Origin of the sequence: Pseudonocardia ailaonensis (assembly GCF_039531635.1) — a bacterium.
GTDB lineage: Bacteria > Actinomycetota > Actinomycetes > Mycobacteriales > Pseudonocardiaceae > Pseudonocardia > Pseudonocardia ailaonensis.
This window is the reverse complement of sequence record NZ_BAAAQK010000005.1, coordinates 966,289-1,071,574: the sequence shown is the minus strand read 5'-3', so window position 1 is coordinate 1,071,574 and position 105,286 is coordinate 966,289. Positions and strand designations below refer to the sequence as shown.

Genomic DNA, 105,286 nt, shown 5'->3' with positions numbered 1-105,286 from the left:
AGGAGACCCTCTACGAGCACCCGGCCGTCGCCGAGGCCGCCGTCGTGGGGATCAAGCACGCGGAGCTGGGCGAGGAGATCGGCGCCGCCGTGGCCCTCAAGCCCGGCGCGTCCGCGACCGAGGACGAGCTGCGCGAGTTCGTCCGGGAGCGGATCGCCGCCTACAAGTACCCCCGCCACGTCTGGCTCGTGGAGTCCCTCCCGAAGGGCCCCACCGGCAAGATCCTCCGCCGCGAGGTCCACCCGCCCGAGTCCTGAGCCCCCGTGAGCGGCGATGGTCGCCAGGGCGACCATCGCCACTCACGACCGGGTCAGCTCGGCGACCGTCGCCTCCGGGGCGGTGATCATCAGGTCGTGGCCCGTCGCGAGCTCGCGGACCTCCCAGCCCATGCGGTCGACGATCGGGAGGGACGCGGCGAGGGCACCGTAGACCGGGTCCGTGCAGTGGACGTAGGTCGTCGGGAGGCCGTTGCCCAGCGGGTTCCGCAGGACGAGCGGCTCGCGGTAGCTGCGCAGCGGCTGGCCGGTCACGCGGCGGTCCACCCAGGCGACGTCGTCCGCATCCGTGACGCCGAAGGCCCGAGCGGGCGGGGCCGGGAACGCCAGGCCGTGGCCGCTCTGATCGGCGAGCCGGCGCGCGTCGGCCTCCCGCCGGGCCACCGCCTCGGGCGGGATCAGGTCGAAGCCGCTCGTACCCGGCTCGACCACCAGGCCGTCGAGGATCACCAGGCGGCGGATCCGCTCGGGCACGCGATCGGCAGCACCGAGGACCGGCAGGGCGCCGAAGCTGTGCCCGACGAGCACGACGTCGGTGAGCTCCTCGCACTCCAGGACCGCCACGACGTCGGCGATCATGGTGGCGAGGCCGGTCTCCGGGGTGAGCAGGTGCGCGCGCTCCCCCAGCCCGGTCAGGGTCGGCGTGAACACCCGGTGCCCCGCGGCGCGCAGCGGCTCCGCGACCTTGCGCCAGCACCAGCCGCCGTGACAGGCGCCGTGGACCAGCACGAACGTCTCGCTCATGCCGCCACCCTGCCAGTTTCCGCAGCTCAGCGCCGGTGGCGCCCCGTAGGGACGGCACCGGTCACAGGGGGAGATAGGTGCGGAGGACCGTGTGGAGGTGCTCGGCGCCGACGATCTCGCCCGGGTCGGGGAAGTCCGTGGGGGTGAGCAGGAAGCCGCGGGACTGGGGGCCGCCGAGGCCGCCGTGGGAGCCGACGTGGGGCTCGAACGGGGATGCGTCGTCCGTCGTGGGCTCGTAACGACTGTTGATCATGATGTCGGGGCAGTGCGCGAAGGTGTCGACGCGGCGGACCAGGTCGGGGGCGTGGACGCCGTAGTCCGGGAGCGGGTCGTCGCCGATCACCGTGCCCGTCGCGAGCCGGTGCACGCCGTCGCGGCCGAGCACGACCGGGCCGAACTCCTTGCTGCGCACCAGGACGAAGCCCACCCCGGGATGGTCCACCAGCGACGGGAGGAGATCGGGGTACTCGCGCTCGATCGTCTCCAGCTCGACGCGGCCGGGGTGCTCGGTGAACGACACCATCGCCACGTGCCCCGAGGCGCAGACGACGACGCCGGGCGCGGCGCGGGCGACCTCGGTCGGCTTGCCGGACTCCTCGCGGTGCCGCAGGACCGAGGCCCCGGCCTTCTCCACGCGGGCGCGCAGCCGGGTGGCCACGAACCCGCCGCCGGACGACGCCTCGGCGAGCGCGGCCCCGACCTGCCAGCCCTCGGCGGTGCGGCGGGCGTCCTTCTTGGTGTGCCCCCGCCCTGTGTCCGGGCCGCCGCACAGCCTGCCGACGTACTGCTCGACCGACTCGCCGAAGCGCTCGGCGAAGGCCTGGCCCTGCGTCTGGCCGTGGTCGGACAGGCACACGATCCGGTACGGGCGCGGCGCGAGCTGCGCGACCCGGTGCAGCCGGCCGATCTGCTGGTCGATTGAGCGGAGGACGGCGAGGGCGTCGAAGCGCTCGATGCCCGAGTGGTGGGCGACCTCGTCGTAGCCGAGGAAGTCCGCGTAGGCGACCGCGCGGCCGGCGAGCATGTCCTCGATCAGCGCCGAGACCACGACGTCCCGGGCGATCACCGTGGTGCCCGAGCGCGCGAGCGGGTAGAGGCCGCCGCGGTGGGTGCGCGGGCGGACGTCGGCGCGGCGCTGGTTGGTCGCCTCGATCACCTCGCGCAGGGCGTCGACCAGGGCGCCCGCGACGGTGCGGATGAGGTTGACCGGATTGGCGAAGTAGGCCCAGTAGCCGCCGCCGATGTGGTCGCGGCGGCGGGCCGAGCGGCGGCCGCCGAGCACGGTGACGGCGCTCATCGTGAGGCTGTAGTGCGGGGCGTCGCCGGTGAAGAGGTTGCCGCGGCTCGCGCCGTCCGTGGCGAGCAGGCCGTTGCCGTCGGAGTGGCGGCGCTCGATCTCGGCCGCGTCGGCCGGGTGCGCGCACGCCATGACGTGGTCGCGGTCCTTCTCGTACCAGCGGAAACCGAGGATGTCGTCGTTGCTGCCGTGCAGGATGCCGCATACGCTGGCACCGGTCTGGCTGCTCCAGTCCGTGGTCCAGTGCTGCAGCTGGTGGGAGCCCTCGGCGAGCCAGCGGGCCAGGGTGGGCATCGTGCCGTCGCGGACCGCGCGGCGAACGGTGTCGAAGCCCAGACCGTCGATCTGCAGGAACAGGACACCCGGGGTGGCGGTCTCGGTGCCGCCGCCGCGGCGGCTGCGGCGGGCGGCGCGACGGTAGAAGATCTCGTCCTCGTCGAGGCCGGTGAGGGCGGCGACCACGGCGTTGACCACGGTCATGGCGACGACCAGCACGAACGCCGTGCGGATGTTCGTCAGCTCGACGCCGGGGATGACGTAGAAGACCGCCAGCACCGCGGCGGCGAGCAGCACAAAGCTGCCGAGACCGAGGGTGAACAGCGCGATCGGCAGGGCGACCCGCAGCACCAGGGGCCACACGAAGGCCGTGAGCAGGCCCAGCAGCAGGGCGCAGACGGTCGGCTGCCACCAGCCGTTCATCGCGAAGCCGGTGAGCCAGACGTCGAGCAGGCGCAGGGCGAGGGTGGTGAGGCCCCAGATCAGGACCACCCGCGCGACGACCCGCCCGCCGCGGAGCAGGGGGCCGCGCTCGACCGGTGCCGCGCGGTAGTCGCGGACGATCGGGGCGGGGCGGGACACGGGGAGCTCCATTCGTGCGGTGCTGGGTGGATCTTCCCGGACGGGAACCGGGGCCGGTCAGGGGGTCGGGCGGTGGGGGTCGGGAGACGCCTCCCGGGCCGTCGACGGCGGCGCGGGATCGGGTGCGCGTTCCGCTGCGGAGGTGGACGCGCGGCCGGGCGCGGCGGGGGTGCGGTCGGTCGCGGGCGGGGCCGGCGCGGCGGGGGCGCCCTCCGGTCCGTCGGTCGTGTGCTCCTGCGCATGCCGGGCCCTGCGGGTGCGCACCGCCCTGCCGATCAGGGCCGAGACCGCGCCGACGACGAGGACCAACGCCGCGGCCACGAGCGTCGCGATCAGGGGATTGTCGAACAGGCCGCCGGACAGGATCCCGAGCAGCGAGTAGGCGACCGCCCACAGCAGACACGCCACCAGGGCGCTCGGGAGCAGGCGTCGCCAGGGATAGCCGAGGGTCCCGGCCGCGACCAGCGCGGGGATCCGGCCGGCGGGGACGAGCCGGCCGATCACCACGAGCTGCCAGCCGTGCCGGGCGAACCGCTCGCGCGCCTTGGCCAGCTGCTCGGGGGTCTGGCCGCGGGAGACGAACCGGACCGCGGCCTCCCCGCCCACCCGCGCGACTGCGTAGGTGATCAGGTCACCGGCGTAGGCGGCGAGGGTCGACGCGAGGATCACGAGCGGGAGGGACAGGTGCGGGGTGGTCATCGCGACGGCCGCGGCGGCGCCGACCACGGCACCGGTCGGCACGACGGGGATCACCGACCCCAGCAGCACCCCGCCGACGAGCAGCGGGTAACCGATGGCCTGGGGGTCGGTCCAGTCCAGGGCCAGCACGCTCACGCCGCCATCATGCCCTGACCCGCCACGACCCGGACGAGCGAACGGCCCCTTCGCTCACTAGGTATGAGCGAGCGCGCCGTTCGCTCGCCCAGGTGGCGCTGCTCGCTCACCCAGGGGGCGCTGCTCGCTCACCCGGCCGGCGGGGGCTTCGGGTGAGCGAACGGGCTGTTCGCTCACTAGGTATGAGCGAGAGCGCCGTTCGCTCATCCGGTGGAGGGGCGCGGGGGCTACAGGGTGAAATCCTCGCCGGGGCGGGGGATCTCGATCGTCGTGGGGCTGCCGCTTGCTGCGGCGGCGAAGAGGTGCGGGGGGTCCTGGAGGAGGTGGCGCATCCTGGCGCCGTGGCCTGCCGGGGCCTTCGTGAGGCCCGCGACGGCGAGGGTGCCCCAGTGGACCGGGACCGCAAGGCGGGGGCGCAGGATCTCGACGGCCGCGGCGGCGCGTTCGGGATCGAGGTGGCCGGGGCCGAGCGAGGGGCCCCAGCCCCACACCGGCAGCAGCGCGAGGTCGAGGTCGCCGAGGGAGCCCATGCCGTCGAACAGGTCGGTGTCGCCGCTGGCGTAGATCCGCAGGCCGTCCGCCTCCAGGATGTGACCCAGGGCCGGGGCCTGCGGGCCGTGGGTGGAGCGCGGGCCCCAGCGGTGGCCGGAGTGCTCGGCGAACGTCGCGGTGACCGTGAGGCCGCCGTCGGTCAGGGACTCCCCGACGTCGATCTCCTCGACCCGGCGGATCCCCTTGCGCCGCACCCACTCCCCCGCGCCGCGCGGCACCACGACCCGGGTGTCCGGGCGCAGCAGCCGCAGCGACGGGAAGTGCAGGTGGTCGCCGTGCAGGTGCGAGATGAGGACGAGATCGGCGTCCGCCCAGTCCTCCGGCCGCAGCGGGGGCACGGCGCGGCGCAGCAGCGAGACCCGCGGCGTGAGCACCGGGTCGGTGAGCACCACCCGTCCGCCCAGTTCGAGCCGGACCGTGGAGTGGCCCAGGAATCGGCCGTGGAACCGCACGTCAGAAGCGTACGGGCTGGCCGGTCGACTCGAGGACGGCCTGCCACAGGTCACCGTTCGGGTCGACCTGGTTGCGCTTGCTCACCGCGAGCGGCATCGGGATGTGGACGAACCGGCGCCGCACCCGTCCGACCACCATGGCCGTGCGCCCCGACATGGCCGCGTGCACCGCGGCCTGCGAGAGCCGCACCGTGTAGACGGAGTCGTAGGGGTTCGCGGGCACGGAGCGGATCGCGTAGCTGGGGTCGATGTAGCGGACCGAGGTCTCGATGTCGCGCTCGGCGAAGTCGTCCTCGATCTTGGTGCGCAGGAAGCGGCCGATGTCGCCGAGCCGCCGGTTTCCCGACGCGTCCGTGCGCAGCTCGGCCTCCATGAGCTCCTGACCCGCGCCTTCCGCGACCACGACGACCGCGTGCCCGCGTTGTTCGACCCGCGCGCGCAGGTGGGCCAGCAGGCCGTCGAGGGCGAAGGGGACCTCGGGGATCAGCACCACGTCCGCGTCCGAGCGGGCCAGCGCGGCGTAGCAGGCGATGAAGCCGGAGTGCCGGCCCATGAGCTTGACCAGGCCGACGCCGTTCGCGGTCGACTTGGCCTCCACCGTCACGGCCCGGATGGACTCGGCGGCGCGGGAGAACGCCGTCTGGAAGCCGAAGCTCTGGTCGATGTAGGGGATGTCGTTGTCGATCGTCTTGGGGACGCCGACGACCGCGATCTTGAGGCCCCGTTCCGCGACCACCCGCTCGATGCCCATGGCGCCGCGCATCGACCCGTCACCGCCGATCACGAACAGCACGTTGAGGTGCATCCGCTCCAGGCAGTCCACGATCTCCTCGGGATCCTGGTGCCCGCGGCTCGTGCCGAGGACGGTGCCGCCCTCGGTGGCGATGTCGCGCACGTAGGCCGGGGTGAGCTCGACCTCGTCGTAGCCGTAGCGGGAGATGAACCCCTGGTAGCCGTTGCGGAAGCCGACGATCCGGCGCACGCCGTAGTGGTAGGTCAGGGTGCGCACGAGCCCGGCGATGACGTCGTTGAGGCCGGGGCAGAGCCCGCCGCAGGTGACGATGCCCACCCGGGTCTTCGACGGGTCGAAGTAGATCTTGCGACGGGGCCCGCAGGGCTCCAGCCCCGGCAGGTCCTCCAGGGCGACCCCGCGGGCACGGATGCCGGCGACCGTGTCGTCGAGCAGCACGCGGTCGTTCTCGTCGACGTAGTGCTCGGTGGTGGCGCGGGCGTCGAGCAGGTGCCCCATCGGGGAGTCGATCCTGCTGGTCCCGAGCGTGCGGATGGCCAGGTCGGCCTGCGTGACCGCACCGGGACGCGGCAGGTTGACCACGTTGTCGTAGTCGGCGGCCTGCGGCTCGCTCACGGCTCTCCTCGCTGGGTCCGGCTTCGGGATCGGTTCAGACCATACCGAGAACGCGGTCGACGCGGATCTCGATCACGACGCGCTCCGGGTTCTCCCGGGGGACCTGGTAGCGCTGCGTGTAGCGCTCCTCGGCGTCGCGCACGGAGCCCGGATCGTCGCGGACCACGGCGGAGCCCTCCAGCGACGACCAGTACCGGCCCTCGACCTGGGAGACGACGGCGCGACCGGTCGCGGCGGCGTTGCGGGCCTTCTGCGACCCGCCGCGGCAGATCACCCGCGCGACGCCCTCCTCGACGTCGACCGTCACCCCGACGGGCACGACGTGCGGGGTCCCGTCCGTGCGCAACGTCACCAGGGTGCCGAGGCGGCGGTCGGTCCAGAAGGCGCGGAACTCGTCCGAGACGACGTCGGGGCCGAGGTGGGTGCGGCGGGGGCGACGGTTCACCCGCAGATCATGCCCCGCGGGCGCCCTGCAGGACCGCACCGGCGTTGGCGATCACCACGAGCGCGATCGCGGCCGCCGCCACCGGGGTGACGGGCTGCCCGAGCACGACAGCCCCGGCGAGCGCCGCGACGGCCGGGGACAGGCTCATGACGACGGCGAACGTGCTCGCCGGGATCCGCCGCAGGGCGAGCAGCTCCAGCGAGTACGGGACCAGCGAGGACAGCAGCGCCACCGCCGCGCCCAGGCCCAGCGAGACCGGATCGAGGAGGGTGGCGCCGGCCGTCGCGATCCCGAGGGGGAGCGCCGCCAGGGCCGAGATCCCCATGGCCAGCGCGAGGCCGTCGAGGCCGTCGAAGGCGGCGCCGGTGCGGTGCGCGAGCACGATGTAGCAGGCCCAGAACCCGCCCGCGAGCAGCGCGAACGCCGCGCCGGCGGGGGTCAGGCCGGTGAAGCCGTCGCGACCGAGGAGCGCGACACCGCAGACCGCGAGGCCCGCCCAGACCAGCCCGAGGCGGGTCCGGCCGGTGATCACCGAGAGGGTCAGCGGGCCGAGGACCTCGAGGGTCACCGCGGAACCGAGCGGGATGCGGTCGATGGCCTCGTAGAAGCAGACGTTCATGGCGGCGAGGGCGAGACCGAAGCCGAGGACGGTGATCCGGTCGGCCCGGGTGCGGCCCCGGAGCCGGGGCCGGAACACGGCCAGCAGCAGGATCGCGGCGATCGCGAGCCGGAGCGTGACCGCACCGCCCGGGCCGATCCGGCCGAACAGCAGCGCGGCGACCGCGGCCCCGAACTGGACGGAGAACTGCCCGGTGACGACGAGCCCGAGGGCGCCCCGCTGTCGGGCCGGGGCCGGGTGCAGGGCGGTGCTCACCCGCTCGACGCTAGGTCGGTGCCCGTCGCTGCGGAAATGCCGATCCAGCGGCCGTTATGCTCTGTGGGCATGACCGATCTGCGGCACGTCCGGGCGTTCCTCGCGATCGCCGAGGCGGGCACGGTCACCGCTGCGGCCGCCCGCCTGCGGATCGGTCAGCCCGCGCTCTCGCGGACGCTGCGCCGGCTCGAGGAGCACCTCGGGGTGCGGCTGGTCGACCGCTCCACCCACCACCTGGAGCTGACACCGGCGGGGCGGGCCTACCGGGAGCGGGCCGTGCGGGTCGTGGCCGAGGTCGACGGGCTGCTCGATCCCGGCGCCCTGTGGACCACCGCTCCCCTGCGGCTCGGACACGCCTGGTCCGCGCTCGGCACGCACACCCCGGAGCTGCTGCGCCGCTGGCGCGCGGCGCACCCGGACACCCCGCTGGAGCTGACACAGGTCGACGGGCCGGGTGCGGGCCTGCCCGCCGGGGTGGTCGACGCCGCGGTGATCCGGGGCCGGGTGCGGGTGCCGGGGGTGACCACCGTGGCGCTGGCGCCCGAGGCGCGGCTGGCGGCGGTCCCGGCGGGGAGCGCGCTCGCGGCGCGGTCCTCGCTGACCCTCGCCGACCTCGTCGGGGAGACGGTCGCGATCAACGCCCACACGGGCACCACCACCCCGGACCTCTGGCCGGCCGGTGGGCGCCCGGCGATGACCTGGGTGGGCTCGACGGCGGACTGGCTGGTCCTGATCGCGGCCGGCGGGGCGGTGGGGGTGACGGCCTCGGCGACCGCCTCGGTCCACGCCTTCCCGGGGGTCGCCTACGTGCCGCTGGACGGGGTCGCGCCGCTGCCGGTGTGGCTGGCGTTCGGGGAACCGCCCTCACATCCCGCTGTTCCGGCGCTGGTCGAGCTGGTGCGGGAGATCGCCGGAGCCTGATCCTCGTGAGTGGCAATAGCTGCCGAAGCGACTATCGCCACTCACAGGGTCTTGATGACGGTGCCGGCGCCGCCGTCGACCCGGACGCGGTCGCCGGTGCGGAGGCGGGTCGTGGCGTCGCCGCAGCCCACGACGGCGGGGATGCCGAGCTCCCGGGCGACGATCGCGGCGTGGGACAGCGGGGCACCGACGTCCGTGACCACGGCCGCGACCTGGGGGAACAGGGGCGTCCAGCCCACGTTGGTCACGGTCGTCACCAGGATCTCGCCGCGCTGCAGGGAGGCTCCCTCGGCCACGGAGGCGAGGACGCGGACCGTGCCCTCGACGACGCCCGCGGCGCCGGGGAAGCCGGTGATCGCGCCCTCCGGAGGGGGTGCCGCGGGGGCTCCCTCCACGAACAGGTCGGCGCGGCGGGCCGGGTCCGCGGCCCAGGCAAAGGGGGCGAACGCGCCGCGGATGACGGCGGGATAGGGCGGGAGGGCGTCGTAGGCCGCGAAGGTGCGGCGGCGGGAGGCGACCAGGTCCGCCGACGGCGGCGCACCGCCCAGCGCGGTCAGGAGCTCCTCGAGATCCAGGTACACCACGTCGTCGCCCAGGCCGGTCACCGAACCGGCCCGCAGCGCCCAGGTGCGCAGGACGCCGAAGACCCGGACCACCTCGGAGCGGGTGCGTTCGCGGTTCGTGGCGGCGACCGCCCAGCGGTCCAGGGCCGTGCGGACCCGGCGGACCTTCCCGGGGTGCTCCCGGGCGAGCCGCGCCCAGGCGGCGCGGCGGTCGGCGAGCCGGCGGTCGAGCAGCTCGGCGGCGCCGGTGCCGGTGGCGCGCATCCGGGCCAGCTCGGCGTCGACCCAGCCGGGGATCTCGGCGGGCCGCGGCTGCGCGATCTCGAACTCGCGCGGGGAGCGGTGCCCCCATCGGCGCAGGTAGTCGGCGGCGTCGAGCTCGCCGCGCTCCACGCGGGCCAGCCCGACGACCGGGCCCAGGCTCTCCAGGTCGGTGCCGGCGGTGAGGGCGGCGGCGTCGGCGCCGAGCAGCTTCTCGGCCAGCCGGTGGCCCCCGAGGAGTGCCCGCGGATCGCTGCGCGCCCCGGACTGCAGCATGTCGCTCGCCCGGTCCAGCAGGGGACCGAGCTCGGAGGACCAGCATCGTCGCAGGTCCGCGGCGTCCATGCGGCCGATCCGCTCCTGCAGCTCCGCGCAGTTCGCCGCGTTCCCGGAGAGATAGGCCGCCATCCGCGGCGTGTCGCGGCGGACCGTGCGCACCAGGTTCCGGACGGTCGGCAGGAGAGCCCGCCAGGCGGCCCGCCGGTCGATCTCGGCGCGGGGCACCGTGACGCCCGTCGGCAGCCGCCCGAAGGCCGTGCCCATGAGCTTCACCGCGGGGCCCTGGGGCAGGCCGACCAGGCCCGCGATCGCCGTCGCCATGGAGAGGTCCATGTAGGCGCGGCCGCCGATCCGGCCATAGGCCTCGAAGCCGGGCATGGCCGAGGTCGCCATCGCGTGCCGCGTGAAGATCTGCAGGAACGACCAGGTCAGCGGGGTGATCGTGCCCGGGACGGCCTCGCCGAGGTTCCCGTTGGTCCAGAGGTGGTCGCGGCCCCGCGAGTCGTTCCACGGGTCGTCCCGGACGGTGGTGACGGGCCGGGCCTGCAGCAGCGCGAACCGGCCGCCGGCGAGCGCCCACTCGATGTCGGTCGGGCCCCCGTACAGGGCGGCCACGCGACGGCCGAGGGCCACCAGCTCCGCGACCTGCGCGTCGTCGAGCACCGGGGCGCGGCGCTTGTCCTCGGGAACCGGCACCTCGCGGGTCCCGCCGGCCGCGCGGACCGTCATGACCTGCTTGTCCGCGGTCCGCCGCTCGCGCACCGCGCCCGTCACCGGATCGGCGACGATCGAGTCCGGCGTGACCAGCCCGCCGACGACGGCCTCGCCGAGCCCCCAGGCGGCGTCGACGAGCACCCGGTCCTCGCCGGTCACCGGGTCCGCGGTGAACAGCACCCCCGCCGCGTCGGCGTCGACCAGCTCCTGGACGACCACGCCCATCTCCGCGTGGGTGATCCCGGCGCGTTCGCGGTAGGCCACCGCCCGCTCGTTGTCCAGCGACGCCCAGCAGCGCCGGACCGCGTCGAGGACCGCGTCGGCGTCGCGCACGTCGAGCACGGTGTCCTGTTGGCCGGCGAACGAGAGCCCCGGCAGGTCCTCCGCGGTGGCCGACGACCGCACCGCGACGGCGGGCGAACCCAGCTCGGCGTAGGCGGCGCGGATCTCGTCGGCGAGGGCGGCCGGGAAGGGATCGGCTCCGAGGCGGTAGGCCGCCGTCGTCACGTGGAAACCGGGGGGTACCGGGAGACCGGCCCGGGCGGCGCGCGCGAGCGACGCTCCCTTGCCACCCACGGTGGCGAGATCGGCACCCGGATCGGCCAGCGGCAGGACGAGGCTCGGCACCGCCGGACCGTACTCCCGGACGGAGACGGAGCGTGCGGAGTCGACCATCGGACCCCCGACTGAGCGTGCGGAGCCGACCATCGGACCCCCGACGGAGCGTGCGGAGCCGACCATCGGACCCCGGACTGAGCCTGCCGGGTCGACCACCGGAACCGGGACGGAGCCTGCGTGATCGACCGGCAGGAACCGGTGCGGAGTGAGATGGTTGGCAATCACAAACATTTTCTTGCCCGGTCGGGTGACGGCATGGTCACCTGGGATGAGCCCCTTCCCGGACGGAGAGCATCCCGCGTGAGCGCGCCCGCCATCGAGTCGTCCACCCCCACCCGATCGGCCGGCGCGCGTCCCACCGTCGCGATCGGGGTCCTGGCGAGCTGCGGCATCGTCGTGTCGCTCATCCAGACGATGGCGGTCCCGCTGCTGCCGCGGTTCCCGAAGATCCTGTCCGTCGCGCCGTCGACGGCGGCCTGGCTGATCACGGCCACGCTGGTGGCGGGGGCGGTGTCCGCGCCGGTGCTCGGGCGGCTCGGGGACATGTACGGCAAGCGGCGGATGCTGCTGGTCTCGCTCGCGCTGATCGTGGTCGGGTCGGTCCTCGGGGCCCTCGCGCCGAACTTCGCGCTCCTGCTGGTCGCGCGGATGTTGCAGGGCGTCTCGTTCGGGGTGGTCGCGCTCGGGATGAGCCTGATGCGGGACGTGCTGCCGCCGGAGAAGGTGGGCGGCGGCGTCGGGCTGATGAGCGCCTCGCTGGGCATCGGTGGCGCGATCGGGCTGCCGCTGACCGGGCTCGTCGCGGACGTGTTCGACTGGCGCTGGCTCTTCGCCGGGGTCGCGGTCGTGGGGGCCGTGCTGATCGTCCTGCTGCGCAGGCTGGTGCCGGAGTCGGCGTCGCGCCCCGGTGGGCGGTTCGACATGGTCGGTGCGATCGGGGTCACCGTGGTGCTGGTGTGCCTGCTGCTGGCGATCTCCAAGGGCACGGACTGGGGCTGGGGCAGCCCGACCGTGCTGGGGCTGTTCGCGGCCGCCGCCGTGGTCGCGCTGCTGTGGGGCCGCCACCAGCTGCGGCTGCGCCAGGAGGGCCGCGCGCCCATGGTCGATCTCCGGCTCGCGGCACGGCCGCCGGTCCTGATGACGAACCTGGCGACGGTGTGCATCGGTTTCTCGATGTTCGCGACGTTCCTGCTCAGCGTGCAGATCCTGCAGGCGCCCGTGGAGAGCGGGTACGGGTCGGGGATGTCGCTGCTGGCGGCGGGGGTCGTGCTGCTGCCCATCGGCGCGGCCATGCTGGTGTTCTCGTCGGCGTCGGCGCTGATCTCGCGCGTCCGCGGGCCGCGGACCACGCTCGTGCTCGGCACCCTCGTGCTCGCCGGCGGCAACATCGGCTGCGGGTTCGCGGGCGGGTCCGTCGCGATGCTCGTGACCATGGCGGCCGTGGCGTCCATCGGCGCCACGCTGGCCTACTCGGCGCTGCCGCTGCTGATCATGCGGGCGGTGCCCGAGACCGAGACGGCCGCGGCGAACAGCCTGAACACGCTCATGCGCCAGCTCGGCACGTCGACGCTCAGCGCGGTCGTGGCCGCGGTGAGCAGCGCGCTCGTCCTCGACCTGGGCGGCGACCGGATCCCCTCCGCCGCCGCGTTCACCGTGGTGTTCGTCGCGGCCGGGATCGCCGGTCTGGTCGGCGGCCTGATCGGGGTCCTGACCCCGTCGCCGGAGGATCTCCCGGAGCTGCGCGCCGCCGCGGCGGCCGCGGCCTGACGAGCGGGGTTGCTGGCGACAACTCAGCAACGCGGCTACCCTGGCCCGCATGGAATGGACCGAGTGGGACAGCCGGACGTGCTCCGTGGCCCGCACCGCGGCGCTGATCGGCGACGCGTGGACCGTCCTGATCCTGCGTGACCTGCTCAACGGGGTCCGCCGGTTCGACGAGCTGGCCACCCATCTCGGTATCGCCCGCAACGTGCTGACCCGCCGGCTCGCCGCGCTGGTCGACGCGGGGCTGATCGAGAAGGTGCCCTACCGCGAACCCGGCCGCCGCGAGCGCCACGAGTACCGGCTCACCCCCGCGGGGGTGGACCTGCGGATCGTGCTGAACGCGCTGCGGGACTGGGGCGACCAGCACCTCGCGGACGAGGACGGGCAGCCGATGCGCGTGGAGCACGCGGACTGCGGCGCCGAGGTGCACGTCGTGATGCGCTGCGAGGCCGGTCACGACATCGACCGGCACACCCGGCTACGGAGCGTCCCCGGCCCGGGTGCCCGGCTGCTGCCGACCGCCTGAGAAGCCCCCCGGGTCGTCCGCGGGGCGGCGCAGGTCCGCGCGGATCGGGTGGTCCACGGGCACCTCGACGACGCCGATCCGCACGCCGTCCGGGTCCCGGACCCACATCTCGTCGAGGCCCCAGGGCTCGCGGCGCGGCTCGCGCTCGACCGTCGCGCCGCGCGCGAGGAGATGAGCGTGCGCGGCGGCGATGTCGCGCACCTGCATCCAGAGCGCGACGCCGGGGCGGCCGGCCTCCGGGTCGGGTCCGTGCGCGGAGACCTCGAGGTAGCCGCCGCCGAGGAAGAACACGGTGCCGCCGGGGAACTCCCGGTACACCGCGAGGCCCAGCACGTCGCGGTAGAACGCCGTCGTCGCGTCCGGGTCGGACGGGCGGAGCAGCACCCGGCCGGCGAGGATCTCCATGCGCCGAGCCTAGCCCGGCGATATCGCCCGGACCGGAACCGGACTCCCCACGGCCGGGACCGTGTGACGTCGGAGGTCACGTTCCGCGCACGCCGCGGGCCGGATACGGTCGATGCACCGCCCGTCACCACCCGTGCACCGGTTGCGCACGCTCCGGATCCGCCCACGTGCCCGCACCCGGACCAGGAGGCCGCCGCATGACGCCGTCCCACAATCGCCCGATGGTCACATCCCCCTCGGCGGTTCGCGCGGAGGGTGGGGCATAGCAGGATGGCACCCGTGAGCTTCCACCGGATCGCGATCGTCAACCGGGGCGAGCCCGCCATGCGGCTCATCCACGCCGTGCGGGAACGCAACGCCGAGGGCGGGTCCGCGCCGCTGCGGACCATCGCCCTGCACACCGCCGTCGACCGCCACGCGATGTACGTGCGCGAGGCGGACGAGGCCGTGCTGATCGGCCCGGACGATCCCGACTACATGGGCCCCTCCCCCTACCTGGACCACGCGGAGCTCGAGCGGGCGCTGACCGTCGCCCGCGCCGACGCCGTGTGGCCCGGCTGGGGCTTCGTCTCGGAGAAGGCCGAGTTCGCCGAGCTGTGCCGGCGCCTGGACATCACGTTCATCGGCCCGTCGCCCGAGGTCATGCGCGACCTCGGGGACAAGATCGCGGCCAAGAGGCTCGCCGAGCGCGTCGGGGTGCCGCTGGCCGCCTGGTCCGGCGGCCCGGTCGCGGACGTCGCCGAGGCCGTCGCCAAGTCCGAGGCCACCGGCTTCCCGCTGATGGTCAAGGCCACGGCGGGCGGCGGCGGGCGCGGCATCCGGTACGTCGCCACCCCCGCCGACCTGCCCGAGGCCTTCGAGCGCGCGTCGTCGGAGGCGGCCCGGACCGCGGGTGACGCGACCGTGTTCCTGGAGCGCGCGATCCGCGGCGGCCGACATGTCGAGGTCCAGGTCGTGGCGGACGCGACCGGCGACGTCTGGACGCTCGGTGTGCGCGACTGCTCGGTGCAGCGCCGCAACCAGAAGGTCATCGAGGAGTCCTCGTCCACCGCGCTCGACGCGGAGCAGGAGGCGCTGCTGCGCTCGTCGGCGGCCGAGCTGGCCCGCGCCGCCGGGTACGTCAACGCCGGCACCGTCGAGTTCCTGTACGAGCCCAAGGAGCGGCTGCTGTCGTTCCTCGAGGTCAACACCCGCCTGCAGGTGGAGCACCCGGTCACCGAGGCGTGCACCGGCGTGGACATCGTCAAGCTGCAGCTGCACATCGCCGCCGGCGGCACGCTGGCCGAGATCGCCCCCGAGCCGCCCGCCGCGCGCGGCCACGCCATCGAGGCCCGGCTCACCGCCGAGGACCCGGAGCGCGAGTTCGCGCCCGCGCCCGGCCACATCGAGCACCTCGCGCTGCCCTCCGGCCCGGGCATCCGGGTGGACACCGGCGTCGCGACCGGGGACGTCATCCCGCCGCAGTTCGACTCCATGATCGCCAAGGTGATCGCCTGGGGCCGGGACCGCGACGAGGCCCGCGGACGGCTGCTGCGCGCACTGCGCCAGACCGCCGCGGTGATCGACGGCGGCACCACGAACAAGGCCTTCCTACTCGACCTGCTGCAGCGCCCCGAGCTGATCTCCGGGGACACCGACACCACCTGGCTCGACGGGCTGATGGCGCAGGGCTACACCCCGCCGCGCCGGCTCGACGTCGCGCTGCTGGCCACCGCCGTCGAGGCGCACGACGGGCACGTCGCCCGCCAGCGCGCCCGCCTGTTCGCCGCCGCCGAGCGCGGCCGGCCGGAGGTGTCGGCGGAGACCTGGCACCAGACGGACGTCCGCGCGGTCGGCGAGAGCTACCGGCTGCGCGTGGCCCGGACCAGGGCGAACCGGTACCGCGTGGTGCTGGAGGTGCCCGGTGGTACCCCGCAGGCCGTGGACGTGGACGTCGAGCGGTCGGGCCGCTTCGAGCGCCGGCTCACCGTCGGCGGCACCACCTACGCCGTGCTCTCCGCGCCGCAGGACTCGGACTACCTCGTCGAGGTCGACGGCGCGGTGCACCGGATCTCCGGCGGCGAGGCCGGCATGGTCCGCGCCCCGGCCCCGGCCATGGTCGTCTCGGTCCCGGTGACCGCCGGCCAGCAGGTCGCCGAGGGCGCGGTCGTCGCCATCGTGGAGTCCATGAAGCTGGAGACGGCGCTGCGCGCACCGTTCGCCGGCACCGTGGCCGAGGTGCTGGTCGCGTCGAACACGCAGGTCGAGGGCGGCACGAAGCTCGTCCGGCTGGAACCGGCGGGCGACGACGCGGGTGAGAGCACCGGCGGGCACCGGGTGGACCTCTCCGCGCTCACCACCGCCGCCCCGGCGCAGGACCCCGGCGCGGACGTCCTCACGGCCCTGCGCTGGCAGGTCCTCGGTTTCGACGCCGACGAGGCCGAGTCCGCGCCGCTGCTCGCCCGCCTCGACGAGGCCCGCGCCCGGCACGAGGGCGCGGACCCGGCGGACCTGGCCGGCGAGATCGCCGTGCTGCGGATCTTCACCGACCTCTCCGCCCTGTCGCGCAACCGCCGCGAGAGCAACTCCGCGGAGCGCAACCCGCAGGAGTTCCTCCACGCCTACCTGCGCTCCCGGGACGCCGAGGCCGAGGGTCTGCCGGAGTCCTTCCGGGCGAAGCTGCGCCGCGCGCTGGCCCACTACGGTGTCGCGGACATCGACGCGGACCCGAACCTGGACACCGCGCTCTACTGGATGTTCCTGGCCCACCGCCGCGCCACCGCGCACGAGCGCGTGGTGCTCGCCCTGCTCGGGCGCCGCCTCGCGGACCCGGGCTCGCTGGCCGAGCTCCCCGGCGCGCTGCGCGAGGAGTACCTGCGCACCCTCGACGAGCTGGTCCCGGCCACGCAGCTGCGGCATCCCGTCGTCGGCGAGCTGGCCCGCCAGGTCCGCTACCGGTGCTTCGACGCCCCGGCCGTCGAGGCCGAGCGGGAGCGCGTGCGCCGCGAGGTCCGCGGGCAGCTCGACGCCCTGCCCGGCGCGGGCGACCGCGCCGCCCGCATCGACGAGCTCGTCGCCTCCTCGGAGCCGATCCTCGGGGTGTTCGGCGCGCAGCACAACGCGGCGCTGCTGGAGGTCATGACCCGGCGCTACTACCGGGTGCGCACGCTCGAGGACCTGCAGGTCAGGGAGACCATCGGGCTGCCGGTGCTCACGGCCTCGTACTCGCACGCGGGCCGGGACCGGACCGTCGTCGCCACGGTGATCGACAACAACGACCCGCGCCGGGCGCTGGCGGCGGCGAACCAGGTCCGCCGGCTCGTCGACGAGCTGCCCGAGGGGCGGACCGCCCTGGTCGACCTCTACGTCACCTCCACCCACACGGACGACGGCGGCGACCCGGACGCCCGCGCCGAGCGCGTCCGCGCCGCCATCGGCTCCGTGCCGCCGCGCGTCGACCGGATCGCGGTCGCCGTGCGGCCCAACCGGGCCGCGGACCCGGACGTGCTGGCCGATCCCGGCCCCGTCTGGTTCACGTTCCGCCCGGAGCCGGACGGCACGCTCGTCGAGGACCGGACGCTGCGCGGGCTGCACCCGCTGGTCGGCGAGCGGCTCGGGCTCTGGCGGCTCGGGGACTTCGACCTGCGCCGGCTGCCGTCGGAGACGGACGTCCACCTGTTCCACGTCACCGGCAAGCACGTCACCGAGGACCAGCGGCTCATCGCCCTGGCGGACGTCCGGCGGCTCACCGTGCTGCGCGACGAGCAGACCGGCCGGATCCGCTCGGTGCCGGAGCTGGAGCGGGCGATCGACGCCTGCCTGGACAGCCTGCGCCGGGCGCGGCGGGCCGATCCCGCGCTGGCCAGGCTCGGCTGGAACCGGATCCTGCTGCACGTCTGGCCGGTCGCGGACATCCCCGTCGAGGAGCTCGACGCCGTCGTCCGGCCCCTGGCCGCGCGCACCGGGTCGCTGGGCCTGGAGCAGGTGCAGGTGCAGTTCCGCACGGACGACGGGGCCGAGCAGCGGGAGTTCCTCCTGCGGCTGTCGCGCCCGCCGGGTGCCGGGCTCACCGTCAAGCTCGACGAGCCGCCCACGGCGCCCATGCGCGAGCTCGACGCCTACGCCCAGAACGTCATCAAGGCGCAGCGGCGCGGGGCGGTGTACCCGTACGAGATCGTGCCGCTGCTGGGCGAGTTCACCGAGTACGACCTGGTGGCGGAGACGGAGCTTGCGGAGTCGACCATCGGCACGGGCTCCGTCGAGCCGGCCCGGCCGGTGGACCGGCCGCGCGGGCAGAACACCGCCAACATCGTGCTGGGCACCGTCACCACGAGGACGGCGAAGCAGCCCGAGGGCATGACCCGCGTGGTCCTGCTCGGCGACCCGACCCGCGGGCTCGGCGCACTGGCCGAGGCGGAGTGTGCGCGGGTGTGCGCCGCGGTGCGGCTCGCCCGCGAGCTGGACGTGCCGATCGAGTGGTTCGCCGTGTCGTCCGGAGCCAAGATCGCCATGGACTCGGGCACCGAGAACATGGACTGGATCTCCCGGGCGCTGCGCGAGATCGTCACGTTCACGCAGGACGGGGGCGAGATCAACGTCGTCGTCACCGGCATCAACGTGGGCGCCCAGCCGTACTGGAACGCCGAGGCGACCATGCTCATGCACACCAAGGGCGTGCTGATCATGACGCCGGACAGTGCCATGGTGCTGACCGGCAAGCAGAGCCTCGACTACTCGGGCGGCGTCTCGGCCGAGGACAACTTCGGCATCGGCGGCTACGACCGGATCATGGGTCCGAACGGGCAGGCGCAGTACTGGGCGCCGGACCTGCGCGGGGCCGTCGACGTGCTGTTCCGGCACTACGAGCACACCTACCGCGTGGCGGGCGAGCGCTTCCCGCGGCCGGCGCCGACGACGGACCCGGTGCAGCGCGACATCACCGTCGCGCCGCACGTGGGCGGGGACTTCACGACGCTCGGCGAGATCTTCTCCCCGGAGACGAACCCGGGCCGCAAGAAGCCGTTCGACATCCGCTCGCTCATGCGCGGTGTCGCGGACGCCGACCACGAGCCCCTCGAGCGCTGGGTCGACATGCACGACGCGGACTCCGTCGTCGTGTTCGACGCCCACCTCGGCGGCCAGCCGATCTCCTTGATCGGCATCGAGTCCAAGCCGCTCGCGCGCCGCGGCATGATCCCGGTCGACGGGCCGGAGCAGTTCACCGCGGGCACGCTGTTCCCCAAGTCGTCGAAGAAGACGGCGCGGGCGATCAACGCGGCCTCCGGGAACCGGCCGCTGGTGGTGCTGGCGAACCTGTCGGGCTTCGACGGCTCCCCGGAGTCGCTGCGCAGCCTGCAGCTGGAGTACGGCGCCGAGATCGGCCGGGCCATCGTCAACTTCGACGGCCCGATCGTGTTCTGCGTGGTCAGCCGCTACCACGGCGGGGCGTTCGTGGTGTTCTCCGCGACGCTCAACGACCACATGGAGGTCGCCGCCGTCGAGGGCTCGTACGCCTCGGTGCTCGGTGGCGCCCCCGCCGCCGCGGTGGTGTTCGCCGGCGAGGTCCGGCGGCGCACCAACGCGGACTCCCGGGTCACGGCACTGGAGGCCCGGATCGCGGAGGGGGGCCCGGACGTGGCCCCGCTGCGGGCCGAGCTCCCGAAGCTCCGCGCGGACGTCCGCTCCGAGGTCCTGGGCGCGGTCGCCGAGGAGTTCGACTCCACGCACTCCATCCAGCGCGCCCAGGCCGTCGGGTCCGTGCACCGGATCGTCGATCCGCACCAGCTCCGCCCCTACCTCGCCGACGCCGTGCAGCGGGGGATGGCGAAGTTCTAGAGCCCCTGTGAGTGGCGATGGTCGCTCTGGCGACTATCGCCACTCACGAGGTCCTACCTGCGGCAGAGGGCCTTGGCGGCCAGGATCCGCCCGACGGCCTGGTCGTTGGCGGCCGCGTCGAGCTTTCCGCTGGTCAGGGCTTGCTGGAGGGTGTCGAGGATCGGGCCGACGGGCTCGACGTTGGAGGAGAGCGCGATGTCCGCCCCGGCCTGCAGGGCGGTCAGGCCGGCCTGCGGGAGCGCGAGGGTGGCGCTGATCGCCTTCATCGCGCCCAGGTCGTCCGTCATCACCACGCCGTCGAAGCCGTACTCGCCGCGCAGCAGCTGGTAGGTGGCCGGGGTGAGCGAGCTGGGCAGGGTCGTGGTGAGGCCGGGGACGTCGAGGTGCCCGACCATCACGCCGACGCGATCGTGGTCGAGCGTCGCGAGCAGGTCCGTGTAGGGCTTGAGGTCGGCGGCCTTCAGCTGCGCCAGCGGCGGCACCGAGACGCGGCCGAGGTGCGAGTCGCCGCTCGAGTGCCCGTGCCCCGGGAAGTGCTTGAGCACGCCGTACACACCGGCATCCCGCAGCCCCTGCTCGAACGCGCCCGCATAGGTGGTGACGACCGCGGGGTCGTTCGAGTAGGAACGGTCGCCGATGACGTCGTTCGTCGGCTGGTCCGACACGTCGACGTCCGGGGCGAGGTCCCAGGTCACCCCGCGCGCGAGCAGCTGCTTCCCGCGCTGCTCGGCGAGCCGGCGCACCTGCTCGGGCGTCTTCTTCGCCTGCTGGCGGGCGCTCGGCATGCTGCCGTCGAGCTGGTCGATGCGCTGGACCCGGCCGCCCTCCTCGTCCACCGCGACGGCGACGGGCAGGTTCCCGGCCTTCTGCACGGCGTCGAGGGCGTCGTTCTGGAGAATCGCGGTGGGGTTGCCGCCGACGAAGATCCCGCCGACGTGCGAGTCCCTGACGATCGTCGCGGCGCCGGCCGGGTCCGCCGGGTTCACGCCGACCATCAGCCGCTGCGCGAGCCGGTCCCGAGGAGTGAGGGTCTGGACCATCGCGGCGCAGGTGGGCCGCGGGTCGGCCGGCGTGGTCTCGGTGGGCGCGGCCGGTTCCGGGGCGGGGGCCTGGGGGCCGGGGGCCTGGGGGGCGGCGGAGAGCGCGACCCCGGACCCCGCCCCCGCGAGCACGGACACCCCCGCGACCAGGGCCCCGACCACGAGCCCGGCGCTCAGGACCGACACCGCGCGGCGCCGCCGGCGCGGCGCCCGCGGACGCCCGGGGGTCTCGGGCGGGGTGTCTCCGGGAGGGAAGCTCTCGATCCGCATCGCCACCCAGTGTCCCCGCCCGCCCACCGAGCGCCGCCACCCCCTCCGAGGAGCCCCCGAAATTCCCGCGAGTCGGCACTTCTCGGAGGCCGAATGTGACGGCCACGACGTCGTCAGCGTGCGACTCAGGCTCCCGAAAGTGCCGACTCGCGGGGTTCTAGGTCAGTGGGGGGACGCACTCGCTCTCCAGGGGCGGGCCGGGCGGGGTGCCGTCGCCGAAGGGGCGGCCGCCGAGGGCCTCCCGGCCGTGCGGGGTGAGCCAGCCGGAGGTGAGCGGCCCGCGAGGCACGATGCCCGTCGGGTTGATGGTCCGGTGCACCCCGTAGTAGTGCTGCTTGATCTGCGCGAAGTCGATCGTGTCGCCGAAGCCGGGGGTCTGGAAGAGGTCCCGGGCGTAGGCCCACAGCACCGGCATCTCGGTGAGCTTCTGCCGGTTGGCCTTGAAGTGCCCGTGGTACGCGGCGTCGAAGCGGACGAGCGTGACCCACAGCCGGACGTCGGCCTCGGTGATCGTGTCCCCCACCAGGTACCGACGGTCCGCGAGCCGCTCGGACAACGCGTCGAGCCGGGCGAACAAGGCCTCGTGGGCCCGGTCGTAGGCGGCCTGCGAGCCGGCGAAGCCGCACTTGTACACGCCGTTGTTGACGTCGTGGAACACCTGCTCCGAGAGGGCCTCGATCTCGTCCCGGTGCGCCTCGGGGAACAGGTCCGGCGCGCCCTCGCGGTGGTGGGCGGTCCACTGCGTGGCGAGGTCGAACTCCAGCTCCTTGTAGGCGTTGGTCACGACCTTGCCGCTCGCCACCTCCACCACGGCCGGCACCGTGACGCCCTTGTCGTAGCCCGGGATCGCCTTCTCGTAGGCGTCGCGCAGCCACTCGATGCCGAGCACCGGATCCCGGTCGCCGGGGTCGTTGTGGAAGCGCCAGCTGCGCTCGTCGTGCAGCGGGCCGGCGATGCCCATCGACAGCACCGGCTCGAGCCCCAGCAGCCGCCGCACGATCACGGTCCGGTTCGCCCACGGGCACGCCCGCGCCACGACGAGCCGGTAGCGCCCTGCCTCGACGGGCCACGGAGACGACCCGTCCGCCGTGATCCGCTCCTGCACACCCAGCGGGGCACGCACGAATTCCTGCGCCATGGTCGAACCCTACGGCCGGCGTGGTCGAATTGCCGGATGATCGACCCGACCGCCGCTCTCGGCGCCCTGATCCGCCCCGGCACGCGCGTCGCCCTGGCGGACGGCTGCGGCTCGCCGCTCGCCCTGCTCGGGCCGCTCGGCCGGGCGGCCGCGGGCAAGGACGTCAGGCTCGTCACCGGCTGGTCGCCGGCGGCCGCGCCGGACCTCGATCCGACGGCCTTCGCCGAGATCCGGACGGTCGGGGGCGGGCCGGGCATGCGGCCCTTGCTCGACGCGGGGCTCGCCCGGTCCGTGCCGTGCCGGCTGTCGGCGATCCCCGCCCTGCTCGCCGGGCCGCTGCGCCCCGACCTGCTGCTGTCGACGCTGGTCCGCGGCCCGGACGGGCTCCACTTCGGCGCCGAGGTCTCCTACCAGCGTGGGCTCGTCGAGGCCGGGGTGCCGATCGCGGCCGTGATCTCCTCGGCCACGCCGCTCGCCGAGACCGGGCCGCCGATCCCGCCGGAGCTCGTCACCGTCGTCGCGGAGACGGACGAGCCGCCCGTCGAGATCCCGATCGCCGCCCCCACCGAGGCGGACGAGGCGATCGCCCGGCACGTCGCCGCGCTCGTCCCCGAGGGGGCGCGGGTGCAGGTCGGGCCCGGGCGGCTCGCGCAGGCCATGGTCGGGGCGCTCGAGGTCCCCGTCCGGTTCGACTCGGGGCTGCTGCCGGAGCCGGTGGTGGACCTCGACCGCAAGGGCCTGTTGATCGACGATCCGGTGGCCTCGTACCTGTGCGGCACGGCGCGGCTCTACGAGTGGGCGCACGGGCGGCGGATCCTGCGTCCGATCGAGGTCACCCACGACATCGGCCGGCTCTCCGCCGCGGGCGCCCCACCCCTGGTGGCGCTGAACGCCGCTCTGGAGATCGACGTCGAGGGGCAGGTCAACGTCGAGGGGATCGGCCGCTCGCACGCGGGCCTGATCGGCGGGCATCCCGACTTCTGCGCCGCGGGTGTGCGGGGCGCGGGGCTGTCGGTGATCGCGATGCCCAGCACCGTGAAGGGCCGTCCGACGCTCGTCGAGCGGCTCTCCCGCCCGGTCACCACGGCCTCGCACGACGTCGACGTCGTGGTGACGGAACGGGGTGTCGCGGACCTCCGCGGGCTCGACCGCGCCGAGCGGCGGGCGGCATTGCGAGAGCTGTGGGGCGGCGAGATCACCCCGGCCCGGACGGACTGAGCCGCGACTCGCGCAGAGCCACCCGACTCGCCCAGAGCCACCCGACTCGCGCAGAGCCACACCCCGACCCGCGCCGCGTCAGATCCCGACTCGCGGGGGAAGGGCGTCGCCAGCGTGTGTTTCGGCCTACCGAAAGTGCCGACTCGCGGGTTTCAGGTCAGGAAGGTTCTCAGCGCCGAGAGGGTGGCCGGGAGGTTCTCCTCGACCAGGAAGTGGCCCGCGTCGGGGATCTCGTGGCCCTCGGCCAGGCCGTCGGCGGCCTTCCGGCGCCAGACCGCGAGGGCGTCCTCGCCCTGCAGGTCGGCGTTGCGGGCGACGAGGCCGCGGGCGCCCCACAGCACCAGGGTGCGGGCGGTGATCAGCTCCCCCGCGGCGTCGTGCTCCAGGTCGACCGAGGCGGCGGCGCGGTAGTCCTCGAGCATCGCGTGCCGCGCCTGCGGGTCGGCGAAGGCGCGTTCGTACTCGGCGAGGGCCTCGGGCGGGTGCGAGTCCAGGCCGGTGCCCCACGAGCCGAGCAGGCTGTGCAGGTAGGCGATCGGGTCCGCGTCGAGCAGCCTCTCGGGCATCGGCGCGGGCTGGATGTAGAAGAACCAGTGGTAGTAGGCGGTGGCGACGACCCGGTCGACGTGCGCGTACACGTACTCCGTCGGCAGGATGTCGAGCAGCGCCAGCCGCTCCACACGGGACGGATGGTCGAGCGCGAGGCGGTGCGTGACCCGCGCGCCGCGGTCGTGCCCGACCACAGCGAAGCGGTCGAAGCCCAGCTCGGCCATCACCTCGGCCTGGTCCGCCGCCATCGCGCGGAACGAGTAGCCCGCGTGGTCGTCGCCGGCCGGGGGCCGGTCGGACCCGCCGTAGCCCCGCAGGTCCGTGGCGACGACGGTGTGGCTAGCGGCCAGCTCCCGCGCGACCGGCGCCCACATCACGTGGCTCTGCGGGAACCCGTGGAGCAGGAGCAGCGGTGGCCCCTCCCCACCCCGCGTCCCGTGGATCCGCACCCCGCTCGACGTCCGCAGATCGAACGTCCTGAACTCCTCGCCGAACATGCTCGGCACGGTAGCCCTGCGGCTTGTGGAACACCCACGCCTTCAGCACGAGGAAGCGCATCAGCCCGCCGAGGACGCTGGCCGCGGTCACCGCGGCCGTCTCCTCCAGCGGGGTCGCCCCGGTGACGATCTCGTGCAGCAGGAGCAGCACGCCCGTCGAGTACCCGGCGTAGAACACGACCGTGCCCAGGTCCTGCACCCAGACCCGCCAGCGCTGCGGGGCCTGCGCCCCGTCGAACACGAACCGGCGGTTGATCTCGGTGCTCAGCGCGGTGCTGACGAGCAGCGCGACCAGGTTGGCCGGCACGGTGTCGAGCACGAGGCGCAGGGTCAGGTAGAGCACGGCGTTCGCGGCGGTGCCGAGCCCGCCGACGAGGGTGAAGCGCACGAGCTGCGTGGCCACCGGGTGCCGCTCGCGGATCCGGCGGCGCGTCTCGACGAGGCGGGCGACGGTGTCGGAGAACATGCCGGCGAAGGGGAACAGCCCCCCGATCTCGGCCCTGCTCGCCATCGCGTCTTCCCGTCTCCCGTGTGCTGTTCCGTTATCGCACCCGCGGCTGTCCCCGCGCTCGCCCTCAGCTGTGTGAACGCTGTGAGCGGCGCTGATCCATCCCGACCGTGACCTGGCCGACATGCGGATACCCGTCACCGGCCGGGGGTACGCGCGTTGACGGTATGAGATGGATCTCCACCCGGGTGGGTGGCGGGCAGGGCACGCGATCGGGGAGCAGCGGGTATGCGGCGCACGTTTCTGGCACTCGGGGTGATCACGCTGGCCGCGGCCGGCGCGATCGTGGCGGCGACGGGTGCCTCGGCGGCCCCGGCCGGGCAGCCCGGTGTGGCGCACGGCTACTACGTGGCCCTCAACGGCACCGCGGACGACGGCTCCTGGTCACCCCAGTCGGATGCGATCGTCAACCCGGAGATGGGCCGCTGCTACGACCTCGGCTCGGTGGTCACCGGCCCGGCGGCCTGGACGGAGTCGGTGAACCGGACGGACCAGACCGCGGTGCTCTCGCAGCGCACCTGCGCCGAGCGCACCGGCGGGCCGGCCGCCACGCACCAGTCCGCGCCCGCGGACCACGCGGACTCGGTGACCTTCGCCTTCCGCTCGGTGACCTTCACCCACCTGCCCTAGACCTGCAGGAACACCGTCTCGCGGTCGCCCTGCAGGTGGATGTCGAGGCGGTACTCCTCCGGCCCCGTCTTCTCGGCGACCAGGGTGTCGCGCCGCACCGCGGGGAGCGAGGCGAGCAGCGGGTCCGTCGCGTTCTCGGGGCGGCCGGCGAAGTAGATCCGGGTGACGACGCGGTCCAGCAGCCCCCGCGCGAAGACCGAGACGTCGAGGTGCGGGGCCTCGCCGCCCGGGAGCGCCCCGGGCAGCAGCGTGCGGATCTCCCAGCGCCCCTCGGGGTCCGTGCAGCACCGGCCGAAGCCGAGGAAGCCCGGGACGGTCGGGGCCACGGCGCCGCGCGGGTCGTCGGGATGGTCGAACCGGCCGTCCGGATCGGCCTGCCAGGTCTCGACCAGCCCGTCCGGCACGGGATCGCCCGCGCCGTCGTAGAGGTAGCCGGACACCGTGATCGTGCCCGGGGTGCCGGGCGGCACGACGTCCGCACCCTTCGGCCACTCCAGGCCAAGGGTGAGGAACGGGCCGACGGTCTGCGACGGGGTCACCTCAGGCATGTGCGTCCTCGAAGGGTGTCTGTCCGCTGCCGCGCAGCACGATGTCCCAGCGGAAGGCCAGGGCCCGGTCCGGCTGCGTCGCGTCCATGTCGAACGCGGAGACCATCCGCGTCCGCGCTCCCTCGGGAACCGAGCGGTAGATCGGGTCGTAGGCGAACAGCGGATCGTCCGGGAAGTACATCTGCGTCACGAGCCGCTGGGTGAAGGCCCGCCCGAACAGCGAGAAGTGGATGTGCGCGGGGCGCCAGGCGTTGTGGTGGTTGCCCCACGGGTAGGCCCCCGGCTTGATCGTGGTGAACGAGTACTCGCCGAGGGAGCTCGTGACCACGCGGCCGCCGCCGGAGAAGTTCGGGTCCAGCGGGGCCGGCCAGGTGTCGCGGGCGTGGGCGTAGCGGCCGGCGGCGTTGGCCTGCCAGACCTCGACGAGGGTGTCCGGCACCGGGCGGCCGTCCGAGTCGAGCACCCGGCCGTGCACCACGATCCGCTGGCCCTGCGGTTCACCGCCGTGCTGGCGGGTCAGGTCGTGGTCGTTCGGCCCGATCTGGCCGTGCAGCAGCGGCCCCGTGATCTCGGTGAGCCGCTGCGGCAGCAGCACCGGGGGCTGCGTCGGATGCCGCAGGCCGGTGCTGCGGTACTCCGGGGAGTCCAGGGGCGGATGGGTGTCCCGCGGCAGCGCGTACGTCACATGCGCCAGCATGCCGCGGGCCGGCCTCCGGCTCGACCCGGCTTCCGTTCCCCGGAAGGATGCCTGCTCATGACGGTCACGGCGCGGGTCCTCGACGTCCTGGGCGCCTTCAGCGAGGAACATCCCGAGCTGACGCTGACCGAGATCTCCCGACGGACCGGCCTGCCGTTGACGACCACGCACCGGCTCGTGGGCGAGCTCACCACCTGGGGCGCCCTCGAACGCGCGGAGAGCACGAGGGGCGCCGGGGCCGGGCCGTACCGGATCGGGCTGCGGCTCTGGGAGGTCGGCGCGCTGGCCCCGCGCGGGCTCGGCCTGCGCGACCACGCCATGCCCTACCTCGAGGACCTCCACGAGGTGACCCGGGAGAACGTGCAGCTCGCGGTGCTCGACGGCGCCGAGGTCGTCTACGTCGAGCGGCTGTCGGCGCCGGACGCCGTGTCCATCCGGTCCCGTGCCGGCTCCCGGCTCCCCGCGACGGCGACGGCGGTCGGGCTGGCGATGCTGGCCCACGCCGATCCGGAGCTGGTCGACGCGGTGCTCGCGGCCCCGGTGCGGCGTTTCACCACGCGGACGGTCACCGACCCGCGCACGCTGCGGCACCTGCTCGGCGAGGTGCGGCGCACGGGCGTGGCGATCAGCGACCGGCAGATCGAGCTCGTCTCGCAGTCCGTCGGGGCGCCCGTGCGCGCGGGGCGGGGGCCGGTCGTCGCGGCGCTGTCGATCGTGGTCCCCGCCGCGGCCAACCCCCACGCCTACGTCCCCGCTGTCCTGGCCGCCGCCCGCGGGATCTCCCGCGCGCTCGGCCCCACCACCTGAGCGCGGGGCACTCTCGGCCGTTCGTCGCGGGGTTGTGGGCGCGGTCGGTGGGCGCGACCATCTCCCGCACGGACCTGGTCGCCGACGGCGGCCCGACCCGCGAAGCGCGGCGCGCAGTACAGCTCCGAGTGCCTCGTCAGGAATGATCGGCACGGGACTCGACGGCCCGTCCCGCACCGACCGACCCTGACGAGGCACACATGCGCGAGTTCCGAGTCGACATCCCCGAGGCCGAGCTCGACGACCTGCGGGACCGGCTGCGGCGCACCCGCTGGCCCGAGCCCGCGACGGTCGACGGCTGGACCCAGGGGGTGCCGCTGGACTACGCCCGGGACCTGGCCCGCTACTGGGCCGACGACTACGACTGGCGCCGCTGCGAGGCCGAGCTCAACGGCTACCCGCAGTTCACGACGGGTCTCGACGGCGGCGGCGACGACACCCTCGAGATCCACTTCCTGCACGTCCGCTCGCCCCACGAGGACGCGCTGCCGCTGATCCTCACCCACGGCTGGCCCGGCTCGGTGATCGAGTACCTCGGGCTGATCGACGCGCTCACGAAGCCGGACGACCCGGCGGACGCCTTCCACGTCGTCGTCCCGTCGCTGCCCGGGTACGGGTTCAGCGGCAAGCCGCGGGTGTCCGGCTGGGGGATCGAGCGGATCGCGACGGCGTGGGCGCAGCTGATGGACCGGCTCGGCTACGACCGTTACGGCGCGCAGGGCGGCGACTGGGGATCGATGATCACGGCGGCGCTCGCCTCGGGGATCCCCGAGGCCGTCGCGGGCATCCACCTGACGATGCCGCTCGCCGAGGCGCCGCCGCAGGAGGAGCGCCGGCCCCTGACCCGCGACGAGCAGAAGGCGTTGCGGGACATGAAGAGCTTCATGCTGCTCGGCACCGGCTACTCCGCCGAGCAGTCCACCCGGCCGCAGACCCTCGGCTACGGCCTCACGGACTCCCCCATGGGCCAGGCCTCCTGGATCATCGAGAAGTTCTGGGACTGGACGGACTGCGCGGGCCGCCCGGACAACGCGATCCCGCGGGACCGCCTGCTGGACAACGTGATGCTCTACTGGCTGGGTGCCACCGGCGCCTCGTCGGCCCGGCTCTACTGGGAGAGCTACCGCAAACCGCGCATGGACGTCGTCGAGGTCCCGACGGGCATCACGGTCTTCCCCGCGGAGATGAACCGGCTCCCCCGCCACTGGCTCGAGCGCCGCTTCCTCGACATCCGCTCCTTCACGAAGCCGGTCGCCGGCGGCCACTTCGCGGCCCTCGAGCAGCCCGAGACCCTGGTCGACGAGATCCGCGCCTTCTTCCGCCTGGTCCGCTAGGAACGCCTCGTGAGTGGCGATGGTCGCCATGGCGACCATCGCCACTCACGGGCCGAAGGTCAGGACCGACGCGGTGAAGCCGTGGAGGTGGTTGCGGCCCCCGACCGGGCCGATCTCGCCCGCCGCGAAGAAGCCGGCGGCCGGGATCTCGCCGAGGGTCTCCCGCAGGACGCGGACGTCGTGGGAGGCGTCCGGGAACATGGTGGTGCCGCGGCCGTTGCAGGAGAACAGCAACGCGCCCGAGACCGGGGCCGCGAGGTCGCCCAGCAGGGCGGCGAGGTCCTCGCCGGCACCGGCGGCGTCTCGCACCTGGAACTGCACCGTCCGGCCGACCTCGACGATCTCGCCGACGGCGACCGCCCCGGCCTCCGGGTCGATGCCCAGCAGGGTGCGGATCAGGAAGTCGCCGCGGCCGTGCTCGTCGGCGTACTCGTCGATCGCGATGCCGAGGTGCAGCCCGCGGGTGGCCTGCTGCTGCTCCTCCGGCGGCAGGGCCGAGACGATCTCCCCGAGCTTCGCGTAGGCGCTGCGGCCGGCGAGCTCGCGCAGATGGTTGGCCTCGGCGGCGGTGACGATCATCGGCGGCCCGATCGGCCGGCAGCCTTGGCTCACGACCGTCCGTACCCCCGCGCCCGCACCGAGCAGGACGCCGACGCCGCCGTCGTCGTGGATCTCGCCGTCGAGCACCAGGCGGTTGCCGCCCGGGGAATCCGCGCCGCTGGCCAGCCCGCCCATGAGCGGGATCCCGGGCAGCAGCCGGTCCGCCGCCTCGACGTAGCCGCGCACCGGGAAGCTGAACGGGTCGACGAACACGATCGCCGCCTCGGCGCCCTCGATCAGCGGGCCGACCGGGGTGCCGCCGACCTGCACGCCCTCGCTCTGCGGCCCCACCTGCGCGGTGAGCCGGAAGGGACGCAGCGAGACCCCGGGCAGCCGCGCCGCGAACACGGCGACCGCGGACGTCTGTTCCAGGCCACGACCCGCCCCGATCACGCCGTGCGCGCTGGTCGCGACCACGGTGCCGGCGCCCGTGCGGCGCGCGCCCTCGGAGACCGCGGCCGCGGCGGCGTCCGGGTTCCCCGACGGCCCGCAGGACACGAACGCGACGACCAGGTCCGGCGGGCCGCCGAGGTCGCGGGTGGCCTGCCCGAACGCGTCGGCGGCCGCGGCGACCGGATCCGCGCCGGTCCCGAGCCCCTCACCGAACGCCCGCGCGCTCATCAGGCCTCCGCCCGAGCGAACGTCACGACGAGTACCGCGTGGCCGCCCGCAACAGCAGGTGCATCGCCAGGTCCGTCGAGCGCTCCCGGATGGTGCTGCGCCCGCCCGCCAGGACCGGGTCGCGGGCGATGACCTGGCCGTCCGCCGTGGTCACGCAGAAGCACACGTACCCGACGGGCTTGGCCTCCGTGCCGCCGCCCGGCCCGGCCACGCCGGTGATCCCCACCCCGATCGCCGCGCCGAACTCGGCCCGCGCGCCGTCCGCCAGGGCCTTCGCGACCTCCGGCGAGACCGCGCCGTGCTCGGCGATCATCTCCGCCGGCACGTCGAGCATCGCGGTCTTGGCGGTGTTCGAGTACGCCACCACCCCACCCACGACGTAGGCCGAGGAGCCGGCCCGGTCGATCAGGCGCCCGGCGAGCAGGCCGCCGGTGCAGGACTCGCCGGTCGCGACGGTGAGCCCGCGCTCCGCGAGCACCGCGGCGAGCAGCTCGTCCGTGGTCCGCCCGTCCTCGCTCAGCAGCTGCGCGCGGTGCCGCTCCACGATCGCCGACGCGAGCTCCTTCGCCGCGACCTCCCGGCCCGGCAGCGGGTGCAGGTCCACCTCCAGCTCCGAGCGGCGCTGGCAGGTCGTGACCTCCACCCCGTCCGGGATGCCGAGATCCCGCAGCGTCGCCGCGATCTCGGACTCGGGGAGGCTGAAGAACCGCAGGTGGCGGGGCTCCGCGTGAGGCACGCCGGCCAGCAGCTCGGCGAACGGGGGCGCCGCCAGCACCTGCGGCCACATGCCCTGCAGCTCCCGCGGCGGGCCGGGGAGGACCACGACCAGCGGCCCGTCCGGCTTGCGTGCGACGACGCCGGGGGCCGTGCCGTACGGCTCGAGCGTGACGGCCCCGCGCGGCACCATGGCCTGCTTGCGGGTGGCCTCGTCGAGCGCCGCGCCGGCGAACCCGGAGCGCTTCGCCCAGGTCGCGATCCGGGCGTCGATCCGGACCCGCAGCTCCTCGTCACAGAACAGCTCGGCGCCGACGTACCCGGCCACGACCTCCGTCGTCAGGTCGTCCGCGGTCGGGCCGAGACCACCGCTCGTGACCACCAGCTCCGCCGCCGCCCCCACGTGCGCGAGGGCCTCGGCGAGATCCTCCGCCCGGTCCCCCACCATCACGAGCTGGGTGACCCCGAACCCGAGCTCCCCCAGCTCACGCGCGAGCCACGGCCCGTTCGCGTCCTGCACCGCGCCCGTGAGCAGCTCGCTGCCCGTGACCACGATCGCCGCACGCGGCCTCGTCCCCGCATCCATACCCGGACGGTACCCCCACCACCCGACAGTCACTCTCCGTGAGCGATGTGGGTCAAACCACCCGGTGGAGTGAGCCGGAAACCGTTACTGACCTGGCTCATCGCTCGTTCTCAGGGTGATCACAGCGTGCGTGCGGAGACTGGGCCTCGTCGCCGGTGGAGACCGGGGACGGAAGGGGACGCGAGATGACGGACGAGCAGGGTCCGACCTGGGTCGGCGAGGTCGACCTCGGGGACCCGGCCGGCCTGCAGGTCGATCCGGGGTTCCGGGCGGCCCGCCTGCTCGTGACCGTGGGCGGCGACGCCGTCGGCCAGGTCACCGTGCCGCTCGTCGACGGCCGTGCGGACGCCGTGACCGTCGCCGAGTGCATCCGTGCGCAGCTCGGCTCGCTGCCCGCGCCGCGCGAGGTGCCCGCGTCCGTCGAGCCGATCACGGTCGTCGTCGCCACCCGGGGGCGGGCCCGCAGCCTCGGCCGGTGCGTGCGTGCGGTCCTCGCCGGGGACCACCCCGCGGTCACCGTGCTCGTCGTGGACAACGACCCGGCGGACGACGCCACCGCGAAGGCCGTCGCCGCGATCGGCGACGAGCGCGTCCGCTACATCCGCGAGACCCGCCGCGGGGCGTCCGTGGGGCGCAACCGCGGGCTCGCCGAGGCCCGCACCCGGCTCGTCGCGTTCACCGACGACGACACCGAGGTCGACGGCTCCTGGGCGCGCCGGCTGGCCGGGGCGTTCGCCGCGGACCCGCAGCTCGTCTGCGTCAGCGGGCCGGTGCTCGCGGCCCGGCTGACCAGCCCGGAGGAGATCGTCGCGGACTCCGCGCTCGGCTGGAGCAAGGGCTTCGTGCCGCGCCGCTTCTCCCTCGCCGAGCCGCCCGCCGACTCCGCGATCTTCCCGTTCGCGCCCGGCCTGCTGGGCATCGGCGCGAACCTGGCCGTCCGCGCGGACGTCGCGCTCGCCGTCGGCGGGTTCGACGAGTCGCTCGGCCCGGGCACCCGGGCCCGCAGCGGCGAGGACTGCGAGTTCCTGGTGCGGCTGGTGCTCGCCGGGCACGCCACCGGCTACGAGCCCGCCGCCTGGGTGTGGCACCACCACCGGCCCGACACCGCCGCGCTGCGCGAGCAGGTCGAGGGCTACGCCGTGGGGCTCGCCGGGTTCCTGACGAAGGTCGCGCTGAGCCCGCAGGGCCGGATGGTCGCGCTGCGGCGCATCCCCGCCGCGGTGCGCCAGCTCTCCCGGATCGCCGAGAGCCAGAGCGGCGCCGAGGGGCTCTCCACCAGCTCGACCCGCACCCGCCGGCGCGGCATGCTCACCGGCCCGTGGATCTACCTGCGCTCGCGGCGCGCGGCCCGGCGCTCCGGCGGCCGGGTGCCGCCGCTGATGCCCGAGCAGAGCGAACGGCCCCGCGGCGGCGGGGGTGGCGGTCCCCGCCGGCACGAGGCCGTCTTCTCCCTGCGCTGATCTCCTGCGCTGACCTCTCCAGCGCCGGGCTACCTCGCCCCGCCGGCCCACTGGGCGTCGGTCATCCGGAGCGCGGCGATGCCGACGGTGATCATGAACAGGCCGATCAGCGCGCCGGAGACGATGTTCGCGACGGCGGAGTACTGCTGTCCCAGCGGCACCGTCATCACGGCGACGGAGGCGACGATCATCAGGCCGAACGACCAGTGGAAGAAGCCCGCGCGCCAGGCCGCGACCGCGCCGAGCACCATGCCGGCGAACACGAGCATCGTCGTCGGGCCCCCGATGAGGACCGCGAGCGGCAGGTTCTGGGCGGCGTCGGAGACCCGGACGGCGGTCTCGGCCGGCAGCTCCTGGCGGATCGCCAGGTCGTAGAAGTCCGTGACGAGCAGGCCCGGCAGGGCGAGCGTGCCGATCCAGGAGATCGCCAGGGCCACGTTGCCGAGCACGCGGCCGCGGCTGCGGGTCATGGCGGTGAAGGCCAGCAGCACCGACGCGATGCCCATGTACCCGAAGAACAGCAGGATCGCGGCGATCTGGCTGCGCATCGGGTCCACGACCAGGGAGTCGAGGTACGGGAGCTTGCCCTCGGCGCGCTCCCACACCGTCGCGGCGAACCCGGAGGCCACGAGCACGCCGCCGACCGCCGCGGAGATGCCGACGGCTCTGCGGCGGAACCCGGTGGAGGGTGGCGCGCTGCTCTTCTTCTCCGTGACGGCGTAGCCGGCGTAGTCCTCGGCGCTCAGGGGCGCGGGGATGACGGGGATGACCGGGACGGCGGGCGGGGTGATCTGCGTTGTCATGCCGGGAACCCTGCTCGGCCGCGGTCGCCGCGACACCCGTGCTGGCCTGCCGATCCGACCGGCGGAGTTCCGAACCCGTAAAGGTGTGGGCAGTACACCCCCGCCCCGCCGGGCGCGCCCCTTACCCTGGGCGGGTGAAGATCCGAGTGGTCCTGGCGGAGGACAACGCCCTGCTCCGGCACGGCCTGGTGCGCCTGATCGACGCCACCGAGGACCTCACCCTCGTGGGCTCGGCCCCCGACCTGCCCACGCTGAACGAGCTGATCGACGAGCACGAGCCGGACGTCGTCATCACCGACATCCGGATGCCCCCCACGAACACGGACGAGGGCATCTCCGTCGCCGCCGACCTGCGCACGCGCAAGCCGGACATGGGCGTGATCCTGCTGTCCCAGTACGCGGAGGCGCAGTACGCGCTGACCCTGCTGGCCGACGGCACGGCCCGGCGCGGCTACCTGCTCAAGGAGCGGGTGGCGGACGGCGACGAGCTGGCCGAGGCGGTCCGCCGGGTCGCCGAGGGCGGCTCGGTCATCGACCCCACGGTCATCGAGGGCCTGGTCGCCGCGCAGCGGGCCAAGCCCTCGGAGCTCGACGCCCTCACCCCACGGGAGCTCGAGGTGCTGGGCGAGATGGCACAGGGCAAGTCCAACGCCTCCATCGCCGCCGCCCTGGTCCTCTCGGAGCGGGCGATCGAGAAGCACACCAACTCGATCTTCTCCAAGCTCGGGCTGTCGGAGGAGAAGGACCTCAACCGCCGCGTCTCCGCGGTCCTGGTGTTCCTGCAGAACTCCTGATCGCCCTCGGCGGTACCCGGCGGCCGCTCATGGCCGCCCCGCACCGCGGCCGCTGATCACACGCGGCGGTAGGTCGAGAGGACGACCCGCTCGTCGTAGACCTGCGAGTCCACGAGGTCGAAGTTCTGGCGGCTCGGGGTCGGCAGGACGGCGTGCTCGCCGCCCAGGATCACCGGGTGGACGCCGATGTGGAGCTCGTCGACCAGGCCGGCCTCGGTGAGATCGGCGGCGAGGGCCGCGCCGCCCATGAGGACGATGTCCTTGCCCGGCTGCTCCTTCAGCGCCTGGATACGGGCGTGGACGTCGTCCCGGATCAGGTCGGTCCTCGGCTGGTCCACCGACTCGAGCGTGCGCGAGACGACGACCTTGTGCGTCGCGCGCCAGACCGGGGCGTACGCCTTGTCGTGCGGGCTGTCCGAGTCCTCGTCGGCGGTGGGCCAGTAGGACGACATCCAGCCCCACACCACGCGGCCGTAGAGCAGCGTGTCGATGCGCTCGTTCAGCGCGACCGAGTGGGCCGAGAGCTCCGGGCCCATCCGGGGCCAGTCGAACTCGCCGTTCGGGCCGCAGATCCGGCCGTCGAGGGAGACGTGGATGAAGTGGATCAGGGTGCGCATGGTCGGGCCTTCCTCCGGGGCGCCCGGGTGGGCGCTTCTCCCCCGCTGGTCGGAGCGCATCCCGGCCGCTCGACACCCGTCGGAGCGCATCACCCGATCGGCGCAACAGCTCGCGTCGAGATGAACACCAGGGCTGTTTCGGGGTGCCCGAAACAGCCCTGGTGTTCATCTCGGGGGCTGGGCGGAGGCGCGCGCACGAGAGCGGGGCCGACCCGTGAAGGGCCGGCCCCGCTGTCGTGGAGCGGTTACTGCTTCGTGCCGCAGGTGGCGCAGAAGACCGCGCCGGGGGTGACGGTCGAGCCGCAGGTCCCGCAGCTCCGGGAGTTCCCGCCCTTCGGGAGGGACACCACCGCGGTCGCCCCCGCAGCCACGTCACTCTCGGAGGCGGCACCGTTCACCGGGGCGACCGGAGCTGCCGGGGTTGAGGGCGCCGGGAAGCGCGAGGGCACCTGGGGCGCCGGGCGCTGCGAGGCGAGGATCTCCGCCGGGGTCACGATCGTCGTCGGACCGTCCGAACCGGACCCGTTCACCGGAGCCGACGGAGCGAACGGGGCGGACGGGGCCGCCTGGGCGGACGGGGCGGACGGGGCCACCGGCGCGGGGGCCGGAGCGGCGACGGGTGCCGGGGCGCTGCCCCAGGGCAGCTCCTGCCGCGCGGCGGGAACCTGCGGGTAGCCCTGACCACCGGGCGTCCAGTTCGAGTAGCCCTGCGGGGCCGGGACCGGGGCGGGAGCGACGCCACCGCGACGGCGCAGCAGCGCGATCGTCAGCACCACACCACCGACGACCAGCGCGGAACCGCCGCCGACGATCGTCCAGAAGAGCCAGGGGGCGAGGCCGAACGGGCCCTCGTCGGAGGCCGGGGCGGCCGCCGGCGGCGCCGCGGGGGCGGTGTCGCCGAAGCGCTCCTTGGCCTTGGCTGCCAGCGTCTTGTACTGCTGCGCCTGCCCGTGGTCCGGGTCGACGAGCAGCAGCCGGTCGAAGCCGGCGATGGCCTCGGAGTAGTGGCCGCCGTAGTAGGAGGCGAGAGCGTCCTGGTAGAGCTTGTCGTTGGGGCCCTGCTCGTTCTTCACGCCGTTGCGGGCGAGCAGCTCGGTCAGCCCGTTCGAGGGGGCGATGAAGTTGAACGCCTGCTCGGTGCGCAGGTGCGAGCTGTTGATGCCCACCACGTCACCCTTGAGGTCGACGGTCGGGCCGCCGCTCATGCCGGGCGAGAGCGAGGCGCTGGTCTCGTAGAACGGGACGCTGCCCATGGTGCGCTTGGTGCTGATCTGACCGTCCTTGTTGGACGGTTCCAGGGTGGTGTCGGTGACCGAGTCCGCGCTGGCCGGGTAGCCGATGGACAGCACCGGGGTGCCGATCGCGGCGTCCGCGTCCGAGCCGAGGTGCGCGGTGGGCAGGTCCGAGGACTCCACCTTCAGCAGCGCGACGTCGCCCTGCCCGATCGGGCGGAAGTCGACCAGCCGGGCCGGGAGGGCCTGGCCCTTGGTCTTGCCGCCGGTGCCGGAACCGATCACCGCGGAGAACTGCGACTCGATCGGCGAGCCCTTCGCGGTGCCCTCGACGGTCCAGTTCGCGAGGCCGTAGGTGTAGACGTCCTGCAGGTTGTAGCGGGGGTTGGCGGCCACGAAGTCCCGGGCGGCCTGCTCGACGAAGTCGGCGCGGATGCCGTCGGCGCTGGTGGTGTCCACGCAGTGGCCGGCGGTGGCGATGTAGCCCTGCGGGTTCACGCCGAAGCCGGTGCAGGTGGCGTTGAGGGTGTAGGCGTTGCCGTAGTTGAAGTAGCCGGTCGAGTCGCCGACGTACGCGGTGAAGGTCTCGGTGAGGTAGACGATCGCGGGACGCACCTCGGCGGCGGCCTTCTCCGTCGGTGTGGCCTGCTGGGGTGAGGCCCCGGGTGGCCCACCGGGCTCCGCGGCCGAGGCGGTGCCGGCCAGGGTCAGGCTGACGGCGGCCGCGACGGCGACGGAGGCGGCGGCGCGGGCGAAGAAGCCGGTCATGGTGAAGTCCTCTCTGAACTGTCGGCGTTCCCGCCGCTGATGAGGAGAACTCTGCCGAACCGCAAGTGCGGCAACGAGGTCGTCACCCTCTCGATCGGGGGTGGGGCCAGTACCACCGACCACGGGCGGGCCCGCATCCTCGGCGGGAACCTGCCCGCGGAGGCACACTGGGTCGCATGCAGGAGCAGGTGCGCGTGCTGGTGGTCGACGACCAGCGACCCTTCCGGGTCGCGGCGTCGGCGGTGATCGCCCGGATGCCCGGGTGGTCCGTCGTGGGCGTCGCGGAGACCGGCGAGGAGGCCGTGAGCGTGGCCTCGGGGCTGGTCCCCGACCTCGTCCTGATGGACTTCAACCTGCCGGGTATCGACGGCGTGGAGGCGGCCGCGCGGGTCGCCGCGAGCGTCCCGGGCGTGCGCACCGTGCTGTGCTCCACCTACCGCCGCGAGGACATCCCCGGCGCCGACAAGGTCGCGGCCTACCTCAACAAGGAAGAGCTCGGCCGAGCCGCCCTGCAGACCCTCTGGCAGGAGATCCGCCCCGCCGCCTGACCCAGCGCCTGACCTGCGCGTTATGGAACCATAACGCGATTTTCGAGGGCCTCTGATCGCGTTATGGATCCATAACGCGATCTCACGCCCCGGAAAGGCCGTTATGGATCCATAACGCGGCATCGGCGGCGCCCGGGTCAGGTCGCGCGGAGGGAGACTGCCACGGGGGCTTTCGCCAGGCGGATCGCGGGGAGGGCGCCGAGGACGAGGGCGCCGACCAGGACCGCGGGCAGGATCAGGGCGATGGGCCACACCGGGACCATGACGTCCGGGGCCACGCCCGTCTGGCTCGCCACCTGCCACCACAGCAACCGGCCCGCGCCGAGGCCGAGCAGCACGCCGATCACCACGCCCGGCAGCACGGTCGTCCCGGCCAGGACGCCGAGGGTCGCGCGGATCTGGGCCGGTGTCGCCCCCAGCACCGACAGCACGGCCGCGTCCCGGGTGTGCCGGCGGATCGCGCCGACCAGGATGTGCACCAGGCCGGCGACCGCGATGCCCGCCAGCAGCAGCGCCAGGATCTCGGGCAGCCGGAGCAGCCCGGCCAGCGTGTCGATCTCGGCGGGCACCGCGGGCGGGTGCACCTCCAGCCGTTTCGCCAGCTCCGCGTAGAGCGCCCCGGCCTCCCCCGGCGCCGCCAGCACGTGAGCCGACGCCAGGGGTGAGCCGAAGAGCTCACCCAGCTGCGCCGGCGTCATCAACAGGCCTTCGCCGAGGGGGGCGCCGCGCTCGGGCTGGGGCACGATCACGCCGGTCACGGTCAGCCGGGCCTGCCGGCCGTCCGACGAGGTGACGTCCACGGTGTCGCCCAGCGCCAGCTGCTCGCGCACGGCGACCCGCGCGCCGACGGCCACCTCCCCCGACGCGGCCGGCAACCGGCCCGTGACCAGGGACACCGGGACGTCGCCCTTGCGCGCCACGTGCGCGTACGCGTCGATCTGGCGGGCCCGGTCCTCGCCCAGGGTGACCCGCCCCGTCTGGACGACGGTCAGCCCGGCCACCCGCGGATCGGCGGCGAGGGCCTGCATGTCCGGCTCGCGGGCGTCCGCGATCGTGAGGTCGGAGGTGTAGCCGTAGCGGGCCGGGGTGTCGACGAGTCGCTGCAGGCTGGCGCCGAGCATGGTCGACGCGACGATCCCCGCCACCGTGACCGCGATCCCCAGCGCCGTGACGACGGCCGGGACGCCGATCGTGCCGCCCGTCTCCAGCCGCCCGCGCAGCGCGAGCCGCAGCCCCACGAACAGCGAGGGCCAGCGCAGGCCGACGCGCTGGGGACGGTGCCGCACCGGGACCGTCCGGACGCTCGCACCGCGCCCGGCCAGCGCGGCCGTGGCCGCCGCCATGCCGAGGAACACCACGAACACCGCGACCGCACCGACCACGACGATGTCCCACCGCGGGTCGAATCCGGGATCGGGCTCGAAACGGGCCTGGCTGCCCAGCGGTTCGACCACCCCCGCGGCCAGCGTGATCGCCCCGGCGACGACCGCGGCCACCGCGGCCCCGGAGGTCGCGGCGAGTACCCGGGCGCCCGCCCGTTCGGTGGCGCTCATCCCGAGCGCGTTCTCCACCCGTTGCCCGGGACCGCCGCGCAGGTGCAGCCGCAGCAGTCCCTGCCCGACGACGGCGAGCCCGCCCAGGGCCACGACCAGCGCGAACCCCCAGAGGCCGAAACCCAGGACGCGCTCGGCGGCGGCGACCGCGGGATCCGGGTCGGTGCTCGGGAAGACCGGGACCTCGGGCACGTACTGGCCGACGATCAGGGGTCGCGGCATGCCGGTGTACTTCGCCGAGAGCGCGGTGAGGAACTGCGAGCGCAGCGCGGCGTCGTGAGCGGCGTCGCCGGTGTAGGCGAGGCGGGCGAAGCCGGAGCGCCCGCCCGCGGCACCCGCGTTCTGCGCGGCGAAGGCCGGGGTGGCCAGCGAGTCCCCGAGCGCACCGGACCAGGACGGCATCCGGCCGATCCCCACGACCGTCATGCGCCGGGTGGCGCCGTCCGGCTCGCCGAAGCCGCTGGCGAAGCGGGCGATCTGGCGGAAGGTGAGCATCCGCAGGGTGATCCGGTCCCCGACGTGCAGGCCCGCCGCGGCGGCCAGCGGCTCGCCGAGCAGCAGCTCGTCCGCGGCCTCGACGCGCGGCACCCGCCCGGCCACGATCACCGGGTCCACCAGGTCCTTGGGCCGCTGCGGCCCGGCGATCACCGACGTGTACTGCAGCGTGGGGCCGTCGATCTGCGCGATCCAGGCGTAGGCGGTCCAGCTCTGCGTCACCCCGGGCAGCCCGGCGAACGACGACGTGACCTCGGGCAGGTCCGCGGGCAGGTAGGCGCGGGCGTCGTCCAGGCCGGTGCGCTCGACGAGCCGCGGGTAGGCGGTGGCGGTGCGGTCCGCGACCACCGCGGCGCCCAGCAGCAGGCCGCCGACCAGCCCGGCGATCAGCCCCAGCACGAGCAGCGCGCGGATCCCCGTGCGCAGCTCGGCGCGGGCCACGGCCGCGATCCCGGGGTTCACAGCGCCGCCAGGGCCGAGGCGGTGGCCGCGCGGTCCACCCGCAGCGACGGCAGCACGGACACGAGCGCGGCGCCCACCGGCACCGCGAGGACGAGCCCGAGGATCGGCCAGACCGGCACGGCGAGATCGCCGCCGACCCCGATCGTCGAGGCCACCTGCCACCAGAACAGCCGTGCCACGCCGAGCCCGACGGGCACGCCGAGCAGCACGGCCGGCACGACGGTCGTCGCGGCGAGGACGGTCAGGGTGGTGCGGACCTGCCCCGGGGTGGCGCCGAGCACCGAGAACACGGCCATCTCGCGCGCCAACCGCCGGGCCGTGACCAGCAGGGAGTGGACCAGCCCGGTGCCCGCGACGACGGCGAGCACCACCGCCAGGATTCCCGGCAGCTTGACGAGATCGGCGAGGTTGCGGATCGCCTCGGGGGGCAGGTTCGTGCCGAGCTCGAGCCGGCCGCCGAGCTCCGCGGTCAGGGCCCCGGCCATCCCCGGAGCGGCGGTGACGAACGCGGTGAGCTGCGGCGTGCGCAGGCCGGAGAGGGCGTCGAGGGTGGCCGGGTGGAGCAGGATGTCCTGGCCGGGCCGGAACCTCTCCCCCGACGGGACCACCGCCTCGCCGACCACCACGAGCTCCCGTGACCGGCCGTCCGCACCCAGCAGGACCAGCGGCGATCCCTCGGCGAGCCCGAACTGCGTGGCCACCCGCGGGTTGACGGCCACCTCGTCGGGCCCCTCGGGGAGCCGGCCGGACACCCGCTGCACCGGGGAGGCACCCTTGCGGTCCACCATGCTCTGCGCGCCGAGGAGCACCCCTTCCGGCGTGCGCAGCCGGGCGGTGCTGGCCACCGTGAGCGCGGCGACCCGCGGGTCCGGGACGAGGGTGGCGACGTCGTCCTCGCGGCTGTCCGCGATCGTGAGGTCCGTGCCGCCGCCCCAGCGCGCCGGGGCGTCGACCAGGCGGGCGAGGCTCGCGCCGACCACCAGCGTGGCGACGATCGCGGCCACCGCCGCCGCGGCCGCGAGGATGGTGACGAGCGGGGGGACGCCGCGGCGCGCGCCTGCGGTGCGGGCGAGCCGGCTGCCCAGCAGCAGGGTGGGCCGGCGCCGCAACGCGGCCCCGACCGAGGCGAGCAGCGACGGCCGCGGTTCCGCGGACCCGGGCTCCGCGGCGCTCGCCCCGGCGCGGCGCCAGGCGATCGCCGCCGCGGCCGCCGCGCACAGCAGGAAGACGACCGCGAGCCCCAGGCCGCCGAGCAGCGCCAGTGTCCACTGCGGACGGAAGCCCGTGACCGGCTCGAAGCGGGCCTGGCTGCCGAGCGGCTCGAGCCGCCCCGCGGCCAGCACCACCCCGGCGCCGAGCAGCCCGGAGATCCCCGCGGCGGGCAGCGCGGCCCGCACCCTGGCCAGCACGCTCTCACCCGCGGTCATGCCCAGCGCGGCCTCGATCGAGCGCGCCCCGCGCGCCAGCCCGGCCAGACGCAGCAGGCCCAGGCCGGTGACCTGCAGCGCCCCGAGCCCCACGACCACGGCGAACATCACGATCCCGACCAGCAGCGCGTTCTCTGCGGCGACGACCGACTCGTCCTTGGTGGCGCGCGGGGTCTCCGGGGTGGCCGTGAGGTACTCGCCGACGATCGACGGCTCGGCGGCCGAGGACGCGGCGAGCGCGGCGCTGAAGCGCGCCAGGGAGTCCGGCTCCGGGGTCAGCCGCAGGTAGGCGGCCGTGCCCACGCGGCCCTCGGCGTTGGCGCGGGCGAACCCCGGGCCGCCGACGACGTCCGGCAGGGCGCTGCCCCAGGCCGGCATCCGGGCGATCCCGACGACCCTGAGCCGGCTCGCCGGGCCGTGCGGCGTGAAGCCGACGGCGAAGTCCGCCATGTCCTGCAGCGTGAGCATCCGCACGCCCACCTCGGTGCCGAGGGCCATCCCGCTGCCCTCGGCGAGCTGCTCGGACACGATCACCTCGTCCGGCGCCGCGGGATCCGGCTCCCGGCCCGCGACGATCACGGGGGTGACCAGGTCCGGGTGCGGGTCGGCGCCGGCGACGACCGAGAGGAACCGCAGCGCGCCGCCGTCGAGCTGGACGACGTAGGTGCTCGCCTCCCACACGTCCGCCACGCCGGGCATGGTCGGCAGCGCGGCGATGGTGCGGGGCTGGTCGGCGGCCAGGACGAGCCGGGCGTCGTCGAGGTGCACGGCGTCGATGAGCCGGGAGTAGGCCGAACCGGTGCGCTCGCCGAGGGCGATCGCGCCGAGCATCAGGCCGCCGACCAGGCCCAGCACCAGGCCCAGCGCGAGCAGGCTCCACCGGCGCTCCCGGCGTTCGGCCCGGGCGACGAGTCCGATCGCGGCCCGGGCACGCTCGGGCCGGGCCCTCTCGGACCTGGTACCGCTGCGCACGCTCAGCCCGCCGCGCTCGTGATCACCGGCGCCTGCTGTTCCGACCCGACCGCCCGGGCGGCGCGCGGGATCGGGATCCGGCCGGTGAGGGTGGTGCCCTCGCCCGGTGCGGAGCGCAGCTCGATCGTGCCGCCGATCGCGCCGAGCCGGTCCGCCATGTTCTGCAGCCCGCCGCCGCCCGCGACCCCGGTCGGGTCGAAGCCCGGGCCGTCGTCGGAGACGACCACGTTCAGCTCGCCCGCCTCGTCCGTCAGGATGATCCGGACGGTCGATCCCGGGGCGTGCTTGGACGCGTTCTGCAGCGCCTCCAGGCAGCAGAAGTACACGGCGGCCTCGGCCTGCTCGGGCATCCGGCCGACGCCCACGGCCTGCACGTCCACGATCAGCGGGCTCCGCTTGGCCGCGGCGCGCAGCGCGTCGCCGAGCCCGGCGTCGCGCAGCAGCGGCGGGTAGATGCCGTGGGCGAGGTCGCGCAGGGTCTGGATGGTGTCGCGGACGCCGCGGTCCAGCTCGTCGAGGAGCTCGATGTTGGGATCGGCGGACTCCATCCCGTCCCGGATCAGCCGCAGGCCGACGGCGAGGGCGACGAGGTGCTGCTGCGCGCCGTCGTGCAGGTCCCGCTCGATCCGGCGGCGCTCGGCGTCCGCCGTGGTCACGAGCCGGGTCCGGGAGGCCTGCAGGTCCGCGTTGGTGCGGCGCAGGTCGGCGAGGGTGGACTGGAGGGCGGCGTCGAGCGCGCGGTTGCGGAGCACGATCGCGAGCCGGCGGACGACCTCCGCGAGTGCCCGCTCGTCCGCCTCGCCGAACGGGTCCGCGTCCGCCTCCCGCTCGATGACGACGAGCGCGAGCACCTCCCCGCCGTGCACGGCCGGGGCGAGCCGGAGCTGCCCGCGCCGCGCGGGGCCGTCGTCCTCGATGAGGTGGGGCAGCCAGAGGTTCAGCCAGCCGGGACCGGCCACGCCCGCGCGCGAGACCGTGGCCAGCTCGTCGGTGCGCAGCGGTGCGGGCGCGGGGCCCGGCTCGGCGGGCTCGGGCACGGTCAGGGTGCGGCCGAGGGTGGGGCCGGCCTCCAGATCCGCCCAGATCTGGACGCGCGAGAGCCGCCAGTCCTGCCGCATGGTCTCGGCGATCTGGCGGAGCAGGTCGTCGACGGGGGTCCCGCGGCCCGCGCGCTCCGCGAAGTCCGCGAGCAGCTCGTCCGGGGAGCGGCGGATGCCCTGCAGGGCGGCGCGGGTGCTGCGGGCGAACCGGCGCCCGAGCGGCCCGGCGAGCACCGCGACGACGAGCATCGCGACCAGCGCGGGATCGAGCAGCACCTTCTCCGCGCCCAGCGGGATCCGGCCGAACAGCAGCAGCAGGACGAGCAGCCCGGCGCAGACCGCGACCGACAGCCCGCCGAACTCCGAGGCCCCCACCAGCACCGAGGTGCTCGCCCGGCGGGCCGCGGGGCTGAGCAGGGCGGCGACGCCGGCCAGCAGCACGACGGCCGCGATGATCCCGGTGACCCACCAGGCGGGGCCGCCGCCGATCACCCCGACGACGAGCGCGGGCGCGATCACCCCGGCCGCCCCGATCAGCCCGGAGAGCAGCAGCGAGCTGCGGGCCCGCCGGCCGGAACCGACCGTGACCCGGCGCGACGACCGGAACCCGGCCCCCGCGGCGCTCGACGGATCGGTGGGCGAGACGCTCATCGCCGCCGCCCGCCCCGGTGAACGGCGCGCTCGCTCACACCTAGTGAGCGAGAGTGCCGTTCGCTCATCGCGGATCCGCTCATCGGCTCGCCACCCGCAGGCCCGCCGGGATGTCGACGGGGCCGCTGGCCTCGCTGTCGAGGAGCACCCGGCCGTCCCGCATCCGGACCCGGCGCTGGGCGCCGTCGGCGACCTCGCGGTCGTGGGTGACCATCAGGATCGTCTGGCCGTCGGCGTGCAGGCGGCGGAACAGGTCGAGGACCTCGGAGGCACCGTCGGAGTCCAGGGCGCCGGTGGGCTCGTCCGCGAGCAGCAGGGTGGGGCGGTTGGCGAGCGCACGGGCGATCGCGACGCGCTGCCGCTGCCCGCCGGACAGGGCCGCCGGCAGCTCACGCGACTTGTCGAGCAGGCCGAGCTGGTCGAGCAGGTCCCGGGCGCGGGCGGTGGCCTCGGCGGGCTTCGCCCCGGCGACGAGCGCGGCGAGCGCCACGTTCTCCAGCGCGGACATGTGCTCGATCAGGTGGAAGAACTGGAAGACGAGCCCGACGCTGCGGCGCCGCAACCGCGCGAGCCGCTGCGCGCCGAGCTCCTCGATGCGGGTGCCATCGAGGGCGATCGTGCCCTCGTCCGGCCGGTCGAGGCCCGCGAGCAGGTGCAACAGGGTCGACTTGCCGCAGCCCGAAGGGCCCATGAGGGCCACGAACTCGCCCGCGTTCACCGTGAGGTCGACACCGCGCAGCGCCCGCACGGGCGCCGTGCCCGCCTCGTAGGTCTTGCGCAGACCGCGGACGACCAGCGCGGGAGCTTCGGTCTGCTGTGTCACCTGCCCACCCTAGGGACGCCCGTTCCTGGCGCGGGACCGCGCTGGTATGCCGGGAGGGGTGGTGCTACCACCACTCCTCCCTTCGCACTGCCACACCCGCCCGTTACCTGCCGATTCGTCCCTCGGCCAGGTACCGCTCGGACTCCTCCTTGTGCATCCGCTCGTCGTGCCCGATCTGGCGGAGCAGGTCGGCCACCGTGCCGTACGCCCCGTAGCGACGGGCGGACACGGAGTGGTGCGGGATCGTCTCGAACTCCGGGTGCTCCTCGACGAACCGCGCGTACTCGTGCTCGGCGTGGTCCTCGAAGTCGGCGTTGAGCCGGTAGCAGGCGCGCGGCGCGACGACGAACATCAGCCAGGCCAGGTGGTAGTAGGTCAGCGCCAGCACGAGCGGCACGAACCGGAAGCGGAACCAGCCCGGCTTCACCCCGGACGCCTGCACCATCTCGCCGACGATCAGCAGGTGCCACTGCTCGTTGTCCTGCTGCGCGCGGTTCTCCACGATGCGGTCGTGGATGCGGTGCGCCAGCCCGGTGTCGCGGTGGCGGCGGGTGAGCAGGCGGTAGGCCGCGTTCTCCCAGATCTGGTACGGGATCCGGGCCACGGTCTCGAGCACCTGGAACTTCGCCAGCGTGCCGCGCCGGCCGTACAGCAGGTCCATGGTGACGAACAGCAGCCTCGCGAACAGCGAGTACCGGCGGCGGGGCGCAGCCAGGGTCGCGAGCTGCTCCCGGCGCAGCGCGCGGCGGCCGAGCTTCGGGGTGGCGGCCGCGGTCGTCGGCGGTGGCGCACCGGGGTTCTCGTGCTGCGGCGGGACCCGCAGGGTGATCGGGGCGGTCCAGTCGAGGGTGGTGGGGACGGGCAGGGTGGTGGGGACGGGCAGGGTGCCGGTGTTCATCGCGGGAACCTCCTGGATGCGGGCCCCGGGTCCGGGGTGCCACAGAGGTTGCCGTTTCGACCGGTTCGCGGCGATCGTGCTGCCCGGCGGACCCCGCGGGGCCCGCCCCTCCCGGAGCAGGTGGTACTGCCCCACCCGTCCCGCGCGGGTCAGCGCGGGGGCTGCTCGGCCGCGGACGCCTGGAGGCCGGGCTGGGCGAGGTACGCCCCGCCCGGGAGGACGCCCAGGGCCACGCAGACGGCGGCCAGGTCCTGGTAGACGGCCACCGGCAGGGACCAGAGCTGGGCGGTGCTCACCGAGTCCGCCCCGTAGTGGTCCGCGTGCGCGATGATCTGCCACTTCGCCGCCGGGTAACGCAGCCCGGCGAGCACCTGCGCGAGGCGCGCCACGTCGGCGCGGACCGTCCGTCGGTTCACGGTTCCTCCTGGTCATCGCGTCGTGGGCGGGGGCGCCCGACGCGACAGCACAGTGTGCCCCCGATCACACTTCACCAAACCCGGCGGCCCCGCTCCCCGACCGGTGGGGCGTCTGTTGTGCGTGCGCCCGGCCCACCCGTAGGGTTGGCGAGCGGTTGAGACGACAGTCCGCAGAACAGCCCTACGCGGAAGGTGTCGAGGAGCACGGTGCGCAATGAGCAGTGAGACACCCGCCGGTGACGGCGGCGTCGAGATCTCGGACGTCGTCCGGTTCGAGCGTGCGGGCGAGGGCGGGAACGCCTCCCTGGTCGCGCACGTCCTGGGCGAGATCGACACGTTGACGGCGCCACTGCTGCGCACGGAACTCGACGCACGGCTGCCCGAGGCTCCCCTGGTCGTCCTGGACCTCACGGGCGTCACGTTCCTGGGCTCGGCCGGGCTGGCCGTGCTGGTCGCGGCGAAGGACGGCGTGGAACGGCGGGGTCAGACCCTGCGCCTGGTCTGCGGCTCCCGGATCGTCACGAGGGCCCTGGAGGCCACCGGCCTGCTCGCCCTGTTCGAGGTCGCCGACGGCGTCCCCGACGCCCTCCGCCCCGCCGGCTGACGCAGCCACCCGGGCCGCCGACCGACCCCACCCCCGCGAGTCGGCACTTTCCGTAGGCCGAAACACACATCTGCGACGTCGGTAGGGAGCATCCCCGGCCCTAGCGGATGCCGATGCGGCCCTTGCCCTCGCTCACCCAGCCGATGATCGCCGCGCCGGGCAGCCCCTCGACCGCCTCCCGCGCCCGCTCCGGCTCGGCCCCGAACAGCAGGCCGCCCGAGGTCTGGGCGTCCGACAGCAGCACGAGATCGGTCTCCGTGACGCCCGGCCCGGCGTCGAGCACCTCGTCGACCCAGTCCCGGTTGCGCCGCGTCCCACCGGGGACGATCCCGCTCTCCGCCAGCTCCCGCACCCCGCCCAGCAGCGGCACCGCGGCCACGTCGAGCTCGGCGTCCACACCGGACGCCGCGGCCATCTTCCGCAGGTGCCCGAGCAACCCGAACCCCGTGACGTCCGTGCAGCCGGTCGCGCCCGAGGCGAGCGCCGCCGCCGAGGCCGCGGCGTTGGGCGTGCACATCAGCTCCACGGCCCGTTCGAGCAGGTCCGCAGGCGCGACGCCGCGCTTGACCGCCGTCGTCGTGATCCCGATGCCGAGGGGTTTGGTGAGCACCAGCGCGTCGCCCGGGCGCAGGCCCGTGTTGGTGAGCAGCCGGTCCGGGTGCGCCTCGCCGACCACCGCCAGCCCGTACTTGGGCTCCGGGTCGTCGATCGAGTGCCCGCCCACCACGGCGAAGCCGCACTCGCGGCCGGCGTCCGCACCCCCGGCGAGCACCTCGGCGAGCAGCGCGTCCGGCAGGTCCTCGGTGGGCCAGGCGACCAGGTTCAGGGCGAAGAGCGGCCGGCCGCCCATCGCGTAGACGTCCGACACGGCGTTGGTCGCGGCGATCCGGCCCCAGGTGCGGGCGTCGTCGACGATCGGGGTGAAGAAGTCCGTGGTGGCGACGAGCGCGCGCTCGGCGTCGAGGCGCCAGACGGCGGCGTCGTCACCGGTCTCGGTGCCCACCAGCAGGTCGGGGTGCTGGGCGGGGGTGAGGGCCGCCAGGACGTCGGCGAGCCGGCCGGGCCCGATCTTGCATCCGCATCCCGCGCCGTGGCTGAACTCGGTGAGCCGCTTCCCCGTCACCGCGATCACGCTAGTCGCCCCGGGGAGCGGCAGATCCGGCGCTGGTGCGACGGCACCCGGCGCCGCTCCACCGGATGCCTCACCCGCACCGCGGGCCCGGGCCGCCCACCGCAGCCACGCTCCCACCCACCGACCCTCCTGGTGTTCACCGGCTGCGACCGCTCACACTCGATCCCGTGACATCACTGCCCGAGCAATCGGGATCGTTCGAGGTCGTCCGGCGCGGGTACGCACGCGAGCAGGTCGACGCGTCGGTGCGCGAGCTCGAGAAGCGCGCCGTCGCCGCCGAGAACGCCCGGCGCATGGCCGAGCAGCACGCCGCGTCCGCCACCGCGGAGCTGCGCCAGGTCCGGGCCGCCACGCCGGCCGACGGCCTGCCGTCCGTGCCCGAGAGCTTCGGGATGCGCGCCGAGCGGGTGCTCCGGCTCGCCGAGCACGAGGCGTCCGAGATCCGCGCCGCCGCCGCCCGGGACGCCGAGGCCCACCTCGCCGAGGCCGCCCGCAGGGGGGACGCCACCCGCGGAGAGGCCGCCGCGGACGCCGACGCCACCCGCGAGGCCGCCGCTCGCGAGGCGGCCGAGATCCGCGCCGCCGCGATCCGGGAGGCCGCGGAGCTGATGGGCCGCGCCCACGCCGCGGCGGCCGAGGCCCGCACCGAGGCGATCGACGTCCGGGCCGCGCTGGCCGCGGAGCGCGAGAAGCTCGGGGCGGAGGTCCGGACCGCGCGCGAACGCAGCGAGGAGCTCGAGACGCTGCGGATCTCGATCCGGGGCGAGCTCGCCCGCCTGCACGCCGTGCTCGGCACGGAGCTGCGAGGCCTCGACGAGCCGGTCCCGACCCCGCCCGCCGGGATGCCGGTGGCCGCCGCGGCACAGCACCCTGCGCCGGCACCCGCCGAGCACGAGCCGGCCGCGGCTCTCCCCGAACCCCGGACCGGCACCGACCCGGCTGCCGGTGCAGAGCAGGCCCCCGCACCGAGCGACCGCCCCGGCGACCCCGTCACCGACGCCGCGACGGACACCCCGCGCACCGAGGCCTTCCCGGCGACCGGCCTCTTCGACTCGCCCGAGGTGCACGTCCCCACCCAGCGCGCCGACGACACGGAAACCCACCGCCACTCCCTCCACACCGCCTGACGGCTCGCCCCTCGCACGCACCGGCAGTCCTCCGCACACGTGCCGGAGCTGGTGGGCGAGCGACCGAGCTGTGGGTGCGACCCCGTGGGGCAGCAGGGCGCGCTCACCCCGACACATCACCGGCATCGTGTGCGGGCCCGCTGCCGCTCGGACGCCGACCTTGCTCGCGCCGACGGCGAGAGCGGGACCGGCGGCGCGGCGGGCACGGGGCGGCGAGATGATCGGGGTATGACCCACGCCCCCGATCCCCGACGCGCGGTGCCCCGCACGGACGTCGTGCTGGCGGAGCCCCGGATCGCGGAGGCCGTGGCGCGGTTGGGGCGTTCGCTGGTCAAGGGCGCCGTCGTGGCGGCGCAGCAGCGGGCCCGGCAGGGTGAGATCCCGCCCGGGACCGTGGCCGACCAGGCCCTCGCCGCGCTCCCCCGCGTCGCGACCCGGCTGCGGCCGGTGCTGAACGCGACCGGCGTCGTCCTCCACACGAACCTCGGCCGGGCCCCCCTGTCGGCGGCCGCCCGCGAGGCCCTCACCGTCGCCGCCGGAACCTGCGACGTCGAGCTCGACCTCGCCACGGGCGCCCGCGGCCGGCGGGGCGCCGAGATGGTCGAGGCCCTGCTCGCGGCCACCCCCGGGGCCGGCGGCGCCCACGTCGTCAACAACGGGGCGGCCGCGCTCGCCCTGGTGGCGGCCACGTTCGCCGCCGGACGGGAGATCGTCGTCTCGCGCGGGGAGCTCGTCGAGATCGGCGACGGGTTCCGCATCCCGGACCTCGTGGAGTCGACCGGCGCCAGGCTGCGCGAGGTCGGCACCACGAACCGCACCCACCTCGCGGACTACGAGCGCGCCGTCGGCCCGGACACCGCGTTCGTGCTCAAGGTGCACCCGTCGAACTTCAGGGTGGAGGGCTTCACCAGCGCCGTCGGGCCGGAGGAGCTGGCCGGGCTGGGCGTGCCGGTGGTCGTCGACATCGGGTCCGGCCTGCTCACCCGCCACCCCCTGCTCCCCGACGAGCCGGACGCCGCCTCGATGCTCGCCCGCGGCGCCGGCCTGGTCACCGCCTCCGGGGACAAGCTGCTCGGCGGCCCGCAGGCCGGACTGATCCTGGGCGACGGCGAGCTGGTCGAGCGGGTGCGCCGCTTCCCGTTGGCGCGCGCGATGCGGGTGGACAAGCTGACCCTCGCCGCGCTGGAGGCGACCGTGCGCGGCCCGCTCCCGCCGGTCCGCGCGGCCCTCGACGCCACCGCTCCCGACCTGCGCCGGCGCGCCGAGACCCTCGCCGCCGGCCTTCCCGGCGCGACGGTGGTCGACTCGCTCTCGACGGTCGGCGGCGGCGGGGCCCCGGGCGTCACGCTGCCCAGCGCCGCCCTCGCCCTGCCCGAGTCCTACGGTGCCGCCCTGCGGGCCGGCGATCCCGCGGTCCTCGGCCGGCTCGAGGGCGGCCGCTGCCTGCTCGACCTGCGGGCGATCGATCCTTCCGACGACGAGCTCCTCGCCCGCTGCGTCCGCGCGGCGGTGCCGTGACCGTCGGTCTCCGGCCGACGGCGGTCGGCCGCAACACCGCCGCGCCCATCCCGGTCCGCGCCGCAGGGACCGCCCCCGGCCCGCGGAGGTGTGCGCGCCGTCCACGGGAGCCCGTGCGGGGGGGCCCGGCCGAGGCGCGGGGCACCCGATGACCTCGCGGGTCGTCGCCACCGCCGGCCATGTCGACCACGGAAAGTCCACACTGGTCAGAGCGCTCACCGGGATGGAGCCCGACCGGCTGGCCGAGGAGCGGCGCCGCGGCCTGACCGTCGACCTGGGGTTCGCCTGGACCCGGCTCCCCTCGGGCACGGACCTCGCCTTCGTGGACGTCCCCGGCCACGAACGCTTCGTGACGACGATGCTCGCCGGCGCCGGCCCGGTCCCCGCGGCCGTGGTGGTGGTCGCCGCCGACGAGGGCTGGATGCGCCAGTCCGGCGAGCACCTCGACGCGCTCGACGCCCTCGGGGTGCGCCACGGCCTGCTCGTCGTCACCCGCTGCGACCTGCTCGAACCCGGCCTGGCGCGGGCGGACGCGGCGGCCGAGATCGCCCGCTCGTCGCTCGGGGAGGTGCCGGTGGTGGAGGTGTGCGCGCCGACCGGTCAGGGCCTCGACGCCCTGCGCGACGCCCTCGACCGACTGGTGGCGGCCGTGCCCGAACCCGATCCGGGCGCCGACGTCCGACTCTGGGTGGACCGCGCGTTCACCATCCGGGGGAGCGGGACGGTCGTCACCGGCACCCTCGGGTCGGGCACCCTCCGGGTGGGCGACGAGCTGGAGGTCGGCGGCCGGCGCGTGGGCGTCCGGGGGCTGCAGAGCCTCGGGGAGCCGGTGCCCGAGGCCACGGGGGTCGCGAGGGTGGCCGTGAACCTGCGCGGGGTGCCGCGCGAGGCCCTCGGGCGCGGGGACGCGCTGCTCACCCCCGGTGCGTGGCTGGGCGCCACCGAGATCGACGTCGCGGTGCACGGCGTGCGCGGCCGGGAACCGGGGCCCTTCCCGGAACAGCTGATGCTGCACGTCGGTTCGGCCGCGGTGGCGGTCCGGGTGCGCCCGCTCGGCGGGGCCCACGCCCGGCTGCGGGCCGAGATCCCGCTCCCGCTGCGGATCGGCGACCGTGCCGTCCTGCGCGATCCCGGCCGGCGCGCGATCGCGGGCGGCATCGAGGTGCTGGACGTCCGTCCCGCCGCCCTGCGCCGCCGGGGCGCCGCCGCGGCCCGCGCCGAGCTCCTCGCCGCGGTCGCCCCGCCCCACCGCCACTCGGGTGGCTCACGTGGCACGGCCCCGGAGTCCACCGTCCCACCGGAACGGCACGTGGGCGCCCCGAGCGCCGGCGAACGCCGCTCGGGGCGCCCACGTGGCACTGCCGCCGAGCGGGCCTGCCCGCCGGAGCGACACCTGGGCTCCCCGAGCGCCACTGAGCGACGCTCGGGGAGCCCGAGCGTCACTCCCTCGTTGGCCCCCTTCGGCTCCGCTGCCGGTGAGCTCTCCCGGCGCGGGATCGTGAAGGCCGCGGACCTCGTAGCGATGGGCGTACCCCGCTCCGAGGTGGACGGTCTGCGGGCCCCGTTCGTCAACGGCTGGTTGCTGGATCCCGCACTGCTCCCCGGCATCCGCATCGCGCTCGCCGACGGCATCCGCGCCCATGACGACGCCGACCCCTTGGACCCTGGTCTGACGATCGAGGCCGCCCGCCGCCTCGCCCGCCTCCCCGATCCCGGCCTGCTGACCGCAGCCCTGACCACCGCAGCCCTGACCACCGCAGCCCTGAGCTCCCTGGCCCTGAGCCCCCCGGCCCTGAGCCCCGCGCCTCCGGACACCACGGCCCCAGACAGCACGGCCCCAGACAGCAGGGCCGTGGACCGCAGGACCCCGCACGGCGAGACCCCGGGCGACACCGGCACCACGAACCCACGCTTCCTGATCAGGGACGGCCGCGTCCACCTCGACCGCACCGTGGCCCTCCCGTCGGCGCTCACCGGCGCCCTGGCGAGCCTGCGGGAAGCACTGCGGGAGAACCCCTTCGCCGCCCCCGACGCCGAGCGCCTCACCGAGCTCGGCCTCGGCCGCCGCGAGCTCGCCACCCTCGTCCGCGCCGGCGAGCTGCTCGCCGTCGGCGAGGGCGTCGTCCTGCTCCCCGACGCCCCGGAGCGCGCCGTCGGGGTCCTGCGCGGCCTGCGGAGTGAGTTCACTCTCAGCGAGGCCCGGCAGGCCCTCCGCACCTCCCGACGCGTGGCCGTCCCGCTCCTGGAGCTCCTGGCCCGGACCGGACACACCCGGCGCACCGGAGATTCGCTCCATTCCCTACTCTGAACGGCCCAACCGGGAAACAGGGACGACTCGGATCACCCGTTCGGCGCAGCCTCGGGAAACTCTCCGGAAACAGAACGCGTCCACAGCGGAAACACAGCATTCGTAGCGTTCCGCATCGCGGACCGATCGGCCCGCCGCCCCATTCGTCGCCACCGGTAAATGTAGTCGGGGACACATTTACCGGCAAGATGTGCTGCCCGAAAGGTCGTCCATGATCGCATCCCGTGCGCGGAGATCCCTGCTCACCGCCGTGTTCCTGACCGCAGGCCTGACCCTGACCGCCTGCGGCGCGAAGGTCGGCGACTCCGCCACCGGCGACACCGCCGCGGCGGCGTCGTGTGTGGACACGAGCGGCTCGAGCGTCAAGATCGGCTTCCTGAACTCGCGCTCCGGAACCATGGCCATCAGCGAGAACACCGTCTACAACAGCCTGAAGATGGCCGCGGACCAGATCAACGCCTCCGGCGGTGTGCTCGGCAAGCAGCTGACGATCGTGGCCGAGGACGGCGCGTCGCAGCCCACCGTCTTCGCCGAGAAGGCCGAGAAGCTGATCCGCAGCGACTGCACCGCCGCGGTGTTCGGCGGCTGGACGTCGTCGAGCCGCAAGGCGATGCTCCCGGTCTTCGAGCAGAACGACGCACTGCTGTTCTACCCGGTCCAGTACGAGGGCCTGGAATCGTCGAAGAACATCTTCTACACCGGCGCGACGACGAATCAGCAAATCGTTCCCGCGCTCGACTACCTGAAGGAGAAGGGCGTCAAGTCCCTGTTCCTGGTCGGTAGCGACTACGTCTTCCCGCAGACCGCCAACAAGATCATCAAGGCGTACGCGAAGGCGAACGGCATCGAGATCAAGGGCGAGGAGTACGCCCCGCTCGGCCACACCGACTTCTCGACGATCGTCGCGAAGGTCCGCGACGCGGGCGCCGGCGCGGTGTTCAACACCCTCAACGGCGACTCCAACGTGGCCTTCTTCAAGGAGTACAAGAACCTCGGCCTGACCGCCGACAAGATGCCCGTCCTCAGCGTGAGCATCGCCGAGGAGGAGGTCGGCGGCATCGGGATCGGCAACATCGTCGGCCAGCCGGTGGCCTGGAACTACTACCAGACCATCGAGTCCCCCGAGAACAAGAAGTTCGTGGGCGACTTCAAGACCGTCTACGGCGCCACCAAGGTCACCTCGGACCCGATGGAGGCCGCCTACACCTCGCTGTACCTGTGGAAGGGCATGGTCGAGAAGGCCAAGTCCTTCGCGGTGCCGGACGTGCAGAAGGCCGCGGGCGGCGTCTCCTACGCCGCCCCGGAGGGCACGGTCACGGTCAACGGCGACAACCACCACATCGCCAAGACCGCGCTGATCGGCAAGATCGGCCCCGACGGCCTGATCTACACGGACTGGTCCTCCGGCAAGCCGATCGAGCCCGACCCCTACCTGAAGACCTACCCCTGGGCCACCGGCCTCGCCGGCTGACCTCACCCCCGGGGCGCGTTATGGATCCATAACGCGCCCCGGGGGCGTCTCCCAGCACGTTATGGATCCATAACGCGCTCCGAGGGGTGAAAGGACCTCACCGGTGGACATCCTCGTCACACAGATCTTCAACGGGCTGTCGGTCGGCTCGATCCTGCTGCTCGCCGCGCTCGGCCTCGCCCTGACCTTCGGGCAGATGGGCGTGATCAACATGGCGCACGGCGAGTTCATGATGGCCGGCGCGTACACCGCCTACGTCGCCCAGCAGGCCCTCGGCAACGCCGGGGTGTCCCTGCTGGTCTCGATCCCGCTCGCCTTCCTGGTCGGCGGCCTGCTGGGCCTGCTCCTCGAAGCCACGCTGCTGCGCCGCATGTACCATCGCCCGCTCGACACGCTGCTGGTCACCTGGGGCGTCTCCCTGATCCTGCAGCAGCTCGCGCGCGACGTGTTCGGCACCGCCGGCGTCGACGTCGCCGCACCCACCTGGCTGTCGGGCCCGGTCGAGATCCTCGGGTTCTCGTTCCCCCGCTCCCGGCTGTTCATCCTGGTGCTGGCGGTCCTCGCCGTCGTGGTGGTGACGGTCGCGCTGAAGGTCACGCCGCTGGGTAGGCGCATCCGCGCGACCGTGCAGAACCGGCCGCTGGCCGAGGCGTCGGGCATCTCCACCCGGCGCACGGACATGATCACGTTCTTCATCGGCTCCGGCCTCGCCGGCGTCGCGGGCGTCGCGCTCACGCTGATGGGCTCGATCTCCTCGAACCTGGGCACCAACTACATCGTCGACGCCTTCCTCGTGGTGATCGTCGGCGGCATCGGGCAGCTCAAGGGCGCGGTGATCGCGGCCGTCGTGCTCGGCGTGGCCCAGTCCTTCTTCGAGTACTCGACGACGGCGTCGATCGCCAAGGTGATCGTCCTCGCCCTGGTCGTGGCCTTCCTGCAGTTCCGGCCGCAGGGCATCTTCCAGGTCCGGACGAGGAGCCTCGCATGACCGCCGACGTCCTTCTTCCCGCGGAGGCGGCATCGTGACGGGCCTGCTGCGCAACCGCTGGGCCGTCGGGATCGGCTTCCTGGTCGCCGCGGTCCTCCTGTTCGCGGTCGCCCCCGCCGTCCTCTCCGGGTTCCGGCTCGGCCTGCTCGGCAAGTACCTCTGCTACGCGATGGTCGCGGTCGGGATCGGGCTGGCCTGGGGCCGCGGCGGCATGCTGACGCTGGGCCAGGGCGTGTTCTTCGGCATCGGCGCCTACCTGATGGCGATGCACCTCAAGCTCTCCGACGCCCCGGCCAGCGGCGTCCCGGACTTCATGGCCCTCATCTCCTCCGACGGGGTGCCGTGGTGGTGGGAGCCCTTCCGCTCCGGCGCCGTCACGATCGTCGCGATCCTGGTGCTGCCCGCGCTGCTCGCGACCCTGCTGGGGCTCGCGACGTTCCGCCGCCGGGTCCGCGGCGCGTACTTCGCGATCCTGTCCCAGGCCCTCGCGGCGGCGTTCGCCATCCTGCTGATCGGCAACCCGAAGGCGACCGGCGGCTCCACCGGGCTCAACAACTTCAAGGGCTTCTTCGGGTTCTCGCTGCGCGACCCGGCGAACCGGCAGATGCTGTTCTTCATCGCCGCGGGCGCCCTGCTGATCATGCTGCTCGTCGCGCGGCAGCTGATGGTGAGCCGCTTCGGCGAGCTGCTGGTGGCCTGCCGGGACGCCGAGGAGCGCGTCCGGTTCCTCGGCTACGACCCCGCGACGGTCAAGACCGTGGCCTTCGCCGTCGCCGCGCTCATGGCGGGAGTGGGCGGGGCGCTGTTCGTGCCGATCGTCGGCATCATCTCGCCCAACGACGTCGGCATCGTGCCGTCCATCGGCCTGCTCATCGGGGTGGCGATCGGCGGCCGGACGACCCTGGCCGGCCCGGTGCTGGGCGCGATCGCCGTGGCCTGGGCGGAGACCACGCTGTCCGAGCAGTTCCCCAGCGGCTGGACCTACGCGCAGGGGCTGCTGTTCATGCTCGTCGTCGCGTTCCTGCCGGGCGGGCTCGCGTCGCTGGTGAAGATCCGCCGCCGGAAGAAGGCCGAGCCACTGGAGACCCGAGAGGCGGTGCCGGCATGAACTCCGCCGACGTACTCACCACCGCGGAGGCGGCATGAACGAGGACTACCTGGAGCTGTCCGGCCTCACCGTCACCTTCGACGGCTTCGTCGCCGTCGACCACGTCGATCTCTCGGTCCTGCCGGGCGACCTGCGGTTCCTCATCGGACCCAACGGCGCCGGCAAGACCACCCTGATCGACGCCGTCTCCGGGCTGGTGCCGGCCGCGGGCCGGGCCGAGTTCGCGGGCCGGAACCTGCTGGGGCTCAAGGTCCACCGGATCGCCCGGCTCGGCGTGGGCCGCACCTTCCAGACGGCCACGGTGTTCGAGGAGCTCACCGTCCTGCAGAACCTCGACATCGCCGCGGGCGCCGGTCGCTCCGCGTGGACGCTGCTGCGCACCCGCCGCGGCGTGCCCGAGGTGGTCACCGAGGCGCTGGAGACGGTCGGGCTCACCGAGCTGGCCGACACCCCGGCCGGCATCCTCGCCCACGGCCAGAAGCAGTGGCTCGAGATCGGCATGCTGCTGGTCCAGGACGCGAAGCTCCTCATGCTCGACGAGCCGGTGGCCGGCATGAGCGCGGAGGAGAAGGAGCAGACGGGCCGGCTGCTGCAGCGCATCTGCACGGATAGGACCGTCGTGGTGGTCGAGCACGACATGGACTTCATGCGCGCCTTCGCGAAGTCCGTCACCGTGCTGCACGCCGGGAAGGTGCTCGCCGAGGGCACCGTCACCGAGGTGCAGGCGGACCCGAGGGTGCAGGAGGTCTACCTCGGCCCCGGGCACCACACCGCCGAGGAGGCCGCGATCGTGCTCGGCGAGGGGGTCGTCTAGATGCTGACGATGGAGAACGTCGACGTCGCCTACGGGCGCACCACCGTCGTCCACGACGTCACCCTCGAGGTGCCGCCGGACGGGGTCGCCGCCGTCATGGGCCACAACGGCGCCGGCAAGACCACCCTGCTGCGGGCGGCGGTCGGGCTGCTGCCCGTGAAGAAGGGCCGGATCCTGCTCGACGGCGAGGACGTCACCGCGCTGCGCCCGAACCAGCGGGTCAGGCGCGGCCTGGCGTACGTGCCGCAGGGTCAGCAGTCCTTCGGCCAGCTCACCACGGCCGAGAACCTGCAGGTGGTGGCCGACGGGCGGCGCAAGGGCCTGGTCGACGAGGCGCTCGACCTGTTCCCGGCGCTGAAGGGCCTGCTGGGCCGGCGCGCGGGCCTGCTCTCGGGCGGGCAGCGCCAGCAGCTCGCCATCGCCCGGGCCCTGATCACCGAGCCGCGGCTGCTGATCCTCGACGAGCCGACCGAGGGCATCCAGCCCTCCGTCGTCGCCGAGATCGAGGCGACGATCCTGGACCTCACCCGGCGCGGCGGGCTGTCCGTCCTGCTGGTGGAGCAGCACGTCGGGTTCGCCCTCGACACCGCCGGCAGCTACGTCGTCCTTGCCTCGGGGCGGGTCACGGCGCGGGGCTCGGGCGGGGCGGGAGCCGCCGTGGACGTCCGGTCGGCCATGGCGATCTGACCGGCGATCCGACCGGCGATCCGGCCGGGAGCCACGAGGTGCGGGAGAGCCCTGCTGCCCTTACCGTTCCGCCAATGCAGCACACGCACGACACCGCCGGCACCCCCGTCCGCCGCGGCGAGGCGGAGGACCAGATCACCATCGCCACCCGCCCCGCGGGCGAGGGGGCGGGCAAGGTCGTCGTGACGGTGGGCGGTGAGGTCGACATGCTGACCTCGCCGCAGCTGCGGTCCGCCGTGCTCGCGCAGCTCGCCGACGGTGCCGAGCTGGTCGTGCTGGCCCTGGACGACGTGACGTTCCTGGGCACCAGCGGCCTCGCGGTGCTCATCGAGGTCCGCGAGGCCGCCCACCAGGCCGGTGTGGAGCTGCGCCTGGCGTGCACCGGGCGGCGGGTGCTGCGGCCGCTGTCGATCGCGGGGCTGGTGCCCATGTTCGACATCCACGACACGGTCGAGCTGGCCCTCCGCGACACCTGACCTTCCTGTGATCTGGGTCACTCTGACGACGTTTCAGAATGCGCCCGGCCGCCGACGGCACCACCCTGGGACCGGCACGACTGCGCCTCTGAGCTGCACCGATGCCCACGCCCTCGGCATCCGGCCGCGGAATCTCACCCGACGGCCGTTTGTCAAGCCTCCTCACCTTCGCCCCTCACCCGCGTTTGGTCCCGAAATCCTCGGGGAAAGCCGCCGCAGGTCTCCCGGCGGGCGCCGGGACACGAACGAGAGCGAGGGTGAGCCGAGTGAGCGATGTGTCCCGCCTCCCTGGGCCCATGGACCACGCCTGGCAGTGGCAGCGCCTGGGCGCCTGCCGCGGCATGGACAGCGCGGTCTTCTTCCACCCGGACGGCGAGCGGAACCCCTCGCGGGCACGCCGGACGGCACAGGCCAAAGCCGTGTGCGGACGCTGCCCGGTGATGGACATGTGCCGCGAGTTCGCGCTGGAGACCCGCGAGCCGTTCGGGGTGTGGGGCGGGCTCGGCGAGTCCGAGCGCCGCACCCTGCTCGAGCGCCGCGACGGCCAGCTCGCACCCTCGGTCGTCGCCGCGGTCTGAGACGCGACCCTGCAGAGACGTACCTCCCGCGGGCGGGGGCCGCGGGAGGTGACGAACGGCGAAGGGGCGGCCCGGAGAGATCCGGGCCGCCCCTTCGCTGTTGGTCCTAGCTCTCGACCACGCTCAGCTCGAGGCTGCGGTAGCGCAGCATCGGCAGCCCGTACACCTGCACGACCCGCCGCGCCGCCGCCACCACCGCGGTGCGCTCCGGGTCCGAGGGCGAGGGCAGCGGGGCCACGCAGTACACGCCGGGCTCGGGATCGAACCCGACCAGCTCGGACAGCGCCGCCACCAGGTCGTCCGCCGCGGTCTGGCCGATCCTCCCCGGGAGCCCGAGGCGGTGCACCCGCAGGTCCCGCAGGCCCAGCGCGGCGATCGCGACGGTCGTGCCGTCCTCCTCGTCGCCCGGGTCGGCGTCCTCGTCGTCCTCGGCCTCCGCCCAGGCCTCCCACTGCTCGTCCGACCAGTCCTCGCGGTCGTCCTCGGGCAGGACGACGGGCGAACCGCCGGGCAGCACCCCCACCTGCGGCAGCAGGGCCGCGGGATCGCAGGCCGGCCGCTCGTCGCGGGCGATCAGCAGGTCGACCTCACCGGCCTCGGCGATCAGCCGCGCCAGGTCGGACTCCGGCCGCAACAGCTCCATCGGGCTGACGGCGACCGCGACCAGCCGCCGCCGTGCCACGGGCACGCTCGCGCTCCCGCCGCGCCGCTGCGCAGGCGGGCCGATGCCTTCGATCTCCGGCACCGCCACCATGTTCGCCAAGACCCCCAACCCGGGGACGCCACCGTTGCCGGCCCCGCCGTTCGTCACGACCCGTACGGTCGTGACAACAGCATCGTTTCCGAACTCCGTCCCACCGCGCGCCCCCGCACGGCGAATGGACGTTACGGGTCCGTGAACGGGCAGGCCCGGCGGGCGATCGGTTCCCCCGTTCGGGCGCAGCGGTCGCCCGCGCGGGACGAACGGAGCAGAGTTCAGGTCCACCCGGCCGAGCGACGCACCTCAGCCGGTCAGGCGCACGGCGAGCACCGCGACGTCGTCGCGTAGCGGGACCGGCTCGCACGCGGCCAGCAGCAGGTCCAGCACCTCCTCCGCCGACGCCCCGGCGGGCGCCGCGGCCAGGGTGCGTTCGAGCAGGTCGGAGCGCTCGTCGGCGTCCTCGCCCGCCACGTCCGTCAGACCGTCCGTGTAGAGCAGGAGCAGGGCGCCGGCGGGCAGGGTGACGCGCGCCCCGGTGCGTCCGGCGCCGCCCGCGCGGCCCAGCTCCGGCACCACGCCGATCATGGGCGAGCTGTGGGCGTCCAGCCGCCGCATCTCGCCCTCCCGGGTGAGCAGCAGGGGCGCCGGATGGCCCGCGTTGGCGTAGTGGAGCACCCGGTCCCCGTTGCCGGCGGGCGGCTCGAGACGGGCGTACACCGCGGTGGCCATCGAGGCCATCTCCAGGCCCTGGACCAGCTGGTCGCAGCGGTCGAGCACGGAGCCGGGCGCGCCACCGTCCCACGCGTAGGAACGGAGCACGCCGCGCAGCTGCCCCATCGCCGCCGCCGCGGAGAGGTCGTGGCCCACGACGTCCCCCACCGCGATCCCGACCGCGCCGTCCGGCAGCGGCAGCACGTCGTACCAGTCCCCGCCGACCTGGTTGCCGTCCGCGCCGCCCGGTACCGGGCGGCGAGCTGCAGCCCCTCGATCCGGGGGACGGCGGGCAGCAGGCTGTGCTGCAGGGTCGCCGCGGCCGCGTGCTCCCGCTCGTACAGACGGGCGTTGTCCACCGTCAGGCCGGCCCGCCCGGCCAGGTCCGTGGCCAGGTGCAGGTCCCGCTGGCCGTACCGGCGGCCGTAGGGGTGCTGGGTGAGCAGGGTCAGCGTGCCCAGCACCCGCCCGCGCGCCCGCAGCGGCACCACGATCGCCGAGCGCAGCCGCAGGCGGTCGTACGCGGCCGCCGCCTCCTCGTCCTCCGGATGGCGTTCGGTGCCCCGCTCGGGCAGCTCGGAGATCAGCACCGGCTCCCCGCTGCCCAGCACCTCGCCGGTGTCGTCACCCATGCCACCGCCGTGCCCGATCCGGTGGTCGCGCAGGTCGGAGAGCTGCCGCAGGCGCTGCTCGTCCGCGCTGTCCCGGGCGGCGACGGCCACCCGCCGCGGCGCCGACGAGCCGGGGCGGTCGAGCAGGTCGACCGCGCAGACGTCCGCCAGCTGGGGGACGACGAGCCGCGCCAGGCCGCGGCACGCGTCGTCCACGGTCAGCGCCTCGGTCATCCGGTTGGTCGCCTCGGCCAGCAGCCGCAGCTGCAGCCGGGCCTCCTCGGCGTCCGCCAGCGCGGCGCGGCGCTCCTGCTCGACGAGCACCCGCTCGGTGACGTCGTTCTGCACGCCGACGAAGTTGACCAGGTCGCCGGCGCCGTCGACGACCGGGGAGATCGAGACCTGGTTCCAGAAGGCCGTGCCGTCCTTGCGGTAGTTGAGCAGCACCTCGGTGATCGGCTCCTGCGTGCGCAGCGCCTCCGCGATGCGCCCGACGGCGGCCCGGTCGGTGTTGGGGCCCTGCAGGAACCGGCAGTTGTGGCCGATCGCGTCCTCGGGCGAGTAGCCGGTCAGCCGGGTGAAGGAGGGGTTCACCCAGATCAGCGGGCTGTCGGGGCGCCGCGGGTCCGTGATCGTGAACGACATGTCGGTGGCCACGACGGCGCGGTCCCGCAGCACCTCGAGCCGCCGCCGGTCGCCGTGCTCGGTGCCCGAGAGCTGCAGGAACACCACCAGGGCGCGCGAGTTCAGCTCGTCGGGCGCCGGCACCGCCGGGCCGGAGGGGCCGAGCCCGAAGCCGGTGACCCACAGCAGCCGGCCCTCGCTCGCCTCGCGCTGCTCGTCGGTCGCGCTCGACCCGCGCCGCGCGGCGTCCCGCACCGCGACGGGTTCCCCCGCCACCGGGATCCCGGCCGCGACCAGCGACAGCGGCGAGCTGGTCTCGCTCATCCGCTTGCCGCCGAGATCGGTCAGGCCGGCCGCGTCGCCCCAGTCGTCGACGTCCACGGGCAGGCGCACGCGGTCGCCGGTCAGCTCGACGGCGGCCGCGTTGGCGTAGACGACGCGCCGGGCCTCCAGGTCGATCACCAGGACGGCGGCGGGCGCGTCGTAGAGGACCTGGGGCAGCTCGTCCGGGGTAAGCGGGCCGGCGAGGTCCGCCGGCAGGGAGGCCTCCGTGGGCACGGTCGTGTCCATGCACCGAGGGTAGTGTCCGCGGCGTCGCGCCGCGCCCCGTCCGTCGCGGTCGACCGCCGGATGGGTAGGGTTCCCCCGTTCCGGTTGAGCCCCCAGCCGCCCAGTACTCGCGCGTCGGAGATGCGCCCGGTCCATGGTGGAGGTGACCGATGTCGGCATCGTCACCGGTCCCGCACGGCAGCGCGAACACGCTCGTCACCGAGCTGACCCGGCCCGCTGCCGGAGTGGTGCTGCTCGTCGTCGAGGGCGAGGTGGACACCCTCACCGCCCCCGCGCTCGGCGAGGCCCTGACCGGCCTCGTCGCCACCGATCCCGAGTCGGCGACCGTCGCGGTCGATCTGTCCGGCGTCGGCTTCCTGGCCTCCAGCGGGCTCGCCGCGCTGATCCACGCCGCGCACCGCGCCGGCGCCCAGGGCCGGGCGCTGCACCTGGTCGGCGGGTCCCGCGCGGTCACCCGGCCCCTCGAGGTCACCGGCTCGGACCGGTTGTTCACGCTGCACGCGGACCTGTCCGCACTGCTGGGCGAGGGCGCCACCGGATAGTGCGGGAAGATTGATAGAACACACCCCGGGTAGCACGATGGGTCCCGGGGACGGGGCCGTCCGGCCCCAGGTCGGTTGGTTCGAGGAAGGGAAGACGTCCAAGTGCCCGAAGTGGATCCGCTGGGCGCCGGTGAGGTGTCGGGCACGGTCGAGACGCCGGGGACGCTGGTCGAGGTGCGCACGAGCGCGTCGGCGGCGCTCATCCCCACCATCCGCGCCGTGGCGTCGGACCTGGCCGCGCGGGCCGATTTCGATCTCGACGCCATCTCCGACCTGCGGATGGCAGTCGACGAGGCCTGCGCCACGCTGGTCGACGTCGCCGCCCCGGGCTCGGCCCTGCGCTGCGTGTTCGACGTGCGCGAGGAGCTGATCGGCGTCCACGCCGAGGTCGACGTCAAGGGGGCCGGCGCCACCGCCGTGTCCACGGACACCTTCGGCTGGCGGGTCCTGCAGACCCTGGCCGACCAGGTCGAGCTCGAGGCGGACGGCGCCCGCGTCGGGATCCGGCTGCACAAGCGCGCGGACGCGCAGGCCACGTGAGTGCGGCCGACTCCGAGTACGGCCACCTGATCCCCCTGCTCGAGGAGTACTCGGGCCTGGCCGCGGACGACCCGAAGCGCGAGCGGCTGCGCGACGAGCTGGTCACCGGCTTCCTGCCGATCGCCCAGCACATCGCCCGCCGCTTCGCGCATCGTGGCGAGCCCCTCGACGACCTGGCGCAGGTCGCCACCCTCGGCCTCATCAACGCCGTGGACCGGTTCTCCCCGGAGAAGGGGAGCGACTTCTTCTCCTTCGCCGTGCCCACCATCAGCGGCGAGGTCCGCCGGCACTTCCGGGACCAGGGCTGGTCCATGCGGGTGCCGCGGCGGCTCAAGGACATGCACGTGTCCATCAACGGGGCGGTCTCGGACCTGTCCCAGCGGCTGGGCCGCGCGCCCCGGCCCAGCGAGATCGCCGAGCAGCTCGGCGTGCCGGTCTCCGAGGTCCTCGAGGGGCTGGAGGCCTCCGAGGCCTACCGCAGCTCGTCGCTCGACGAGATGCTCTCCTCCGAGCAGGGCAGCGCCACGGTCGGCGAGCTGGTCGGCGAGGCGGACGCGGAGCTCGACCGGGTGGACTTCCAGGAGGCCCTGCGCCCCGTCCTCGGCGAGCTGGCCGAGCGCGAGCGCACGATCGTGCTGCTGCGCTTCTTCGGCAACATGACGCAGACCCAGATCGCCGAGCAGGTCGGGATCTCGCAGATGCACGTCTCCCGGCTGCTCGCGCAGACGTTGGACCGGCTGCGCTCCCGGTTGGACCCCGACACGCGGACGGGGTGACCGGGGTCTCTCGCGATCCGGCCGGGCCGTCGGACAGGATGTCCGCAGGCGACGAAGGCGGAGGACGAGACGGTGAGTGCACCGGAGCACGTGCTGGTCGTGGGGGCGGGCCTGGGTGGCCTGCGGACCGTGGAGCAGCTGCGCCAGGCCGGCTACGAGGGACGCATCAGCCTGGTCGGCGCCGAGCTGCACCCGCCCTACGATCGCCCGCCGCTGTCCAAGCAGCTGCTCGCGGGCGACTGGGAGCCGGAGCGCATCGCCCTCAAGGAGGAGGCCGCGCTCGACGATCTCGGTGTGCGCATGTACCTCGGCACCCGCGCGGTCGCGCTGCGGCCCGGTGAGGTCGAGCTGTCGGACGGCGCGGTCCTCGCGGCGGACGCGATCGTGCTGGCCACGGGCGTGGAGGCCCGGCGGCTGCCCGGCCAGCCGCCGTCGGTGCACACCCTGCGCACCCTCGACGACGCGCTCGCCCTGCGCTCCGAGCTCGCCGAGGCGAAGAGCCTGCTGGTGATCGGCGCCGGGTTCATCGGCGCCGAGGTGGCCAGCACCGCGCTGGGCCGCGGCGTGGCCGTCACGGTGCTCGAGGCCGCCCCCGTGCCGCTCGCCCGCGCGCTCGGCGAGCAGGTCGGGCAGATGTGCGCGCGGCTGCTCCGTGAGGGCGGGGTGGACCTGCGCACGGACGTCACGCTCGCCGGGTTCGCCGAGACCCCGAACGGGGTGGCCGTGAAGCTCGCGGACGGGAGCCTGCTGGAGGCGGACGTCGTGGTCGTCGGCATCGGCGGCCGCCCGGACCTGGGCTGGCTGTCGGACACCGGCCTCGACCTCGTCGACGGCGTGCCCTGCGACGAGTCCGGCCGGGTGGTCGGCCTGGAGAACGTCTGGGCCGTGGGCGACATGGCCTCCTGGGCGGACGGCAGCGGCGGGCGGCACCGCCACGAGCACTGGACGTCCACGTCGGACCAGGCCACGATCGTCGCCCGCTCGATCACCGGCACCGAGCCGCCGGCCCCCACGGTGCCCTACTTCTGGTCGGACCAGTTCGGCCTCAAGATCCAGCTGATCGGGCGACCCGAGCACGCCGACGCGATCGTCCCGCTGCGCGGCGAGGGTCTCGCGGGCGGGCCGATCAAGGGGACCGTCGTGGGCTACCTGCAGCAGGACCGGCTCGTCGCGGTCGCGGGGTTCGGCGCGGCGCGGTACGTCGTCCGCTTCCGCGCGCCGCTGCTCGAGGGGGTCGGGAAGGACGCCGCGCTGGCGTTCGCGGCGTCCCTGTAGCGCTCAGGAGAAGAGCTTCTTCAGCACGGCCAGGGCGAGCACCGCACCCACGCCGATCAGCGCGTACTTGATCTTCGGGTCGGCCAGCTTGGCCTGCACCTGGACCTTGCCCGCGTCCACGAACCGCTTCGGGTTCGCGCGGTCGGTCAGGGCGTCCAGGCTGTCGGCGAGGGCGTCCCGCGTCTGCTCGATCTCGCGCTGGATGCTCTCGGGGTCGCGGGCCACGACGTACTCCTCGGGTCTGGTCTGTTCCGACCGGACACACCGTAGACGAGCGCTGTCGGTGGGGCCTGACAGGATCGGCGCATGAGCACCCGCCTCGCCGCCGGCGACCCCGCACCCGACTTCACGCTCCTCGACGCGGACGAGAAGCCGGTGACCCTGTCGGACCTCCGGGGCCGCAAGGTCATCGTGTACTTCTACCCGGCCGCGTCGACCCCGGGCTGCACCAAGCAGGCCTGCGACTTCCGGGACAACCTCGCCGAGCTGAACGGCGCCGGCATCGACGTCCTCGGCATCTCCCCGGACAAGCCGGCCAAGCTCGCGAGGTTCCGCGAGAAGGAGGGCCTGACCTTCCCGCTGCTCTCCGACCCGGAGCGCACCGTCCTGCAGGAGTGGGGCGCCTTCGGCGAGAAGACGATGTACGGCAAGACCGTCACCGGCGTCATCCGCTCCACCTTCCTGGTCGACGAGGAAGGGAAGATCGAGGCGGCCCAGTACAACGTCCGCGCCACGGGCCACGTCGCCAAGCTCCGGAAGGACCTGAAGGTCTGAGTCGATACCCTGGGCATCGGACCGGCCGCTCGACTGGTCCGAATGCCACGCCGGCGTACTCCAATTGGCAGAGAGACTCGGTTTAGGTCCGAGCCAGTGCGGGTTCGAATCCCGCCGCCGGCACCATCCCCACGGGCGGTCAGCCCGCCCGCTGCTCCTCCACCGGTGTGCCGGTGGTGTCCTCGTCCGGTGTCTCCGGGATCGGACGGCGGGCGGCGATCACGATGCCACCCAGGCCGATGAGGCCGCAGACCACGGAGACCGCGATCAGGGCGGGCGACGGGCGGCCCGTGACGGCGTCGCCCAGCACCACGATGGCGACGGTGCCGGGGATGATCCCGACGACCGTCCCGACGAGGTAGGGCAGGAACCGGACCGCCGAGAGCCCGCAGACGTAGTTGAGCGCGGAGAACGGGATGAACGGCACCAGCCGCATCGAGGTCACCGCGAGGGTGCCGTGGTGGTCGAGGCGGGTCCGGGCCCACCGGACCGCCGAGCCCCGCACGTACCGCTCCACCAGCCGCCCGCCCGTCGCCCGGACCAGGAAGTAGGCGATCACGGCGGCGAGGACGGTGCCCGTCAGCGTCAGGACCAGGCCGAACACGGAGCCGAAGAGCAGGCCCGCGGTGAGGGTGAACACCGTCCGCGGCACCGGCGTGACGCACAGCCCGGCCTGCAGCCCCAGGAAGAGCAGCGGCGCCCAGACGCCCGCCTCGGCCGTCATCCGGCGGAGGTCCCCGATCCCGGGGATGCCGTAGGTGCGGGCCAGCAGGAGCACCACGGCCACGAGGGCCAGGAGCCCGACCCCGGCCAGAACCGGCCGCCACCACCGCACGACACCGACGGTACCGATCCCGCGACCGCCCCCGGCTCCCCGCCCGCCCGTCACCAACCCCCTCCCCCACCCGTCCAGCCCACCGCCACCGTCCGGAAACCCGCCATTCCCGTCGCGATCCGGACACAAGCCCCGATCACCCCGCCCACCCCACCCGCACCCGCGAGTCGGCACGCGGGCGGAGCCCGCCATGAGCAGAGCCGGGAGGCCGTATGTGACGTCCACGACGTCGGCCTCCCGCGCGGGCCACGGCTCCGACCGCGACCCGCCCGGGCCCCTCGGCCGCCGTCAGGTCACGCGCTCGGCCGTGATCACCGCCTGAGACCCATTGGCGCCGTATTCGGCGTCGATGGGTCCGAAGTGGTGATCACCAGGCTTCCGGGAGGCGGAAGCGGAGATCGGGAGGCCCCCGGGCGGCGGTTACCGTGCGGGCGTGAGCAGTGAGCAGCGTGAGCTCGACCTGGATCCCGCCGGCCTGGCCGTCCGCCGCGAGGTGCTCGGCGCCCGGCACGTCGACACGACGATCGCCGCGGTCGACGACGTCACGGGCGACTACCAGGAACTGATCACCCGCTACGCGTGGGGCGGCATCTGGACCCGCCCCGGTCTGGACCGCCGGATGCGCAGCGCCATCACGCTGACCGCGCTCATCGCCCACGGCCACCTCACGGAGCTGGAGATGCACCTCCGGGCCGCCCTGCGGAACGGGCTGACCCGCGAGGAGATCGTCGAGGTCCTGCTGCAGAGCGCGATCTACTGCGGCGTCCCCGCCGCGAACAGCGCCTTCGCGGTGGCCAAGCGGGTCCTCGCGGAGGACGACCCCACGGCCTGACCGCCGCCCCGGGCTCGCGACGCCAGGGGCTCCCCCGGCGCCACTCGGCGACGGGGACCCCAGGGCGTCACCCGCGATGCCCGGCCCACGCCGCTGGAGCTCCCCACGCACCGCTCAGCGACGCTCGGGGAGCCCGAGCGTCACTGTCCGGACAGCGCCGCGAGGTGCGGCAGCAGGGCGCGGAAGGCCAGCCCACGGTGGCTCGCGGCGTCCTTCTCCTCCGGCGACAGCTCCGCCGAGGTCCGCGTCCCGCCCTCGGGAACGAAGATCGGATCGTAGCCGAACCCGTTGCTGCCCAACGGTTCCCGGACGATCCGCCCCCGCCACTCCCCGTGTACCACGGTCTCCTCGCCGCCGGGCACCACGAGCGCGGCCGCGCAGACGAACGCCCCGCCCCGCCGCTCGTCGGGGACGTCGCCGAGCTGGCCGAGCAGCAGGTTCAGGTTCGCCAGGTCGTCGCCGTGCTTGCCGGACCAGCGCGCCGAGAGCACCCCCGGCATCCCGTTGAGCGCGTCGACGGCCAGGCCCGAGTCGTCGGCCACCGAGGGCAGCCCCGTCGCGAGAGCGGCGTCCCGGGCCTTCGCGAGGGCGTTCTCGGCGAAGGTCGCACCGGTCTCGGGCGCCTCGGGGAACTCGGGGACGTCGGCCAGCCCGAGGACCTCGAGCCCGTCGAGCAGCCTGCGGAACTCGACGAGCTTGCCGGCGTTCCGCGTGGCCAGCAGGATCGTCACGACTCCAGTGCTTCCTGCTGCAGGCGGGTCAGCGAGGCGATCCCGGCGAGCGCCGAGTCGAGCATCGCGTCGAGGGTCGCGCGCGTGTAGGTGGCACCCTCGCCGGTGCCCTGCACCTCGACGAGCGTCCCGGTGTCCGTGGCGACGACGTTCATGTCGACCTCGGCGCGCGAGTCCTCCTCGTAGGGCAGGTCGAGGCGCACCCTGCCGTCGACGACGCCGACGCTGATGGCCGCGATCTGGCACGAGATCGGCTTCGGGTCCGCCAGCCGGTCCCGCTCGCCCAGCCAGGTCACGGCGTCGACCAGCGCCACGTAGGCCCCGGTGATCGCGGCGGTGCGGGTGCCGCCGTCGGCCTGCAGGACGTCGCAGTCGAGCGCGATCGTGTTCTCGCCCAACGCCTTCAGGTCGATGCAGGCGCGCAGGGAGCGGCCGATGAGCCGGCTGATCTCGTGTGTGCGCCCCCCGACCCGGCCCTTGACGGACTCCCGGTCCGACCGCGTGTTCGTCGCCGACGGCAGCATCGCGTACTCCGCCGTGAGCCAGCCGAGCCCGGAGCCCTTGCGCCAGCGCGGCACGCCCTCGGTCACGCTCGCCGCGCACAGCACCTTGGTGTCCCCGAACTCGACGAGCACGGAGCCCGCCGGGTGCTTCTGGAAGCCGCGGGTGATGCGCACCGGGCGCAGCTGGTCGTCGGTCCTGCCGTCTGCTCGCGTCACCCGACCATCGTAGGAACGTCAGACCTCGTAGGCCGCGTCGGGCCGGACCAGCTCCACCGGCCCGTCGAACGCCTCCTTCGCCTCGGCCAGGATCACGTCGGCGTCCGTCCAGATCGGGACGTGGGTGAGCAGCAGCCGTCCGACCCCGGCGGCGGCCGCGTGCTCGCCCGCCTGCCGCCCGGACAGGTGCACCCCGGCCGGCATCGCGTCGGAGTGCGGCCAGGAGGCCTCGCACAGCAGCACGTCCGCCCCGCGGGCCAGGTCGACCAGGCCGTCGCACGGCCCGGTGTCGCCCGAGTAGACGAGGCTCCGGCCGCCGTGTTCCACGCGCAGCCCGTAGGCCTCGCAGGGATGGTCGACCGCACCCGCGCGCAGCACGGCACCCCCGACCGTCGTCTCGCAGCCGTCGCTCAGCACCCCGAACGCCATGACGTCGCTCAGGTCTGTCTCGGCGCGCTCGGCCGCGGAGGGCGCGTAGGCCGCGGCGAACCGCTCGGGGGCCTCGACGGGCGCGTGGACGGCGAGGCGGTTGCGGGTCGCGTCGTAGGGCGGGGCCGGGTGGTAGCGACGCCAGACGAGCAGGGACGAGAAGTCCGCGCAGTGGTCCGGGTGCAGGTGGCTGAACACGCAGGCGTCGAGCTCCCAGGGGTCCAGGTGCCGCTGCAACGCACCGAACGTCCCGTTGCCCAGGTCCAGGGTGAGCCGGGTGTCCCCCGCCTCGACCAGGTAGCCCGACGCCGGCGAACCCGGCCCCGGTCCGCTGCCGGAACACCCGAGCACCACGAGCCTCATGCGAGGCAGGCTAGTGCCGCGCGCGGGTGTGCCGCAGCCACCAGAGCCCGACGAACGGCAGGATCAGCGGGATGAAGCCGTAGCCCCGGCCGTAGACCGACCAGACCGTGTCGTCCGGGAAGTCGCCGGTGTCGAAGACCGTCAGCGTGCCGATCACCAGCACCCCGACCAGCTCGAACACGACCGCCGCCCACGCCAGCCGCCGGTAGCCGGGCTTGCGGCCGGCGAGCCCGATCGTCGCCAGGATGTAGACGACGCCGGCGAGCCCGGACAGCAGGTACGCCACCGGCGCCTCGGAGAACTTCCCGGCGATCTGCACCGCGGCCCGCGCGGTGGCCGACAGCGCGAAGATCGCGTAGACGGCGATCAGGATCCGGCCGGGGCCGGTCGCCGTGGCGGAGCGCCGGGGCCGTTCGGGCTGTTCAGACACCGCCGGCCGCCCAGAGACCGTGGAGCCGCCAGACCGCCACGCCCGTCCCGATCGCGGCGACCGCGATCACCGTGCCTCCCCAGCGCGTGGGCTCGGCGGTGGCGAACTGCAGCCCGATCGGCATCACACACACGCTGACCAGCAGGTAGATGAGGAAGGTCGACTGCTCGGGCAGGCTGACCCCGCCGAACACCCGCACCGCCGCGATGACCGCCTGGATCAGCAGGATCCCCTCGAACGCACCGACGGCGATCCGGTGGGTGCGGTCCGGCGGGCGGTTCCGCACGGTGGTGAGCACGCCGTACAGCGCGACCGCCGCCGCGGCCACGTACGCCACGACCTCGAGCGCGCCGATCACGCTCTGACGCTACCGACCTGCCCGACCCGCTCGATCTCCGGCCCCAGGAAGCGGCGGCCGAGCCTGCGGAAGGGTTCGGGATCGCCGGTCGCGAGGAACTCGTGCGGCCCGAGCGGCTCGCCCTCCCGGGCGAGGTCCTGCGCCATCAGGGTCCGGACCACGTCCTTGGCCGTCTCGTCCGCACTCGAGACGAGGCTGACGTCGTCCCCCAGCGCGATCTGGAGCACCCCGCTGAGCAGCGGATAGTGCGTGCAGCCGAGCACCACGGTGTCCACCCGGGCGCGCTGCAGCGGCTCGAGATAGCTCTGCGCCAGGCCGAGGATCTGACGGCCGCTGGTCATGCCGCGCTCGACGAAGTCGACGAACCGGGGGCACGCCACCGCGGTGATCTCGACGTCCTTCGCGGCGGCGAACGCGTCCTGGTAGGCGCCGCTGGCGATCGTCGCGCTCGTGCCGATGACGCCGATCCGCCCGCTCCGGGTGGCCGCGACGGCCCGCCGCACGGCCGGCCGCAGCACCTCGATCACCGGGACGGGATAGCGCTCGCGGGCATCGGCCAGGCAGGCCGCGGACGCCGTGTTGCAGGCGATGACCAGCAGTTTCACGCCGCGCTCGACGAGGTCGTCCCCGACCGCGAGGGCGTGCCGCCGGATGTCGGCGATGCGCAGCGGGCCGTAGGGGCCGTGCGCGGTGTCGCCGACGTAGACGACCCGCTCGGACGGCAGCTGGTCGATCACGGCCCGCGCGACCGTCAGGCCGCCCACGCCGGAGTCGAAGATGCCGATGGGCGCGTCCGGATCGGTCACACGAATCCCGGGGTCGTCGGGGCCGGGGCCTGTCTGCGGTCCGCCCGCGCGACCATCCACGCGGCCAGGATCCCGAACAGCGCCCCGAAGAGGTGCGCCTGCCACGAGACGCCGGGGGTACCGGGGAGCACGCCCCACAGGATCCCGCCCTCGAGGACGAGCAGCACGACGCCCAGCACGATCTGCCGCGCCGACCGCGCGAAGAAGCCCCGGACCAGCAGGAACAGCAGCCAGCCGAAGATCACGCCGGACATCCCGATGGTGGAGGTGTAGCTCGGCCCGGTCAGCCAGACGAGCGCGCCGCTGCCGACCCAGATCAGGGCCGTGACCCCGATCCACTGCCGGATCCCGCCCGCCATCGCGAGCCAGCCGAAGAGGAGGAACGGGACAGTATTGCTGATCAGGTGGGGCCAGCCGCCGTGGAGCAGCGGTGCCCAGAGGATCCCCCACAGGCCGTCGAGCCGGCGGGAGATGATCCCGTCGTTGTCGAGCGTCTGGCCGGTGACCTGGTCGACCGCCTCGAGGGCGTAGAGCGCGGCGGTGAACACCAGCATGATCACCGCGGCCCGGAGCGGGTGCGGCGGGACGATGCGCGCGATGCCGCGCGGCGGCGGGGTGACCTGCGGAAGGGCCATGCCACGACTGTAGCGCCGCGCGGCGTCACCCGGCCGTGAAAGCGCTGAGAACGGAAATTGTCGGACCCCTTCGGCAGGATGCGGGACGATCCTCACCCGGCCCGATCACCGTCCGGCCGGATCGCCACCCCGCCTGGAGCCCACCGTGACCGCACCCGCCGCCCCGCCCCATCCCGGGCGCTGGGCCGCCCTGTTCGTCATCGGGCTCGCGCAGCTCATGGTCGTGCTCGACGCGACGATCGTGAACATCGCGCTCCCCCAGGCCCAGGCCCACCTGGGCATCTCCGATGCGGACCGGCAGTGGGTGGTCACCGCCTACACCCTCGCGTTCGGCGGGTTGCTGCTGCTCGGCGGCCGCATCGCGGACTTCTGGGGGCGCAAGCGCACGTTCGTCGTGGGGGCGCTCGGGTTCGCGGTGGCCTCGGCGCTCGGCGGGCTGGCCCAGAACGGGGAGATGCTGTTCGCCGCACGCGGGCTGCAGGGCATCTTCGGCGCGCTGCTGGCGCCGGCCGGGCTGGCGCTGCTCACGGTGCTGTTCACGGACGCGACCGAGCGGGCGCGGGCGTTCAGCGTGTTCGGGGCGATCGCCGGCGGCGGATCGGCGGTCGGACTCGTGCTCGGCGGAGTGCTCACCGAGTACGCGGACTGGCGCTGGTGCCTGCTCGTCAACATCCCGATCTCGGTGGTCGCGGTGGTGCTGGCGCTGCCGTTCGTGCCGGAGAGCAGGGCAACCGGGGACACCCGCTACGACATTCCCGGCGCGGTGGCGGTCACGGTCGGACTCGTCGCGCTCGTCTACGGCTTCACCAGGGCGAGCGAGGACGGCTGGTCGTCGCGCTGGGCGCTGGTGAGCTTCGGGGTCGCGGTGGTGCTGCTGGTGGCGTTCGTGCTGATCGAGAGGCGGTCGAAGCACCCGCTGGTGCCGCTGGGTCTGCTCGTGGACCGCAACCGCGGCGGGGCCTACCTGTTCTCGACGCTCGTGGGCGCCGGCCTGCTGGGCGCCTTCCTGTTCCTGACGTTCTACTTCCAGGTCGTCCTCGGCTACACGCCGCTGCAGGCGGGCCTGGCGTCGCTCCCGGTCACCGGCGGCGTGCTGATCGCCGCCGGGGTGGCGAGCCAGCTGATGCCGCGGATCGGGCCGAAACCGCTGATGGTCACGGGCGGGGTCGTCGCCGCGGCGGGGATGGTGCTGCTCACCCGGATCACCGTCGAGAGCGGCTTCGTCACGCTCCTGCTTCCCGCGCAGCTCGTGCTGGGCCTGGGCCTCGGGCTGTCCTTCGTGCCGCTGGCGAGCCTCGCGCTGGTCGGCGTCGGCAACCAGGACGCCGGCGCCGCGAGCGCGGTGCTCAACGCCACGCAGCAGGTCGGGGCGTCACTGGGCACCGCCCTACTCAACACGATCGCGACCACCGCGGCCGCGAGCTGGATCGCCGCGAACCCGATCACCGACCCGTCCCAGATGCTCGACGCCGCGGTCCACAGCTACGTCGTCGCCTTCGCCTGGGCGGCTGCACTGCTGGCGATCGGCACCGCCCTGATCCTGATCCTGGTCAGGGCGAACAAGCAGGACCTCCCGACGGTCCCGCCCGCCCACGTGGGCTGACAGCGCCCGCTCGGCCCAGCAGGTCCCCACCCTGGCCCGGACAGCTGGGCCCGGCGCGGTGCGACCCGGTGCGGCCTGATGCGGCCCGGTGCGACCCGGTGCGACCCGGTGCGTCCCGGCATGATCATCAGGACCTCAGCGCTGCTCCGCCGACCGCCGATCCGTCCTGGTGGTGATCACCAGGACCTCAGCGCTGTCCCGCGGTGATCATCAGGACATGGCTGCTGAATGATCATGGAAATTTCGCACTGGTGTCCTGCTGATCTTCCTGGGCCGTGATCATCAGGACCTGGCGGTCGGACTCAGGCCCAGAGGTGGCCCTCAATGCCCTCGGCGGCGTCGTCGAGCTGGCCGGAGTAGGCGCCCGTGGAGAGGTACTTCCAGCCGCCGTCGCACACCACGAGCACGATGTCCGCGCTCTCGCCCGCGCCGGCCGCCTTCTCGGCGACCGCGAGCGCGGCGTGGAGGATGCCGCCCGTCGAGATGCCGGCGAAGATGCCTTCCTTCTCGACGAGCTCGCGGGTGCGGCGCAGGGCGTCGTAGCTGCCCACGGAGTAGCGGCCGGTCAGGACGCTGGGGTCGTACAGCTCGGGGACGAAGCCCTCGTCGAGGTTCCGCAGGCCGTAGACGAGCTCGCCGTAGCGGGGCTCGGCGGCGATGATCTGCACGTCCGGCTTCTTCTCGCGCAGGAAGCGGCCCGTGCCCACCAGGGTGCCGGTGGTGCCGAGGCCCGCGACGAAGTGCGTGATCTCCGGGCAGTCCCGCAGGATCTCCGGGCCGGTGGTGCGGTAGTGCGCGTCCGCGTTGGCCGGGTTGCCGTACTGGTAGAGCATCACCCAGTCCGGGTTCTGCGCGGCGATCTCCTTGGCCATCGCGACGGCCTGGTTGGAGCCGCCCGCCGCCGGCGAGGAGATGATCTCCGCGCCGTACATGGTGAGCAGCTGCCGGCGCTCTTCGGAGGTGTTCTCCGGCATCACACAGACGATCTTGTAGCCCTTGAGCTTCGCGGCCATCGCCAGGGAGATGCCGGTGTTGCCCGACGTCGGCTCCAGGATCGTGCAGCCCGGCGCGAGCAGCCCATCCGCCTCGGCCTTCTCGATCATGGCCAGCGCGGGGCGGTCCTTGATCGAGCCGGTGGGGTTGCGGTCCTCGAGCTTCGCCCACAGCCGGACGTTCTCGGCCGGGGACAGCGAGGGGAGGCCGACCAGCGGGGTGTCCCCCACGGCCTGCAGCAACGAGTCGTAGCGCGCCATCGCTCCTCCAAGAGCGGGCACGGGCGGCGGCGCGACCGCCGCCCGGTGCCGTCAGGTCAGCGCATGCCGCCGGCGACGGCCGGCAGGATGGTGAGGGTGGAGGTCTCCTTGACGGGAGCCTCCAGGCCACCCGCGAAGCGGACGTCCTCGTCGTCGACGTAGATGTTCACGAAGCGGTGCAGCTTGCCGTCGGTGAGCAGGCGGTCCTTGAGACCGCTGTGCCGCGACTCCAGGTCGTCGATCACCTCGGCGACGGTGCCACCCTTGGCCTCGACGGCCTTCTCACCCCCCGTGTGGGTGCGCAGGATGGTCGGGATGGAGACGGTGACGGCCATGATTCTTCGGTGCTCCTGATCGTGTCGTTCGGGGTGGCTGAGGGCTGATCAGCCCAGGTCGGGAACGTCGTCCGCACCCGTGTGCGCGAACATATAAGTCTCCACGACCTGAACTTCTTCCTCGGTCACCACACCGTCGACGATCCGGAACGACCGGAAATCGTGGCCCGTGTGGTTCGTCTCCGCCGAGTCGCGGGTGGAGACCAGCACGTAGTGCGCCTCGGGCTCGGAGGCGTAGGAGATGTCGGTGCGCGACGGGTACGCCTCGGTCGCCGTGTGCGAGTGGTAGATCACCACGGGCACCTCGTCGTTCGCGTTCATCTGCTTGTACAGCTGGAACAGGTCGCCCGAGTCGAACTCGTAGAACGTGGGCGAGCGTGCCGCGTTGAGCATCGGGATGAAGCGTTCGGGCCGGTCCGAGCCCTCGGGGCCGGCGATGACGCCGCACGCCTCGTCCGGGTGGTCCCGGCGGGCGTGGGCGACGATCTCCTCCAGGAGATCTCCTCGAATGACCAGCACGCCGTCCAGGGTACGTAACGGAGCCCGCCGATCGCACATCACCCGACCCGGCTCACACCACCCGTCACCCGTCGTGGCCACGCTCCTCGGCGCGGATCACACCGGGCCCGTGCTCCGGCACCTCCCCCAGCCACGCGGACTCGGGATCGTCCTCGAGCAACCACTCGGGCCGCTGCCGCCCCTCCCCACCCCGCCCGGCCCCCATCGCCCCGGGCAGGAACGGCATGTGGGACGAGTTCCGCCCGGCCGCCGCGGCACCCCGCGCAGCCCGCTCCTCGGCGAGCGCCGCCGCCCGAGCCGTCAACCTCTCGGCGAGCGGCGCCTTCTCGGCTGCTCCTCCGCCGAGGCCACGACCACCCGGTCCGCCCAGCTCGAGCGACCGGTTGCCGCCGAGCACCCCGGGCCGACCCGCCGACCCGAACGACATGCGTCCCGCATCCGGGCGAGGCACGCCCGGGGTGATCACGCCCGGAAGCCCACCACCGACTCGGCTCGACGACAGCTCCCCGGACGGCGCCGATCCGACCGGACCACGGCCGCCTCCCGGACTGCCTGGCGCCCCGTCCGGGCTCTTCGCCGCGGGCGCAGTCACCGTGCCCGAGCCGATGCCCGGCGTCCCGGGCGCGACGACCGGACCCGGTCCCGCACTTCCCCCCGGCGCGGATCCGACCACCCCCGCCGCGGTGGACCCGGCCGCCGCCGCCGGAGGCGAGTTCACGGCCGGAGCGTCGAGGCTTGCCGGCGAGGCCGCGACGGCCCCGGCTCCTCCCGCCGAGGCACCCACGCCGCCGGTCCCGCCGACCGTGCCCACCGCCGCGGGTGCCGTGGGCGCGGCTGCGACAGCGGCGCCAGGTGCCGTCAGCTGCGGCGGATCGAAGACCTGGAACCAGTTCGCGAGATTGTCGTTGGTGTTGGCCTGATACTTGTTCGCCGCGGCCGCCGCCGCCCGGTTCGCGCGAGTGGACTCGGGGTCGAGCCCCTTCCCACCCTGCCGCCACTCCTCCGCCGGCGGCTCCGGCATCGCCTGCATCTCGCCGTAGACCGTGGCGAAGTACTCGCTCTGGTTCCGGAACGCCGCCGCAGCAGTCCGAAACTTCACCACCCCGTCAAGCCCCGGCTCCGCCAACTTCGCGATGTAGGCCCGGGTCGCCTCGGCCGCGTCTCCGGCGTGAACAGAGGGGTAGTTCCTATAGAGGGCGAGGAGGCGGTCACAGGCGTCTTCCAGACGGTCTGCCACCTTGTCCATGACCTGTCCACTGACCTCAATTTCGAGCATTCCCGCGCTTGCAAGGACCGCGTCTCGACTCTCCTTAGCAGGAACCGCGCTGTAGTCGATCCGAGTTCCGTCGTAATTTGCCATTAGTCATCCTTGGGAGCGAGACGCAGAGACGACAAGAAGGTCAAACATTTCACTAGCAAGTTCACACCAATCACGCTTCGGCCCGCCGAGCCCGCCTGCCTCTACATCGACAACGTCGCTGTCGGAGATTCCGACCACGAACTCGCAGGAGACGCCACCCTCCGGGCTCACCCTGACTGCCGGAAATCCGCTTAGCTCAGTGGGCACGAAGGTCGGGAAGGCACTGCGGAACCCGTAGGTTTCGTCGAGACCGCGCCCGGGAGCCACGACGAGGGATATCTCGTACGCGAGATCGGTTGGCTTCCACATGCACGCGGATCCATACCTCGTTGGGCGATCGTTCGCTGTTGATGGGTCGACTCCAAGCGCGCGGAGCTCGCCCGGCCCGAATACATTGCACGCACGAACCATCGGCTGCTTGAGCGGCGTTCGCACGGTCGGCACTTGATCATTTGAAGCGACCGCAGTTACTGGAACTGGCGCGACAGATTGGCTTTCGGACTTCACTGAACAAGCACCAAGAGTGGCTAAAGCCACGATGAGCACGATTAGGCGCCTCACAGCGAGCGCATCCTGTTAGCGGAATCCTGGGCAACGTAGGCTTCAGCCTGCGCCGCAAGCGCTTGCCCGGCAGTATCGAGATGCTCGCGCCACAAGCGAACGAAGGTCTGCGCCTCCTGAGCCATTGTCCATGCTTGACGATTCAGGTTCATGCTGACCTCGTCGCTCGCGGGAATTGTTAGCGTCCAAGGGCGCAGGTCAAGTTCCGCCGTAGCGATACTGGCAGCGATCTCCCGAAGCTGTCTGGCGATGGCAAGAGCTGCATCGACATCAATCTGCAAAGGCTGATCCAACTGCGCAGGCGCCGGATCCCAGCCCTCTCGGACGTTCTCGATCCTCCGCATCAGCCCGGGCGAAGGCACCGCGGGACCACTGCTCGTCATGGCCCCATGATCGCAGCCCACCGGCCCGATCAGGACATCTCAGGAAGAACCCGTCACCATGGTGAACGCCCTCAGAGCAGCTGAGCCCGTGCTCTCACCAGCGAGTCCTGCACGAAGGTCAGCCAGTGGTACACCCCGAGGTGCGGGCCTCGGGGGTCGTCCTCCGGGAACTCGTCGGGGGTGTCCTCGGAGACGTCCAGCGCCGTGCCGAGAGCGAGCCGGACGTCGTTGAGCGCCGTGAGCCACTGGTCCGCCTCGGGGACGCTGAGCTCGATCTTCCCTCCCCCTTCGGGCAGGGCGTCGAGCACGGCCGTGGCGGCGGACTGCTTCGCCTCGATGAGTGCCGGTTCGTGGAGGGAGCGCAGGCCGGCGGCGAGGTCGCGGTCCTCGGAGGTGAAGTCCGGGAGGAGGCGGGCGAGGACCCGGTCGTCCGGCCTCTTCGACGGGCCGGTCCGCATGCCGGTCAGCTCCGCGAGCTCGTCCTGCGGGGCCTCCTCGACCCGGCCGGCGAGCATCTGCGTGACCTCGGTGATCAGGCCGCGCAGGACCGAGGTCTCCTGCTCCTCCAGCGTGGCGACGAGCTTCACGCGAGACCCGCGCCCGGAGCGCTTCCAGCCGTTCACGTGCGCTGCATGGTGGCCCAGAGGCCGGCCGCGTGGAGCTTCGCGACGTCCGCCTCGATCTTGTCCTTGTCCCCCGCGGAGACCGCGGCCTTGCCCTTGTGGTGCACGTCGAGCATCAGCGCGGTCGCCTTCGGCTCCGGATACCCGAACACCTTCTGCAGCACGTACGTGACGTACGACATGAGGTTGACCGGGTCGTTCCAGACGACCGCCTGCCACGGGGTGTCGCCGGCCGTGTCCTCGTCCACGGCAGGGTCCACCTGGGTGGTGGGCGAGCTGAGCGGGGCGGACATACCTCCATGGTGTCATGTGCGCCTCACCGCGAGCTGGCCGCATAGGCTCCCCTCATGAGCGCGAGTAGCAGCACTGGGCTCCTCACCGACATGTACGAGCTGACGATGGTCGCCGCCTCCCTGGCCGACGGGACCGCGGAGCGCGAGTGCGTGTTCGAGCTGTTCGCCCGCCGCCTGCCGGACGGTCGCCGCTACGGCGTCGTCGCCGGCACCGGCCGGGCGCTCGACGCGCTGCGGGACTTCCGCTTCGGCGACGCCGAACTGGCCTCCCTGCAGGGGAAACTCGACGACCGCATGATCGCGTGGCTCGCCGACTACCGCTTCTCCGGCGACATCGACGGCTACCCGGAGGGCGAGCTCTACTTCCCCGGCTCGCCGATCCTCACCGTCACCGGCACGTTCGCCGACGCGGTGGTCCTCGAGACCCTGTTCCTGTCGATCCTCAACCACGACAGCGCCATCGCCTCGGCCGCCGCCCGCATGGTGACGGCCGCGGGCAACCGCCCGTTGATCGAGATGGGCAGCCGCCGCACGCACGAGGAGGCGGCGGTGGCGAGCGCCCGGGCCGCCTACCTGGCCGGCTTCGCCACCACGTCGAACCTCGAGGCCGGGCGCCGCTACGGCGTCCCGTGCGCCGGCACCGCCGCGCACGCCTGGATCCTCCTGCACGACGACGAGGAGAGCGCCTTCAAGGCCCAGGTCGAGGCCCTGGGCACGGACACCACCCTGCTCGTGGACACCTACGACATCCGCCAGGGCATCGACCGCGCGATCGCCGCCGCCGGCCCCGGCCTGGGCGCGATCCGCATCGACTCCGGCGACCTGGGCGTCCTCGCCCACCAGGCCCGCGAGCAGCTGGACTCGCTCGGCGCCACCGGCACGAAGATCGTCCTGTCCGGCGACCTGGACGAGTACGCGATCGCGAGCCTGCGCGCCGAGCCGGTCGACGTCTACGGCGTGGGGACGAGCGTCGTCACCGGTTCCGGGGCCCCGACCGCCGGCATGGTCTACAAGCTGGTCGAGGTGGACGGACGGCCGGTGGCCAAGCGCTCGTCGAGCAAGGAGTCCCGGGGTGGGCGGAAGTCGGCGCTGCGCCGGCACAAGCCGACCGGGACGGCGGTCGAGGAGGTCGTGCACCTCGTCGGCCACACCCCCGACCTGGGCCCGGACGACCGGGTGCTGCCGGTCCCCCTGGCCCGCGGCGGCGAGCCCGTCCCCGGCCTGCCGACCCTGGCCGACGCCCGGGACCGCCTGCGCGCGGCGCTCGTCTCCGTGCCGTGGGAGGGCCTGAAGCTCTCGCGCGGCGAGCCGGCCATCCCGACCGTCTTCCCGGAGGCCTGATGAGCGGCTCCATCGGTTCGGCGTCCGGCGCCGCGCTCGTGCGGCAGGGGGCGGCGCGATGCGTGCGTTGATCATCGTCGACGTCCAGAACGACTTCTGCGAGGGTGGCTCGCTCGCCGTCGCGGGCGGGGCCGCGGTGGCCGCCGACGTCTCGGTGCACGCCCGCAGCGGGGGGTACGCCGCGGTCGTCGCCACCCGGGACTTCCACATCGACCCCGGCGCCCATTTCAGCGACGCCCCGGACTTCGTGCACAGCTGGCCGGTGCACTGCGTGGCCGGGACGCCCGGCGCGAGCTTCCACCCGGCCCTGGACGTCGCGACGATCGAGGCGGTGTTCGACAAGGGCGAGTTCACCGCCGCCTACTCCGGCTTCCAGGGCGCCGAGCCCGGGCACGCCACGCTGCAGGAGTGGTTGCACCGCAAGCGGATCACCGAGGTGGACGTGGTCGGGATCGCCACGGACTACTGCGTGAAGGCCACCGCGCTCGACGCCCTGGGCGCCGGCTTACGCACGACGTTGCTGCCCGACCTGTGCGCGGGGGTGGCCGAGGAGTCGACGGCCCGGACGCTGGCGGAGCTGCGCGAGGCGGGCGTCCGGCTGGCGTAGTGGCCCCTGCGACCCGAGTCGCCACCAGCTCGCCGGCGAACTCCGGCTTCGGACGTCCGGCGGCAGGGTCTCAGCGCTGCCGGTGATCGGCCGGACCCCTATCTCCACGCCCCCGGGCTCGTCCCGTGCGCCGCCCGGAACCGCCGCTGGAAGTACCCGGGATCGCGGTAGCCGACCTTCCCGGCCACCTCCGCCACGGTCAGGGAGGTCTCGGCGAGCAGCCGCCGGGCCTCCCGCATCCGCCGCTCGGTGATCCACTGCTGCACCGTCCGGCCGGTGCTCCGCCGCACGACCGTCGTCAGGTGCCCGGCGGTGAGCCCCACGGCGGCCGCCACGTCCCGCAGCGAGAGGTCCTCGGCGAACCGCTCCTCGATCACCGCGAAGACCTGCGAGACCAGCGGATCGACCTGCTCCCGGCCGTCGATCCCGAGCCGGGCGACCCGCACCAGGAGCAGCGTGAGCAGAGCGCGGGCGGCGTCGGCGTAGCCGTCGCGGCGGATCCGGAGCTCGTCGGCGAGCTCGGTGAGCAGCGCGAGCCAGGCGGGGCGGTCGTCCGCAGGAACGTGCAGCCGCCGTGCCTCCCCGCCGTCCCCGCCGAACGGCGCGAGCAGCGGATGCCCCTGCCAGGAGACGAGCGAGGCGGCGGCCGCGGGATCGACGGCGTCGGCCGGGAAGAACACGATCCACGTGTCCGCCGCGTACTCCCCCTCGTCCGCGGCGCCGACGACCGCACCGGGTGGCAGCACGAAGACGTCGCCCTCCCCGAGCGCCCACTCCCGGCCGTCGACCCGCCGGCGCATCGAGCCGGCCACGACGTAGCTGAGCATGAGGAAGTCGTGGGCGTGCGCGCCGGAGAACGGGCGCCCCGCCAGCCCCTCCCCGTGCTGCACGGTGACCGCGGGACCCGCGGCCCGGTCGTACCCGAGCAGCGGAACCGAAGAACGTCCACCCGAGGCCACAGATCATCCCTTGTCCGCACGTCAACCAGCCTGGACAGTAGGGGACATGACCGAAGTTCGTCCAGACTTCCTCCCCGCGATGGGCACGCCCGCCCTGCTCCCCTTCTACGACCGCTTCGGCAGGCTCGCCGGGATCGGCGAGCACTACTGGCGGCTGGTCGCGCAGGCCGCGATCGCGCCGGGCGCCTCGGTGCTGGACCTCGGCTGCGGCACCGGCGAGGTCTCGCTCCGCGTGGCCCGCGCCGTCCCGGGCGCCACCGTCCTGGGCGTCGACCCGGACGCCGAGGGGGTCGCGCTGGCCACCCGGAAGGCCGCCGAGCAGGGGCTCGCCGCCCGGTTCGAGCAGGCGTACGCCCAGCACCTCCCGGTACCCGACGGCAGCGTCGACCGGGTGCTGTCCTCGCTGATGTACCACCACCTGCCGGAGGACCAGAAGGGCGCGATCCTGCAGGAGGTCCGGCGGGTGCTGGCGCCCGGCGGCAGCCTGCACATCCTCGACGTCGACGGCAGCCGGCCGGAGTGGTCGGGCTGGATGCGGCCGCTGCGCGCGGGGTTCGGGCTGGCGCAGAAGATCGCCGCGCGGAAGGCCCCCCACCAGCACGGTCACGGGCACGGTCACGGGCATGGGCATGGGCATGGGCAGCCGACCCACGCGACCGCGGGCACCGTCGTCCAGCAGCTGGAGGAGGCCGGCTTCACGGACGTCACCGTGGTCGGGCAGGGCGAGTCCGGCATGGGCCGGCTCAGCTTCTACCGGGCCGCCTGACCCCGGGACCCGGCTCGCCGAGCGGGAGCCCGGTCCGTCGGGAGACCCGGGCGGCCTGGCACGCTGGTGCGGCATCGAGGAGGAACCCATGATCCGCCCGTCGCTGTCGCGGTCGACGCTGCTGCGCTTCTACGACCCCTTCAGCAGGCTGTTCGGCGCCCGCGAGGCCCACTGGCAGCTCGTCGCGCAGGCCGGGATCGAGCCGGGATCGACGGTGCTGGACCTCGGTACCGGCACCGGGAACGTCCTGCGCCTGGCCGCGGAGGCCGCGCCGGACGCCACGCTGATCGGCATCGACCCCGATCCGCAGGCGCTGCTCCTCGCCCGCCGCAAGCTCCCGGGGGTCCGGATCGAGCAGGCGGCGGCAAGCGCGATCCCCTGCGCCGACGGCAGCGTGGACCGGGTCCTCTGCGCCTTCGTGTTCCACCACATCGCCGACGACGAGCGGGCCGCCGCACTGGCGGAGGTCCGCCGGGTCCTGGCCCCGGGCGGGCGGCTGCACCTGATCGACTTCGACGGCCTGCCCAACCCGAACGCCCTGGTCGCGGGCGTGAACATCGCGCTGGGGATGCTCGAACGCGGCGAGGGCCACGCCCACGACCGCGACTTCGCGCACAGCGACCGGGACACCGTTCTGGCCCATCTCGAGCAGGCGGGCTTCACGGCCGAGCTCTCCGGCCGCGGCCGCTCGGGGATGGGCGACTACCTGCTGTACCGAGCGGTGCCGACAGAGCCCTAGGAGCGCGCTGAAAAGCTCGGGCCTGCTGCGCGCCGCCCAGCCGGCGACCTCGCGGCGTTGCGCGGATGCGCCGATACAACAACGGTATCGGCGCATCCGCGCGCCTTGCGATGCCACCACCTGGACGTCGCTCGCTACGGCCGGAGCTCTTCAGCACCCTCCTAGCCGCGCATCCGGAACCGCTCGAACGCCGCGCGCAGGTCCACGTCCGCGCCCTCGCCGTCGGCCGCCCGCACGGCGCCGGAGGCGTCGGCGAGCCCGAGGCAGGTGGCGCCGTCGAAGAGGCCGCAGGCGTAGCGGACGCCCGTGTCGTCGACGTCCAGGACGCCGACCCGCAGCTGGTAGATGCCTGGGTAGTGCACGACCGAGCGGTACTCCACGGCCAGGTCGCTGGGCGAGAGCCCGTCGAGCGGGCCGCCCTCCGGGTAGCCGAGGACGTCGGTGTGCAGCTCGGCGAGGCCGTCGAGGTACCAGCCGGCGAGCGCGACGTTGTTGACGTGCCGGTTGGTGTCCAGGTCGCCGAAGCGGGTGCGCACGTCGTAGCGGAACGGGTAGTTCTCGCGCACCAGCCGAGCGGCGGGACGCTCCGGACGCGGGACGGAGGTGAGCTCCGGGGCGTACAGGGCGGCGAGGGCCTCCCGGACCTGGCCCGAGAGGGCTGCCGGCCGCTCGTCCTCCGCGTACACGCTGGTCGACGTGCCGGTGGCCACCAGCTCGTCGCCGTCGAAGACCCCGTAGGCCCAGGCGAACGACGAGCGGCCGACCCGGCTGATGCCGTAGCCGACCCGGTAGTGCTCGGCGATCCGCAGCGGCGCGCGCACGTCGAGGCCGATCGCGGCGGCCAGGTGCGCGCCGCGCTCACCGCGCGACGGCAGGGCGTTCTGGAAGACGTCCACACGGACGTCCTCGAACCAGCGGAACAGCGCCTCGCGACCGACCCGGCGGCTCGGGTCGAGATCGCTGTAGCGGATCTGCGGCTCGTACACCCGCGGGTAGCCGGCCAGCGTCGGTCGGGTCTCGGTCGAGGTCACCCGCGCCATCCTGGTCCAGGCGGGCCCCGCGACGCCCGCCGGGTCGATCCACATCACGTGTGACGCACCCCGCTTTCCCGGTTCCGCCGCGGACTGTCGGGGGCGGTCGCTATCGTCGTTCGGTGCCCCTCGCTGCATCCAGTACCGACCTCCCCGGCGTCGCCGAGCTGCTGGAGGAGGCCGTCACCGCGGTGGGCGGCTCCCGCCGCGAGGGGCAGGACGCGATGGCCCAGGCCGTGCGCAAGGCGCTGTCCAGCGGCGAGCACCTCGCGGTGCAGGCCGGCACCGGCACGGGGAAGTCGCTGGCCTACCTCGTCCCGGCCATCCGGCACGCGATGGCGCGGGACACCACCGTCGTGATCTCCACGGCCACGATCGCCCTGCAGCGCCAGCTCGTCGACCGGGACCTCCCGCGCGTCGCCAAGGCGCTGAAGAAGTCGCTGGGCCGCGAGCCCACCTTCGCCATCCTCAAGGGCCGGCGGAACTACCTGTGCCTCAACAAGCTGCACGGGGACGACACGGCCGAGCCCGAGGACGACCAGCTGTTCGACGCGTTCGCCATCTCGGCCATGGGCCGCACGGTGAAGCGCCTGCACGAGTGGGCGAGCGACACCGAGACCGGGGACCGGGACGAGCTGGTCCCCGGCGTCCCGGACAACGCCTGGCGGCAGGTGTCGGTCACCGCGCGCGAGTGCCTCGGGGTGTCGCGCTGCCCCGTCGGCGAGGACTGCTTCGCCGAGAAGGCGCGCGGCGAGGCCGGCCGGGCGGACGTCGTCGTCACCAACCACGCCCTGCTCGCGATCGACGCGATGGGAGACGCGAACGTCCTCCCGGAGCACGACGTCGTGGTGATCGACGAGGCCCACGAGCTGGTCGACCGGGTCACCGGCGCGGCCACCGGGGAGCTCACCGCGGGCACGGTCACCGCGGCCGCGCGACGCTGCGGCAAGCTCGTCGAGGACTCGCTCGCGGACCGGCTCGCCGAGGCGGGCGAGGGCCTCGGGATGGTCCTGGAGGACCTGCCGCCGGGCCGCTGGGAGTCCATCCCCCAGGCCGCGACGGGCGCGCTCACCGTGATCCGGGACGCCGCCGGCATGTGCCGCCAGGCCCTCGGCTCGGAGCGCAAGGAGGACCCGGACGCCGCGACCGGCCGCAAGCTCGCCCTCGCGTTGCTCGACGAGGTGTCCGAGAACGTCGTGCGCATCCTCAAGACCTTCGAGGAGTCCGATCCCGCCAAGCGGTACGACGTCGTGTGGCTGGGTGAGCAGGGCCCGGACGGCGCGCGGCACAAGGTCCTGCGGGTGGCCCCGCTGTCGGTCGGCGGATTGCTGCGCGAGCGGCTCTTCGGGCAGCGCACCACGGTCCTGACCAGCGCGACCCTGGCGCTGGGCGGCTCGTTCGACGCGCTGGCCCGCCAGTGGGGCCTGCCGCCGGAGAAGGGCTCGTCCGCCCGGCCCGGCGGCGGGACCGAGTCCTCGGGCGGGGACCAGAGCGATCCCGTCCGCGATCCGGACGCGCCGCGCTGGAAGGGCCTGGACGTCGGCTCGCCCTTCGCCCACGGCAAGAGCGGCATCCTCTACATCGCCAAGCACCTGCCGCCGCCCGGGCGCGACGGGCTCGCCCCCGAGTACCTCGACGAGATCGCCGGACTGGTCGAGGCCGCCGGCGGCCGCACCCTGGGGCTGTTCTCGTCGATGCGCGCGGCCAAGCAGGCCACCGAGGCGCTGCGCGGGCGGCTGTCCGTCCCCCTGCTCTGCCAGGGCGACGACGCCACGATGCTGCTGGTCAAGCGCTTCGCCGAGGACACCGAGACCTGCCTGTTCGGCACGCTGTCGCTCTGGCAGGGCGTCGACGTCCCCGGACCGTCGCTCTCCTGCGTGATCATCGACCGGATCCCCTTCCCCCGCCCGGACGACCCGCTGGTCGCCGCCCGCCAGAAAGCTGCGGACTCGCGCGGCGGCAACGGCTTCCTCACGGTCTCCGCCACCCACGCGGCGCTGCTCCTCGCCCAGGGCGCGGGCCGGCTCCTGCGGGGCAACGACGACCGGGGCGTCGTCGCGATCCTCGATCCGCGGATCTCCACCGCCCGCTACGGCGGCTTCCTCCGCGCGTCCCTCCCCCCGTTCTGGCAGACCACGGACCCCGAGAAGGTCCGGGCAGCCCTGACCCGCCTCCGAGAGGCCTGAGCTCGACGCTCGACGAAAGGTGGTTTGTGTGCTCCGGATCGACCGACGGGGCGGCGGTATCGCCGACCTCGTGATCGCCCGTCCCGAGAAGCGCAACGCGATGTCCTACGAGATGTGGTCGTCCGTGCCCGGTCTCTGCGCCGAGCTCGACGCCGACGACTCCGTGAAGGTCGTGATCCTGCGCGGGGAGGGGGCACACTTCTGCGCGGGCGCGGACATCGCGGAGTTCGGCGAGCGACGCAGCACCGCGGACTCGGCCCGCGAGTACGGCGACCGGATCGAGAGCGCGACCCACGCCCTCGGGCACATGTCCAAGCCGACGATCGCGATGATCCAGGGCTACTGCATCGGCGGCGGCTGTGAGCTCGCCGTGGCCTGCGACCTGCGGTTCGCGGACAGCGCCGCGGAGTTCGCGATCACGCCGGCCAAGCTCGGCATCGTGTACGCCTTCGGCTCCACCCGCACCCTCGTGTCGCTGACCAGCCCGTCCTTCGCCCGCTACCTGCTCTACAGCGGCAACCGGGTCACGGCCGAGCACGCCCTGCGCGTCGGCCTGATCGACGAGGCCGTCGGGGCGGACCTGCTGGAGAAGACCACCCGGGACTTCGCGACGACGATCGCCTCCCGCGCCCAGGTGTCCGTCCGCGGCTCCAAGACCCTCATCGGCAAGATCGCCGCCGGCCTCGACGTCGCGGACGAGGAGGCCGCGAACCTCCCCCTCCTCGCCGTCGACAGTGAGGACTACCGCGAGGGCGTCGCCGCCTTCCTCGCCAAACGCCCCCCACACTTCCGCTGACCCACCGCGAGTCGGACCCAGCCTCCGGCCGAGTCGGGCCCCGCCCTCCCCGCGAGTCGGCACTTCCGGGAGGCCGTATGTGACGTTCGCGCGCGTCGTCAGCGTGCGCGGGCTCCCGACCCAGCCGATCAGCGGGCGCCGCCGCGCCGACGCCTGGTGCCGGCGGGCGCGCTCCAGGGTCGGCTCGCGGGGCGGGGCCGGTCAGGCGGCGCGGCAGGTCTCGGTGCCGGGATCGACCTCGGTGAAGCCCGCGTCCCGGACGGCGATCGCGTCGTCGCGCGCGCCCAGGGCCTCCCACAACGCGGCGTCCCGGCGGACGGCGAAGCGGGGCGCCGCGGTCCAGCCCCGGACCGCCCCGAGGATCATCGAGGCGTGGCCCACCTGGGCCGCGGCCTTGCCGACGCTCATCTCCACCGCCGGGTTGAGCGCGATCACCGGCGAGCCCGCGGGCCCCGGGGTGTCGGCAGGCAGCTCCGTGCCGCCGATCTGTAGCCGGGAGACGATCTTCGGCACCGCGTCGACCGGCCCGGGGAGCAGCGCCCGCGCCTCAGCACCGTCGACGGTCACGGTGATCCCCGGCAGTTCCTGCACGGCCGCCCAGTGCGCGCCCCGTGCCCGGCGGGCGATCTTGCGGATCCGGCCGTCGATCCAGAGCCGCAGCGCGTCCTCCCACTCCGGCTCCGGAGCCACGCACACCGCCAGCGCGGCCTGGGCCGCCGCTTCCAGCAGCGCGGTCCTTCCCGGGAGCTCCCGCTCGATCCGCAGGATCACGGGCATCGCCCGCACCACGCCGTCGGACTCGGGCGGGATCTCGGTCGGCGCCCCGCCGTATCGCGCCGCGAGGCTCCGGAGCAGCACCCCGGGCGCCGCCCCTTCCGGACCGTGGGGCCCCCGAGCACCACTCAGCGACTCTTGGGCGCCCCGAGTGTCAGGCGCACCGGACGCACCCCCACCTGACGCCTGGGCTCCCCGAGCACCATCCCGCGACGCCGGGGGACCCCACGCGTCACCGGCCGCCCCGAGACTAGCGCTCACGCGATCGGGACCCGCCGCAGCACGCCCTCCGCCGCGTCCGCCCGCTCCACCTCGTCCCGCGTGATCCCCAGGACGAACAGCACCACGTCCAGATAGGGGTGCGACAGCGCGGTGTCCGCGATCTCCCGCAGCGCCGGCTTCGCGTTGAACGCGATGCCCAGCCCCGCGGCGGAGAGCATGTCGATGTCGTTGGCGCCGTCTCCCACCGCGACCGTCTGGTCGATCGGGACCTCGTGCGAGGCGGCGAAGCGACGCAGCGCGACGGCCTTGCCCGGCCGGTCCACGATCTCCCCGACGACCCGCCCGGTGAGCCGCCCGTCGACGATCTCGAGGGTGTTGGCGGCGCAGAAGTCGAGCCCCAGCTCGTCGACCAGGCCGGCGATGACCTGCGTGAACCCGCCCGAGACGACGCCGCAGCGGAAGCCGAGCCGCTTCAGGGTCCGGATCGTGGTGCGGGCGCCGGGCATGAGCTCCAGGTCCGCGGCGACGGCGGAGATCACCGACTCCGGGAGCCCCTCCAGGGTCGCGACGCGGGCCCGCAGCGACTCCGCGAAGTCCAGCTCGCCGCGCATCGCGGCTTCGGTGATCTCGCGGACCCGCTCCTCGGCCCCGGCGTGGGCGGCGAGCATCTCGATGACCTCGCCCTGCACGAGCGTGGAGTCCACGTCGAACACGATCAGTCGTTTGCTGCGCCGGGAGAGCCCGACCCGCTCCACGGCCACGTCGATCCCCGCCTCGCGGGCGACCTCGACGAGCTTGGCCCGCAGGGTGCCGTGCGGCTGGGCGGGATCGTCCGGGTTCGGCGAGACCTCGAGCTCGAGGCCCGTGACCGGATAGTCCGCGACCCGGCGGATGGAGTCGATGTTGGCGCCGACGTCCGCGAGCGCCTGCGCGACCGCCGAGAAGGCCCGCGCCGTGATCGGCCGCCCGAGCACGACGACGGCGTGGGTGGCGTGCCGCCGCACCTCGCCGTCGTCACCGAGAGAGGTGTGGACCTGCATCCCGATGCTGTGCATGGCGGCCTCGACGGCCTCCTGCAGGTCCTCGGGATCGTCCGCCACCGCGACCAGCGCACCGAGGGTGAGCCGGCCGCGGATCACGACCTGCTCGACGTCCAGCAGCTCCACCCCGTGCCGGGTCAGCACGGTGAACAGCACCGAGCTGACGCCGGGCCGGTCCGGTCCGGTGACCGTGACCAGCACCGACGAACGGCTCATCTACCGAGACTTGGGGTCGCCGTTGGGCTGCGACTCCGGGGCGATGCCCTGCGTGATCAGCTCGCCCGGATCGGCGTGCCCGCCGACGTGGGCCTCGGCCCGTGCCCGCTCCACGAGGTGCGGGTAGTGCAGCTCGAAGGCCGGGCGCTCCGACCGGATCCGGGGCAGCTCGGTGAAGTTGTGCCGCGGCGGCGGGCAGGAGGTGGCCCACTCGAGCGAGTTGCCGTGACCCCACGGGTCGTCGACCGTGACCACACGCCCGTAGCGGTAGCTGCGGAAGACGTTCCAGATGAACGGCAGCGTGGACGCCCCGAGCACGAACGCACCGATCGACGAGATCGTGTTCAGCGTGGTGAAGCCGTCCGTCGGCAGGTAGTCGACGTAGCGGCGGGGCATGCCCTCGTTGCCCAGCCAGTGCTGGACCAGGAAGGTCAGGTGGAAGCCGACGAACGTCGTCCAGAAGTGGAACTTGCCGAGCGTCTCGTCGAGCATCCGGCCGGTCATCTTCGGGAACCAGAAGTAGATGCCCGCGTAGGTGGCGAACACGATGGTGCCGAAGAGCACGTAGTGGAAGTGCGCCACCACGAAGTACGTGTCCGACACGTGGAAGTCGATCGGCGGCGAGGCCAGCAGCACGCCCGTCAGACCGCCGAACAGGAAGGTCGCGAGGAAGCCGACGGAGAACAGCATCGGCGTCTCGAACGTGAGCTTCCCCTTCCACATCGTGCCGATCCAGTTGACGAACTTGATGCCCGTCGGGATGGCGATGAGGAAGGTCGTGAAGGAGAAGAAGGCGAGCAGCACCGCGCCGGTGGCGTACATGTGGTGCGCCCACACGGCCACCGACAGCGCCGCGATGGCGATGGTCGCGTAGATCAGCGTCTTGTAGCCGAAGACCGGCTTGCGGCTGAAGACCGGGAAGATCTCCGAGACGATGCCGAAGAACGGCAGCGCGACGATGTACACCTCGGGATGGCCGAAGAACCAGAAGAGGTGCTGCCAGAGGATGACGCCGCCGTTGGCGGGGTCGAACACGTGCGCGCCGAGGTGCCGGTCCGCGGCCAGCCCGAAGAGGGCGGCGGTGAGCACCGGGAACGCGATCAGGATGAGGATCGCCGTGACGAAGATGTTCCAGGTGAAGATGGGCATCCGGAACATCGTCATGCCGGGCGCGCGCATGCAGACGATGGTGGTGATGAAGTTGACGCCACCGAGGATGGTGCCGAGACCACCGACGGCCAGGCCCATGATCCACAGGTCCGCGCCGGCCCCCGGCGAGCGGATCGCGTCGGACAGCGGGGTGTAGGCGAACCACCCGAAGTCCGCGGCGCCGCCCGGCGTCAGGAAGCCGGAGAGGACGATCAGGCCGCCGAAGAGGAACAGCCAGTAGGAGAAGGCGTTCAGCCGCGGGAACGCGACGTCCGGCGCACCGATCTGCAGCGGGACGATGTAGTTCGCGAAGCCGAAGAGGATCGGCGTGGCGTACAGCAGCAGCATGATCGTGCCGTGCATGGTGAACAGCTGGTTGTACTGCTCACTGGACAGGAACTGCTGCCCCGGGCGTGCCAGCTCCCCGCGGATGAGCAGCGCCATCGCGCCGCCCACCATGAAGAAGCCGAACGACGTGACCAGGTACAGGATCGCGATGTCCTTGGGGTCCGTCGTCCGCAGCATCTTCAGGAACGTGGAACCCTTACCCGTCCGACGCGCCGGATACGGGCGCGTCGTGATCGGCTTGGGCGCGACGGCTGTCACTGTGCCTCCTGCACTGGACCTCGCTGGTACCTCGTGGTGGGCCAGGCCCGGACTCTATCTCCCGCTGCCCCGCTCCAGTGCCACCGGGCAGGGCTGCACGAGCATTCTGCTCTACCGGGGGTAGAAGGACCAACTGTGGGGGCGAGAGTCACGCCGATCAGTGGACGATGTCCCCCGTGACGACGTACCGCACCGAGGTCCGCCCCCTGACGCTCGCGCAGGTGGAGGCCCTGATCACCGACCCGGACGGCTTCCCCGCCGCCCACGGCCTGCGGCTGGTCGAGGGCTATCTGGCCTTCCCGGAGGCGCTGCCGGCGACCCGCGAGACCCTCCTGGCGGGCACCCCTCCGGAGTGGTTCAGCCACCTGATCGTCGACCCGGACGCGGCCGAGGTCGTCGGGCTGGGCGGGTACACCGGACCGCCCGCGGACGGGGTGGTGGAGATCGGTTACAGCGTCGCGCCCGATCGTCGCGGCCGCGGCCACGCGACGGCCGCCGCGCGGGCCTGGATCGAGTCGGCCCGGGCCCGCGGCGCGACGACGGTGATCGCGCACACCCTCGCCGAGGAGAACCCGTCGACGGGCGTGCTGCGGCGGTGCGGCTTCGTCCGCACCGCCGAGCTCCGGGATCCCCAGGAGGGCGCCGTCTGGCGGTGGGAGCTCACCGCATCGGCAGGAACAGCTCGATGAAGACGTCCGGTGCCACGGCCGGGCTCGGCGGGTCCGCCACGATGTAGAACTCCGTGCCGAAGCCCATCGCGAACATGGGCTCGGGGAGGGCGAGCATGAAGTGCTCCGGGCCCATCTGGCTCGCGTGCGCCCGCATCGACGCCCGCTTCTGGTCGGTGAAGTCCACGGCCTCGACCCGGTGCGTGATCTCCGTCTCGGGCTTGCCGAAGTCCGGCGGCGGCTCGGCCGTCGGACCGTCCCAGCCCTCCGGCACCTGCCCGGACTCGGCCAGCCCGCGCATCCCGCGGATCATCCAGTCCCGGTTGATCGTGCTCTGGGCGACGACCGGGACCGCGGAGAGCTCCCCGGCCCGCTTGCCGACCCGGTGGACCTGGATGTGGTCCGGGTGTCCGTAGCCGCCGTTGTCGTCGTAGATCGTGAGGATGTCCGGCTCCTCCTCGTCGAGGATCACCGCCAGCCGCTTGGCCGCGTGCTCCACCGGCGCCTGCCAGAAGCAGTAGGGCGCGTCGTTCGACGGCTCGCCCATCATCCCGGAGTCGACGTAGCCGAGGAACTCCACGCGCGCGGCGCCGATGGCCTTCGCGGACTCGTAGCACTCCGCCGAGCGCCGCACCGGCAGCTGCTCGCCCTCGGCCAGCACACCGGGCACCGGCTCACCCAGCTCGCCCCGCGTGGCGAAGACGATCACCACCCGGTGGCCCGCCTTCACGGCCTTGGCCAGCGTGCCGGCCGTCGCGATCGACTCGTCGTCGGGATGCGCATGAAAGCTGACGATCGTTCCCACCCGTCAGACCCTACTGCGGGTACTTTCGCCCCCTCCAGGGGGCGACACTCCTCACGAATGCCGTTGACCTGCGCAAACCCCTCAGCAGAGGACAGCGGTCAGGGCCGGGGCGATGTCGGCGAGCCGGCGGACCTCCCGGTAGCTGCCACCACCCCGCAGAGCCAGCGCCCGGCCCGCCCGCTCCGCGGCGACGTCCGGCAGCGGGGCCAGGACGTGCAGCCGGTCGATGCCGCCCAGCGCGGTCAGCGGGTCGTCGCCCGCGGTGTGCAGGCAGTCCGACAGCAGCAGCACCAGCCGCTCGTCCGCCACGGCCCCCGCGAGCTGCACGGAGGCCTCCCGCAGCGCCGCGGCGACGTCCGTGGTCCCGTGCCCGCGCAGCGCCACCAGCTCGCCGACGAGCTGGTCGGGCGGGCGCCGGACCCCCTGCCGCTGCAAGGTCCTGACCTGCGCCCCGAAGGCGATCACCCCCGGCTCCAGCGCGGTGTCCGCGGAGAGCACGACCCCGGCGGCGGCCACCGCGGCCAGCGCCACCGCGAGCCCCTGCATGGACCCCGACATGTCGACGACGAGCGACACGGCCCGCCGGTGCGCGGTCCAGCCGCGGGTGACGACCTCCTCGGGCCCCGGCCGTCGAGACGCTCTGCCGTCCGCGCGGCTCGCCGCGGCCGGCTGCCACCGCTCGAGCGTCCGGTCGAGGTCGAGATCGCCCTCCCCACCCCGGGCGGGCGCGATCCGGCGGGTGCCCCGCGCCTTGGCCGGGCCGACCTTCCCGAGCCGGATGAACACCCGTCCGGCCACGCGCCGGGCCTGCGCGCGCAGCACCGGATCGGTGGCCACCGCGAGGTCCGCGAGCAGCGCCGCGGCCGCCTCGGCGTTCTCCGCGAGAGCAGCGTCGAGGGCCGCCTCGTCGAGCTCCCCGACCTCCGGCGAGACCTCCTCGAACCGCTCGTGCCGCGCGCCGAGCTCCGCCCTTCCCAGGGTCCGCTGCCCGCGCTGCGGACGGTCCCGGCCCGACTGCCGGCCCCCCGCCCCGCCGGGCGGAGGGCCCTCAGCTTTTCCCGGGTCGTCGTCCGGGGTCGGTTCGGGGGCGTCCGCCGGCCAGAACCGCTCCAGCAGCTCGTCGATCACGGCCTCGGGGGTCCGGTCCACGCCGTCGGCCACCTTCACCCGGCCGGACAGGGCGGCGTACGCGGCGTCCCGGGCGGTCTCGCGGGCCGGTTTGTCCTCGCCGCGGAGATCGGCCAGGCCCGTCAGCAGGTGGGCGAGGTCGATCGCGCCCCGCACCGACGAGCCCATCCGCAGGTCGCGGTGCTCCCGCGTGGACCGCGCGAGCCCGACGGACAGCTCGGTCACCCACCCCTCGACCCCGCTGACGGACGTCGTGATCGCCCGCTCGGCCTCCTCGGACTGGTAGCCGAGCACGACCCGGCACATCCGGTCCGCGATCGCCTGGCTGACGCGCGCGGTGCCGACCGCGTCGAACGGGTTCATCGCCGCGATCAGCCGGAACCCGCGCCCCGCCGGCACCGTGCCGAGCCGCGGGACCGCGATCTCCCCCTCGGTGAGCACGGTGATCAGGACGTTCAGCGTCTCCTCCGGGATGCGGTTGAGCTCCTCGAGATAGAGCAGCCCGCCCTCGCGCATCGCCGTGATCAGCGGCCCGTCGACGAAGCTCGCCGGCAGGTACCCCTCGTTGAGCACCTGGGCGGGATCGAAGGTCCCGACCAGGCGCGCGGGGGTGAGCTCGGCGTTGCCCTCGACGAACACCACGTGCTGCCCGCCGTCGCGCGCGATCGACCGCAGCAGGGTGGACTTGCCCGTCCCGGGCGGCCCTTCCAGCACCACGTGCCGCCCGGTGGCCAGCGCGACGGTGAGGACCTCCCGCTCGCGGCGGAGGCCGACGACGGCGGTCGGCGCGTTCACGATCTCTGTGTAGCACAGCGCGGCTCCGATCTTCTACGACTCGTTGACGCCGCGCGACCAGGCTGTAGAGTTCGCGGCACCCGGACCGGCACTGGAGCCATTCGATGAGCGAACTCTTCAACGCTGCGGAGTACCTGACCGAAAGACGGGTGACGGCGGGCGACGGCGCCCGCACCGCGGTCCACCACCCGCGGGGCACCCTGACCTACGCCGAGCTCGCCACCGAGGTCCGTCGCGTGGCCGGCGGCCTGGCGGCACTCGGGGTCCGGCCCGAGGAGCGGGTCGTCCTCTGCATGGCCGACGACGTCGAGCTCTACACCGCGATCCTCGGCGCCATGTACCTGGGCGCGGTGGCCGTGCCGTGCTCCACCATGCTCACCGGCCCCGAGCTCGCCGTGCTGGTCGCCGACTCCCGCGCGCGCATCCTGATCGGCAGCCACCATTTCGCCGACGCCGTGCGCACCGCCGCCGAGGCCGCCCCCGACCTGCAGACCGTGATCATGGCGGGCGAGCCGTCGTGGCAGTCGTTGCTCGACGCGCCGCCCCTGCAACGCCCGCACACCACCTGGGACGAGTCCCCCGCGCTCTGGCTCTACACCTCCGGCACCACGGGGAAACCCAAGGGCGCCATGCACCGCCACGCGGACATCCGCTCGGTCTGCGAGACCTACGCCCACCAGGTCCTCGACATCCGCCCGGACGACGTCTGCCTGTCCGTCGCCAAGCTCTTCTTCGCCTACGGCATCGGCAACTCGATGTTCTTCCCGCTCTCCGTGGGCGCCGCGGCGATCCTCGAGCCGTCGCGCCCCAGCCCCGCCCTGATGGCCGAGAACGCCGCGAAGTACGGCGCCACCCTGCTGTTCGGCGTCCCCAGCTTCTGGGGTCCCCTCCTCGCCGCCGACCTTCCCGACGACGCGTTCGCGCAGGTCAGGCAGGGAGTCTCGGCCGGGGAGACGCTCCCGGCCCGGATGTTCACCGGCATCCGGGACCGGTTCGGCGTCGAGATCCTGGACGGCATCGGGTCCACCGAGGCGCTGCACATCTTCATCTCCAACCGCCCCGGCGCCGTGGTCCCGGGCAGCTCCGGGCACCCCGTCCCCGGCTACGAGATCGAGCTGCGCCGCACCGACGGCACGGTCATCACCGGCACCGGCGAGCCCGGGATGCTGTGGATCTCCGGCGACTCGATCTGCACGGGCTACTGGTGCCGCACGGCGGTGAACCGCACCGTCTTCCAGGGCGAGTGGATGCGCACGGGCGACCAGTACGTCCGCAACGAGGGCGGCAGCCTGACCTGCCTCGGCCGCACCGACGACGTCCTGAAGGTCGGCGGCATCTGGGTCTCCCCCGCCGAGGTGGAGTCGCGGATCCTGGAGCACCCGGCGGTGGCCGAGGCGGTGGTGATCGGCATCCCGGACGACGACGGACTCGACAAACCGATCGCCTACGTCGTCCCGCGCGACGGCGCCCTCGTGGATCCCGACGAGCTCATCACGTTCTGCAAGGCCGGCCTGGCCTCCTTCAAACGCCCCCGCGCGGTCGTCGTGGTCGCGGAGCTCCCGAAGACGGCGACCGGCAAGGTCCAGCGCTACCGCCTCCGCCAGTCCCACACGACCGTCCCCGCCTGACCGAAAGACCCGCGAGTCGGCACTTTTCGTAGGCCGAAACACACATCTACGACGTGTCAGCGCCGCGGAGCCAGCGCGACGAGCACACACCCGACCGCCAGCAGCACCCCGTGCGTGATGCGGAGCTCGGCGGGGAGCCAGAACTGCGGCAGGTACAGCACCGCCGCGACCGCGAACGGCACGCCCCGCCACCCGAGCCGCACCGCCGTCATCACGCCGGCAACCGCCAGCAGCACGAGCCCGATCCCGAACAGCGTCATCGGGACGATCCCGTAGCGGACCGCGTCGGCGAGCGAGGCGAGCTCCGCCCCGGAGAACCGGGAACCCAAGGCGTGCAACGAGAACGCCTCGGCCCCGTAGTACGGCAGGACCATCGCCGCCCCGATCCCCCACACGACGGCGGCGCGGCGCGCGACCGGCACCAGGCCGAACCCGGCGAGCACGAACCCGATCATCGCGGCGGTGTGCGCCGCGAGCCAGGCCGGCGAGGAGAAGGCGGCGGCCATCCCGTCCACCGTGGAGTCACCCCACGGCCGCAGGGCCGGATAGAGCAGGAACAGCACCCCGGCGACGACGAGTGCGACCCGCGACGTGCGGGCGGCCGGCCCGGTCGCGACCGGAGCGGTGAGCGTGGCGGTCATGAGAGTCCCCCGATCAACAATGAGAGCAGTGCTCACACTCTGGCGCACCGATCCCACCCCGTCAAGAGCACTGCTCTCCTTCCTGATCGCCGCCCACCACCCCACCCCGCGAGTCGGCACTTTCGGGAGGCCGAAATACACATCTGCGACGAGCGACCAGCGCCGCGCGAAGGATCCCGGACCGAGATCACCCAGGTCCCGGAGGCGGATGAACGTCACGACCCGGCCTCCCGGCTCCGCTCGATGGTCGGCCCATTCGACTCGCGGGTCAGGGCGTCGCGTAGCTTCGCGACGCCGCCAGGATCGTCTCGACGACCTGGGCCTCGGCCGCATCCCGCGGCGCCGGCACCAGCACCATTCCCGCGCTCAGCCGCACCCCCGCCAGCGGATGGGCCACCGCCCACCCCTTCAGCAGCGCGTCGTACGCCAGGTCCGGCGGCAGGCACAGGTGCAGGCTGCCGTCCGGGTGCAGGTGTGCGAACTCCGTCTTCAGGAAGCAGGCCTCCGGCGGGCCACCCTCGGAGTGCAGCGACAGTGTCCCGGGCGGACCGATCTCCGCCGGCACGGGCGATCCGCCCAGCGCGAAGCCCGGCCACGGCGCGGAGTCGAGCGGGAGCTGCGGCAGTCCGTCCGTCACCGCGGGGGCACCGCCCACGCGAGGGGAGAGCCGCCCGAGTCCCGGCCACGCCGGCTCCGGCCCGTCCGGCAGCGGACTCTCCCCGTGGGCGCGGATGAAGTCGAGCCGGTCGCCCATCCAGTTGCCCAGCGCGTCGACCACCGAGCCCGCGAGCTGCCCACCCGGCGCGAGCACCAGCCGCACGGGTGCCCCCGACCGCCGCCGCAACCAGTCGCGCGACGCCGTGAGCAGGCCCTGGGGCGTGCGCGGATCGTCGTCGGCGTGGGCGAGTAGCACCGGCATCCCCCGCAGCGCCCCGTCCGCCGGCAGGGGCGACAACGACACCGCCCCGTGCAGCAGCGCGGCCCCCGAGAACCGCTCCGGCGCCTCCAGGATCAGCGCCCCGGCAATGGTCACGCCGCCGCGGAACCCGAGCAGCAGCACGGGACGGTCGCCCTCGCCGTCCAGCCACTCGAGCAGTCGCCGGCTCGAGGCCAGGAGCTCCGCCGCATCGGGCTCGCCGTCCGGGGACGAGGCGAACCACCGGTACCCCCGCGCCGACCGCAGCGGCGCCCGCACCGCGCAGTACGCGACGGGCCCGTGCGGCAGCCACGGCGAGATCTCGATCATCGAGTGCTCGCTGGTCCCGTTCCCGTGCAGCACGACGACCAGGGGCGCGGTGGGATGCTCGGAGCCCCAGCGGGCGACGAGGAGATCGTCGTCGGGCCCGGACGCGTCGGCGGGGAACACCCCGCCGACGCTAGCGCCGCGCGCCCGCCCCGGGCGTCTCAGTTCGAGTCGCTCTTGACCACCCCGGCCGCCCCCGACACGATCGCCCCCATGACGGAGTCGTTCGTCGATACCGGCAGGCTGCGTACCCACGTGCTCACCGAGGGCAGCGGCCCGCCCCTGGTCCTGCTGCACGGCAACCTCTCCACCGCCCGCTTCTACGAGCACCTCTTCCCGGCCCTCGCCGAGCGCTTCCACGTGATCGCCCCGGACATGCGCGGCTTCGGCGACTCCGAGCCCAGGCCCCTCGACGCCACCCGCGGCCTCGCGGACTGGGCCGACGACACCGCCGCCCTCCTCGACGCCCTCGGCGTGACGGACCCGCCCCACCTGGTCGGCTGGTCCACCGCCGGCGCCGCGATCGTCGACTACGCGAAGGCGCGGCCGGTCGCGTCGCTGACCTTCCTCGATCCCGTGTCGCCCTACGGCTACGGCGCCGTCCTGCGCGACGGCACCCCGCTGCACGCGGACCACGCGGGCTCCGGTGGCGGTGTCGCGAATCCCGAGGTGGTCGCCCGTCTCGGGGCCGGGGACACGACCGCCGAGAGCCCCCTGTCGATCCGCAGCGTGATGCGCGCGACCTACTGGTCGCCGCAGTACCGGCTCGACCCGACGCGCGAGGACCTCTACGTGGCCGAGATCCTCAAGACGCTCACCGGCCCCGACGGCTACCCGGGCGACTCACGGTCCTCACCGAACTGGCCCGGGATGGCGCCCGGCACCCGGGGGATCCTGAACGCCCTGTCCCCCAAGTACTGCCGCTGGGCGGACATCGTCGATCTCGACCCGAGACCGCCGGTGCTCTGGACCCACGGCACCGCGGACCTCGTCGTCTCCGACGCCTCCCCACTCGACTTCGGCGTCCTCGGCGCAGCCGGGATCGTGCCCGGCTGGCCCGGCGCCGACGCCCATCCGCCGCAGCCGATGGTCACCCAGATCCGGGACGTCCTCGAGGCCTACGCGAAGGCCGGCGGGAGCGTCCGCACGGAGATGTTCGAGGGCTCCGGCCACGGCCCCCATGTCGACGCCGAGGAGCGCTGGCTGGCGGTCCTCGTCGACTTCCTTACGACGATCGGGTGAACCGCCGTCGGGTTCCGCGCCGCCCGTACGACGGGGGGACGTGAGCGGAACGCAGCCGGTACCGGACTCGGGACCGGCCCTGCTCTCGCTGTACGACGAGGCACTGCCCGAGGTCTACGGCTACCTGCTCGCGCGCTGCGGGCGGCGCGCCCTGGCCGAGGACCTCACCGCGGAGACGTTCCTGGCCGCCGTACAGGCGTGCCGGTCGGGATCGCCGCCGCTGAGCACGGGCTGGCTGGTCGGGATCGCCCGGCACAAGCTCGTGGACCACTGGCGGGACCTCGAGCGGCTCGACCGCAAGCTGCGTCTCCTCGACACGGACGAGGTCGACGACCCCTGGGACGCCGAGCTCGACGCCCTCCTCGCCCGCGAGGTCCTCGACGCGCTGAGCCCGCAGCACCGCGCGTCGCTGACCCTGCGGTACCTCGACGGCCTCCCGGTCGCCGAGGTCGCCACGGTCCTGGGGCGCACCGAGCAGGCCACCGAGGCCCTGCTCGTCCGCGCCCGGCATGCGTTCCGCCGCACCTACACCGCTCTGGAGGGAGGCCCGGCATGACCGATCCGCTGGACGCCCTCCGCGAACCCGTGCGGCCGGTGGACCCCGATCCGGGATTCGCCGCCCGCCTGCGCGAGCGCCTGGAAAGACTGGTGCTCGCCGGAGAGGAACCCGTGACCACCACCCTCGAGCCGACGGCCGTCGCGCTGTCGACCGTCACCCCCTACCTCGCCGTGCGCGACGCCCGTGCCGTCCTCGACTTCTATGTGGACGGTCTCGGCGCCGTCCGCCGAGGCGACCCGATCGTCATGCCGGACAACCGGATCGGCCACGCGGAGATCATCCTCGGCGGCTCCGTGATCATGCTCGCGGACGAGTACCCCGAGCTCGGCCTACGTGCCCCCGAGTCCGGCGGGGTGTCCGTGTCGCTCCGCCTGGAGGTCGCCGACCCCGACGCCGTCGTGGCCCGGGCGGTCGCCGCCGGCGCCACCCTGCACCGCGAGGTCACCGACTCGCCCTACGGCCGCGGCGGCGTGGTGGTCGATCCCTCCGGGCACCGCTGGATGGTGTCCCGCGAAGCCGAGGCCGAGCCCGGCGCCCGGCCGGGCGAGCTGACCTACGCCTCCGTCTGGACCCCGGACGCCGCCGCGGCCGACCGCTTCTACCGCGCGGTGCTCGGCTGGGAGACGGAGGAGGTCCGCGACGGCCAGGGCCGCCGGATCACGAACACAGGCACCCACCTGGGCATCTTCGGCGACCAGAGCCCCACTCTGTTCTGCTGCTACGGGGTCGCGGACGTCGACGCCGCCGTCCGGCTGGTCCGCGCGGCGGGCGGCACCGCGGCCGATCCGGCCCTGGAGCCCTTCGGCCGGGTCGCGGACTGTGTCGACGACCAGGGGGTGCGGTTCGCGGTCAGCGAGACCGGCCCAGGAGCCCCACGGAGCTCGACCGCACCCGGCGACCTGGCCTACGTCACGCTGGAGTTCCCGGACCCCACCCGCGCCCGCGCCTTCTACGGCACGGTCCTGGGCTGGGGCTTCACCCCCGGCCGCGAACCCGGCCACTGGAACGTCCGCGTGGACGGCGGCGACGCCCACCCCCCGATGGGCCTCGCCGGCGGCCGCGAGACCGCCGCCGTCCCGATGTTCGCCGTCGAGGACATCGACGCCGCCGTCGCCCGGGTGCGCGCCGCAGGGGGCACGGCGGAGGACCCTGCTCACGCGGGTTACGGGACCGCCGCCCTCTGTTCGGACGATCACGGTGCCCGTTTCCAGGTGGTCCAGTTCTGAAGACCCTGTGAGTGGCAATAGTCGCCCTGGCGACTATTGCCACTCACGACCGCTGGGGCGCAGCGCCGACCGGCGCAGCCGGTTTCTCACCGACCGGCGCGGGACGGCGACCGATCGGCTCATCCTCACCCGATCCGGTGAAGGCCGTGGTTACCATCCGTGCGTGAGCCTCCTGGGGGACCTCCGCCGCACCGTCGCCGAGTGGCAGGCCCGGCGTGTGCTGCACCGGCTGATGGACACGGTCGGGGTGCCCGGCCTGCGTTCCGCCGCACTCGAGCCCGGCCTGGCCGCCCTCGTCGACCAGCATGCGGCCGCGGTGCGGGACATCCTGCGCGAGTCCGGCACCCGCACCAGCGGTGGCGTGGCCGTGCTCGCCCCCAGCGACACGGACGCCCGGCTGCGGCTGGCCGCCTATGCGCGCGGCCTGCTCGACGAGCAACGCCGCGCCGGGGCCGCGGTCGCGTTGCCGCAGAACGGGATCTGGCGACCGCGGGACTGGACCACGATCCGCCTGATCGCCGTCTGCCAGCTGTCCCGCGGATAGCGGGCGACCCGGACCGACGTCAGAGATACGGCTCGCGGCGCTCCTCACCCTCCGGTGAGGTTTCCGGCTCGTCGTCCTCCGCGAGCACCGCGTCGATGTCGTCGAGGATGCCGCCGCCCACCGATCCCGCGGTCACCCGCCGCGATCCCGTGGCCTGCTCGGCCCGTTCCCGCCAGGCCCGGCCGCGCTCGCCGCTCACCGCGCACCCGCCGTGGCCTGCCGCAACGCCGCGGGGCCCGTGTCGAGCCCCCGGATCCGCCCGCCGTCCGTCATGTGCGTGCCGCCTCTCCTCACGGATCCCGTCCCTGCTCCATGACGAGGGTCTCACGGGAAATACCCACGGGGGGTATAGGCGTTCCACCGACGACGGGTCGTCGGCCGCGGAGGCGAAGATGCACGAGCACAGTGACCATGCTGCGGCGTTCCGGGACCGCTTCTGGTGGTCCCTCGCCCTCGCCCTCCCCGTCGTGGCCTTCAGCCCGATGTTCGCCGACCTCCTCGGCTACGACCTTCCCGGCTGGTCCTGGTGGATCTCCCCGCTCCTCGGCACGGTCGTCTTCCTGTGGGGCGGCGCGCCGTTCCTCGCCGGCGCGTCGAGCGAGATCCGCTCCCGCAGGCCCGGGATGATGCTGCTCATCGCGCTGGCGATCACGGTCGCCTTCGTCGCGAGCGCCCTGACCACCGCCGGGCTCCTGATGCTCGACTTCTGGTGGGAGCTCGCGCTCCTCGTCGTGATCATGCTGCTCGGGCACTGGCTCGAGATGCGCGCGCTCGGCCAGGCGTCCGGAGCCCTCGACGCGCTCGCCGCCCTGCTCCCCGACGCCGCCGAGCGGGTGACCGGCGACGGCGTCGAGCAGGTCCCGCCGGGCGAGCTCGCCGCCGGCGACGTCGTCCTCGTCCGCTCCGGCGGCCGGGTCCCCGCGGACGGCGTGGTCGTCGAGGGCGGGGCGGCGCTCGACGAGTCGATGATCACCGGCGAGTCCCGTGCGGTGCGGCGGGGTGCGGGCGACCGCGTCGTCGCCGGGACGGTCGCCACGGACTCCGCGATCCGGGTGCGGGTCGACCGGGTCGGCGAGGACACCGCCCTGGCCGGGATCCGGCGGCTGGTCGAGCAGGCCCAGGCCTCCCGCTCCCGCGCCCAGGCCCTGGCCGACCGCGCGGCCGGGCTGCTGTTCTGGTTCGCCTCCGGCGTCGCCGTGGTGACGTTCGCGGTGTGGGCCTCGATCGGGGACCTCGCCCAGGCGGTCGAGCGGACCGTGACGGTGCTGGTGATCTCCTGCCCGCACGCACTCGGCCTGGCGATCCCGCTGGTCATCGCCATCTCGACGGCCCGGGCCGCCCGCGCGGGCATCCTGGTGAAGGACCGCCTCGCCCTCGAACGCATGCGCACCGTCGACGCCGTGCTGTTCGACAAGACCGGCACCCTCACCACCGGCCGCCCCACCGTCGTCGCCACGGTCGGCCACGAGGACACCCTCGCCCTCGCCGCCGCGGCGGAACAGGACTCCGAACACCCCCTGGCGAAGGCGATCGTCACCGCCACCCCCGCGAGTCGGCACTTCCGGGAGGCCGAGTCACACGCTGACGACGCCCAGCCGACGATCACCGCGTCGGCCCCATCCGCGCCGCATGCGGCCTCGACGGGTCCGAACCACCGATCACCGGCGGAGGTGCGCGGCTTCCGGTCCCTCAGCGGCCGCGGGGTCGTCGCGACTGTCGACGGAGCGGCGGTGGCGGTCGGCGGGCCCGGACTTCTCCGGGACCTCGACGCCGAACCCGGACCGGAGATCGCCGAGGCCGCTCGCGCCTGGGAGGCCCAGGGCAGCACCGTCGTGTACGTCCTGCGGGACGGTCAGGTCCTCGGCGCCCTCGCGCTGGCCGACGAGGTCCGTCCGGAGTCCCGCGCGGCGGTCCGAACCCTGCGCGACAAGGGAATCCGCACGATCATGATCACCGGCGACGCCCGGCCGGTCGCCGAGGCCGTCGGCGCCCAGGTGGGTGTCGACGAGGTGGTGGCCGAGGTCCGGCCCGAGGACAAGGACTCGGCCGTGGCCCGGCTCCAGGCGCGCGGCCTCACCGTCGCGATGGTCGGCGACGGTGTGAACGACGCCCCGGCCCTCGCCCGCGCCGACGTCGGCCTCGCGATCGGCGCCGGCACGGACGTCGCGATCGAGTCCGCCGGCGTCGTCCTCGCCTCGGACGATCCCCGCGCGGTCCTCTCGGTGGTCGCGCTGTCCCGCGCGGGCTACCGGAAGATGCTGCAGAACCTGTTCTGGGCCACGGGTTACAACCTGCTGGCCGTGCCGTTGGCCGCCGGCGTGCTGGCGGGTGTCGGGTTCGTGCTCCCGCCGGCGGTCGGCGCGATCCTCATGAGCGTCTCGACGATCGTGGTGGCCGCCAACGCCCAGCTCCTGCGCCGCCTCGACCTCCGCCCCTCCTGAGCGGGGTCGGGCGATCGGGGGACGCCGGATTCGTCCGGGCGGCGGGCCGGTCGGGGGACGGAGTCCGGGGCCGATCCTCGCGATCCTTGTGGGGCAACGACGACAGCAGGGACACCCTCTCGAAGGACACCGATACCCATGCGCGCACGACACACCCTCCTCTGCGCGATCCTCGCCGGCGCCGCCCTCGTCGGGCTCGCCGGCACCGCCCAGGCCGCGACCACCCCGGCCGCGACCGCCACCACCACCGCCGTCGCCACCACCGTCTCCGGCGACGTTCAGGAGCAGGCCATAGGCGGGACGAAGACCTTCGTCCTGAAGAACTGGAGCTTCCGCGACTGGCGGATCGACAAGGTCTTCGCCACGGACGGCTCGGGCACGAACACCCGCGTCGGCCCGTTCCAGCCCCAGGACGCCCACCCGGCGGCCGGGACGGTCGTCGCCCCGTTCGGCGCGGAGACGTTCACGCTGCAGTCCAACGCGTTCAACGTCCACGGGTTCGGCGTGGTGCTGTCCGACCCGGCCCACCCCCGGGAGAGCATGACGATCTGGATGAAGGACGAGTGGTTCGGCCCCTACGTCGACGCGAAGCACCCCGCGAACGTGCTGGTCCAGGGTTACGCCAGCACCGCGGGCACCGTCGTCGGCATCTGG

99 protein-coding genes, 1 tRNA gene and 2 pseudogenes are annotated in these 105,286 nt (G+C 73.8%); 45 read left to right on the top strand and 57 right to left on the bottom strand.

Annotated features, from left to right (window positions below; all coding sequences use genetic code 11):
- Positions 1 to 257 (top strand): AMP-binding enzyme (locus ABD324_RS13895; protein ID WP_425565838.1); only part of this gene is annotated, 257 nt, incomplete at its 5' end.
- A gap of 42 nt (positions 258 to 299) precedes the next feature.
- On the opposite strand, the gene ABD324_RS13890 is transcribed toward ABD324_RS13895, so the two are convergent.
- The 7 genes from ABD324_RS13890 to ABD324_RS13860 all read right to left on the bottom strand — a co-directional run bounded on the left by ABD324_RS13890 (position 300) and on the right by ABD324_RS13860 (position 7,697).
- Positions 300 to 1,019 (bottom strand): alpha/beta fold hydrolase, encoded by a 720-nt coding sequence (locus tag ABD324_RS13890; protein WP_344416290.1) that lies wholly within the window; start codon positions 1,017 to 1,019, stop codon positions 300 to 302.
- A gap of 61 nt (positions 1,020 to 1,080) precedes the next feature.
- A complete protein-coding gene (locus tag ABD324_RS13885; protein WP_344416288.1) occupies positions 1,081 to 3,174 on the bottom strand; it encodes a phage holin family protein in 2,094 nt (697 codons plus the stop codon).
- A 57-nt stretch (positions 3,175 to 3,231) separates the two neighbouring features.
- Positions 3,232 to 4,008, bottom strand: a complete 777-nt coding sequence (locus ABD324_RS13880; protein ID WP_344416286.1) for a DedA family protein — start codon at positions 4,006 to 4,008, stop codon at positions 3,232 to 3,234.
- A 227-nt stretch (positions 4,009 to 4,235) separates the two neighbouring features.
- Entirely contained in the window at positions 4,236 to 5,012 is a 777-nt protein-coding gene (locus ABD324_RS13875) for an MBL fold metallo-hydrolase (RefSeq protein WP_344416284.1), read from the bottom strand.
- 1 nt (position 5,013) lies between these two features.
- Entirely contained in the window at positions 5,014 to 6,336 is a 1,323-nt protein-coding gene (locus ABD324_RS13870) for an ATP-dependent 6-phosphofructokinase (RefSeq protein WP_425565850.1), read from the bottom strand.
- 76 nt (positions 6,337 to 6,412) lie between these two features.
- Positions 6,413 to 6,823 carry a TIGR03618 family F420-dependent PPOX class oxidoreductase gene (locus ABD324_RS13865; protein WP_344416280.1) on the bottom strand — a complete coding sequence of 137 codons (411 nt, stop codon included), beginning with the start codon at positions 6,821 to 6,823 and terminating at the stop codon, positions 6,413 to 6,415.
- Between the two features lie 7 nt (positions 6,824 to 6,830).
- Positions 6,831 to 7,697 (bottom strand): EamA family transporter, encoded by an 867-nt coding sequence (locus tag ABD324_RS13860; RefSeq protein WP_344416278.1) that lies wholly within the window; start codon positions 7,695 to 7,697, stop codon positions 6,831 to 6,833.
- A gap of 69 nt (positions 7,698 to 7,766) precedes the next feature.
- Between ABD324_RS13860 and ABD324_RS13855 the strand changes: the two genes are divergently transcribed.
- On the top strand, positions 7,767 to 8,618 hold the full coding sequence (locus ABD324_RS13855; protein ID WP_344416276.1) for a LysR family transcriptional regulator: 852 nt from the start codon (positions 7,767 to 7,769) through the stop codon (positions 8,616 to 8,618).
- A 41-nt stretch (positions 8,619 to 8,659) separates the two neighbouring features.
- Here the strand turns inward: ABD324_RS13855 and ABD324_RS13850 are convergent, their stop codons facing one another.
- Positions 8,660 to 11,062 carry a PEP/pyruvate-binding domain-containing protein gene (locus ABD324_RS13850; protein ID WP_344416274.1) on the bottom strand — a complete coding sequence of 801 codons (2,403 nt, stop codon included), beginning with the start codon at positions 11,060 to 11,062 and terminating at the stop codon, positions 8,660 to 8,662.
- Between the two features lie 291 nt (positions 11,063 to 11,353).
- Between ABD324_RS13850 and ABD324_RS13845 the strand changes: the two genes are divergently transcribed.
- Positions 11,354 to 12,820 (top strand): MFS transporter, encoded by a 1,467-nt coding sequence (locus ABD324_RS13845; protein WP_344416272.1) that lies wholly within the window; start codon positions 11,354 to 11,356, stop codon positions 12,818 to 12,820.
- Positions 12,821 to 12,869: 49 nt separating this feature from the next.
- Positions 12,870 to 13,343, top strand: a complete 474-nt coding sequence (locus ABD324_RS13840) for a winged helix-turn-helix transcriptional regulator (RefSeq protein WP_344416270.1) — start codon at positions 12,870 to 12,872, stop codon at positions 13,341 to 13,343.
- 21 nt (positions 13,344 to 13,364) lie between these two features.
- On the opposite strand, the pseudogene ABD324_RS13835 reads toward ABD324_RS13840, so the two are convergent.
- Positions 13,365 to 13,748: pseudogene (locus ABD324_RS13835) on the bottom strand (VOC family protein); the annotation flags it as partial.
- A gap of 279 nt (positions 13,749 to 14,027) precedes the next feature.
- Between ABD324_RS13835 and ABD324_RS13830 the strand changes: the two are divergent.
- Positions 14,028 to 19,562 (top strand): ATP-binding protein, encoded by a 5,535-nt coding sequence (locus ABD324_RS13830; RefSeq protein WP_425565837.1) that lies wholly within the window; start codon positions 14,028 to 14,030, stop codon positions 19,560 to 19,562.
- Positions 19,563 to 19,615: 53 nt separating this feature from the next.
- Here ABD324_RS13830 and ABD324_RS13825 read toward each other — a convergent pair whose 3' ends face one another.
- Both ABD324_RS13825 and ABD324_RS13820 read right to left on the bottom strand, forming a co-directional pair.
- Positions 19,616 to 20,872: a glycoside hydrolase family 3 N-terminal domain-containing protein gene (locus ABD324_RS13825; protein ID WP_344416266.1), complete on the bottom strand. Its 1,257-nt coding sequence runs from the start codon at positions 20,870 to 20,872 to the stop codon at positions 19,616 to 19,618.
- A 157-nt stretch (positions 20,873 to 21,029) separates the two neighbouring features.
- Positions 21,030 to 22,010, bottom strand: coding sequence for a glutathione S-transferase family protein (locus tag ABD324_RS13820; protein ID WP_344416264.1), 981 nt, complete (start codon positions 22,008 to 22,010; stop codon positions 21,030 to 21,032).
- Positions 22,011 to 22,046: 36 nt separating this feature from the next.
- On the opposite strand from ABD324_RS13820, the gene ABD324_RS13815 reads away from it, so the two are divergent.
- Positions 22,047 to 23,228 (top strand): acetyl-CoA hydrolase/transferase C-terminal domain-containing protein, encoded by a 1,182-nt coding sequence (locus tag ABD324_RS13815; protein ID WP_344416262.1) that lies wholly within the window; start codon positions 22,047 to 22,049, stop codon positions 23,226 to 23,228.
- A gap of 152 nt (positions 23,229 to 23,380) precedes the next feature.
- Here ABD324_RS13815 and ABD324_RS13810 read toward each other — a convergent pair whose 3' ends face one another.
- Both ABD324_RS13810 and ABD324_RS13805 read right to left on the bottom strand, forming a co-directional pair.
- Positions 23,381 to 24,226 (bottom strand): alpha/beta fold hydrolase, encoded by an 846-nt coding sequence (locus tag ABD324_RS13810; protein ID WP_344416398.1) that lies wholly within the window; start codon positions 24,224 to 24,226, stop codon positions 23,381 to 23,383.
- Positions 24,117 to 24,785: a GtrA family protein gene (locus tag ABD324_RS13805; protein ID WP_344416260.1), complete on the bottom strand. Its 669-nt coding sequence runs from the start codon at positions 24,783 to 24,785 to the stop codon at positions 24,117 to 24,119. The genes ABD324_RS13810 and ABD324_RS13805 overlap by 110 nt, the downstream gene beginning before the upstream one ends.
- 225 nt (positions 24,786 to 25,010) lie before the next feature.
- Here ABD324_RS13805 and ABD324_RS13800 point away from each other — a divergent pair, with 225 nt between their 5' ends.
- A complete protein-coding gene (locus ABD324_RS13800; protein WP_344416258.1) occupies positions 25,011 to 25,412 on the top strand; it encodes a hypothetical protein in 402 nt (133 codons plus the stop codon).
- Here ABD324_RS13800 and pcaG read toward each other — a convergent pair.
- Together pcaG and pcaH are read right to left on the bottom strand one after the other, a co-directional pair.
- Positions 25,409 to 25,960 carry a protocatechuate 3,4-dioxygenase subunit alpha gene (pcaG, locus tag ABD324_RS13795; protein ID WP_344416256.1) on the bottom strand — a complete coding sequence of 184 codons (552 nt, stop codon included), beginning with the start codon at positions 25,958 to 25,960 and terminating at the stop codon, positions 25,409 to 25,411. The two genes, ABD324_RS13800 and pcaG, sit on opposite strands and share 4 nt — an antisense overlap.
- Entirely contained in the window at positions 25,953 to 26,645 is a 693-nt protein-coding gene (gene pcaH / locus ABD324_RS13790; protein ID WP_344416254.1) for a protocatechuate 3,4-dioxygenase subunit beta, read from the bottom strand. The genes pcaG and pcaH overlap by 8 nt, the downstream gene beginning before the upstream one ends.
- A gap of 69 nt (positions 26,646 to 26,714) precedes the next feature.
- On the opposite strand from pcaH, the gene ABD324_RS13785 reads away from it, so the two are divergent.
- Together ABD324_RS13785 and ABD324_RS13780 are read left to right on the top strand one after the other, a co-directional pair.
- A complete protein-coding gene (locus ABD324_RS13785) occupies positions 26,715 to 27,464 on the top strand; it encodes an IclR family transcriptional regulator (RefSeq protein WP_344416252.1) in 750 nt (249 codons plus the stop codon).
- A 200-nt stretch (positions 27,465 to 27,664) separates the two neighbouring features.
- On the top strand, positions 27,665 to 28,798 hold the full coding sequence (locus ABD324_RS13780) for an epoxide hydrolase family protein (RefSeq protein ID WP_344416250.1): 1,134 nt from the start codon (positions 27,665 to 27,667) through the stop codon (positions 28,796 to 28,798).
- Between the two features lie 45 nt (positions 28,799 to 28,843).
- Here the strand turns inward: ABD324_RS13780 and ABD324_RS13775 are convergent, their stop codons facing one another.
- Both ABD324_RS13775 and ABD324_RS13770 read right to left on the bottom strand, forming a co-directional pair.
- Positions 28,844 to 30,019 carry an FIST signal transduction protein gene (locus ABD324_RS13775; RefSeq protein ID WP_344416248.1) on the bottom strand — a complete coding sequence of 392 codons (1,176 nt, stop codon included), beginning with the start codon at positions 30,017 to 30,019 and terminating at the stop codon, positions 28,844 to 28,846.
- Between the two features lie 22 nt (positions 30,020 to 30,041).
- Positions 30,042 to 31,319, bottom strand: coding sequence for a competence/damage-inducible protein A (locus ABD324_RS13770; protein ID WP_344416246.1), 1,278 nt, complete (start codon positions 31,317 to 31,319; stop codon positions 30,042 to 30,044).
- 185 nt (positions 31,320 to 31,504) lie between these two features.
- Here ABD324_RS13770 and ABD324_RS13765 point away from each other — a divergent pair, with 185 nt between their 5' ends.
- A complete protein-coding gene (locus tag ABD324_RS13765; protein WP_344416244.1) occupies positions 31,505 to 32,779 on the top strand; it encodes a glycosyltransferase family 2 protein in 1,275 nt (424 codons plus the stop codon).
- Between the two features lie 29 nt (positions 32,780 to 32,808).
- On the opposite strand, the gene ABD324_RS13760 is transcribed toward ABD324_RS13765, so the two are convergent.
- Positions 32,809 to 33,582 (bottom strand): hypothetical protein, encoded by a 774-nt coding sequence (locus ABD324_RS13760; protein ID WP_344416242.1) that lies wholly within the window; start codon positions 33,580 to 33,582, stop codon positions 32,809 to 32,811.
- 134 nt (positions 33,583 to 33,716) lie between these two features.
- Between ABD324_RS13760 and ABD324_RS13755 the strand changes: the two genes are divergently transcribed.
- Entirely contained in the window at positions 33,717 to 34,376 is a 660-nt protein-coding gene (locus tag ABD324_RS13755; RefSeq protein ID WP_425565836.1) for a response regulator transcription factor, read from the top strand.
- 56 nt (positions 34,377 to 34,432) lie between these two features.
- Here ABD324_RS13755 and ABD324_RS13750 read toward each other — a convergent pair whose 3' ends face one another.
- Together ABD324_RS13750 and ABD324_RS13745 are read right to left on the bottom strand one after the other, a co-directional pair.
- A complete protein-coding gene (locus tag ABD324_RS13750; protein WP_344416240.1) occupies positions 34,433 to 34,993 on the bottom strand; it encodes a dihydrofolate reductase family protein in 561 nt (186 codons plus the stop codon).
- Positions 34,994 to 35,238: 245 nt separating this feature from the next.
- On the bottom strand, positions 35,239 to 36,993 hold the full coding sequence (locus tag ABD324_RS13745) for a trypsin-like peptidase domain-containing protein (protein ID WP_344416238.1): 1,755 nt from the start codon (positions 36,991 to 36,993) through the stop codon (positions 35,239 to 35,241).
- Between the two features lie 176 nt (positions 36,994 to 37,169).
- Between ABD324_RS13745 and ABD324_RS13740 the strand changes: the two genes are divergently transcribed.
- Positions 37,170 to 37,541 carry a response regulator transcription factor gene (locus ABD324_RS13740; protein ID WP_344416236.1) on the top strand — a complete coding sequence of 124 codons (372 nt, stop codon included), beginning with the start codon at positions 37,170 to 37,172 and terminating at the stop codon, positions 37,539 to 37,541.
- Positions 37,542 to 37,678: 137 nt separating this feature from the next.
- Here the strand turns inward: ABD324_RS13740 and ABD324_RS13735 are convergent, their stop codons facing one another.
- From ABD324_RS13735 to ABD324_RS13710, 6 genes are all read right to left on the bottom strand, one after another.
- Positions 37,679 to 40,051 (bottom strand): FtsX-like permease family protein, encoded by a 2,373-nt coding sequence (locus tag ABD324_RS13735; protein WP_344416234.1) that lies wholly within the window; start codon positions 40,049 to 40,051, stop codon positions 37,679 to 37,681.
- On the bottom strand, positions 40,048 to 42,450 hold the full coding sequence (locus ABD324_RS13730) for an ABC transporter permease (RefSeq protein ID WP_344416232.1): 2,403 nt from the start codon (positions 42,448 to 42,450) through the stop codon (positions 40,048 to 40,050). Before ABD324_RS13730 ends, ABD324_RS13735 begins: the two co-directional genes overlap by 4 nt.
- A 2-nt stretch (positions 42,451 to 42,452) precedes the next feature.
- Complete coding sequence (locus ABD324_RS13725; RefSeq protein WP_344416230.1) at positions 42,453 to 44,141, bottom strand: sensor histidine kinase; 1,689 nt, start codon at positions 44,139 to 44,141, stop codon at positions 42,453 to 42,455.
- 79 nt (positions 44,142 to 44,220) lie between these two features.
- Positions 44,221 to 44,964, bottom strand: coding sequence for an ABC transporter ATP-binding protein (locus ABD324_RS13720; protein ID WP_344416228.1), 744 nt, complete (start codon positions 44,962 to 44,964; stop codon positions 44,221 to 44,223).
- 103 nt (positions 44,965 to 45,067) lie between these two features.
- Positions 45,068 to 45,862, bottom strand: coding sequence for an alternative oxidase (locus tag ABD324_RS13715; protein WP_344416226.1), 795 nt, complete (start codon positions 45,860 to 45,862; stop codon positions 45,068 to 45,070).
- A gap of 149 nt (positions 45,863 to 46,011) precedes the next feature.
- On the bottom strand, positions 46,012 to 46,278 hold the full coding sequence (locus tag ABD324_RS13710; protein ID WP_344416224.1) for a DUF2795 domain-containing protein: 267 nt from the start codon (positions 46,276 to 46,278) through the stop codon (positions 46,012 to 46,014).
- A gap of 214 nt (positions 46,279 to 46,492) precedes the next feature.
- On the opposite strand from ABD324_RS13710, the gene ABD324_RS13705 reads away from it, so the two are divergent.
- Positions 46,493 to 46,882 carry an STAS domain-containing protein gene (locus ABD324_RS13705; RefSeq protein ID WP_344416222.1) on the top strand — a complete coding sequence of 130 codons (390 nt, stop codon included), beginning with the start codon at positions 46,493 to 46,495 and terminating at the stop codon, positions 46,880 to 46,882.
- A gap of 100 nt (positions 46,883 to 46,982) precedes the next feature.
- Here ABD324_RS13705 and selD read toward each other — a convergent pair whose 3' ends face one another.
- A complete protein-coding gene (selD, locus tag ABD324_RS13700) occupies positions 46,983 to 48,005 on the bottom strand; it encodes a selenide, water dikinase SelD (protein WP_344416220.1) in 1,023 nt (340 codons plus the stop codon).
- Between the two features lie 176 nt (positions 48,006 to 48,181).
- Between selD and ABD324_RS13695 the strand changes: the two genes are divergently transcribed.
- The 10 genes from ABD324_RS13695 to ABD324_RS13650 all read left to right on the top strand — a co-directional run bounded on the left by ABD324_RS13695 (position 48,182) and on the right by ABD324_RS13650 (position 59,089).
- Entirely contained in the window at positions 48,182 to 49,141 is a 960-nt protein-coding gene (locus tag ABD324_RS13695) for a hypothetical protein (RefSeq protein ID WP_344416218.1), read from the top strand.
- 228 nt (positions 49,142 to 49,369) lie between these two features.
- Positions 49,370 to 50,659, top strand: coding sequence for an L-seryl-tRNA(Sec) selenium transferase (gene selA / locus ABD324_RS13690; protein ID WP_344416216.1), 1,290 nt, complete (start codon positions 49,370 to 49,372; stop codon positions 50,657 to 50,659).
- A 148-nt stretch (positions 50,660 to 50,807) separates the two neighbouring features.
- Positions 50,808 to 52,967: a SelB domain-containing protein gene (locus ABD324_RS13685; RefSeq protein WP_344416215.1), complete on the top strand. Its 2,160-nt coding sequence runs from the start codon at positions 50,808 to 50,810 to the stop codon at positions 52,965 to 52,967.
- Between the two features lie 211 nt (positions 52,968 to 53,178).
- Complete coding sequence (gene urtA, locus ABD324_RS13680) at positions 53,179 to 54,438, top strand: urea ABC transporter substrate-binding protein (protein ID WP_344416214.1); 1,260 nt, start codon at positions 53,179 to 53,181, stop codon at positions 54,436 to 54,438.
- A gap of 103 nt (positions 54,439 to 54,541) precedes the next feature.
- Entirely contained in the window at positions 54,542 to 55,426 is an 885-nt protein-coding gene (urtB, locus tag ABD324_RS13675) for an urea ABC transporter permease subunit UrtB (protein ID WP_344416213.1), read from the top strand.
- 34 nt (positions 55,427 to 55,460) lie between these two features.
- Entirely contained in the window at positions 55,461 to 56,534 is a 1,074-nt protein-coding gene (gene urtC / locus ABD324_RS13670) for an urea ABC transporter permease subunit UrtC (RefSeq protein WP_344416211.1), read from the top strand.
- A 34-nt stretch (positions 56,535 to 56,568) separates the two neighbouring features.
- A complete protein-coding gene (urtD, locus tag ABD324_RS13665) occupies positions 56,569 to 57,348 on the top strand; it encodes an urea ABC transporter ATP-binding protein UrtD (protein WP_344416210.1) in 780 nt (259 codons plus the stop codon).
- Positions 57,349 to 58,035 (top strand): urea ABC transporter ATP-binding subunit UrtE, encoded by a 687-nt coding sequence (urtE, locus tag ABD324_RS13660; RefSeq protein ID WP_344416208.1) that lies wholly within the window; start codon positions 57,349 to 57,351, stop codon positions 58,033 to 58,035.
- A 74-nt stretch (positions 58,036 to 58,109) separates the two neighbouring features.
- On the top strand, positions 58,110 to 58,511 hold the full coding sequence (locus ABD324_RS13655) for an STAS domain-containing protein (RefSeq protein WP_344416206.1): 402 nt from the start codon (positions 58,110 to 58,112) through the stop codon (positions 58,509 to 58,511).
- A gap of 266 nt (positions 58,512 to 58,777) precedes the next feature.
- On the top strand, positions 58,778 to 59,089 hold the full coding sequence (locus ABD324_RS13650) for a WhiB family transcriptional regulator (RefSeq protein ID WP_344416203.1): 312 nt from the start codon (positions 58,778 to 58,780) through the stop codon (positions 59,087 to 59,089).
- A gap of 106 nt (positions 59,090 to 59,195) precedes the next feature.
- Here ABD324_RS13650 and ABD324_RS13645 read toward each other — a convergent pair whose 3' ends face one another.
- The 3 genes and pseudogenes from ABD324_RS13645 to ABD324_RS13635 form a co-directional block, all read right to left on the bottom strand.
- Entirely contained in the window at positions 59,196 to 59,900 is a 705-nt protein-coding gene (locus tag ABD324_RS13645; RefSeq protein WP_344416200.1) for a hypothetical protein, read from the bottom strand.
- A gap of 192 nt (positions 59,901 to 60,092) precedes the next feature.
- Positions 60,093 to 60,656, bottom strand: coding sequence for a PP2C family protein-serine/threonine phosphatase (locus ABD324_RS13640; RefSeq protein WP_344416198.1), 564 nt, complete (start codon positions 60,654 to 60,656; stop codon positions 60,093 to 60,095).
- A gap of 212 nt (positions 60,657 to 60,868) precedes the next feature.
- A pseudogene (locus ABD324_RS13635) lies at positions 60,869 to 62,305 on the bottom strand (PAS domain-containing protein); the annotation flags it as partial.
- 149 nt (positions 62,306 to 62,454) lie between these two features.
- Between ABD324_RS13635 and ABD324_RS13630 the strand changes: the two are divergent.
- From ABD324_RS13630 to ABD324_RS13615, 4 genes are all read left to right on the top strand, one after another.
- On the top strand, positions 62,455 to 62,847 hold the full coding sequence (locus tag ABD324_RS13630) for an STAS domain-containing protein (RefSeq protein WP_344416194.1): 393 nt from the start codon (positions 62,455 to 62,457) through the stop codon (positions 62,845 to 62,847).
- A 102-nt stretch (positions 62,848 to 62,949) separates the two neighbouring features.
- Positions 62,950 to 63,387, top strand: coding sequence for an ATP-binding protein (locus ABD324_RS13625; RefSeq protein ID WP_344416192.1), 438 nt, complete (start codon positions 62,950 to 62,952; stop codon positions 63,385 to 63,387).
- A complete protein-coding gene (locus ABD324_RS13620) occupies positions 63,384 to 64,163 on the top strand; it encodes a SigB/SigF/SigG family RNA polymerase sigma factor (RefSeq protein WP_344416190.1) in 780 nt (259 codons plus the stop codon). Before ABD324_RS13625 ends, ABD324_RS13620 begins: the two co-directional genes overlap by 4 nt.
- Positions 64,164 to 64,235: 72 nt before the next feature.
- Positions 64,236 to 65,438, top strand: a complete 1,203-nt coding sequence (locus tag ABD324_RS13615; RefSeq protein WP_344416187.1) for an NAD(P)/FAD-dependent oxidoreductase — start codon at positions 64,236 to 64,238, stop codon at positions 65,436 to 65,438.
- A 3-nt stretch (positions 65,439 to 65,441) separates the two neighbouring features.
- On the opposite strand, the gene ABD324_RS13610 is transcribed toward ABD324_RS13615, so the two are convergent.
- Positions 65,442 to 65,663: a DUF3618 domain-containing protein gene (locus tag ABD324_RS13610; protein ID WP_344416184.1), complete on the bottom strand. Its 222-nt coding sequence runs from the start codon at positions 65,661 to 65,663 to the stop codon at positions 65,442 to 65,444.
- A gap of 81 nt (positions 65,664 to 65,744) precedes the next feature.
- Between ABD324_RS13610 and bcp the strand changes: the two genes are divergently transcribed.
- Both bcp and ABD324_RS13600 read left to right on the top strand, forming a co-directional pair.
- Entirely contained in the window at positions 65,745 to 66,212 is a 468-nt protein-coding gene (bcp, locus tag ABD324_RS13605) for a thioredoxin-dependent thiol peroxidase (protein ID WP_344416181.1), read from the top strand.
- Between the two features lie 49 nt (positions 66,213 to 66,261).
- A tRNA-Leu gene (locus ABD324_RS13600) sits at positions 66,262 to 66,338 on the top strand.
- Between the two features lie 13 nt (positions 66,339 to 66,351).
- On the opposite strand, the gene ABD324_RS13595 is transcribed toward ABD324_RS13600, so the two are convergent.
- A complete protein-coding gene (locus tag ABD324_RS13595; protein ID WP_344416179.1) occupies positions 66,352 to 67,047 on the bottom strand; it encodes a TVP38/TMEM64 family protein in 696 nt (231 codons plus the stop codon).
- A 433-nt stretch (positions 67,048 to 67,480) separates the two neighbouring features.
- On the opposite strand from ABD324_RS13595, the gene pcaC reads away from it, so the two are divergent.
- Positions 67,481 to 67,879, top strand: coding sequence for a 4-carboxymuconolactone decarboxylase (gene pcaC / locus ABD324_RS13590; RefSeq protein ID WP_344416177.1), 399 nt, complete (start codon positions 67,481 to 67,483; stop codon positions 67,877 to 67,879).
- Between the two features lie 140 nt (positions 67,880 to 68,019).
- Here the strand turns inward: pcaC and rdgB are convergent, their stop codons facing one another.
- Genes rdgB through ABD324_RS13555 form a run of 7 tightly spaced genes read right to left on the bottom strand, consistent with a single transcriptional unit; the run spans position 68,020 to position 72,350 of the window.
- A complete protein-coding gene (gene rdgB / locus ABD324_RS13585) occupies positions 68,020 to 68,610 on the bottom strand; it encodes an RdgB/HAM1 family non-canonical purine NTP pyrophosphatase (protein ID WP_344416175.1) in 591 nt (196 codons plus the stop codon).
- A complete protein-coding gene (gene rph / locus ABD324_RS13580; RefSeq protein ID WP_344416173.1) occupies positions 68,607 to 69,329 on the bottom strand; it encodes a ribonuclease PH in 723 nt (240 codons plus the stop codon). The genes rdgB and rph overlap by 4 nt, the downstream gene beginning before the upstream one ends.
- 18 nt (positions 69,330 to 69,347) lie before the next feature.
- Positions 69,348 to 70,121: an MBL fold metallo-hydrolase gene (locus ABD324_RS13575; RefSeq protein ID WP_344416171.1), complete on the bottom strand. Its 774-nt coding sequence runs from the start codon at positions 70,119 to 70,121 to the stop codon at positions 69,348 to 69,350.
- Positions 70,122 to 70,131: 10 nt separating this feature from the next.
- Entirely contained in the window at positions 70,132 to 70,551 is a 420-nt protein-coding gene (locus tag ABD324_RS13570) for a hypothetical protein (protein WP_344416169.1), read from the bottom strand.
- Positions 70,544 to 70,909 (bottom strand): hypothetical protein, encoded by a 366-nt coding sequence (locus ABD324_RS13565; RefSeq protein ID WP_344416167.1) that lies wholly within the window; start codon positions 70,907 to 70,909, stop codon positions 70,544 to 70,546. The genes ABD324_RS13570 and ABD324_RS13565 overlap by 8 nt, the downstream gene beginning before the upstream one ends.
- A complete protein-coding gene (gene murI, locus ABD324_RS13560) occupies positions 70,906 to 71,715 on the bottom strand; it encodes a glutamate racemase (RefSeq protein ID WP_344416165.1) in 810 nt (269 codons plus the stop codon). The genes ABD324_RS13565 and murI overlap by 4 nt, the downstream gene beginning before the upstream one ends.
- Positions 71,712 to 72,350: a rhomboid family intramembrane serine protease gene (locus ABD324_RS13555; RefSeq protein WP_344416163.1), complete on the bottom strand. Its 639-nt coding sequence runs from the start codon at positions 72,348 to 72,350 to the stop codon at positions 71,712 to 71,714. The genes murI and ABD324_RS13555 overlap by 4 nt, the downstream gene beginning before the upstream one ends.
- 145 nt (positions 72,351 to 72,495) lie before the next feature.
- Here ABD324_RS13555 and ABD324_RS13550 point away from each other — a divergent pair, with 145 nt between their 5' ends.
- Positions 72,496 to 73,953 carry an MFS transporter gene (locus ABD324_RS13550; RefSeq protein WP_344416161.1) on the top strand — a complete coding sequence of 486 codons (1,458 nt, stop codon included), beginning with the start codon at positions 72,496 to 72,498 and terminating at the stop codon, positions 73,951 to 73,953.
- Positions 73,954 to 74,255: 302 nt separating this feature from the next.
- Here ABD324_RS13550 and ABD324_RS13545 read toward each other — a convergent pair whose 3' ends face one another.
- The 8 genes from ABD324_RS13545 to clpS form a co-directional block, all read right to left on the bottom strand.
- A complete protein-coding gene (locus tag ABD324_RS13545; protein WP_344416158.1) occupies positions 74,256 to 75,206 on the bottom strand; it encodes a PLP-dependent cysteine synthase family protein in 951 nt (316 codons plus the stop codon).
- 56 nt (positions 75,207 to 75,262) lie between these two features.
- Positions 75,263 to 75,541, bottom strand: coding sequence for a MoaD/ThiS family protein (locus ABD324_RS13540; RefSeq protein WP_344416156.1), 279 nt, complete (start codon positions 75,539 to 75,541; stop codon positions 75,263 to 75,265).
- 48 nt (positions 75,542 to 75,589) lie between these two features.
- Positions 75,590 to 76,060: a M67 family metallopeptidase gene (locus tag ABD324_RS13535; protein ID WP_425565835.1), complete on the bottom strand. Its 471-nt coding sequence runs from the start codon at positions 76,058 to 76,060 to the stop codon at positions 75,590 to 75,592.
- Positions 76,061 to 76,124: 64 nt separating this feature from the next.
- The gene (locus ABD324_RS13530) at positions 76,125 to 77,420 is read right to left on the bottom strand and encodes a hypothetical protein (RefSeq protein ID WP_344416154.1); all 1,296 of its coding nucleotides are present in this window, start codon (positions 77,418 to 77,420) and stop codon (positions 76,125 to 76,127) included.
- Positions 77,421 to 77,423: 3 nt separating this feature from the next.
- On the bottom strand, positions 77,424 to 77,957 hold the full coding sequence (locus tag ABD324_RS37270; protein WP_425565849.1) for a DUF3558 domain-containing protein: 534 nt from the start codon (positions 77,955 to 77,957) through the stop codon (positions 77,424 to 77,426).
- A 20-nt stretch (positions 77,958 to 77,977) separates the two neighbouring features.
- Positions 77,978 to 78,364, bottom strand: a complete 387-nt coding sequence (locus ABD324_RS13525; protein ID WP_344416152.1) for a PE domain-containing protein — start codon at positions 78,362 to 78,364, stop codon at positions 77,978 to 77,980.
- 71 nt (positions 78,365 to 78,435) lie between these two features.
- Positions 78,436 to 78,987 (bottom strand): DUF2017 domain-containing protein, encoded by a 552-nt coding sequence (locus ABD324_RS13520; RefSeq protein ID WP_344416150.1) that lies wholly within the window; start codon positions 78,985 to 78,987, stop codon positions 78,436 to 78,438.
- Complete coding sequence (clpS, locus tag ABD324_RS13515; RefSeq protein ID WP_344416148.1) at positions 78,984 to 79,280, bottom strand: ATP-dependent Clp protease adapter ClpS; 297 nt, start codon at positions 79,278 to 79,280, stop codon at positions 78,984 to 78,986. Before clpS ends, ABD324_RS13520 begins: the two co-directional genes overlap by 4 nt.
- Positions 79,281 to 79,334: 54 nt before the next feature.
- On the opposite strand from clpS, the gene ABD324_RS13510 reads away from it, so the two are divergent.
- Positions 79,335 to 80,621, top strand: coding sequence for a nicotinate phosphoribosyltransferase (locus tag ABD324_RS13510; RefSeq protein WP_344416146.1), 1,287 nt, complete (start codon positions 79,335 to 79,337; stop codon positions 80,619 to 80,621).
- A gap of 58 nt (positions 80,622 to 80,679) precedes the next feature.
- Entirely contained in the window at positions 80,680 to 81,228 is a 549-nt protein-coding gene (locus tag ABD324_RS13505) for an isochorismatase family protein (RefSeq protein ID WP_344416144.1), read from the top strand.
- Positions 81,229 to 81,326: 98 nt separating this feature from the next.
- Here ABD324_RS13505 and ABD324_RS13500 read toward each other — a convergent pair whose 3' ends face one another.
- The gene (locus ABD324_RS13500) at positions 81,327 to 82,187 is read right to left on the bottom strand and encodes an AraC family transcriptional regulator (RefSeq protein WP_344416142.1); all 861 of its coding nucleotides are present in this window, start codon (positions 82,185 to 82,187) and stop codon (positions 81,327 to 81,329) included.
- Between the two features lie 46 nt (positions 82,188 to 82,233).
- Between ABD324_RS13500 and ABD324_RS13495 the strand changes: the two genes are divergently transcribed.
- Both ABD324_RS13495 and ABD324_RS13490 read left to right on the top strand, forming a co-directional pair.
- On the top strand, positions 82,234 to 82,953 hold the full coding sequence (locus ABD324_RS13495; RefSeq protein ID WP_344416140.1) for a class I SAM-dependent methyltransferase: 720 nt from the start codon (positions 82,234 to 82,236) through the stop codon (positions 82,951 to 82,953).
- A gap of 88 nt (positions 82,954 to 83,041) precedes the next feature.
- Positions 83,042 to 83,692: a class I SAM-dependent methyltransferase gene (locus ABD324_RS13490; RefSeq protein WP_344416139.1), complete on the top strand. Its 651-nt coding sequence runs from the start codon at positions 83,042 to 83,044 to the stop codon at positions 83,690 to 83,692.
- A gap of 161 nt (positions 83,693 to 83,853) precedes the next feature.
- On the opposite strand, the gene ABD324_RS13485 is transcribed toward ABD324_RS13490, so the two are convergent.
- Positions 83,854 to 84,723 (bottom strand): acyl-CoA thioesterase, encoded by an 870-nt coding sequence (locus ABD324_RS13485; RefSeq protein WP_344416137.1) that lies wholly within the window; start codon positions 84,721 to 84,723, stop codon positions 83,854 to 83,856.
- 122 nt (positions 84,724 to 84,845) lie between these two features.
- Here ABD324_RS13485 and ABD324_RS13480 point away from each other — a divergent pair, with 122 nt between their 5' ends.
- Together ABD324_RS13480 and ABD324_RS13475 are read left to right on the top strand one after the other, a co-directional pair.
- Positions 84,846 to 86,909: an ATP-dependent DNA helicase gene (locus ABD324_RS13480; protein ID WP_344416135.1), complete on the top strand. Its 2,064-nt coding sequence runs from the start codon at positions 84,846 to 84,848 to the stop codon at positions 86,907 to 86,909.
- A 28-nt stretch (positions 86,910 to 86,937) separates the two neighbouring features.
- Positions 86,938 to 87,705 (top strand): enoyl-CoA hydratase-related protein, encoded by a 768-nt coding sequence (locus ABD324_RS13475; RefSeq protein WP_425565834.1) that lies wholly within the window; start codon positions 86,938 to 86,940, stop codon positions 87,703 to 87,705.
- 201 nt (positions 87,706 to 87,906) lie between these two features.
- On the opposite strand, the gene ABD324_RS13470 is transcribed toward ABD324_RS13475, so the two are convergent.
- From ABD324_RS13470 to ctaD, 3 genes are all read right to left on the bottom strand, one after another.
- Positions 87,907 to 88,563 (bottom strand): peptidyl-tRNA hydrolase, encoded by a 657-nt coding sequence (locus ABD324_RS13470; RefSeq protein WP_425565833.1) that lies wholly within the window; start codon positions 88,561 to 88,563, stop codon positions 87,907 to 87,909.
- A 173-nt stretch (positions 88,564 to 88,736) separates the two neighbouring features.
- Positions 88,737 to 89,957: a phosphoserine phosphatase SerB gene (gene serB, locus ABD324_RS13465; protein ID WP_344416131.1), complete on the bottom strand. Its 1,221-nt coding sequence runs from the start codon at positions 89,955 to 89,957 to the stop codon at positions 88,737 to 88,739.
- Positions 89,958 to 91,712: an aa3-type cytochrome oxidase subunit I gene (gene ctaD / locus ABD324_RS13460; RefSeq protein WP_344416129.1), complete on the bottom strand. Its 1,755-nt coding sequence runs from the start codon at positions 91,710 to 91,712 to the stop codon at positions 89,958 to 89,960. It lies immediately after the preceding gene.
- 176 nt (positions 91,713 to 91,888) lie between these two features.
- Here ctaD and ABD324_RS13455 point away from each other — a divergent pair, with 176 nt between their 5' ends.
- Positions 91,889 to 92,401, top strand: a complete 513-nt coding sequence (locus ABD324_RS13455) for a GNAT family N-acetyltransferase (protein WP_344416127.1) — start codon at positions 91,889 to 91,891, stop codon at positions 92,399 to 92,401.
- Here the strand turns inward: ABD324_RS13455 and ABD324_RS13450 are convergent.
- Positions 92,373 to 93,185, bottom strand: coding sequence for a PIG-L family deacetylase (locus ABD324_RS13450; protein ID WP_344416124.1), 813 nt, complete (start codon positions 93,183 to 93,185; stop codon positions 92,373 to 92,375). The genes ABD324_RS13455 and ABD324_RS13450 overlap by 29 nt on opposite strands.
- Positions 93,186 to 93,266: 81 nt before the next feature.
- The gene (locus tag ABD324_RS13445) at positions 93,267 to 95,108 is read right to left on the bottom strand and encodes an AAA family ATPase (RefSeq protein WP_344416122.1); all 1,842 of its coding nucleotides are present in this window, start codon (positions 95,106 to 95,108) and stop codon (positions 93,267 to 93,269) included.
- 104 nt (positions 95,109 to 95,212) lie between these two features.
- Between ABD324_RS13445 and ABD324_RS13440 the strand changes: the two genes are divergently transcribed.
- On the top strand, positions 95,213 to 96,736 hold the full coding sequence (locus ABD324_RS13440) for a benzoate-CoA ligase family protein (protein ID WP_344416119.1): 1,524 nt from the start codon (positions 95,213 to 95,215) through the stop codon (positions 96,734 to 96,736).
- Positions 96,737 to 96,792: 56 nt separating this feature from the next.
- Here ABD324_RS13440 and ABD324_RS13435 read toward each other — a convergent pair whose 3' ends face one another.
- Together ABD324_RS13435 and ABD324_RS13430 are read right to left on the bottom strand one after the other, a co-directional pair.
- Complete coding sequence (locus ABD324_RS13435) at positions 96,793 to 97,377, bottom strand: hypothetical protein (protein WP_344416117.1); 585 nt, start codon at positions 97,375 to 97,377, stop codon at positions 96,793 to 96,795.
- Positions 97,378 to 97,645: 268 nt separating this feature from the next.
- Positions 97,646 to 98,743 carry a luciferase domain-containing protein gene (locus ABD324_RS13430; RefSeq protein ID WP_344416115.1) on the bottom strand — a complete coding sequence of 366 codons (1,098 nt, stop codon included), beginning with the start codon at positions 98,741 to 98,743 and terminating at the stop codon, positions 97,646 to 97,648.
- A 90-nt stretch (positions 98,744 to 98,833) separates the two neighbouring features.
- On the opposite strand from ABD324_RS13430, the gene ABD324_RS13425 reads away from it, so the two are divergent.
- The 4 genes from ABD324_RS13425 to ABD324_RS13410 all read left to right on the top strand — a co-directional run bounded on the left by ABD324_RS13425 (position 98,834) and on the right by ABD324_RS13410 (position 102,191).
- The gene (locus ABD324_RS13425; RefSeq protein WP_344416112.1) at positions 98,834 to 99,862 is read left to right on the top strand and encodes an alpha/beta fold hydrolase; all 1,029 of its coding nucleotides are present in this window, start codon (positions 98,834 to 98,836) and stop codon (positions 99,860 to 99,862) included.
- Positions 99,863 to 99,902: 40 nt separating this feature from the next.
- Positions 99,903 to 100,418, top strand: coding sequence for an RNA polymerase sigma factor (locus ABD324_RS13420; RefSeq protein ID WP_344416110.1), 516 nt, complete (start codon positions 99,903 to 99,905; stop codon positions 100,416 to 100,418).
- A complete protein-coding gene (locus ABD324_RS13415; RefSeq protein ID WP_344416108.1) occupies positions 100,415 to 101,647 on the top strand; it encodes a VOC family protein in 1,233 nt (410 codons plus the stop codon). Before ABD324_RS13420 ends, ABD324_RS13415 begins: the two co-directional genes overlap by 4 nt.
- A 163-nt stretch (positions 101,648 to 101,810) precedes the next feature.
- The gene (locus ABD324_RS13410; RefSeq protein WP_344416106.1) at positions 101,811 to 102,191 is read left to right on the top strand and encodes a DUF6401 family natural product biosynthesis protein; all 381 of its coding nucleotides are present in this window, start codon (positions 101,811 to 101,813) and stop codon (positions 102,189 to 102,191) included.
- Between the two features lie 19 nt (positions 102,192 to 102,210).
- Here ABD324_RS13410 and ABD324_RS13405 read toward each other — a convergent pair whose 3' ends face one another.
- Complete coding sequence (locus ABD324_RS13405; RefSeq protein WP_344416104.1) at positions 102,211 to 102,390, bottom strand: hypothetical protein; 180 nt, start codon at positions 102,388 to 102,390, stop codon at positions 102,211 to 102,213.
- A 193-nt stretch (positions 102,391 to 102,583) separates the two neighbouring features.
- Between ABD324_RS13405 and ABD324_RS13400 the strand changes: the two genes are divergently transcribed.
- The gene (locus ABD324_RS13400) at positions 102,584 to 104,632 is read left to right on the top strand and encodes a heavy metal translocating P-type ATPase (RefSeq protein WP_344416102.1); all 2,049 of its coding nucleotides are present in this window, start codon (positions 102,584 to 102,586) and stop codon (positions 104,630 to 104,632) included.
- Positions 104,633 to 104,770: 138 nt separating this feature from the next.
- A partial coding sequence (locus ABD324_RS13395) for a hypothetical protein (protein WP_344416100.1) occupies positions 104,771 to 105,286 on the top strand: 516 nt, incomplete at its 3' end.

Coding starts and splice junctions, on each gene's coding strand:
- ABD324_RS13890 (WP_344416290.1), bottom strand. CDS start 1,019: ATGAGCGAGACGTTCGTGCTGGTCCACGGCGCCTGTCACGGCGGCTGG.
- ABD324_RS13855 (WP_344416276.1), top strand. CDS start 7,767: ATGACCGATCTGCGGCACGTCCGGGCGTTCCTCGCGATCGCCGAGGCG.
- ABD324_RS13840 (WP_344416270.1), top strand. CDS start 12,870: ATGGAATGGACCGAGTGGGACAGCCGGACGTGCTCCGTGGCCCGCACC.
- ABD324_RS13825 (WP_344416266.1), bottom strand. CDS start 20,872: ATGCGGATCGAGAGCTTCCCTCCCGGAGACACCCCGCCCGAGACCCCC.
- ABD324_RS13820 (WP_344416264.1), bottom strand. CDS start 22,010: ATGGCGCAGGAATTCGTGCGTGCCCCGCTGGGTGTGCAGGAGCGGATC.
- ABD324_RS13815 (WP_344416262.1), top strand. CDS start 22,047: ATGATCGACCCGACCGCCGCTCTCGGCGCCCTGATCCGCCCCGGCACG.
- ABD324_RS13805 (WP_344416260.1), bottom strand. CDS start 24,785: ATGGCGAGCAGGGCCGAGATCGGGGGGCTGTTCCCCTTCGCCGGCATG.
- ABD324_RS13800 (WP_344416258.1), top strand. CDS start 25,011: ATGCGGCGCACGTTTCTGGCACTCGGGGTGATCACGCTGGCCGCGGCC.
- pcaG (WP_344416256.1), bottom strand. CDS start 25,960: ATGCCTGAGGTGACCCCGTCGCAGACCGTCGGCCCGTTCCTCACCCTT.
- ABD324_RS13785 (WP_344416252.1), top strand. CDS start 26,715: ATGACGGTCACGGCGCGGGTCCTCGACGTCCTGGGCGCCTTCAGCGAG.
- ABD324_RS13780 (WP_344416250.1), top strand. CDS start 27,665: ATGCGCGAGTTCCGAGTCGACATCCCCGAGGCCGAGCTCGACGACCTG.
- ABD324_RS13775 (WP_344416248.1), bottom strand. CDS start 30,019: ATGAGCGCGCGGGCGTTCGGTGAGGGGCTCGGGACCGGCGCGGATCCG.
- ABD324_RS13770 (WP_344416246.1), bottom strand. CDS start 31,319: ATGGATGCGGGGACGAGGCCGCGTGCGGCGATCGTGGTCACGGGCAGC.
- ABD324_RS13765 (WP_344416244.1), top strand. CDS start 31,505: ATGACGGACGAGCAGGGTCCGACCTGGGTCGGCGAGGTCGACCTCGGG.
- ABD324_RS13760 (WP_344416242.1), bottom strand. CDS start 33,582: ATGACAACGCAGATCACCCCGCCCGCCGTCCCGGTCATCCCCGTCATC.
- ABD324_RS13750 (WP_344416240.1), bottom strand. CDS start 34,993: ATGCGCACCCTGATCCACTTCATCCACGTCTCCCTCGACGGCCGGATC.
- ABD324_RS13745 (WP_344416238.1), bottom strand. CDS start 36,993: ATGACCGGCTTCTTCGCCCGCGCCGCCGCCTCCGTCGCCGTCGCGGCC.
- ABD324_RS13740 (WP_344416236.1), top strand. CDS start 37,170: ATGCAGGAGCAGGTGCGCGTGCTGGTGGTCGACGACCAGCGACCCTTC.
- ABD324_RS13725 (WP_344416230.1), bottom strand. CDS start 44,141: ATGAGCGTCTCGCCCACCGATCCGTCGAGCGCCGCGGGGGCCGGGTTC.
- ABD324_RS13715 (WP_344416226.1), bottom strand. CDS start 45,862: ATGAACACCGGCACCCTGCCCGTCCCCACCACCCTGCCCGTCCCCACC.
- ABD324_RS13705 (WP_344416222.1), top strand. CDS start 46,493: ATGAGCAGTGAGACACCCGCCGGTGACGGCGGCGTCGAGATCTCGGAC.
- selA (WP_344416216.1), top strand. CDS start 49,370: ATGACCCACGCCCCCGATCCCCGACGCGCGGTGCCCCGCACGGACGTC.
- ABD324_RS13685 (WP_344416215.1), top strand. CDS start 50,808: ATGACCTCGCGGGTCGTCGCCACCGCCGGCCATGTCGACCACGGAAAG.
- urtA (WP_344416214.1), top strand. CDS start 53,179: ATGATCGCATCCCGTGCGCGGAGATCCCTGCTCACCGCCGTGTTCCTG.
- urtD (WP_344416210.1), top strand. CDS start 56,569: ATGAACGAGGACTACCTGGAGCTGTCCGGCCTCACCGTCACCTTCGAC.
- urtE (WP_344416208.1), top strand. CDS start 57,349: ATGCTGACGATGGAGAACGTCGACGTCGCCTACGGGCGCACCACCGTC.
- ABD324_RS13655 (WP_344416206.1), top strand. CDS start 58,110: ATGCAGCACACGCACGACACCGCCGGCACCCCCGTCCGCCGCGGCGAG.
- ABD324_RS13630 (WP_344416194.1), top strand. CDS start 62,455: ATGTCGGCATCGTCACCGGTCCCGCACGGCAGCGCGAACACGCTCGTC.
- bcp (WP_344416181.1), top strand. CDS start 65,745: ATGAGCACCCGCCTCGCCGCCGGCGACCCCGCACCCGACTTCACGCTC.
- ABD324_RS13575 (WP_344416171.1), bottom strand. CDS start 70,121: ATGAGGCTCGTGGTGCTCGGGTGTTCCGGCAGCGGACCGGGGCCGGGT.
- ABD324_RS13555 (WP_344416163.1), bottom strand. CDS start 72,350: ATGGCCCTTCCGCAGGTCACCCCGCCGCCGCGCGGCATCGCGCGCATC.
- ABD324_RS13545 (WP_344416158.1), bottom strand. CDS start 75,206: ATGGCGCGCTACGACTCGTTGCTGCAGGCCGTGGGGGACACCCCGCTG.
- ABD324_RS13540 (WP_344416156.1), bottom strand. CDS start 75,541: ATGGCCGTCACCGTCTCCATCCCGACCATCCTGCGCACCCACACGGGG.
- ABD324_RS13530 (WP_344416154.1), bottom strand. CDS start 77,420: ATGGCAAATTACGACGGAACTCGGATCGACTACAGCGCGGTTCCTGCT.
- ABD324_RS13525 (WP_344416152.1), bottom strand. CDS start 78,364: ATGACGAGCAGTGGTCCCGCGGTGCCTTCGCCCGGGCTGATGCGGAGG.
- clpS (WP_344416148.1), bottom strand. CDS start 79,280: ATGTCCGCCCCGCTCAGCTCGCCCACCACCCAGGTGGACCCTGCCGTG.
- ABD324_RS13510 (WP_344416146.1), top strand. CDS start 79,335: ATGAGCGCGAGTAGCAGCACTGGGCTCCTCACCGACATGTACGAGCTG.
- ABD324_RS13505 (WP_344416144.1), top strand. CDS start 80,680: ATGCGTGCGTTGATCATCGTCGACGTCCAGAACGACTTCTGCGAGGGT.
- ABD324_RS13495 (WP_344416140.1), top strand. CDS start 82,234: ATGACCGAAGTTCGTCCAGACTTCCTCCCCGCGATGGGCACGCCCGCC.
- ABD324_RS13490 (WP_344416139.1), top strand. CDS start 83,042: ATGATCCGCCCGTCGCTGTCGCGGTCGACGCTGCTGCGCTTCTACGAC.
- serB (WP_344416131.1), bottom strand. CDS start 89,957: ATGAGCCGTTCGTCGGTGCTGGTCACGGTCACCGGACCGGACCGGCCC.
- ABD324_RS13440 (WP_344416119.1), top strand. CDS start 95,213: ATGAGCGAACTCTTCAACGCTGCGGAGTACCTGACCGAAAGACGGGTG.
- ABD324_RS13435 (WP_344416117.1), bottom strand. CDS start 97,377: ATGACCGCCACGCTCACCGCTCCGGTCGCGACCGGGCCGGCCGCCCGC.
- ABD324_RS13425 (WP_344416112.1), top strand. CDS start 98,834: ATGACGGAGTCGTTCGTCGATACCGGCAGGCTGCGTACCCACGTGCTC.
- ABD324_RS13415 (WP_344416108.1), top strand. CDS start 100,415: ATGACCGATCCGCTGGACGCCCTCCGCGAACCCGTGCGGCCGGTGGAC.
- ABD324_RS13400 (WP_344416102.1), top strand. CDS start 102,584: ATGCACGAGCACAGTGACCATGCTGCGGCGTTCCGGGACCGCTTCTGG.